General features: G+C 73.4%; 92 protein-coding genes, 2 tRNA genes, 2 rRNA genes and 1 pseudogene (1 of these 97 running past the window's edge). 63 read left to right on the forward strand and 34 right to left on the reverse strand.

Going from position 1 to position 114,971, the window contains the following annotated elements; translation table 11 throughout:
• From ACGFSC_RS19510 to ACGFSC_RS19535, 6 genes are all read left to right on the forward strand, one after another.
• Positions 1-93 (forward strand): 23S ribosomal RNA (locus ACGFSC_RS19510); the annotation flags it as partial.
• A gap of 81 nt (positions 94-174) precedes the next feature.
• Positions 175-291: ribosomal RNA gene (gene rrf / locus ACGFSC_RS19515) — 5S ribosomal RNA — on the forward strand.
• Positions 292-574: 283 nt separating this feature from the next.
• Positions 575-3,166 carry a sensor histidine kinase KdpD gene (locus ACGFSC_RS19520; protein ID WP_359909895.1) on the forward strand — a complete coding sequence of 864 codons (2,592 nt, stop codon included), beginning with the start codon at positions 575-577 and terminating at the stop codon, positions 3,164-3,166.
• A gap of 119 nt (positions 3,167-3,285) precedes the next feature.
• A complete protein-coding gene (locus tag ACGFSC_RS19525) occupies positions 3,286-3,966 on the forward strand; it encodes a response regulator (protein ID WP_049657530.1) in 681 nt (226 codons plus the stop codon).
• Between the two features lie 65 nt (positions 3,967-4,031).
• Complete coding sequence (locus ACGFSC_RS19530; protein ID WP_359909898.1) at positions 4,032-4,439, forward strand: OB-fold nucleic acid binding domain-containing protein; 408 nt, start codon at positions 4,032-4,034, stop codon at positions 4,437-4,439.
• A gap of 2 nt (positions 4,440-4,441) precedes the next feature.
• A complete protein-coding gene (locus ACGFSC_RS19535; RefSeq protein ID WP_359909901.1) occupies positions 4,442-5,164 on the forward strand; it encodes a DUF3159 domain-containing protein in 723 nt (240 codons plus the stop codon).
• Between the two features lie 92 nt (positions 5,165-5,256).
• On the opposite strand, the gene ACGFSC_RS19540 is transcribed toward ACGFSC_RS19535, so the two are convergent.
• Together ACGFSC_RS19540 and ACGFSC_RS19545 are read right to left on the reverse strand one after the other, a co-directional pair.
• On the reverse strand, positions 5,257-5,928 hold the full coding sequence (locus ACGFSC_RS19540; RefSeq protein WP_359909904.1) for a TrkA family potassium uptake protein: 672 nt from the start codon (positions 5,926-5,928) through the stop codon (positions 5,257-5,259).
• Positions 5,928-6,596 (reverse strand): TrkA family potassium uptake protein, encoded by a 669-nt coding sequence (locus tag ACGFSC_RS19545; RefSeq protein WP_359909907.1) that lies wholly within the window; start codon positions 6,594-6,596, stop codon positions 5,928-5,930. Before ACGFSC_RS19545 ends, ACGFSC_RS19540 begins: the two co-directional genes overlap by 1 nt.
• Before the next feature lie 248 nt (positions 6,597-6,844).
• Between ACGFSC_RS19545 and ACGFSC_RS19550 the strand changes: the two genes are divergently transcribed.
• Both ACGFSC_RS19550 and ACGFSC_RS19555 read left to right on the forward strand, forming a co-directional pair.
• Positions 6,845-8,920 carry an APC family permease gene (locus tag ACGFSC_RS19550; protein WP_380546579.1) on the forward strand — a complete coding sequence of 692 codons (2,076 nt, stop codon included), beginning with the start codon at positions 6,845-6,847 and terminating at the stop codon, positions 8,918-8,920.
• A gap of 371 nt (positions 8,921-9,291) precedes the next feature.
• Positions 9,292-10,641, forward strand: coding sequence for a class I SAM-dependent RNA methyltransferase (locus ACGFSC_RS19555; RefSeq protein ID WP_359909982.1), 1,350 nt, complete (start codon positions 9,292-9,294; stop codon positions 10,639-10,641).
• Between the two features lie 118 nt (positions 10,642-10,759).
• Here the strand turns inward: ACGFSC_RS19555 and ACGFSC_RS19560 are convergent, their stop codons facing one another.
• On the reverse strand, positions 10,760-10,954 hold the full coding sequence (locus ACGFSC_RS19560; RefSeq protein ID WP_359909913.1) for a hypothetical protein: 195 nt from the start codon (positions 10,952-10,954) through the stop codon (positions 10,760-10,762).
• A gap of 396 nt (positions 10,955-11,350) precedes the next feature.
• Here ACGFSC_RS19560 and ACGFSC_RS19565 point away from each other — a divergent pair, with 396 nt between their 5' ends.
• From ACGFSC_RS19565 to ACGFSC_RS19580, 4 genes are all read left to right on the forward strand, one after another.
• Positions 11,351-12,301, forward strand: a complete 951-nt coding sequence (locus ACGFSC_RS19565) for a LysR family transcriptional regulator (protein WP_359909916.1) — start codon at positions 11,351-11,353, stop codon at positions 12,299-12,301.
• Between the two features lie 162 nt (positions 12,302-12,463).
• Entirely contained in the window at positions 12,464-15,118 is a 2,655-nt protein-coding gene (locus ACGFSC_RS19570) for a collagenase (RefSeq protein ID WP_359909919.1), read from the forward strand.
• Positions 15,119-15,279: 161 nt separating this feature from the next.
• On the forward strand, positions 15,280-15,516 hold the full coding sequence (locus tag ACGFSC_RS19575; RefSeq protein WP_049659744.1) for a toxin-antitoxin system HicB family antitoxin: 237 nt from the start codon (positions 15,280-15,282) through the stop codon (positions 15,514-15,516).
• Positions 15,513-15,941 (forward strand): fic family toxin-antitoxin system, toxin component, encoded by a 429-nt coding sequence (locus ACGFSC_RS19580; protein ID WP_359909922.1) that lies wholly within the window; start codon positions 15,513-15,515, stop codon positions 15,939-15,941. The genes ACGFSC_RS19575 and ACGFSC_RS19580 overlap by 4 nt, the downstream gene beginning before the upstream one ends.
• A 129-nt stretch (positions 15,942-16,070) precedes the next feature.
• Here the strand turns inward: ACGFSC_RS19580 and ACGFSC_RS19585 are convergent, their stop codons facing one another.
• The gene (locus ACGFSC_RS19585) at positions 16,071-16,919 is read right to left on the reverse strand and encodes a GNAT family N-acetyltransferase (RefSeq protein ID WP_359909925.1); all 849 of its coding nucleotides are present in this window, start codon (positions 16,917-16,919) and stop codon (positions 16,071-16,073) included.
• A gap of 237 nt (positions 16,920-17,156) precedes the next feature.
• Here ACGFSC_RS19585 and ACGFSC_RS19590 point away from each other — a divergent pair, with 237 nt between their 5' ends.
• The 6 genes and pseudogenes from ACGFSC_RS19590 (at position 17,157) to ACGFSC_RS19615 (ending at position 22,912) form a co-directional block, all read left to right on the forward strand.
• Positions 17,157-18,086: an ATP-grasp domain-containing protein gene (locus ACGFSC_RS19590; RefSeq protein ID WP_359909928.1), complete on the forward strand. Its 930-nt coding sequence runs from the start codon at positions 17,157-17,159 to the stop codon at positions 18,084-18,086.
• Positions 18,083-18,937 carry an alpha-L-glutamate ligase gene (locus ACGFSC_RS19595; protein ID WP_359909931.1) on the forward strand — a complete coding sequence of 285 codons (855 nt, stop codon included), beginning with the start codon at positions 18,083-18,085 and terminating at the stop codon, positions 18,935-18,937. The genes ACGFSC_RS19590 and ACGFSC_RS19595 overlap by 4 nt, the downstream gene beginning before the upstream one ends.
• A gap of 175 nt (positions 18,938-19,112) precedes the next feature.
• On the forward strand, positions 19,113-19,952 hold the full coding sequence (locus ACGFSC_RS19600) for a putative RNA methyltransferase (protein ID WP_359909934.1): 840 nt from the start codon (positions 19,113-19,115) through the stop codon (positions 19,950-19,952).
• A gap of 145 nt (positions 19,953-20,097) precedes the next feature.
• On the forward strand, positions 20,098-21,561 hold the full coding sequence (locus tag ACGFSC_RS19605) for an ATP-binding protein (RefSeq protein ID WP_359909937.1): 1,464 nt from the start codon (positions 20,098-20,100) through the stop codon (positions 21,559-21,561).
• An 8-nt stretch (positions 21,562-21,569) separates the two neighbouring features.
• Positions 21,570-21,905: pseudogene (locus ACGFSC_RS19610) on the forward strand (nucleotide pyrophosphohydrolase); the annotation flags it as partial.
• Positions 21,906-22,198: 293 nt separating this feature from the next.
• A complete protein-coding gene (locus ACGFSC_RS19615; protein WP_359909940.1) occupies positions 22,199-22,912 on the forward strand; it encodes a DUF6099 family protein in 714 nt (237 codons plus the stop codon).
• Here ACGFSC_RS19615 and ACGFSC_RS19620 read toward each other — a convergent pair.
• Entirely contained in the window at positions 22,858-23,094 is a 237-nt protein-coding gene (locus ACGFSC_RS19620) for a hypothetical protein (RefSeq protein WP_359909944.1), read from the reverse strand. The genes ACGFSC_RS19615 and ACGFSC_RS19620 overlap by 55 nt on opposite strands.
• Positions 23,095-23,559: 465 nt before the next feature.
• Here ACGFSC_RS19620 and helR point away from each other — a divergent pair, with 465 nt between their 5' ends.
• On the forward strand, positions 23,560-25,716 hold the full coding sequence (gene helR, locus ACGFSC_RS19625; protein WP_359909947.1) for an RNA polymerase recycling motor ATPase HelR: 2,157 nt from the start codon (positions 23,560-23,562) through the stop codon (positions 25,714-25,716).
• Between the two features lie 118 nt (positions 25,717-25,834).
• The gene (locus ACGFSC_RS19630; protein ID WP_359909949.1) at positions 25,835-26,134 is read left to right on the forward strand and encodes a DUF6087 family protein; all 300 of its coding nucleotides are present in this window, start codon (positions 25,835-25,837) and stop codon (positions 26,132-26,134) included.
• 189 nt (positions 26,135-26,323) lie between these two features.
• On the opposite strand, the gene dapD is transcribed toward ACGFSC_RS19630, so the two are convergent.
• Positions 26,324-27,328 (reverse strand): 2,3,4,5-tetrahydropyridine-2,6-dicarboxylate N-succinyltransferase, encoded by a 1,005-nt coding sequence (gene dapD / locus ACGFSC_RS19635; RefSeq protein WP_359909952.1) that lies wholly within the window; start codon positions 27,326-27,328, stop codon positions 26,324-26,326.
• A gap of 141 nt (positions 27,329-27,469) precedes the next feature.
• Between dapD and ACGFSC_RS19640 the strand changes: the two genes are divergently transcribed.
• The 3 genes from ACGFSC_RS19640 to argF all read left to right on the forward strand — a co-directional run bounded on the left by ACGFSC_RS19640 (position 27,470) and on the right by argF (position 32,860).
• A complete protein-coding gene (locus ACGFSC_RS19640) occupies positions 27,470-28,993 on the forward strand; it encodes a 3' terminal RNA ribose 2'-O-methyltransferase Hen1 (RefSeq protein WP_359909955.1) in 1,524 nt (507 codons plus the stop codon).
• Positions 28,990-31,734, forward strand: a complete 2,745-nt coding sequence (locus ACGFSC_RS19645) for a polynucleotide kinase-phosphatase (protein WP_359909958.1) — start codon at positions 28,990-28,992, stop codon at positions 31,732-31,734. The genes ACGFSC_RS19640 and ACGFSC_RS19645 overlap by 4 nt, the downstream gene beginning before the upstream one ends.
• 124 nt (positions 31,735-31,858) lie before the next feature.
• The gene (gene argF / locus ACGFSC_RS19650; protein WP_359909961.1) at positions 31,859-32,860 is read left to right on the forward strand and encodes an ornithine carbamoyltransferase; all 1,002 of its coding nucleotides are present in this window, start codon (positions 31,859-31,861) and stop codon (positions 32,858-32,860) included.
• 84 nt (positions 32,861-32,944) lie between these two features.
• Here the strand turns inward: argF and ACGFSC_RS19655 are convergent, their stop codons facing one another.
• The 3 genes from ACGFSC_RS19655 to ACGFSC_RS19665 form a co-directional block, all read right to left on the reverse strand.
• Positions 32,945-33,478 (reverse strand): superoxide dismutase family protein, encoded by a 534-nt coding sequence (locus ACGFSC_RS19655; protein ID WP_359909964.1) that lies wholly within the window; start codon positions 33,476-33,478, stop codon positions 32,945-32,947.
• An 82-nt stretch (positions 33,479-33,560) separates the two neighbouring features.
• Positions 33,561-33,962 (reverse strand): type II toxin-antitoxin system VapC family toxin, encoded by a 402-nt coding sequence (locus tag ACGFSC_RS19660; protein ID WP_359909967.1) that lies wholly within the window; start codon positions 33,960-33,962, stop codon positions 33,561-33,563.
• Between the two features lie 222 nt (positions 33,963-34,184).
• Positions 34,185-34,532 carry a hypothetical protein gene (locus tag ACGFSC_RS19665; RefSeq protein WP_359909970.1) on the reverse strand — a complete coding sequence of 116 codons (348 nt, stop codon included), beginning with the start codon at positions 34,530-34,532 and terminating at the stop codon, positions 34,185-34,187.
• Between the two features lie 30 nt (positions 34,533-34,562).
• Here ACGFSC_RS19665 and ACGFSC_RS19670 point away from each other — a divergent pair, with 30 nt between their 5' ends.
• From ACGFSC_RS19670 to ACGFSC_RS19685, 4 genes are all read left to right on the forward strand, one after another.
• The gene (locus ACGFSC_RS19670) at positions 34,563-35,627 is read left to right on the forward strand and encodes a hypothetical protein (protein WP_359909973.1); all 1,065 of its coding nucleotides are present in this window, start codon (positions 34,563-34,565) and stop codon (positions 35,625-35,627) included.
• The gene (locus tag ACGFSC_RS19675) at positions 35,624-35,779 is read left to right on the forward strand and encodes a hypothetical protein (RefSeq protein ID WP_359909976.1); all 156 of its coding nucleotides are present in this window, start codon (positions 35,624-35,626) and stop codon (positions 35,777-35,779) included. Before ACGFSC_RS19670 ends, ACGFSC_RS19675 begins: the two co-directional genes overlap by 4 nt.
• A 183-nt stretch (positions 35,780-35,962) precedes the next feature.
• Positions 35,963-38,608, forward strand: a complete 2,646-nt coding sequence (gene acnA / locus ACGFSC_RS19680; RefSeq protein WP_359909979.1) for an aconitate hydratase AcnA — start codon at positions 35,963-35,965, stop codon at positions 38,606-38,608.
• Positions 38,609-38,827: 219 nt separating this feature from the next.
• Positions 38,828-40,135 (forward strand): glycoside hydrolase family 18 protein, encoded by a 1,308-nt coding sequence (locus ACGFSC_RS19685; protein ID WP_392863666.1) that lies wholly within the window; start codon positions 38,828-38,830, stop codon positions 40,133-40,135.
• A 229-nt stretch (positions 40,136-40,364) separates the two neighbouring features.
• Here the strand turns inward: ACGFSC_RS19685 and pepN are convergent, their stop codons facing one another.
• Complete coding sequence (pepN, locus tag ACGFSC_RS19690) at positions 40,365-42,959, reverse strand: aminopeptidase N (RefSeq protein WP_359914811.1); 2,595 nt, start codon at positions 42,957-42,959, stop codon at positions 40,365-40,367.
• A gap of 223 nt (positions 42,960-43,182) precedes the next feature.
• Here pepN and ACGFSC_RS19695 point away from each other — a divergent pair, with 223 nt between their 5' ends.
• Positions 43,183-43,815 (forward strand): DsbA family protein, encoded by a 633-nt coding sequence (locus ACGFSC_RS19695; protein WP_359914814.1) that lies wholly within the window; start codon positions 43,183-43,185, stop codon positions 43,813-43,815.
• Positions 43,816-43,953: 138 nt separating this feature from the next.
• On the opposite strand, the gene ACGFSC_RS19700 is transcribed toward ACGFSC_RS19695, so the two are convergent.
• The gene (locus ACGFSC_RS19700; RefSeq protein ID WP_359914816.1) at positions 43,954-45,381 is read right to left on the reverse strand and encodes an amino acid permease; all 1,428 of its coding nucleotides are present in this window, start codon (positions 45,379-45,381) and stop codon (positions 43,954-43,956) included.
• Positions 45,382-45,647: 266 nt separating this feature from the next.
• Here ACGFSC_RS19700 and ACGFSC_RS19705 point away from each other — a divergent pair, with 266 nt between their 5' ends.
• From ACGFSC_RS19705 to ACGFSC_RS19720, 4 genes are all read left to right on the forward strand, one after another.
• Positions 45,648-46,247, forward strand: a complete 600-nt coding sequence (locus ACGFSC_RS19705; RefSeq protein WP_359914817.1) for a biotin transporter BioY — start codon at positions 45,648-45,650, stop codon at positions 46,245-46,247.
• A 129-nt stretch (positions 46,248-46,376) separates the two neighbouring features.
• Positions 46,377-46,862, forward strand: a complete 486-nt coding sequence (locus tag ACGFSC_RS19710; RefSeq protein ID WP_359914820.1) for a ribose-5-phosphate isomerase — start codon at positions 46,377-46,379, stop codon at positions 46,860-46,862.
• 352 nt (positions 46,863-47,214) lie between these two features.
• Complete coding sequence (locus ACGFSC_RS19715) at positions 47,215-48,441, forward strand: PP2C family protein-serine/threonine phosphatase (RefSeq protein WP_359914822.1); 1,227 nt, start codon at positions 47,215-47,217, stop codon at positions 48,439-48,441.
• A 478-nt stretch (positions 48,442-48,919) separates the two neighbouring features.
• The gene (locus ACGFSC_RS19720) at positions 48,920-49,117 is read left to right on the forward strand and encodes a hypothetical protein (protein ID WP_359914825.1); all 198 of its coding nucleotides are present in this window, start codon (positions 48,920-48,922) and stop codon (positions 49,115-49,117) included.
• A 33-nt stretch (positions 49,118-49,150) separates the two neighbouring features.
• Here the strand turns inward: ACGFSC_RS19720 and ACGFSC_RS19725 are convergent, their stop codons facing one another.
• Complete coding sequence (locus ACGFSC_RS19725) at positions 49,151-49,942, reverse strand: DUF6348 family protein (RefSeq protein WP_359914828.1); 792 nt, start codon at positions 49,940-49,942, stop codon at positions 49,151-49,153.
• A gap of 190 nt (positions 49,943-50,132) precedes the next feature.
• Here ACGFSC_RS19725 and ACGFSC_RS19730 point away from each other — a divergent pair, with 190 nt between their 5' ends.
• Positions 50,133-50,690, forward strand: a complete 558-nt coding sequence (locus ACGFSC_RS19730) for a hypothetical protein (RefSeq protein ID WP_359914831.1) — start codon at positions 50,133-50,135, stop codon at positions 50,688-50,690.
• 74 nt (positions 50,691-50,764) lie between these two features.
• Here the strand turns inward: ACGFSC_RS19730 and ACGFSC_RS19735 are convergent.
• Positions 50,765-50,835, reverse strand: a tRNA-Gly gene (locus ACGFSC_RS19735).
• A 194-nt stretch (positions 50,836-51,029) separates the two neighbouring features.
• Here ACGFSC_RS19735 and ACGFSC_RS19740 point away from each other — a divergent pair.
• From ACGFSC_RS19740 to clpX, 5 genes are all read left to right on the forward strand, one after another.
• Positions 51,030-51,103: transfer RNA gene (locus tag ACGFSC_RS19740), tRNA-Pro, on the forward strand.
• Between the two features lie 306 nt (positions 51,104-51,409).
• On the forward strand, positions 51,410-52,801 hold the full coding sequence (gene tig, locus ACGFSC_RS19745; protein ID WP_359914834.1) for a trigger factor: 1,392 nt from the start codon (positions 51,410-51,412) through the stop codon (positions 52,799-52,801).
• Positions 52,802-53,069: 268 nt separating this feature from the next.
• Positions 53,070-53,690 (forward strand): ATP-dependent Clp protease proteolytic subunit, encoded by a 621-nt coding sequence (locus ACGFSC_RS19750; protein WP_380353544.1) that lies wholly within the window; start codon positions 53,070-53,072, stop codon positions 53,688-53,690.
• Between the two features lie 55 nt (positions 53,691-53,745).
• Entirely contained in the window at positions 53,746-54,408 is a 663-nt protein-coding gene (locus tag ACGFSC_RS19755) for an ATP-dependent Clp protease proteolytic subunit (RefSeq protein ID WP_359914840.1), read from the forward strand.
• A 455-nt stretch (positions 54,409-54,863) separates the two neighbouring features.
• On the forward strand, positions 54,864-56,153 hold the full coding sequence (gene clpX / locus ACGFSC_RS19760; protein ID WP_045696864.1) for an ATP-dependent Clp protease ATP-binding subunit ClpX: 1,290 nt from the start codon (positions 54,864-54,866) through the stop codon (positions 56,151-56,153).
• A 73-nt stretch (positions 56,154-56,226) separates the two neighbouring features.
• On the opposite strand, the gene ACGFSC_RS19765 is transcribed toward clpX, so the two are convergent.
• Positions 56,227-57,096, reverse strand: coding sequence for a hypothetical protein (locus ACGFSC_RS19765; RefSeq protein ID WP_380348082.1), 870 nt, complete (start codon positions 57,094-57,096; stop codon positions 56,227-56,229).
• 190 nt (positions 57,097-57,286) lie between these two features.
• Here ACGFSC_RS19765 and ACGFSC_RS19770 point away from each other — a divergent pair, with 190 nt between their 5' ends.
• Together ACGFSC_RS19770 and ACGFSC_RS19775 are read left to right on the forward strand one after the other, a co-directional pair.
• A complete protein-coding gene (locus tag ACGFSC_RS19770) occupies positions 57,287-59,926 on the forward strand; it encodes a valine--tRNA ligase (protein ID WP_359908171.1) in 2,640 nt (879 codons plus the stop codon).
• Positions 59,927-60,238: 312 nt separating this feature from the next.
• On the forward strand, positions 60,239-60,763 hold the full coding sequence (locus ACGFSC_RS19775) for a hypothetical protein (protein WP_359908168.1): 525 nt from the start codon (positions 60,239-60,241) through the stop codon (positions 60,761-60,763).
• 39 nt (positions 60,764-60,802) lie between these two features.
• On the opposite strand, the gene ACGFSC_RS19780 is transcribed toward ACGFSC_RS19775, so the two are convergent.
• The 3 genes from ACGFSC_RS19780 to ACGFSC_RS19790 all read right to left on the reverse strand — a co-directional run bounded on the left by ACGFSC_RS19780 (position 60,803) and on the right by ACGFSC_RS19790 (position 65,144).
• On the reverse strand, positions 60,803-62,347 hold the full coding sequence (locus ACGFSC_RS19780) for a glycosyl hydrolase family 18 protein (RefSeq protein ID WP_359908165.1): 1,545 nt from the start codon (positions 62,345-62,347) through the stop codon (positions 60,803-60,805).
• A 165-nt stretch (positions 62,348-62,512) separates the two neighbouring features.
• Entirely contained in the window at positions 62,513-63,658 is a 1,146-nt protein-coding gene (gene wecB, locus ACGFSC_RS19785) for a non-hydrolyzing UDP-N-acetylglucosamine 2-epimerase (protein WP_359908162.1), read from the reverse strand.
• A gap of 52 nt (positions 63,659-63,710) precedes the next feature.
• Positions 63,711-65,144, reverse strand: a complete 1,434-nt coding sequence (locus ACGFSC_RS19790) for a glycosyltransferase family 2 protein (protein ID WP_359908159.1) — start codon at positions 65,142-65,144, stop codon at positions 63,711-63,713.
• Between the two features lie 184 nt (positions 65,145-65,328).
• Here ACGFSC_RS19790 and ACGFSC_RS19795 point away from each other — a divergent pair, with 184 nt between their 5' ends.
• The 8 genes from ACGFSC_RS19795 (at position 65,329) to rodA (ending at position 74,262) form a co-directional block, all read left to right on the forward strand.
• Positions 65,329-66,720, forward strand: coding sequence for a bifunctional folylpolyglutamate synthase/dihydrofolate synthase (locus ACGFSC_RS19795; RefSeq protein WP_380634308.1), 1,392 nt, complete (start codon positions 65,329-65,331; stop codon positions 66,718-66,720).
• Position 66,721: 1 nt separating this feature from the next.
• Entirely contained in the window at positions 66,722-67,072 is a 351-nt protein-coding gene (locus ACGFSC_RS19800) for a DUF4233 domain-containing protein (protein ID WP_359908156.1), read from the forward strand.
• A gap of 108 nt (positions 67,073-67,180) precedes the next feature.
• Entirely contained in the window at positions 67,181-67,594 is a 414-nt protein-coding gene (ndk, locus tag ACGFSC_RS19805) for a nucleoside-diphosphate kinase (RefSeq protein ID WP_359908153.1), read from the forward strand.
• Positions 67,595-67,959: 365 nt separating this feature from the next.
• A complete protein-coding gene (locus ACGFSC_RS19810; RefSeq protein ID WP_049648984.1) occupies positions 67,960-68,985 on the forward strand; it encodes a rod shape-determining protein in 1,026 nt (341 codons plus the stop codon).
• Positions 68,986-69,100: 115 nt separating this feature from the next.
• Positions 69,101-70,072: a rod shape-determining protein MreC gene (mreC, locus tag ACGFSC_RS19815; protein ID WP_359908150.1), complete on the forward strand. Its 972-nt coding sequence runs from the start codon at positions 69,101-69,103 to the stop codon at positions 70,070-70,072.
• A 3-nt stretch (positions 70,073-70,075) separates the two neighbouring features.
• Positions 70,076-70,714 carry a rod shape-determining protein MreD gene (mreD, locus tag ACGFSC_RS19820; protein ID WP_359908147.1) on the forward strand — a complete coding sequence of 213 codons (639 nt, stop codon included), beginning with the start codon at positions 70,076-70,078 and terminating at the stop codon, positions 70,712-70,714.
• 51 nt (positions 70,715-70,765) lie between these two features.
• On the forward strand, positions 70,766-73,066 hold the full coding sequence (gene mrdA, locus ACGFSC_RS19825) for a penicillin-binding protein 2 (protein ID WP_359908144.1): 2,301 nt from the start codon (positions 70,766-70,768) through the stop codon (positions 73,064-73,066).
• On the forward strand, positions 73,063-74,262 hold the full coding sequence (rodA, locus tag ACGFSC_RS19830; RefSeq protein ID WP_359908141.1) for a rod shape-determining protein RodA: 1,200 nt from the start codon (positions 73,063-73,065) through the stop codon (positions 74,260-74,262). Before mrdA ends, rodA begins: the two co-directional genes overlap by 4 nt.
• Positions 74,263-74,349: 87 nt before the next feature.
• Here rodA and ACGFSC_RS19835 read toward each other — a convergent pair whose 3' ends face one another.
• A complete protein-coding gene (locus ACGFSC_RS19835) occupies positions 74,350-74,781 on the reverse strand; it encodes a hypothetical protein (protein WP_359908139.1) in 432 nt (143 codons plus the stop codon).
• Positions 74,782-74,935: 154 nt separating this feature from the next.
• Positions 74,936-75,259 carry a metalloregulator ArsR/SmtB family transcription factor gene (locus ACGFSC_RS19840; RefSeq protein ID WP_359908136.1) on the reverse strand — a complete coding sequence of 108 codons (324 nt, stop codon included), beginning with the start codon at positions 75,257-75,259 and terminating at the stop codon, positions 74,936-74,938.
• Positions 75,260-75,409: 150 nt separating this feature from the next.
• Between ACGFSC_RS19840 and ACGFSC_RS19845 the strand changes: the two genes are divergently transcribed.
• Positions 75,410-76,390, forward strand: coding sequence for an LLM class F420-dependent oxidoreductase (locus ACGFSC_RS19845; RefSeq protein WP_359908134.1), 981 nt, complete (start codon positions 75,410-75,412; stop codon positions 76,388-76,390).
• A gap of 13 nt (positions 76,391-76,403) precedes the next feature.
• Here the strand turns inward: ACGFSC_RS19845 and ACGFSC_RS19850 are convergent, their stop codons facing one another.
• Entirely contained in the window at positions 76,404-77,126 is a 723-nt protein-coding gene (locus ACGFSC_RS19850; RefSeq protein ID WP_359908131.1) for a response regulator transcription factor, read from the reverse strand.
• Positions 77,127-77,441: 315 nt separating this feature from the next.
• A complete protein-coding gene (locus ACGFSC_RS19855; protein ID WP_359908129.1) occupies positions 77,442-78,095 on the reverse strand; it encodes a nitroreductase family protein in 654 nt (217 codons plus the stop codon).
• A gap of 215 nt (positions 78,096-78,310) precedes the next feature.
• Here ACGFSC_RS19855 and ACGFSC_RS19860 point away from each other — a divergent pair, with 215 nt between their 5' ends.
• Positions 78,311-79,546, forward strand: coding sequence for a serine hydrolase domain-containing protein (locus tag ACGFSC_RS19860; protein WP_359908126.1), 1,236 nt, complete (start codon positions 78,311-78,313; stop codon positions 79,544-79,546).
• A gap of 26 nt (positions 79,547-79,572) precedes the next feature.
• Here ACGFSC_RS19860 and ACGFSC_RS19865 read toward each other — a convergent pair whose 3' ends face one another.
• The gene (locus ACGFSC_RS19865; protein WP_359908123.1) at positions 79,573-80,079 is read right to left on the reverse strand and encodes a MarR family transcriptional regulator; all 507 of its coding nucleotides are present in this window, start codon (positions 80,077-80,079) and stop codon (positions 79,573-79,575) included.
• An 86-nt stretch (positions 80,080-80,165) separates the two neighbouring features.
• Here ACGFSC_RS19865 and ACGFSC_RS19870 point away from each other — a divergent pair, with 86 nt between their 5' ends.
• Together ACGFSC_RS19870 and ACGFSC_RS19875 are read left to right on the forward strand one after the other, a co-directional pair.
• A complete protein-coding gene (locus tag ACGFSC_RS19870; protein ID WP_359908120.1) occupies positions 80,166-80,978 on the forward strand; it encodes a cyclase family protein in 813 nt (270 codons plus the stop codon).
• 64 nt (positions 80,979-81,042) lie between these two features.
• Positions 81,043-81,882: a methyltransferase domain-containing protein gene (locus ACGFSC_RS19875; RefSeq protein WP_359908119.1), complete on the forward strand. Its 840-nt coding sequence runs from the start codon at positions 81,043-81,045 to the stop codon at positions 81,880-81,882.
• 198 nt (positions 81,883-82,080) lie between these two features.
• On the opposite strand, the gene asnB is transcribed toward ACGFSC_RS19875, so the two are convergent.
• The 5 genes from asnB to ACGFSC_RS19900 all read right to left on the reverse strand — a co-directional run bounded on the left by asnB (position 82,081) and on the right by ACGFSC_RS19900 (position 89,774).
• Positions 82,081-83,898 carry an asparagine synthase (glutamine-hydrolyzing) gene (asnB, locus tag ACGFSC_RS19880; RefSeq protein WP_359908116.1) on the reverse strand — a complete coding sequence of 606 codons (1,818 nt, stop codon included), beginning with the start codon at positions 83,896-83,898 and terminating at the stop codon, positions 82,081-82,083.
• Positions 83,895-85,346 carry a hypothetical protein gene (locus tag ACGFSC_RS19885; protein ID WP_359908114.1) on the reverse strand — a complete coding sequence of 484 codons (1,452 nt, stop codon included), beginning with the start codon at positions 85,344-85,346 and terminating at the stop codon, positions 83,895-83,897. Before ACGFSC_RS19885 ends, asnB begins: the two co-directional genes overlap by 4 nt.
• Positions 85,347-85,465: 119 nt before the next feature.
• Positions 85,466-87,085 carry an aromatic amino acid ammonia-lyase gene (locus ACGFSC_RS19890; RefSeq protein WP_359908111.1) on the reverse strand — a complete coding sequence of 540 codons (1,620 nt, stop codon included), beginning with the start codon at positions 87,083-87,085 and terminating at the stop codon, positions 85,466-85,468.
• A gap of 203 nt (positions 87,086-87,288) precedes the next feature.
• Positions 87,289-88,491 (reverse strand): cytochrome P450, encoded by a 1,203-nt coding sequence (locus ACGFSC_RS19895; RefSeq protein WP_359908108.1) that lies wholly within the window; start codon positions 88,489-88,491, stop codon positions 87,289-87,291.
• Between the two features lie 95 nt (positions 88,492-88,586).
• Positions 88,587-89,774, reverse strand: a complete 1,188-nt coding sequence (locus ACGFSC_RS19900) for an acyltransferase (RefSeq protein WP_359908105.1) — start codon at positions 89,772-89,774, stop codon at positions 88,587-88,589.
• Between the two features lie 206 nt (positions 89,775-89,980).
• Here ACGFSC_RS19900 and ACGFSC_RS19905 point away from each other — a divergent pair, with 206 nt between their 5' ends.
• A complete protein-coding gene (locus ACGFSC_RS19905) occupies positions 89,981-91,453 on the forward strand; it encodes an MFS transporter (RefSeq protein WP_359908102.1) in 1,473 nt (490 codons plus the stop codon).
• Positions 91,450-92,490, forward strand: a complete 1,041-nt coding sequence (locus ACGFSC_RS19910; RefSeq protein WP_359908099.1) for an SGNH/GDSL hydrolase family protein — start codon at positions 91,450-91,452, stop codon at positions 92,488-92,490. The genes ACGFSC_RS19905 and ACGFSC_RS19910 overlap by 4 nt, the downstream gene beginning before the upstream one ends.
• Positions 92,491-92,646: 156 nt before the next feature.
• On the opposite strand, the gene ACGFSC_RS19915 is transcribed toward ACGFSC_RS19910, so the two are convergent.
• The 6 genes from ACGFSC_RS19915 to ACGFSC_RS19940 all read right to left on the reverse strand — a co-directional run bounded on the left by ACGFSC_RS19915 (position 92,647) and on the right by ACGFSC_RS19940 (position 100,563).
• Complete coding sequence (locus ACGFSC_RS19915) at positions 92,647-94,284, reverse strand: ABC transporter ATP-binding protein (RefSeq protein ID WP_359908096.1); 1,638 nt, start codon at positions 94,282-94,284, stop codon at positions 92,647-92,649.
• Positions 94,281-95,210: an ABC transporter permease gene (locus ACGFSC_RS19920; protein WP_359908094.1), complete on the reverse strand. Its 930-nt coding sequence runs from the start codon at positions 95,208-95,210 to the stop codon at positions 94,281-94,283. The genes ACGFSC_RS19915 and ACGFSC_RS19920 overlap by 4 nt, the downstream gene beginning before the upstream one ends.
• Positions 95,207-96,166: an ABC transporter permease gene (locus ACGFSC_RS19925; protein WP_359908091.1), complete on the reverse strand. Its 960-nt coding sequence runs from the start codon at positions 96,164-96,166 to the stop codon at positions 95,207-95,209. Before ACGFSC_RS19925 ends, ACGFSC_RS19920 begins: the two co-directional genes overlap by 4 nt.
• Positions 96,163-97,848, reverse strand: coding sequence for an ABC transporter substrate-binding protein (locus tag ACGFSC_RS19930; protein ID WP_359908088.1), 1,686 nt, complete (start codon positions 97,846-97,848; stop codon positions 96,163-96,165). The genes ACGFSC_RS19925 and ACGFSC_RS19930 overlap by 4 nt, the downstream gene beginning before the upstream one ends.
• 452 nt (positions 97,849-98,300) lie before the next feature.
• The gene (locus tag ACGFSC_RS19935; protein WP_359908086.1) at positions 98,301-99,104 is read right to left on the reverse strand and encodes an IclR family transcriptional regulator; all 804 of its coding nucleotides are present in this window, start codon (positions 99,102-99,104) and stop codon (positions 98,301-98,303) included.
• 154 nt (positions 99,105-99,258) lie between these two features.
• On the reverse strand, positions 99,259-100,563 hold the full coding sequence (locus ACGFSC_RS19940; RefSeq protein ID WP_359908084.1) for a M14 family zinc carboxypeptidase: 1,305 nt from the start codon (positions 100,561-100,563) through the stop codon (positions 99,259-99,261).
• Positions 100,564-101,111: 548 nt separating this feature from the next.
• Here ACGFSC_RS19940 and ACGFSC_RS19945 point away from each other — a divergent pair.
• From ACGFSC_RS19945 to obgE, 6 genes are all read left to right on the forward strand, one after another.
• Positions 101,112-103,040, forward strand: a complete 1,929-nt coding sequence (locus ACGFSC_RS19945; RefSeq protein WP_359908081.1) for a TIGR03960 family B12-binding radical SAM protein — start codon at positions 101,112-101,114, stop codon at positions 103,038-103,040.
• Positions 103,041-103,273: 233 nt separating this feature from the next.
• A complete protein-coding gene (locus ACGFSC_RS19950; protein ID WP_359910945.1) occupies positions 103,274-104,074 on the forward strand; it encodes a TIGR03936 family radical SAM-associated protein in 801 nt (266 codons plus the stop codon).
• Between the two features lie 398 nt (positions 104,075-104,472).
• Positions 104,473-108,165, forward strand: a complete 3,693-nt coding sequence (locus ACGFSC_RS19955) for an Rne/Rng family ribonuclease (protein WP_359910948.1) — start codon at positions 104,473-104,475, stop codon at positions 108,163-108,165.
• 227 nt (positions 108,166-108,392) lie between these two features.
• A complete protein-coding gene (gene rplU / locus ACGFSC_RS19960; RefSeq protein ID WP_045696828.1) occupies positions 108,393-108,710 on the forward strand; it encodes a 50S ribosomal protein L21 in 318 nt (105 codons plus the stop codon).
• Positions 108,711-108,724: 14 nt separating this feature from the next.
• Positions 108,725-108,982: a 50S ribosomal protein L27 gene (gene rpmA / locus ACGFSC_RS19965; RefSeq protein WP_030309712.1), complete on the forward strand. Its 258-nt coding sequence runs from the start codon at positions 108,725-108,727 to the stop codon at positions 108,980-108,982.
• Positions 108,983-109,121: 139 nt separating this feature from the next.
• On the forward strand, positions 109,122-110,603 hold the full coding sequence (gene obgE, locus ACGFSC_RS19970) for a GTPase ObgE (RefSeq protein WP_359910951.1): 1,482 nt from the start codon (positions 109,122-109,124) through the stop codon (positions 110,601-110,603).
• Between the two features lie 102 nt (positions 110,604-110,705).
• On the opposite strand, the gene ACGFSC_RS19975 is transcribed toward obgE, so the two are convergent.
• Positions 110,706-111,482 (reverse strand): hypothetical protein, encoded by a 777-nt coding sequence (locus ACGFSC_RS19975; protein WP_359910952.1) that lies wholly within the window; start codon positions 111,480-111,482, stop codon positions 110,706-110,708.
• 306 nt (positions 111,483-111,788) lie between these two features.
• Between ACGFSC_RS19975 and proB the strand changes: the two genes are divergently transcribed.
• The 3 genes from proB to ACGFSC_RS19990 all read left to right on the forward strand — a co-directional run.
• Positions 111,789-112,925, forward strand: a complete 1,137-nt coding sequence (gene proB / locus ACGFSC_RS19980; RefSeq protein ID WP_359910954.1) for a glutamate 5-kinase — start codon at positions 111,789-111,791, stop codon at positions 112,923-112,925.
• A 174-nt stretch (positions 112,926-113,099) separates the two neighbouring features.
• Complete coding sequence (locus ACGFSC_RS19985) at positions 113,100-113,624, forward strand: hypothetical protein (RefSeq protein WP_359910956.1); 525 nt, start codon at positions 113,100-113,102, stop codon at positions 113,622-113,624.
• A gap of 198 nt (positions 113,625-113,822) precedes the next feature.
• Positions 113,823-114,971 carry the 5' portion of a glutamate-5-semialdehyde dehydrogenase gene (locus tag ACGFSC_RS19990; RefSeq protein ID WP_359910957.1) on the forward strand. 174 nt of this gene lie beyond the right edge of the window, so the window shows 1,149 of its 1,323 coding nt (coding positions 1-1,149); it begins with the start codon at positions 113,823-113,825; the stop codon falls past the right edge of the window.

Below are 114,971 nucleotides of genomic sequence, written 5' to 3' on the forward strand. Positions count from 1 at the left end.
GGCTCCCAGTAGACGACTGGGTTGATAGGCCGGATATGGAAGCCCTGTGAGGGGTGGAGTTGACCGGTACTAATAGGCCGAGGGCTTGTCCTCAGTTGCTCGCGTCCACTGTGTTGTTCTGAAACAACGACCCGCCCGAATCCTGTCGGGTGTGCGGTGACAGTTTCATAGTGTTTCGGTGGTCATAGCGTGAGGGAAACGCCCGGTTACATTCCGAACCCGGAAGCTAAGCCTTACAGCGCCGATGGTACTGCAGGGGGGACCCTGTGGGAGAGTAGGACGCCGCCGAACAATTATTCAGAAAAGCCCCTGATCCACTCGGATCAGGGGCTTTTCGCATTTCCGGTCCGGACGGTCCGGACGGTCCGGACGGGCCCGACAGGCCGGCTCCGGTGCCTCCGAACCCTCCCGGGCGACCCCCGCCGAGTGGCTGGTCCACCGTCAATATGCCGCTAAAACCGCCTGATCAGCGCACTGATCAGCGGAAAATCGCGTCGCACACCGTAGTCTCGAAGGCAAGGGGAACAGGTGTCCGGGGGTGTCCTCCGGGCCGGTCGGATCAAGAATGGTGCTCATGGGACGAGGCAGGCTGCGCATCTACCTCGGGGCAGCCCCCGGGGTCGGCAAGACGTACGCCATGCTCGCCGAGGCGCACCGGCGCCAGGAGCGTGGCACGGACGTCGTGGTCGCGTTCGTGGAGGACCACGGCCGCCGGCGGACCGCGGACATGGTCGCCGGGCTGGAAGTGGTGCTGCGCCAGCAGGTGGTGCACCGCGGCGCCCGTTTCTCCGAGATGGACCTGGACGCCGTCCTCGCCCGCCGCCCGCAGGTGGCCCTGGTGGACGAGCTGGCCCACACCAACGTCCCCGGCTGCCGCAACGAGAAGCGCTGGCAGGACGTCGAGGAGCTGCTGGCGGCCGGGATCGACGTGATCTCCACCGTCAACGTCCAGCACCTGGAGTCGCTCGGCGACGCGGTCGAGGGCATCACCGGGGTGCGCCAGCGCGAGGCCGTGCCGGACGAGGTGGTCCGGCGGGCGGATCAGATCGAGCTGGTGGACATGTCCCCGCAGGCGCTGCGGCGGCGGCTGGCGCACGGCAACGTGTACGCGCCGGAGAAGATCGACGCCGCGCTCGCGAACTACTTCCGTCCGGGCAACCTGACCGCGCTGCGCGAGCTGGCGCTGCTGTGGACCGCGGACCGGGTGGACGAGTACCTCCAGAAGTACCGGGCCGAGCAGGGCATCGAGGGCACCTGGCAGGCCCGGGAGCGGATCGTGGTGGGCCTGACCGGCGGGCCCGAGGGGGCGACGCTGATCCGCCGGGCGGCCCGGATCGCCGCCCGGGTCTCCGGCGGTGAGCTGCTCGCCGTGCACATCTCCCGCTCGGACGGGCTGGTGGGTTCGGGCTCGCCGCAGACGCTGATCGAGCAGCGCGTGCTGGTGGAGAGCCTCGGCGGTTCCTTCCACGCGGTCCTCGGCGACGACCCGGCCGGCGGGCTGCTGGACTTCGCGCGGGGCGTGAACGCCACCCAGATCGTGCTGGGCACCAGCCGGCGGCCCGCCTGGCAGTACCTGTACGGGCCGGGCGTCGGCACCACGGTGACCCGGGAGGCCGGGGACATCGACGTCCACATGGTCACCCACGAGCACGCCGGGCACGGGCGGCGCGGCAAGATACCGGTCCGCCGGATCACCGACCTGGGCCGTACCCGGACGGTCGCCGGCTGGCTGATCGGGCTGGTCGGCCCCCCGGTGCTGGCGATCGTGCTGACCGCGATCGGCGGGCTGGGGCTCTCCACCGACATGCTGCTGTTCCTGTCGCTGACGGTGTGCGCGGCGCTGGTCGGCGGGCTGCTGCCGGCCATCGGCTCGGCGCTGGTCGCCTCCTCGGTGCTGAACTACTACTTCACCCCGCCGCTGCACACCTTCACCATCAACGAGCCGCAGAACATCATGGCGGTGGCGATATTCACCATCGTCGGCATCTCGGTGGCGTCGGTGGTGGACCTCGCGGCCCGGCGCACCCAGCAGGCGGCCCGCAGCCAGACCGAGGCGCAGACGCTCAGCGCGCTGGCCGGCACGGTGCTGCGCGGCGCGCCCAACGGCGACGGGGTGCTCACCGCGCTGATGGAACAGGTGCGGGAGACCTTCGGGCAGGAGAGCGCCGCGCTGCTGGAGCGGCCCGATCCGCTCGCGCCCTGGGTGCCGGTGGCCACCGCCGGCCCGCGGCCGCCGGAGCGGCCGGAGGAGGCCGACGTGGACGTCCCGGTCGGCGACAGCCTGGCGCTGGTGCTGCGCGGCCGGGTGCTGCCCGGGGCGGACCGGCGCCTGCTCGGGGCGTTCGCCGCGCAGGCCGCCGTGGTGCTGGAGCGCCGCCGGCTGGCCCGGGAGGCCGCCGAGGCCCGCCGGGAGGCCGAGGGCAACCGGATCCGGACGGCTCTGCTGGCGGCGGTCTCGCACGACCTGCGCACCCCGCTGGCGGGCATCAAGGCCTCGGTGAGCTCGCTGCGTTCGGCCGACGTCGACTGGGACCCGGAGGACGAGGCCGAGCTGCTGGCCGGCGTCGAGGCCGGGGCGGACCGGCTGGACCACCTGATCAACAACCTGCTCGACATGAGCCGCCTGCAGACCGGTACCGTCACCCCGCTGATCCAGGAGACCGACCTGGACGAGGTGGTGCCGTTCGCGCTCGGCGGGGTGCCGCTGGAGTCCGTCCGGCTGGAGGTGCCGGAGACGCTGCCGATGGTCCGGGCCGACGGCGGGTTGCTGGAGCGCTCGCTGGCCAACCTGGTGGAGAACGCCGTCAAGTACAGCCCGGACGGCGTCAAGGTGCTGGTCAAGGCCGACGAGCTGCGGCAGCCGGGGCGGCCGGCCCGGGTCGAGCTGCGGATCGTGGACCGCGGCCCGGGGGTGCCGGAAGAGGCGAAGGAGAAGATCTTCGCGCCGTTCCAGCGGTACGGGGACGCGCCGCGCGGTGCCGGGGTGGGCCTCGGACTCGCGGTGGCGCGCGGTTTCGTCGAGGCGATGGACGGTACCGTCACCGCCGAGGACACCCCGGGCGGCGGCCTCACCATGGTCGTCAGCCTGCCCGTGGTCGACCGGCCGCCCGAAACGGGGGAGCCGGGCGGCGAGGGTGGCGGTCCGCTCCCGGAGCTGATCACCTGAGAACCGGCGGCGCACCGGCCGGGCCGGGCGCCCCTCCCCGGGGCCGCGCGCCGCAGCGAAAGTCGTAGAGCCAGTCCCCAGTCCGTAAGTCAGACAGCCCCGAAAGGCGGAGCCCGCACATGACCCGGGTCCTCGTCGTGGACGACGAACCGCAGATCGTCCGCGCGCTGGTGATCAACCTCAAGGCCCGCAAGTACGAGGTGGACGCGGCCCATGACGGCGCGAGCGCCCTGGAGCTGGCCGCGGCCCGCCATCCGGACGTGGTCGTCCTCGACCTGGGCCTGCCCGACATGGACGGGGTCGAGGTGATCCGCGGCCTGCGCGGCTGGACCCGGGTGCCGATCATCGTGCTGTCGGCCCGGCACGCCTCGGACGAGAAGGTCGAGGCCCTGGACGCCGGCGCCGACGACTACGTCACCAAGCCGTTCGGCATGGACGAGCTGCTCGCCCGGATGCGGGCCGCCGTGCGGCGGGCCGAGCCGGTGGCCGGGGAGGCCGACTCGCTGGTCGTCACCGAGTCCTTCACCGTCGACCTCGCGGCCAAGAAGGTCAACCGGGACGGCGCCGACGTCCGCCTCACCCCGACCGAGTGGCACCTGCTGGAGGTACTGGTCCGCAACGCCGGGCGGCTGGTCAGCCAGACCCAGCTGCTGCAGGAGGTGTGGGGCCCGGCGTACCGCACCGAGACCAACTACCTGCGGGTCTACCTCGCCCAGCTGCGCCGCAAGCTGGAACGCGACCCCTCGCACCCGCGCCACTTCATCACCGAGCCGGGCATGGGATACCGGTTCGAGAGCTGACCCCGGCGGCCCCCGGCGGTCGAGCGACCTGCCGCCGGGGGGCCGGAACCCGGTACCCTTCCGACATGAGTGGTGACAACAGCAGCGGCCAGCCGCAGGGGCGGTTCCGCCGCATGCTCAGCCGGCTGACCTCCTCGGCCGAGGAGCTGGACGCCGAGGAGCTGCGTCAGGAGATCGCCGCGGAGTCCGGCTGCACGCCGATCGCCGGCTGCGGGGACCGCGATCTGGTCACCGTCGCGGGAACGCTGCGCACGGTGACGCTGCGCCCCCGGGCGGGTGTGCCCGCCCTGGAGGCCGAACTCTTCGACGGTACCGAGGCGCTGGACGTGGTCTGGCTCGGCCGCCGTTCGATCGCCGGGATAGAGCCCGGCCGCCGGCTGGTCGCCAGCGGCCGCATCGGTCACGCACGCGGGCGCCGCGTGCTGTTCAACCCCCGCTATGAGCTGCGTCCGGTCGGACACGGGAGCGAATGAGCGTGAGCAACCAGCCCGGCGGCGAGGCCGCCGCCCAGCTCGACCTGGCCGTCGACCCCGCGGACGCGGAGGCCGCCCGCAGGGCCGCCTCCAAGGAGGCCGCCGACACCGTGCTCCAGGCCTTCGGCGGCGTGCGCGGCATGATCGACATGACGCTGCCAGGCCTGGTCTTCATCGTCACCTACAACCTGACCCACCAGGTCAGCACCTCGGCCTGGGCCGCGCTGGGCCTGAGCGCCCTGTTCGTGGTGGCCCGGCTGGCGAAGCGGCAGACCATCCAGCACGCCTTCAGCGGGGTGTTCGGTGTCGCCCTCGGCGCCTGGATCTCGATGAAGAGCGGCAAGGCCGAGGACTTCTACCTGCCCGGCCTGCTCTGGAACGTCGGCTACTGCATCGCGCTGGCGGCCTCCGCGCTGGCGCGCTGGCCGATGATCGGGGTGATGCTCGGCCCGATCACCGGCGAGATGTTCACCTGGCGCAAGGAGAACCCGGGCCGCCTGGCCGCCTACACCAAGGCGACCTGGGCCTGGGTGCTGATCATGGGCCTGAAGCCGGTGATCCTCTTCCCGCTGTACTTCACCCACAACGTCAACCTGCTGGGCTGGCTGAAGGTCGCCCTCGGCATCCCGCCGATGCTGCTGGCGATGTACGTGACCTGGCAGATCCTGCTGAAGGCGCCGCCGCCGATCAAGGCGCAGCTGGACGAGGAGGAGCCGGCGAAGTAGCCGCCTCCGGCCGGCCGGGAGGCCGGTGCGAAACACGGCGAAGGGCCCGCACCCCGACGAGGGGTGCGGGCCCTTCCGCTGTGCCCGCGGGGCTACTGGGCGCCCGAGGTCGCCGAGAGGAGCTGCTCCAGCTCCTCCTCGCGCTCCTGCGCGGCGACGAAGAGCAGCTCGTCGCCGCCCTCCAGGGTGTCGTCCTTGCCCGGCACCAGCACCCGGCCCTCGCGGATGATGGTCACCAGCGCGGTGTCCTGCGGCCAGGCCACGTCGCCGACCCGGATGCCGACGAGCTCGGTGTCGGAGGCCAGGGTCAGTTCGACCAGGTTGGCGTTGCCCTGGCTGAAGCGCATCAGGCGGACCAGGTCGCCGACGCTGACCGCCTCCTCGACCAGCGCGGACATCAGCCGCGGGGTGGAGACGGCGACGTCCACGCCCCAGGACTCGTTGAAGAGCCACTCGTTCTTGGGGTTGTTCACGCGGGCGACCACCCGCGGCACCGCGTACTCGGTCTTGGCGAGCAGCGACACGACCAGGTTGACCTTGTCGTCACCGGTCGCGGCGATCACCACGTGGCAGCGCTGGAGCGCGGCCTCGTCCAGCGAGGTGATCTCGCAGGCGTCGGCCAGCAGCCACTCCGCCATCGGAACCCGCTCCACCGAGATGGAGTTGGGGTTCTTGTCTATCAGCAGGACCTCGTGGCCGTTCTCCAGCAGCTCGCCCGCGATCGAGCGGCCCACGGCACCGGCACCGGCAATGGCGACCCGCATCAGTGACCCTCCTCCTTCGGTCCCTGCGCGAACGCGGCCTCGACGGCCGTCAGGTCGGCCCGGCGCAGCATCACGTGCACCAGGTCGCCCTCCTGCACCACCATCTGCGGCGAGGGGAGCATTCCCTCGCCGAGCCGGGTGACGAACGCCACCCGGGTGCCGGAGGCCTCCTCCAGCCTGCTGATCCGGTGGCCGATCCAGCGCGGGTCGTACGCGACCTCGGCGAGCTGCACGCCACCGCTCGGGTCCTGCCACAGCGGCTCGGCGCCGCTCGGCAGCAGTCGGCGCAGCATCTGGTCGGCGGTCCAGCGGACCGTCGCGACGGTGGGGATGCCCAGGCGCTGGTACACCTCTGCGCGGCGGGGGTCGTAGATCCGGGCGGCGACGTTCTCGACGCCGAAGTTCTCCCGGGCCACCCGCGCGGCGATGATGTTGGAGTTGTCGCCGCTGGAGACCGCGGCGAAGGCGCCCGCCTCCTCGATGCCCGCCTCGCGCAGGGTGTCCTGGTCGAAGCCGACGCCGGTGACCCGGCGGCCGTTGAACCCGGCGCCCAGCCGGCGGAACGCGGTCGGGTCCTGGTCGACCACGGCCACCGAGTGGCCCTGTTTCTCCAGGGCTCTGGCGAGGGCGGAGCCCACGCGGCCGCAGCCCATGATCACGATGTGCACCGGCGCTTACCTCACCCGTCCCGAAGGGGCCTTGACCTGCGCAAACACCGTTCAGCTCCGTTTCCCGCCCGGTCGTCCGGGACGAGGTTCCTCGTGGGGGCGCCGACCCGGCAACGCTCGACAACCAGAGTGTTGCCCGCCGACTCGTATCCGACACGCTAGCCGGTCCACCGAACGCAGTCGCGACGAAGGGGGGGACAAACGGCGGAGCCTTGACCGGGGAGCCCCTACGATTCCTTAACGTGCCTATGCCGACTGACCTTCCGAAACGCATCCTGATCGGGCGCGCCCTACGCAGCGACAAGCTGGGCGAGACGCTTCTGCCCAAGCGGCTCGCGCTGCCCGTGTTCGCCTCGGACGCGCTCTCCTCGGTCGCGTACGCCCCCGAGGAGATCCTGCTCACCCTCTCCATCGCGGGCGCCTCGGCGATCCATTTCTCCTGGCAGATCGGCGTCGTCGTGGCGATCGTGATGCTCGCCGTGGTCGCCTCGTACCGGCAGAACGTGCACGCCTACCCCAGTGGTGGCGGTGACTACGAGGTCGCGACCGTCAACCACGGTCCGGCCGCCGGTCTGGTGGTCGCCAGCGCCCTGATGGTCGACTACGTGCTCACCGTGGCCGTGTCGACCACCTCGGGCGTCGCCAACGTCGTCTCCGCGGTGCCCGCGCTGCGCGGCCACGAACCGGTCCTGTCGGTGATCGTGGTCGTGCTGCTGATGGGCATGAACCTGCGAGGCGTGCGCGAGTCCGGGAGCGCCTTCGCCGTTCCCACCTACGCCTTCATGGTCGGCGTGATCGGGATGGTCGGCTACGGGGTGTTCCGGCACTTCGTGCTCGGCCAGGACATGCCCGCCGAGAGCGCCGGGTTCCACCTCGCCGCCACTCCCGGCAACGACTCGCTGGCCGGCTTCGCGATGGTGTTCCTGCTGCTGAAGGCGTTCTCCTCGGGCTGTGCCGCGCTCACCGGTGTCGAGGCGATCTCCAACGGCGTGCCGGCCTTCCGCAAGCCCAAGAGCAAGAACGCGGCCACCACGCTGCTGATGATGGCGAGCATCGCCGTCGTGATGTTCATGGGCATCATCTGGCTGGCCCGGCTGACCGGTGTCCAGATGGCCGAGAACCCGGCCGAACAGCTCGTCGGCACCTCGCCGGACTACCACCAGAAGACCGCGCTGGCGCAGATCAGCGAGGCCGTGTTCAACAACTTCACGCCCGGCTTCTACTTCGTCGCGGCCGTCACCGGGCTGATCCTGGTGCTCGCCGCCAACACCGCCTTCAACGGCTTCCCGGTGCTCGGCTCGATCCTCGCCCAGGACCGCTACCTGCCGCGCCAGCTGCACACCCGCGGTGACCGGCTGGCCTTCTCCAACGGCATCATCCTGCTGGCGATCGCCGCGATCCTGCTGATCCTCGCCTTCGACGCCGACCCGACCCGGCTGATCCAGCTCTACATCGTCGGCGTCTTCGTCGCCTTCAACATGAGCCAGTCCGGCATGATCCGGCACTGGACCCGGCTGCTGCGCACCGAGACCGACCCGGCCAAGCGCCGCCACATGCAGCGCAGCCGGGCGATCAACGCCTTCGGCCTGGTGATGACCATGGCCGTGCTGATCGTCGTCCTGGTCACCAAGATCAGCCACGCCTGGATCGCGATCGCCGCGATGGCCGTGCTGTTCGTGATGATGAAGGGCATCCGGCGGCACTACGACCGGGTCTCCGACGAGCTCATCGCCGCCGAGGAGCCGGACGACGTGGTGCTGCCCACCCGGGTGCACGCCATCGTGCTGGTCTCCAAGCTGCACAAGCCGGCGCTGCGCGCCCTGGCGTACGCCAGGCTGGCCCGGGCCCACACGCTGGAGGCCGTCACGGTCAACGTCGACCCGGCGGACACCGCGGCGCTGCGGCGGGAGTGGGACGAGCGCGGCATCGAGGTGCCGCTCAAGGTGCTGGACTCGCCGTACCGCGAGATCACCGGGCCGGTGCTGGACTACGTGAAGAACCTGCGGCGCAGCAGCCCGCGGGACGTGGTCTCGGTCTACATCCCGGAGTACGTGGTCGGCCACTGGTACGAGCACCTGCTGCACAACCAGAGCGCGCTGCGCCTCAAGGGGCGGCTGCTGTTCAAGCCCGGTGTGATGGTCACTTCGGTACCGTGGCAGCTGGAGTCCTCGGAGCGGCGCAAGCCGCAGAAGGCCTGGTCGGCGCCGGGTGCCGTCCGGCGTGGCGAGCCACGCGCGCCGAAGGCCGTAAAGTCGAAGGATTCCGTCTCCACCGGTTCGAACGCCGGGGACACCTCCGACCGCAGCAAGGACTCCTCCCAGTGACCCGCAACACTCCGCCCCGTTCCTCGGGCTCCTCCGGCAAGGGCGCCCGCCGGGGCGGCTCCCAGCCCGGGCAGGTCTCCCGGCCGCGCTGGGGCCGGCCGGCCCGTCCGGAGGCCACCGACCGCGACGGCCTCACCGCGCGCACCGCGCCGATCGTCCCGGGCGAGCGGGAGGACCGGGAGCCCGCCGGGCCGGCCGCCGGCAAGGGCGCCGCGGGCAAGACGTCCGCCGGCAAGACGTCCGCGGGCAAGGCCTCCGGCAAGGGCGCGCCGAAGGGCGCCGGCAAGGGTGCCGCCCAGGACGCGCCGAAGGGCGCTGCCGGGGCCGGCCGGAAGGCGCCGCGCAAGCAGGCGGTGCGGCCGCCCAAGGCGCTGCGCGCCGGTGCCGCGCGGCCGTCGCGGCCCGAGACGCCGTCCGGGGAGCCGCTGGTCGGGCAGCGCTACGAGGTCGAGGTCGGCCCGGTCGCGCACGGCGGCGGGCACTGCGTGGCCCGGCACGAGGGCCGGGTGCTGTTCGTGCGGCACGCGCTGCCCGGTGAGAAGGTCGTCGCACTGGTGACCGACGGGACCACCACCTCGCGGTTCCTGCGGGCCGACGCGGTGGAGGTGCTGGAGCCGTCCAAGGACCGGATCGAGGCGCCCTGCCCGTTCGCCGGTCCGGGCAAGTGCGGCGGCTGCGACTGGCAGCACGTCACCCCGGGCGGGCAGCGCAAGCTCAAGGCGGCGGTGCTGACCGAGCAGCTGGCCAAGCTCGCCGGGCTCACCCCGGCCGAGGCGGGCTGGGACGGCAGCGTCGAGCCGGTCGGCGGCAAGCTTCCGGCCGGGCAGGTGCCGGCCTGGCGCACCCGAGTGCAGTACGCGGTCGACGCCGGGACCGGGAAGGTCGGCCTGCGCAAGCACCGCTCGCACGACGTGCAGCCGGTGGACCGCTGCCTGATCGCCGCCGAGGGCGTCACCGAGCTGGGCATCGAGGCCCGCGACTGGCCGGGGGTGGCGAGCGTCGAGGTGATCGCCGCGACCGGCTCCTCGGACCGCCAGGTGGTGCTCACCCCGCGGCCGGGCGCCCAGCTGCCGCTGGTCGAGCTGGACAAGCCGGTGTCGATCGCCCGGGTGGACGAGCAGGGCGACGTGCACAAGGTGCACGGGCGCGGCTTCGTGCGCGAGCGGGCCGCCGGGCGGACCTGGCGGATCAGCAACGGCGGCTTCTGGCAGATCCACCCGGAGGCGCCGGACACCCTGGTCGACGCCGTGCTGGACGGGCTGGACCCGCAGTGGGGCGAGAACGCGCTCGACCTGTACTGCGGCGTCGGCCTGTTCGCGGGCGCGCTGGCCGACCGGGTCGGCGAGGACGGTGCGGTGCTCGGCATCGAGTCCGCCAAGCAGGCCGTGGTCGACGCCCGGCACAACCTGGCCGCGCTGGACAACGTGCAGATCGAGTGCGACCGGGTCGAGACGCTGCTGCCGCGCACCGGCATCACCGCCACCGACCTGGTCGTGCTGGACCCGCCGCGCTCGGGCGCCGGCCGCGAGACCGTCGCCCACCTGGTCGGCCTGGAGGCGCGCCGGATCGCGTACGTGGCCTGCGACCCGGCGGCGCTCGCGCGGGACCTGAAGTTCTTCCGCGAGGGCGGCTACTGGCCGGTGTCGCTGCGGGCCTTCGACCTGTTCCCGATGACCCACCACTTCGAGTGCGTGGCGATCCTGGAGCCGGTCGGGCAGTGATCCCCGGCTGAGCCCGGCCGATCCTGGGCTGGCCCCGGGCTGATCCCGGGCGTCGGGAGTCACGGCAGGAGGCGGTCACCCGTTCGGGGTGGCCGCCTCCTGCCGCGTCCGGGGCCGGCTACCCGTTGTGCTCCTCCTCGTCGACGCTGTGCGGCAGGTCGATGCCGTGCTGGGCGGCGAGCCGCAGGAGCGCGGCGACCCGGCCCTCGTACGCCTGGACGCCGTCGGCGTCCTCCTCGGCCCGGGCCGCCGCGAGGTCCCGGCGGGCCTGGGCGAGCTGCTCGCGCAGCTCCTGGTCGAACATGGCTGTCATCGGTAGGCCTCCGCACCGGTCGGCGCCCGCTCGGGGGAACGCAGGGGGGTCTTCAGCCTCCCGGACGGCGGGTCGGTCTTCAAGTCCCGCCCCTCCCGGTGGGGCGGGGCGGGGGGCGGGGCGGAGCGGGCGCGGGCGGCCCGGACCGGGCGGAAGGTCAGGTGCCGGCAATGCGCTGGTAAAAGATGGTGCGCGCAAGGCCGTCGGGCCCCGGGAGAGGGCTTGACGAGGTCATTCCCCGGGGCGAAGGTGAGCCGCTGACATGTGATGTGTGCCGTTGTACCGGTGTGCCGTTGCGCCGTTGCGCCGTTGCGCCGGTGCGCCGTCGCACCGCCCGTGACGGCAGCCGCCCCACGCCGTCGGCCGGGGCCGGCCGGGTGCGGGAGGGGGAGCGTCATGGAGCTGGAGCTGCGGCACCTTCGCGTGCTGTGCGCGATCGCCGACACCGGGAGCGTCGGCCGGGCCGCCGTCCTGCTCGGCGCCTCGCAGCCGGCGACCAGCACCCAGCTGCGCCGGATCGAGCGCCACCTGGGCGCCCCGCTGTTCGAACGCACCACCGTCGGCGTCGCGCCGACCGGCTTCGGGGCGGAGGTGGTGGCCGCGGCCCGGGAGCTGCTCACCCGCGCCGACGGCCTGGGCCGCCGCCCGGAGGCCCCGGCCGGGCCCGTCCCGCGCGAGCTGCGGCTGGCGGCGACCAACTCGCCGCTGCTGCCGGGACTGGTCACCAGGGCGCGGCACCAACGGCCCGGGCAGCGCTTCACCCTGACGTCGGTCCACCGCTCCTCCGACATCGTCGAGCTGCTGGAGCGGGACGAGGCCGACGCCGCGGTGGCCGTGGACTACCCGGGCCGGGAACTGCGCCACGCGCCGTCCGTCGCGCACCGCGGCATCGTCACCGAGCCCGTCTTCGTCGCGCTGCCGGCCGGCCACCGGCTGCGGCACCGCACCGAGGTGGCGCTGGCGGACCTCGCGGAGGAGGAGTGGTTCCTGACCCCCGACGACGGGGCCGGCTGGCACGGCGTGTTCCACGGGGCCTGCGCCGCGGCGGGGTTCGCCCCGGCGACCGTCCACGAGTTCCTCGGCGGCCGGCTGGAGCTCCAGGAGATGATCGCCGCCGGGCTCGGCATCTCCGTCGTCCAGGCCACCACCCGGCCGCTCGCCGAGGTGGTGGTCAAGCCGCTCGCGGGGACGCCGATCTGGGTCCGGCAACTGCTGGTCTGGCGGCCGGCCGGGGTGGGCGGGGAGGTGGTGGAGACGCTGCTCGGGGCGGCCGCCGCGGCGTACCGGGACCTGATCGCGGCGGCGCCGGGCTTCCAGGCGTGGGCCGCACGGACGTACCGGCCTTAGCGCCCTTGGCGGCCGCGGCGGGCGGTGTTATGGCCGGGCAGGGCTATGTCATATGACCTGTGACATTGTTCTGACCCTCCGCCGCTGGCAGGATCATGACGCGTTCCCCCAACGCCTCGGCAGTCCTCCCAGCGCCTCCCCCCACAGGAGAAGGACCCACCAGTGCGCCCACGGATACCACTCCCCACCCTGCTGGCCGGCCTCGTCGCCGGCTGCTGCGCCGCCGCCACGCTGCTGCCCGCCACGGCCGCCTTCGCCGCCCCGGCCGCTTCCGCCGCCTCCGGCCCGGCCGCCTCCGGGTCGGGCGCCCGGCCCGCGGCCGGCGCCCCGGCGGCCGACCCGGGCTCCGCCCTGCCGAAGCCGCTCGGCGCCTTCCTCACGGTCGACCCGGCCGAGCAGTCCCGTGCGGCCGAGGAACCCGCCCCCGTCGCCAAGCCGCTGCCCCCGGCGCTGCTCGGGCAGCTCGTGATGGGCCAGCCGGCCGGCACCGCCGTGCAGACCGCGCAGCGCCCGGCCGGGCTGAAGACGTCCCCGGTCAAGCAGCCCCTCGCCGCCCGCGGTGCCGCCGCCGCGGCCGCCACCGCGCAGAGCTGCACCCCGGCCGACTTCGGCAGCCGCAGCGGGGCCGACCTGGTCTCCTTCCTGGAGGCCTCGACCCCGGACTGCGTCAACACGCTGTTCAACGTCACCGGCACGGACGCGGGCGCCGTCTTCAAGGAAGCGAAGATGCTCACCGTCGCCAACGCCTTCCAGAACGCGGCGGGCGGCTACACCGGCGACAACTCGACCGGCATCCTGCAACTCGTGCTCTTCCAGCGGGCCGGCTGGTACGTGCAGTCGAACAACGCGGGGGCGGTCGGCCCGTACGACGCGGCCCTGACCGGCGCCTCCAAGGCCGCCCTGGACGCGTTCTTCGCCGCGCCGCACCGCACCGACGTGAGCGACGGCAACGGCACCGTGCTCAACGAGGTCCTGGTGCTCACCGACAGCGCCAACCTCCAGGGCAGCTACCTGGGCGTCTACAAACAGGTGCTGACGTCGTACGACAACTCGTACAACGCCTTCCCGAAGATGCTCAAGGCGGTCAACGCGGTGCTCTCCGCTCCGCTGTGGCGGGGCAACTGGAACCCCGACTTCGTCAGCGCGGTCGCCGCGGACCCGAGCATCGGCGCCACCCTGGGCGACTTCGCCCTGAACCACAAGGACCTGCTCGGCACCGCCAACGCCTACCTGGACGTCAACGCGGGCAACGACCTCGGCCGGATGGCCGGCGACGGCCCGGCGGTCGAGGCCGCGGTCAAGGGCAAGGTCAAGGCCGTCCTCGACGGCGCCCGGATCACCGGCGCCACCGGCCCGCTGTACGTCCACACCGCGTACCAGGCCAACAGCTTCGACCCCGGCCAGTGCTCGTACTACGGCACCTGCGACCTGCCGGCCAAGCTGACCGCCGCGGTGCTGCCGAACCAGCTGGTCTGCGACAACCGCACCATCCTGACCGAGACGCTCCCGCCCGCCGACCTGTCCGCGGTCTGCGCCAGCCTGCGCGGCGAGGACACCTTCTTCCACAAGCTGGTGAAGGACAACGGTCCGATCCCCGGCCAGTACGACAAGGAGCTGACCCTCGCGGTCTTCGCCAACCAGGCCGACTACCTGACCTACTCCTGGGCGATCTTCAACAACTCCACCGACAACGGCGGACAGACCGTCATGGACCCGACCGACCCGAACAACCGGGCCGTGTGCGTGATGTACCAGAAGTCCTGGAACGACGGCTTCACCGCCAACGTGTGGAACCTCAACCACGAGTACACCCACTACCTGGACAACATCTACGACCTCAAGGGCAACTTCTCCACCGAGATCTCCGTCCCGGACATCTGGTGGATCGAGGGCGTCGCCGAGTACGAGTCCTACGCCTACCGCGGCACCACCGACACCCAGGCGATGGCCGAGGCCGCCAGGCACACGTACAAGCTGAGCACGATCTTCCAGAACACGTACGGCAATTCGGACACCGTGCGCACCTACCCGTGGGGCTACCTGGCGGTCCGGTACATGTTCGAGAAGCACCCGGCCGACATCGACTCCGTGCTCGCGCACTTCCGCACCGGCGACTACCAGGGCGGCTACGCGGTCTACAACGGCATCGGCACCGGCTACGACGCCGACTTCGACGCCTGGCTCGACGCCTGTGCCGGCGGCGCCTGCTACGCGGCCGGCCCGACCGCGCTGTTCGGCCAGACCGTGAACGGCCCGACCGTCACCCTGACCGACAAGTCCGTCCAGACCGGCCCCGGCCGGATCACCGCCTGGCACTGGACCTTCGGCGACGGCGGTTCGTCCGACCAGCAGAACCCGAGCCACACCTACGCGGCCGCCGGCACCTACACCGTCGCGCTGACCGTCACCGACGACACCGGCAGGACCGCCAGCACCCCGACCTCCGTCACCGTGACCACCGGCGGAGGCGGCGGCCCCACCACCCCGCCGGCCTGCACCGACCCGCGCACCGACGCGCTCGGCAAGAACTGCTCGCGGGCCGATCTGGCGGCGACCGCCGGCAACCTGGACTACCTGTACGTCTACCTGCCGGCCGGCACCAGCACCTTGAGGATCACCACCTCCGGGGGCACCGGCACCGCCTCCCTGTACTACAACGAGAGCACCTGGGCCTCGCCGAGCGCGTACACCGCCTCGTCCACCAACCCGGGCACCACCCAGAGCATCACGGTGACCAACCCGACGGCGGGCTACCGCTACGTGAGCCTCTACGCGAACACCGACTTCAGCGGGGTGACCGTCAGCACCCAGTTCTGATCCGCCTCCCTTCCGGCGCGGGCCGGGTCCGTGGCAGCCGCCGCGGGCCCGGCCGTTCGGCGTCCCGGTGACGGCGAGGTTGCGCGGGGGCGTGCGGCAGGTGTGCGGGCGGTGTGCACGCGCCCTTGTTGTGCTAGCACTTGAGCGCTAGCTTGAACGGCATGGGTAAGAAGCAGCTGAACGTGCGGGTCGACGCCACGACCGCCGAGATGGCCCGGGAACGGGCGGAGCAGCAGGGGATCTCCATGAACCAGTACATCGAGCGCCTGGTCCAACAGGACATGGGCGAGTCCGGGCGGGCCTTCGTGGACGCGGCCGCGCAGTTCATGAAGGAGTACGAGTCGGCCTTCCTCGCCGAGTTCGGGGAGCCCGGCGACCTCCAGGACGTGCGCCGTTGAAGCTGGAGGTCGACCTCTCGTGGCTGCTCATGACCGCCGAGCAGTACACCCCCGGTGACCCGCAGGTCACCGACTACGGCTCGCTGCTCGCGGCCGTCACCCGCCACCAGGCCGAGATATTCGACATCGCGGTCTACCCCGAACCACAGGACCGCGCCGCCGCGCTGATGCACCAGCTGATCCGGGTGCCCGCCCTGGAGAAGACCAACGAACTCTTCGCGACCGCCGTCGCCTACGCCTACCTGGTCGCCAGCGGCTGCACCATTGCCACCACCGCCCGCGAGGTGCGCAGCCTCTCCCGGGCCATCCGCGAGGGGCGGCTCGGGGTGTCGGGCGTCGCCGAGCGGCTGGCGGCCTGGATGGTGGACGAGGCGGAAGGGGAGGAGGTCACCGGGGCGGACGAGGAGGACGAGGACGACGACTGATCGGCGCCGTCCTCGGCCGGGCCCCCGGGGCGCCGGGCGGCGGGGCCGCTGAGGGGCGGGCCGCTACTGGGCGGCGGGCTCCTACTGGGCGGGCTCCTACTGGGCGGCGGGCTCCTACTGGGCGGGCTCCTACTGGGCGGCGGGTTCCGCGATCAGGGCCGTCGCGAAGGTGCGGAAGCCGGCCCGGCGGTAGATCCGGGCGACGTCCTCGTCGGCGGCGGACAGGAACACCGTCCGAACCCCGTTCGCCCGGGCGTGCGCGACCAGCGCCGCGGTGACCGCCAGGCCCAGCCCGCGGCGGCGCGCGGACGGGAGCGTGCCCACCCCGGCCACCTCGGTGACCGGGCCCACCGGGTTGTGCTGGCCGGCGCACAGGGCCGTGCCGTCCTCCAGGGCCGCGGCCAGCACGGTGGTGCCGGCGGCGATCCGCCGGGCGACCTGCTCCGCCGTGCCGTCGGCCGTCAGCCGCGCCGCGGCCGTGGCGAGCTCGGCCGCACCGGTCGGGCCGACGGCCGTGCCCGGATCGCCGAAGGCCAGGTGCGGGACGGCGAGCGCGGCCGCCAGTTCCGGCGCGTCCGGCGCCAGCACCCGGACCTCCACCGGCTCCGGCAGCTCGGGCGCCGGGGCCGCTTCGTCCTGCGGGCCCAGCACCAGCAGCGGGTGCTCGTGCACCGTCAGGCCCGCCGCTTCGACCGCCGCGCGCAGCTCCGGGGTCTGCTCGGCCACCCACTCGAAGGCCTCCGGGACGCCCAGCTCCCGCTGCCGCTCCAGCACCCGGCGGACGTCCTCGGCGGTGGCGGCCGGGCCGCCGTGGCCGAGGGCCGGGCGGGCGTAGTACGGCCAGCCGCCCCCGTCGCGGACGAACAGGGTCAGCGGTCCGAAGTCCTCCGTGCGGGCGGCGCTGCGCGGCACGGCGTCGTAGTAGCGCTCGATCTCGTCGAGCAGGGGGCGGTCGGGAACATGATCAACAGGGGTCACGGCGTGCATCCAAGCAGGGGCTGTGACGCGGTGCCACCGGATTTCCGGGGCACGTCCCAGGGCCCTCGCCGCCCTCCCGGTGCCCCTCGACGTCTCCCCGGGGGCCGATTGTTGCCGAACGCTTACCCGCTCGCAGCGATCTTGTGCGAACACAGCGTGCATGCTGAAGGCTTTACAGCTCTGCCGAGGGGGACGGCGGACGTCTGCACTAGGCGAGGCAAGGGGGAAGACAGGCCCATGAGGCTCTGCTTTCTGGTGGAGGAACACTACCGGCACGACGGCATGCCGCTCGACGTGGCACGCCAACTCACGGCGTGGGGACACCGGGTGGACGTGCTGCGCCCCGGGGACTCGCTGCTGGCGATCTCCGAGGAGGTCCGGGCCGGCAGTCACGACGCCTGGGTGCTCAAGACCGTGTCCGGCGGGCCCGGGCTGACCCTGCTGGAGTCGGCCGCCGCCGTCGGCCTCACCACGGTGAACGACGTGCGCTCGATCCGCGGGGTCCGGGACAAGGCGCTCGCCGCGGTCATCGGCCGCACCCGGGGGCTGCCCGTACCGGTGACGTACGCGGCCGCGCGCTGGGAACGGCTGGCGGAGATCCCGGCCGCCGAGTACCCGCTCGTGGTCAAGCCCGCCGACGGCAGCTCCGGGCGCGCCGTCCGGCTGGTGCGCAGCCCCGACCAGCTGCTGGAGGTCGGGCCTGAGCTGGCGGGGGAGGGGCTGCTGATCGCCCAGCCGTACGTGCCCAACTCCGGGACCGACCTCAAGGTGTACTGCGTCGACGGCGAGCTCTTCGCGACGGAACGTTCCTCCCCGCTGCACCCGGGGCAGGGCGTGCGCGAACGGCAGGTGCCGCTGCCGGGGAGCGTCGCGCGGATCGTGGCGCAGGTCGGCGAGGTGTTCGGGCTGGACCTGTACGGGGTCGACGTGCTGCTGGGGCCGGACGGGCCGGTGGTGGTGGACGTCAACGACTTCCCGAGTTTCCGGCAGGTGCCGGACGCGGTGGCCCGGGTCTCCCGGGCGGTGCTGCGGCTCGCGCGCAGCGGGACGGCCGTGTCGGTGCCGGGCGGGCCCGCCGAACTGGTGCCCGGGGGGCCGGTCGAGCTGGTGCCCGCGGGCGGCGACGCCTACGGTCAACTCGGCTTCGGTGAGGGGGAGTTGTTGTGAAAGTCGGACTGATCACCGGCGACCCGGGGCATCCGGTGCTGGCCTCGGCGGCCGAACTGCTGGTGCGCCGGGGGCACGAGGTGGCGGTCGTCCCGCCCGCCGGGCCCGTGACCGGGCTCGCCGACGTCTGCCTGCTCAAGGCCCGCACGCCTCAGGCGCTGGCGCTGGCCGCGGAGCTGGAGCGGCGGGGCGTGCCGGTGGTCAACTCGGCGGCGGCCACCGGGCTGTGCCAGGACCGGGTGCGGATGGCCGACCTCGCCCGCGCCGCCGGGCTGCCCTTCGCGGCCACGGACGCGGCCGGACGCTTGGGCGAACTCGCCGATCCGGCCTACCCGTTCGTGGTCAAGAGCCGGCACAGCAGGCGGCACGACCTGGTCGCCCGGGTGGACGGCCCGGCCCGGTTGCGCGAACTCGCCGAGCGCTGGCCCGAGGAGCCGGTCGTCACGCAGCCGTTCGTCCCGGGGACGGGCTGGGACCAGAAGCTGTGGGTGGTCGACGGACAGGTGTTCGCGGCCCGGCGGCAGTCCGAGCTCGCCACCGGCACGGGGAAGTCGGGGCGGGCGGAGGACTGGCAGCCGTCCGCCGCGCGGGCCGCGCTCGCGCTGCGCGTCGGCGAGGTGTTCGGGCTCGACGTGTACGGGGTCGACCTGCTCGACGGGCCCGCCGAGCCGGTCATCGTGGACGTCAACGCCTTTCCCGGAGTGCGCGGCCGCCCCGGCGCGCCGGAGGCTCTGGTGGCGCTGGCGCTGCGGGTCGGGGCGCAGCGGGGGCCGGTGCGAGCGGGGCAGGACCGCGCGCGGCGGGGCCCCGCGGGGCGGGCGCTCGCAGGACTCGGGAGGGGCGTGGGGTAGGGCCGGCAGACGTGGCCGGGGTGTGGGCCCGTCGGCGCCGGGCCGGGGTGGTAGCCGGGGCCGTGGGCCCGTCGGCGCCGGGCCGGGGTGGCGGCCCGGGGCGCGGGTCCGTCGGGGTCGTTAGGCTGGCTGGCGCCCCGACCGGCCGGGGCGTACGGCGAGAGAAGACGGAACCTTGCTCCAGGACATCGAGCGCTACCTGGCCTGCCCGCACTGCGCGCAGGCCCTCACCCGGCACGACCGCAGCCTGCGCTGCCCGGCCGGGCACAGCTTCGACCTCGCCAAGCAGGGCTACGTCAGCCTCCTCGCCGGCGACGCCCACACCGGCACCGGGGACACCGCCGAGATGGTCGCGGCCCGCGCGGACTTCCTCGCCGCCGGGCACTACCGGCCGATCGCCGAGGCGCTGGCGCGGGCGGCCTCCGCCGTCGTCGCCGGTGAGCCCGGCGGGCTGGTCGCCGACCTCGGCGCCGGCACCGGCCACTACCTGGCGCACGTCCTGGACGCCCTGCCCGGCACGGTCGGCGCGGCCCTGGACATCTCCAAGTTCGCGCTGCGCCGCGCCGCCAAGGCGCACCCCCGGATCGGCGCCGTGGTGTGCGACGCCTGGCGCCCGCTGCCGCTGCGGGACGCCTCGGCCGAGCTGATGCTCAACGTGTTCGCCCCGCGCAACGGGCCCGAGATCCGCCGGGTGCTGCGCCCCGGCGGCACCTTGCTGCTGGTCTCGCCGACCGCCCGCCACCTGCGCGAACTCGTCGACGCACTAGGCCTGTTGTCGGTGGACGAGGAGAAGCAGCGGCGGATCGACGAGAAGCTCGGACCGTACCTGGAGCCCGCCGGGCGGCGGGAGGTCGAGTTCACCCTGCGGCTCGGCCCGCAGGACGTGCGCACCGTCGTCGGCATGGGGCCGAGCGCCTGGCACACCGATCCGGAGCGGCTCGGTGCCGCGCTCGCGGAACTGCCGGAGCCGGTCGAGGTGACGGCCTCGGTGACGGTGGCCGCGTACCGGCGCTGAGCGCCACGTTGGGATGAATCTGCCGCGCAGGCACGTTTCTTCCGGTCGGCCTGCGGCTAACGTCCGACAGGTGAACCGCGACGCCACCAGGCCCGCAGGGCCGTCCCACCTCCGAACGGGCGCCCCACGGCCCGACCGGCCGCCCGTGCCGCGCCCCACCGTCGAGGAGCTCCGGCTCACCTCGTTCAAGTCCTACCGGCGCGCCGTGCTGCCGCTCGCGCCCCTCACCGTGCTGCACGGGCCCGCCGGGGTCGGCAAGTCCAACGCCCTCGATGCGCTGGCCGTGCTCTCCCGGCTCGCCCTCGGCGAGGAGATCGCCGACTCGCTGGACGGGCTGCCCGACCGCACCGGTCCGCTCGCCGAGGCCGTCCGCGGAGGCCTGGACGGGTGCGTGCCGCACGGGCGGGACGCGATCATCCTCGGCTGCACCGTCCGCTCGCCGCACGGCCTGATCCGGCTCGACGTGGTGATCCGCACCGACGGCCCGGTCCGGATCGCCCGGGAGTCGCTCACCCTCGACGGCCGGACCCTGATGGACACCGGGGAGCAGGACGTCCGCAACCGGCGGGTCAACGTCTGCTGGCACAACGACACCCGCCAGGGCGACATCCGGGCGCCGTTCCCCAGCGGCACGATGATCACCGCGCAGCTGCCGCTGCGGGTCGCGGGCTCGTCGGCCGGCGAGTGCCTCGTCCTCGCCGCCACCGAGGACCTGCTCACGGCGCTGCGCGAGGTCTTCCCGCTGCACCCCGTCCCCGCACTGATGCGCGGCTGGGCCCGGGCCGACCCGCAGGCCCGGCTGCGCGGCAACGCCGCCAACATCTCCGCCGTCGTCGCCCGGCTGAGCAACGAGTGCCCGCGCCGGTACGGGCAGCTGCTGCGCGCGGTGCAGTCCGCCGCGCCGCACCCGCTGCTCGGGCTCACCCTGGCCGAGCGGGAGAGCGCGGGCGTGCGGAAGGTCCTCGCCGTCTTCGACGAGGGCGTCCTCGGACGCACCGGGGCCGACCAGGCCTCCGACGGCATGCTGCGCCACCTCGCCTTCGCCGCGGTGCTGCTGACCGGGGCCGGGGTGCTCGACCTCGACGTGGCCGCCGAGGTGCCCTGGGCGCACCGGCAGCTCACGGTGCTGGCCGAGGACCTGGGCGCGGGGCTCTCCGCGGAGCAGGCCGCCACACTGCTGCGGCTGGCCCGGGACATGGCGGAGCGCCGCCAGCTGCGGGTGGTCGCGGCCCTGCAGGAGCCGGCGGCGGCGCGGGAGGTGCTGGGCGGCACGCCCGGGGGCGGGATGGTGCTGGTGGAGTGCCGGCGGGATCCCGACTCGGGGTTCACGGTGCTGCGGACGGAGACGGCGCGGGTGCCGGTCCAGGGCGGGCGCGGGGAGGCGGCGGGGGAGGCCGGGGACGCCGGGGGTGGGGCCGGCGACGGGGCCGACGACGGGGCCGACGACGGGGCCGCGGCGGGCGCGGGCCGGTCGGCGGCGGGGTTGACGGAGGGGCCGGCGGGGGCGTCGGAGGGGCCGGCCGGGCTCGCGGGAGCTCCGGCCGGCAGCGGGGCGTTTCCGGTGGACGGTGGGGCGGCGGGTCTTGATGCGGTAGACCTGGAGGGGTGAGCGAACGAGTGACGGGGCCGGCGGAGCCCACCGTTGAGGCCTTGCGGCAGCGGCTGGTGGACTTCGCGGCGGCCCGGCGGTGGGAGCCCTTCCACACCCCGAAGAACCTGGCGGCGGCGTTGAGCGTGGAAGCGGGGGAGCTGCTGGAGATCTTCCAGTGGCTGACGCCCGAGCAGGCCGGCGCGGTGATGTCCGACCCGGACCGCGCGCACCGGGTGCACGACGAGGTCGCGGACGTGCTGGCGTACCTGCTGCAGTTCTGCACCGCGGTCGGGGTGGATCCGCTGGAGGCCCTGGCGGCCAAGATCGAGCGGAACGAACTCCGCTTCCCGGCGCCGGAGGGCGCGGTCGACAGCGGTGAGCACGCGGTCGCCGGCGGGGAAAACGCGGTCGGCGCCGGTGAACACGTGGTCGGCGCCGATGAAAATGTGCTCGGCGTCAACTCGGACGTGGACGACCAACCCTTGTGAGGGAAGGAATTCATCCACAGCCCCCGACTTTTCCACAGCTTCTGACACCGTGGATGCGCGTCCGCGCTCTTCCTCGCACGCTTTCGCCGTGACCAGCCGTCACCCCTCGGACCGCCCCTCCCGGCGGCCCGGGTCGACGGCGACAGCGAGCGAGGGGAGCGGTGGCCATGGAGGCGCTGCGACTGATCAAGACGGCCCGGCACGCCCTGGCCGAGGCCAGGCACGTACCGGACGTGCTGGCCGAGGCGCGGCAGGCCGCGCTGCTCACCGAGGCGGTGGGCGCCAGGCTGGCGGAGTCGGAGGACGAGGAGCTGACCGGGCTGGGGCAGCAGCTGTCCGAGGCCGGGGCGCACGCGGCGGTCTGCCTGGACCGCTCCGTCGTCCGGGCCGCCCTGGTGAGCGGGGGCCGGGCCGCGCGGCTCACCGACCTGGGGGACTTGGCGCCGGCCCTGGGGGCGCTGGACGGATTGCTCCGGGACGTCGGCGAGACGCTGGTGGTGCTCGCCTGCGGGGCGGACACCGAGAGCCTCTACTGGACGTGCATCGACGGTGTGGACGCGGTGTCGGAGTGCAAGGACCTCACCGTACGGCTGCGTGAGGCGGCGGTCCGGGCCGGGGAGGCGCAGCCCGCGGCGCTCGGTGGGGCCGAGCGGGAGCGGGAGCAGGTCGGCGGCGGGGCGCCGTTACTGGTGGTCCGGCTCGGCCCGCCGGGCGACACCGCTCCGTCGGGCGGTAGCGGCGCCGGTGCCGGGAGCCGCGGCGGCTCGCCCTCCGGCGGCGGCCCGCCCGGTGAGGGCGGGCCGGCCGAGGAGGAACCGGTGGAGGGCTACCGGGTGCCCTGCGTGTCCGAGGTCTCGGAGGTGTCCGTGCCGGTCGGGTAGGCGGTGGAGTCGGCGCTCCCGGGGACGGAGCCCTGGAGTTCGGCGAGGTCCGCGGAGACGGAGGCGAGCAGTTCCTGCATCTGCTCCAGCAGGCTCTTGGGGCTGGCGGGTCCGGCCGAGGTGCCGTCGGCCGAGCCCGTCGGGCTGCTCGGGAACTGCGGCGTGGCAGATGGTTCGGACATGACGGGACCTCTTCGCATCGGTGGTGCGGTGTGGAGCGGCCGACGGTGGCTCGGACCGCACGGCGGGAGGCGGCAGTCGCCCGCCACCGGGGCACCCACCCCCGCCGTAGCACCCAACGAACCGCTCCGGACGCCGTCACCCGGACACCACCCGATGCGGTCCAACTCCGCTGCGGGGTAAGCCTCCCGGGTGAGCCGGGGTTGCCGTCGCGGTGCCGCCTCGGCTAGGCGCGGAACGGCCCCGGGCGCGTTGCGGAGCGGGCCCCGGGCGTCGCGGAGCGGGGATGCGACCGATGATGCGGAGCGCGGCGTGGTCGACATGCCCGGACAGGAGCCGGGGATGAACCGGGACGACCAGGGGGAGAACCCACCCCTTGCCACTCTCAACGTATAGCGCACGGGGGGTCTTGCGGCAAGGCCCCCGTGCTGGCGCACAATCGCAGGCCTCAGATCGGAGCTGATGCCATGAACAGCCGGACCACCAGTGCGTTCGACCTTCCCGCCCGCCTCGCCGCCAAGGCCGACCCGGCACTGATCGGCGAGGACGAGCGGCACTTCGCGGCCGTCGCGGAGAGCCTGGAAGAGGCGATCACTGGCCTGTCCGGCCGCCTCGACGCGCTGCGCCGCGCGCCGGGCGGCCTCGGCCGGGAGGCGATGGACCGGGACATCGAGGTGCACAGGCTGACCGGTCGGCTGCGCGCCCTGCGCCGCTTCGGCCTGGACCTGTGCCTCGGCCGGGTCGTCCTCGCCGACGACCCGGAGCCGGTCTACATCGGGCGGCTCGGCCTCACCGACAGCGCGGGGCGACGGCTGCTGGTCGACTGGCGCTCGCCCGCGGCCGAGCCGTTCTTCGGGGCCACCCACGCCGATCCGATGGGCCTGGTGAGCCGGCGCCGGTACCGCTGGACCGGTGGCCGGATCGCCGACTACTGGGACGAGGTGTTCACCGCCGAGGCCCTGGAGGGGCACGCCGCGCTGGACGACCAGTCCGCGTTCATCGCCGGCCTGGGCGGCGGCCGGTCGGCCCGGATGCGGGACGTGCTGGCCACCATCCAGGTCGACCAGGACGCCATCATCCGGGCCGGCTCCCGGGGCGCCCTGGTGGTGGACGGCGGCCCGGGCACCGGCAAGACGGTCGTCGCCCTGCACCGCTCCGCGTACCTGCTCTACTCCGACCCCCGGCTCGGCCACCGGCGGGGCGGGGTGCTGTTCGTCGGCCCGCACCAGCCCTACCTGGCCTACGTCGCCGACGTCCTGCCGAGCCTCGGCGAGGAGGGGGTGCGCACCTGCACCGTGCGGGACCTCGTCGCCGAAGGGGCGAAGGCCGGGGCCGAGGCCGACCCGGAGGCGGCCCGGCTGAAGTCCTCGGCCGACATGGTGAGGGCGATCGAGAAGGCCGTCCGGTTCTACGAGGAGCCGCCCACCGAGGGGCTGGAGGTCACCACCCACTGGGCCGACCTCTGGCTGAGCGCCGAGGACTGGTCCGACGCGTTCGACGCGCCGGACCCGGGCACCCCGCACAACGAGGCCCGCGAGCAGATCTGGGAGGAGCTGGCCACGATCCTGATGCACAAGCTGGACGAGGACGAGGGGGTCTCGCCCGAGCTGTTCCGCCGGTCGCTGCGGCAGGACCGGGAGCTGGTCGAGACGCTCAACCGGGCCTGGCCGCTGCTCGACGCGGCCGAGCTGGTCGGCGACCTCTGGTCGGTGCCCGCCTACCTGCGGATGTGCGCGCCCTGGCTCGCTGCCGAGGACGTCCGCAGGCTCCAGCGCAAGGACGCGCCCCAGGCCTGGACGGTGTCCGACCTGCCGCTCCTGGACGCGGCCCGGCAGCGGCTGGGCGATCCGGAGGCGGACCGGCGCCGGCGTCGGCGGGAGGCCGCGGCCGCCGCCGAGCGCGCGCGGATGGCCGACGTCATCGGCGACCTGCTGCAGGCCGACGACGACGGCGAGGGCGCGGTGACGATGCTGCGCGGCCGCGACCTCCAGGACACCCTGGTCGACGAGACGGCCCTGCCCGTCGCCGACCCGGAACCGCTCGCCGGGCCGTTCGCGCACATCGTGGTGGACGAGGCCCAGGAGCTGACCGACGCCGAGTGGCAGATGCTGCTGCTGCGCTGCCCGTCCCGGAGCTTCACCATCGTCGGGGACCGGGCGCAGGCCAGGCACGGCTTCACGGAGTCCTGGCAGGAGCGGTTGGAGCGGATCGGGCTCGACCGGACCGCGGTGGCCTCGCTGAGCATCAACTACCGGACACCGGAAGAGGTCATGGCCGAGGCCGAGCCCGCGATCCGGGCCGCGCTGCCGGACGCCAACGTGCCGACCTCCGTCCGCAGCAGCGGCATCCCCGTCGTGCACGGGTCGGTGGCGGAGCTGGACGCCGTCCTGGACGGCTGGCTCGCCGACCACGCCGAGGGGATCGCCTGTGTGATCGGCGCCCCCGGGTTCGAGGCGCGGCCGCGGGTCCGGTCGCTGACCCCGGAGCTGTCCAAGGGACTCGAGTTCGACCTGGTCGTCCTGGTGGATCCGGAGGCGTTCGGCGGTGGGGTCGAGGGCGCGGTCGACCGCTATGTCGCGATGACCAGGGCCACCCAGCGGCTGGTGCTCCTCAGGAGTTCGTGAGCCGGCGGCGGCGAAGGGAGCGGGTTGCGGAAGGAGGGAGCGGATGGGCCGAAACGCACATCGCCCGGTCGGGTGACGCGAGTGTCGGGCGACGGCTGAGGGAGGCCAGACTGGGGCGATGGACGAGGAGGAACCGCTGGCGTCGTGGGCGGCCAGGCGGGAGCAACGGCTGTGGCCGGTCGGGCAGTTGCGGGCCGTACGGCTGATGGACGGGCGGCAGCGGGGCGCCCATGTGGCGCCGGGCGAACCGAGGCTGATCGTGCGCTGGGACGGCTACCAGTGGCTGCCGGAGACGGTGGCCGAGGACTACGCCGCCGCTCAGCGGATCCTCCACGGCATCGAGGGCGGCGGCGCACCGCGGCCCGGGCGCTCGGTGCGGCGGCCGAGGAAGGCACCGGGGCGCCACCGCAAGCCCTGAGGTCCGCACGGGTGGGCCGCTCCACCCGCGGCCGGATCCCACCCGCGGCCGGACGCCGGAGACGGAACGGACGCCGGGGACGGGAACGGACGCCGGGACGGGAGCGGACCCCGAGGCGCGAGCGGCCCCGGGACACGAGCGGGGCCCGGCGCCGCCCGGCGCCGGACCCCGACAGTCGCTGCCCGCAGGTCAGTTGTGGGCGTGCAGGTCGGCGTTCAGGCCGCCCCAGGAGCCGGAGCGGGCGATGACCTCGACCGCGCCGCTCTGCGAGTTGCGGCGGAACAGCAGGTTGTCCTGGCCGGACAGCTCGACGGCCTTGGCCACCGTGCCGTCCGGGGTGGTGACCCGGGTGCCGGCGGTCACGTACAGGCCGGCCTCGACCACGCAGTCGCTGCCGAGCGAGATGCCGATGCCCGCGTTGGCGCCGAGCAGGCAGCGCTCGCCGACCGAGACGACCTGCTTGCCGCCGCCGGACAGGGTGCCCATGATCGAGGCGCCGCCGCCGATGTCGCTGTGGTCGCCGACGACGACGCCCGCGCTGATCCGGCCCTCGACCATGGAGGTGCCCAGGGTGCCGGCGTTGAAGTTGACGAAGCCCTCGTGCATCACGGTGGTGCCGACGGCCAGGTGCGCGCCGAGCCGGACGCGGTCGGCGTGGGCGATGCGCACACCGGTCGGGGCGACGTAGTCGGTCATCCGCGGGAACTTGTCGATCCCGTACACGGCCAGCTGGCCGCCCTGGGCGCGCACGGCCAGGCGGGCCTGCTCGACCTTGTCCACCGGGACGGGGCCGATGCTGGTCCACGCGACGTTGGCCAGCAGGCCGAAGACGCCGTCCAGGTTCTGGCCGTGCGGCTTGACCAGACGGTGGCTGAGCAGGTGCAGCCGCAGGTACACGTCGTGGGTGTCGAGCGGCTTCTCGTCCAGCGAGGCGATGGTGGTGCGCACGGCGACCACCTCGACGCCACGGCGCGCGTCGGCGCGCAGCGCCTCGGCCGCGCCGGCGCCGAGCTCGGCCTCGGCCTGCTCGGCGGTCAGACGGACGGTGCCGGCCGGGCCGGGCTCGGCGGCCAGCACGGGGGCGGGGAACCAGGTGTCGAGGACGGTGCCGTCGGCGGCGATGGTGGCCAGACCGGCGGCCACGGCGCCGTTCGCCGGGGAGGTGGATTCGAGCGAGGTGGATTCAGCAGTCACACCGTGCACGTTAACCAATGCGGGGCCCCGGTGCCGAACACGCCCGCCGGGCGGACACACCCGTCGGACCTGCTGGTCGGCGGTCCGCGGGGCGGGAAAACCCGGTGCTCGCCGCCCCGGCGCTGGGCAATACTTCAGCGGGTGTTCATGTCGATCTCCACCACCGGCAGCGCCGAGGACCCGGCCGCGGACCTCGGGTTCCTGCTGCACAAGCACCCCGACAAGGTCCAGCGGTTCACCACGTCGCACGGCGAGGCGCACGTCTTCTACCCCGAGGCGGGGGACGAGGTCTGCACCGCGGTGCTGCTGCTGGACATCGACCCGATCGCACTGGTCCGCAAGGGCCGGGGCGACGGCAGGGGGCGCGGCGGCTCGCCCGACTTCGCGCTCTCCCAGTACGTCAACGACCGCCCGTACGCGGCGTCCTCGCTGCTCGCGGTGGCGCTGCGGACGGTGTTCCGGTCCGCGATGAAGGGCGCCTGCCCGGCCCGGCCCGAACTGCCCGGGCGGGCCCGTCCGCTGCGCATCGACCTGCCCGCCGTGCCCGCCAACGGCGCGGGTGACGGTGGCGGCCCGGCCCTGGTGGTCCGGCTGTTCGAACCGCTGGGCTGGCAGGTCGAGGCGACGGCCATCCCGCTGGACGAGTCGTTCCCCGAGTGGGGCGAGTCCCGCTACGTGCGGATCGCGCTCTCCTCCGGAACGGTACGGCTCGCCGACGCGCTCCAGCAGCTGTACGTGCTGCTGCCGGTGCTGGACGGTGCCAAGCACTACTGGGTCGCCCCGGACGAGGTGGACAAGCTGCTCGCCGCCGGCCAGGGCTGGCTGGCGGCGCACCCGGAGCGCGCCCTGATCACCCGCCGCTACCTGGCCCGGCGCTGGTCGCTGGCCCGGGCCGCGATGGAGCGCCTGGAGCTGGCCCGGCTGGCGGAGGCCGACGACCGCGAGGTCGAGGAGATCGACAACGCGGTCGACGACCGGCCCGAGGAGGAGGTCCGGCCCGGTGAGGAAGTCGGGGAGCAGTCGGAGCCCCGGCAGCCCTCCCTCGCCGAGCGGCGCCGCGCCGCGATCCTCACCGCGCTGCGTGAGAGCGGTGCCGCCCGTGTCGCCGATCTCGGTTGCGGCCAGGGCGAGTTGATAGGCGAGCTGCTCAAGGACCCCCGGTTCACCGGGATCCTCGGCGTGGACGTCTCCGTCCGGGCGCTGCGGGCGGCGAGTCGTAAGCTGGGCCTGGAGCGGTTGCCGGAGCGTCAGGCGGCCCGGGTGGCGCTGGTACAGGGGGCGCTCACCTACACCGACGCACGGCTCAAGGGCTTCGACGCGGCGGTGCTGTGCGAGGTGATCGAGCACCTGGACCTGCCGCGGCTGCCCGCGCTGGAGTACGCGGTGTTCGGCGCCGCCCGGCCGAGGACGGTCGTGGTCACCACGCCGAACGCCGAGTACAACGTCCGCTGGGAGAGCCTGCCGGCGGGCGCCGTCCGGCACGCCGACCACCGCTTCGAGTGGTCCCGGGCCGAGTTCCGCGCCTGGGCCGGGAAGGTCGCCGCCGCGTACGGCTACACCGTGGAGCTGCGCCCGGTCGGCCCGGAGGACGAGGAGGTCGGCGCCCCGACCCAGCTGGCCCTGTTCACCGCGACCACGACGCCCGAAGGAGGCGAGCCCCGATGACCGATGACACGACCGACACCCCTGGCGACGACCAGGGCCAGGACCACGCGGAGAGCACCACCCCCCGCCGCCTCCCCGTCACCGACGTCTCCCTCGTCGTCCTGATCGGCACCAGCGGCGCGGGCAAGTCCACCTTCGCCCGTCGCCACTTCCTGCCCACCCAGGTGATCTCCTCCGACTTCTGCCGGGGCCTGGTCGCCGACGACGAGAACGACCAGTCCGCCTCCGCCGAGGCCTTCGACGTCCTGCACTACATCGTCGGCAAGCGCCTGGCGGCCGGCCGGCTGACCGTCGTGGACGCCACCAACGTCCAGCCCGAGGCCCGCCGTCAGCTGGTCGCGATCGCCCGCGAGCACGACGTGCTGCCGATCGCGATCGTCCTGGACGTCCCGCCGGGGGTGTGCGCCGAGCGCAACCGCTCCCGCCCGGACCGTCGGCTGCCGGCCCACGTGATCCCCCGCCAGCACCGCGAGCTGCGCCGTTCCCTCCGGGGTCTGGAGCGAGAGGGCTTCCGAAAGGTGCACGTCCTGCGCGGCGAGGCCGAGGTGGCGGCGGCCGGGGTCGAGCTGGAGAAGCGCTACAACGACCTGCGCCACCTCACGGGCCCGTTCGACATCGTCGGCGACATCCACGGCTGCCGCTCCGAGCTGGAGACCCTGCTGACCAGGCTCGGCTACACCCTCACCCGGGACGCCGGGGGCCGCCCGGTGGACGCCGCGCACCCCGCGGGCCGCACCGCCGTCTTCGTCGGCGACCTGGTCGACCGCGGCCCGGACACCCCGGGCGTGCTGCGCCTGGTGATGGGCATGGTGGCGGCCGGCCACGCGCTCTGCGTGCCGGGCAACCACGAGAACAAGCTCGGCCGGGCGCTGGACGGCAAGAAGGTCAACGTCGCCTACGGCCTCCAGGAGTCGCTGGACCAGCTGGCCGGGGAGAGCGAGGAGTTCCGGGCCGAGGCCCGCGCGTTCATGCGCGGCCTGGTCAGCCACTACCTGCTGGACGGCGGCGCCCTGGTGGTCTGCCACGCCGGCCTGCCGGAGAGGTACCACGGCCGCAACTCCGGCCGGGTCCGCTCGCACGCGCTGTACGGGGAGACCACCGGCGAGACCGACGAGTACGGCCTGCCGGTGCGCTACCCGTGGGCGGAGGAGTACCGGGGCCGGGCGCTGGTGGTCTACGGCCACACCCCGGTGCCGTCGGCGAGCTTCGTCAACAACACCGTCTGCCTGGACACCGGCTGCGTCTTCGGCGGCAGTCTGACCGCGCTGCGCTACCCGGAACGCGAGCTGGTGAGCGTCGAGGCCGAGCGCGAGTGGTACGCCCCGGTCCGCCCGCTGATCACCGACGCGCCGGGCGCCCGCGAGGGCCGTCCGCTGGACCTCGCCGACGTGGCCGGGCGCCGGACCGTCGAGACCGGGCTGCACGGGCGGGTGGCCGTGCGGGAGGAGAACGCGGCCGCCGCGCTGGAGGTGATGAGCCGCTTCGCGCTGGACCCGCGGCTGCTCGCCTACCTGCCGCCGACGATGGCGCCGAGCGCCACCTCCCGCCGGGAGGGCTACCTGGAGCACCCGGAGGAGGCCTTCCTCGGCTACCGGGCGGACGGCGTGCGGCACCTGGTCTGCGAGGAGAAGCACATGGGCTCGCGCGCGGTGCTGCTGGTCGCCCGGGACGGGGCCGCGCTGGAGCGCCGCTTCGGCGTGGCCGGCCCCGGCGCGATCTGGACCCGGACCGGCCGTGCCTTCCTCGCCGACGAGGAGTTGACCGGCGCCGTGCTCGACCGGGTCCGGGCGGCCGCCGAGCGTTCCGGGCTGTTCGAGGAGCTGGGCACCGACTGGCTGCTGCTGGACGCCGAGCTGATGCCCTGGTCGCTGAAGGCGGTGGAGCTGCTGCGCCGCCAGTACGCGGCGGTCGGCGCGGCGGCGGGCGCCGCCCTGCCGGAGGTGCTGTCCGCGCTGGAGCGGGCGGCCGGGCGGGGCCTGGACCTGGCCGGTCCGACCGCCCGCCAGCGGCAGCGCGCGGCCGACGCGCGGGCGTTCACCGAGGCGTACCGGCGCTACTGCTGGCCGACCGAGGGCCTGTCGGGCATCCGGCTCGCGCCGTTCCAGCTGCTCGCGGCCGAGGGGGCGAACCTCGCGGTGCGCCCGCACGACGAGCACCTGGCCTGGATCGACCGCCTGGTGGCCGCCGACGCGTCCGACGGGCCTGGCGCGTCCGACGGGCCTGGCGCGTCCGACGGGCCTGGCGCGTCCGACGGGCCTGGCGCGCCCGGCTCCGCCGACGGCACGGAGCACCAGGAGCGCCCGGAGCCCCGGAGGGAGCCGGTGCTGCACCGCACCCGCCGGATCCTGGTGGACACCGAGGACGAGGCCTCGACGGCCGCGGCCACCGCCTGGTGGGAGGAGCTGACCGCGGCGGGCGGTGAGGGCATGGTGGTCAAGCCGCTGGCCTCGCTGGTGCGCACCGCGCGCGGCGAGGGCCGGCCGGGCGGCCTGGTGCAGCCCGGCGTGAAGGTGCGCGGCCGGGAGTACCTGCGGATCATCTACGGTCCGGACTACACCGAGCACCTCGACCGGCTGCGCCTGCGCGCGCTGGGCCACAAGCGCTCGCTGGCGCTGCGCGAGTACGCGCTGGGCCTGGAGGCGCTGGACCGGCTGGCGGCGGGGGAGCCGCTGTGGCGGGTGCACGAGCCGGTCTTCGCGGTGCTCGCGCTGGAGTCGGAGCCGGTCGACCCGCGGCTGTGAGGGTGGCGCCGGAGGAGGGGAGCTCCCCGTGGGCTCCCCTTCTCCGGCCCGCCTCTGTATAGAAATTCCGAGCATCGTATAGACTTGCCGCTTTCCCGTAGTCCCGTCACCCCAGGAGCCCGGCATGGCCTTCAACCTCCGGAACAGGCACTTCCTCAAGGAGCTCGACTTCACGCCCCAGGAGTTCCGCTTCCTGGTGGACCTCGCCGCCACGCTCAAGGCGGCGAAGTACGCGGGCACCGAGCAGCCCCGGCTGCGCGGCAAGAACATCGCGCTGATCTTCGAGAAGACCTCCACCCGCACCCGCTGCGCCTTCGAGGTCGCCGCCCACGACCAGGGCGCCACCACCACCTACCTGGACCCCGCGGGCTCGCAGATCGGCCACAAGGAGTCCATCAAGGACACCGCGCGGGTGCTCGGCCGGATGTTCGACGGCATCGAGTACCGCGGCCACGGCCAGGAGGTCGTCGAGGAGCTGGCCGAGTACGCCGGCGTCCCGGTCTGGAACGGCCTGACCGACGAGTGGCACCCCACCCAGATGCTGGCCGACGTGCTCACCGTCACCGAGCACACCGCCAAGCCGCTGTCCGAGGTCGCCCTCGCCTACCTCGGCGACGCCCGCTCCAACATGGGCAACTCGCTGCTGGTCACCGGCGCCCTGCTCGGCATGGACATCCGGATCGTCGCCCCGCGCGCGCTCTGGCCCACCGAGGAGGTGCAGAAGTCGGCGCAGGCCCTGGCCGGGACGACCGGCGCCCGGATCACCCTGACCGAGGACGTGGCCGAGGGCGTGGCCGGTGCCGACTTCCTCTACACCGACGTCTGGGTCTCGATGGGCGAGCCCAAGGAGGTCTGGACCGAGCGGATCGAGTTGCTCAAGCCGTACCAGGTCTCCATGGACACCGTCCGGGCCACCGGCAACCCGGACGTGAAGTTCCTGCACTGCCTGCCCGCCTTCCACGACCTCGGCACGGTGGTCGGGCGGCAGATGCACGAGGCGACCGGCATGACCGAGCTGGAGTGCACCGACGAGCTGTTCGAGTCGGCGCACTCCATCGTGTTCGACCAGGCCGAGAACCGGCTGCACACCATCAAGGCGGTGCTGGTCGCCACCCTCGGCTCCTGACCGGCCCTGACTGGCCCCGACCCGACCCGGCCCGGAGGTCGCGGAGGCCGCCGGGCCGGGGCCGGCTCGGCTCGGCGCCCGGCCTCAGCCGTCCAGCTTGACGCAGGCCACCCGGTCGCCCGCCGCGTGCGGGCCGGCCGGGGTGCCCGCGTGCAGCACCAGCGAGCGGGCCTCGCCCGGCCGCGGCTGCCAGGCCACCGCGGTGCTGGCACTGCCCGCGCCCCGCCCGTCGGTGCGCAGCACCAGCCGCAGCTCGTTGCGCTCGTTGGCGTACACCGGGTCGCTGGACGGCTGCACCGGGTCGACCTCGTCCTGGTAGTGCGGCCCGGAGGAGGCCGGGTCGGCCCCGCAGCCGCCGGTGTGCAGGTGCACCGGGAACTCGTGGCCGGGGGCGAGCCCGGAGGCCGTCAGGGTGAGCACCGTCCGCCCGGGCACCGAGCGGTCGGTGACGATCCGAACGTGCGAGCCGTACGGCACCAGGTCGCTGGCGTAGCTGATGGCGGCCGGCGGGACGAAGGCGGTGGCCGGGTCGAAGTCGGCGTCGACGACGGAGACCGGCGAGGTGGCGGGGACGAGCAGGGCCAGTGGCAGCAGGGCGGCGGCGAGCGGAGCGGTCATCGGGACGGGGCCTTCCACGGGCGGGGCGGGGGTCGCCCTGCTAACGCGGCCGGGGCTCCGAGGACACCCGGCCCGTGGCGGCTCAGTCGCGCCGGATCCCCCGGATCTCGCAGCGCGGCCCGCTGGCCCGCATCAGCCGCAGATCGGCGGTGACCAGCGGCACCCCGTACCGCTCGGCGACCGCGACGTACGCGGCGTCGTCCGGGGTGAGGTTGTCCTTGAGCTCCCAGATCCGGCCGAGCAGCGGTGCCACCTCGACCTTGCGGATCGTCACCGCCGCGAGTTCCCCGGTGAGTTCGGCGACCCGTTCGGCGGTCAGTTCCTTGGCCAGGTAGAGCCCGCGCAGCGACTGCATCACCTCGATGACGATGTGCTCGGGCGCCACCCATTCGCCGTCGGAGGCGAGTTCCGCGCGGGCCCGGATCCCGCGCGGGCCCTGGTCGGCGAGCGCCAGTACCAGCGCGGATGCGTCCACCACGATCATCTGTCGGCCCCTGCCCGTTTCCGCACGTCGAGTCACCGGCCACGGTACCGGGGCGGCCCGCGGGCGCGTCCCGCGGATCCCTGTCGTCCCCTCGCGCCCCGTGACGAGGTGGGCGCCGTGCCTGCCGCGCCTGCCCCGCCTGCCGCGCCCACCGCGCCCGGCCGGATGCCGGGGCCCGGAAGCCGCCTCACGGGCGGGGGCGGGGCGGGGACGGGGCGGCGGTCAGGACAGGATCAGCAGTCCGGCCAGCAGCGAGGCGGCGTTGGCGGTGCCGGCGGCGAGCCAGGGCAGCGGGTCGCGCGGGCGGAGCCCAACGAGCGGGCGCAGCAGCAGCGCCTCGACGGCGCAGACCGCGGCCTCGCCGAGCATGAAACCCGTCCAGTACGCTGCCGCCGGCCCGTCGGTCCAGTGCCGGAGGGTCCACCAGAGCAGCGGGTGCGTCACCAGGTTGACCAGGACGGCGGCCGCGGCCGCCCGCCCGGGTCGGACCCGCCCGACGCGGACGAGGGCGGCCGTGTAGACGGGCGTCTCGGTCAGCAGGGTCAGGGCGAGGGCCACCGGGTAGCGCACGGCGGGGATCGTGCCACGGAGAGGGGGAGCATGGCGACCACGAGCGCGGGCGCGACCACGGGCGCCACCGGCGTCCCCGGCGTCCCCGGAACCGCAGGTACCGCAGGAACCGGGGGAGCCGCCTGGCCCGCGCCCGGCCCGGCCGCCCGGCCCGGCGTCGCGCCGTTCGCGGGCTTCGCCCTGTCGGCCGTCCTCGCCCTGGCGCTGGCGCTGCGGGCGCCGACCGGCCTGGCGGTGCTGGGCCTGGCCGTCTTCGGCCTGCTGCACAACGTGCTGGAGCTGCGCTACGTGGCCGGCCGCTTCGCCGCCGTGCTGACCGGCCCGCTGCTGCGGCTGCTGCTGGCGCTGGTGACCGGCATCGTGCTGTGCCGCCTGCTGCCGCCTTCGCGGGCCGCCCAGTCGGCGGAGATCCTGCTCGCGTACGGCCTGCTGGCGGCGGCCTGCCGGTACGGGCTGCGCGGCCGTCCCCGGCTGCTGCTCGCGGGCGTGGTGCTGCTGGGGGTGGCCGGCGCGGCCTCGCTGGCGTTTCCCGCGTACCACTTCGTGGTGCTGGCCCATCTGCACAACGTGGTGCCGCTGCTGTTCCTGGCCGAGTGGTCGCGCCGGCTGGCGCGGGGCCGTGCGGCGTTCCTGGTGTTGCAGTCGGCCTGGGTGCTGCTGGTGCCGGCCCTGTTGTTGAGCGGTCTGCTGGACGGGCTGCTGTCCCAGCGCCCCGGTGGCTGGACGGACCGGCTGGCGGCGGCGTACACCCCGCCGGCCCTGCTGACGCCGCAGGCGGGGCTGCGCTTCCTGGCGGTGTTCGCCTTCCTCCAGTCGATGCACTACGTGGTCTGGGTGTGGTTCCTGCCGCGGTACGCGCCGGAGGCGGCGGAGCGCTTCGACGCCCGGGTGCCGGGGCTGCGCGGGGTGCGGGCCTGGGGGCTGGGCGCGGTCCTGGGGCTGCTGCTGGCCCTGTTGTTCGCCGTGGATTACGCCCGGGGCCGGTCGGTGTACGCCGCGTTGGCGAGTTACCACGCCTATCTGGAGTTCCCGGTGCTGCTGATGCTGGTTCTGGGCCCGGGAGTGAACCGGGCGCGAACGGAGGAGGAAGAGTGACGACGATCCGGCTGGCCGACATCGCCCCCTCGCCGACCGGCGGTTCCGGTGGTGAGCTTGTGGTGGTGCTGCTGGTGGCGGCGGCTGTCGTGGCGGGTGCGGTGTGGCTGATCAGGCTGGAGCGCAAGCGGCGCGGCCCGGACGACCGGTGAGCCACGGCATGCACTATGGTTTATCTCGACATCGAGATAACTGCCCTTTACGATATATCTCGACATCAAGATACTTGCCGAGAGGCGCTCGCCGGCGATGCGGGCAAGGTCAGCCTAAGTAAGGGTGACCTTACCACCGCGTGACGGCCGGATATCGCACGAAGCACCCAGAAGGAGTCAGTCGTGTCCGCGAACAGCTTCGACGCCCGCAGCTCGCTGCAGGTGGGCGACGAGTCGTACGAGATCTTCAAGCTCTCCGCCGTCGAGGGTTCCGAGCGGCTGCCGTACAGCCTCAAGGTGCTGCTGGAGAACCTGCTCCGCACGGAGGACGGCGCGAACATCACCGCCGACCACATCCGCGCCCTCGGCGCCTGGGACGAGAACGCCCAGCCGAGCCAGGAGATCCAGTTCACGCCGGCCCGCGTGATCATGCAGGACTTCACCGGCGTGCCGTGCGTGGTCGACCTCGCCACCATGCGCGAGGCCGTCAAGGAGCTGGGCGGCGACCCGGCCAAGATCAACCCGCTGGCCCCGGCCGAGCTGGTCATCGACCACTCGGTCATCGCCGACAAGTTCGGCACCAAGGACGCGTTCACCCAGAACGTCGAGATCGAGTACGGCCGCAACAAGGAGCGCTACCAGTTCCTGCGCTGGGGCCAGACCGCCTTCGACGAGTTCAAGGTCGTCCCGCCGGGCACCGGCATCGTCCACCAGGTGAACATCGAGCACCTGGCCCGCACCGTCATGGTCCGCGGCGGCCAGGCCTACCCGGACACCTGCGTCGGCACCGACTCGCACACCACCATGGTCAACGGCCTGGGCGTGCTGGGCTGGGGCGTCGGCGGCATCGAGGCCGAGGCCGCCATGCTCGGCCAGCCGGTCTCCATGCTGATCCCGCGCGTCGTCGGCTTCAAGCTGACCGGCGAGCTGCCGGCCGGCACCACCGCCACCGACCTGGTGCTCACCATCACCGAGATGCTGCGCAAGCACGGTGTGGTCGGCAAGTTCGTCGAGTTCTACGGCGACGGCATCGGCTCCATCCCGCTGGCCAACCGCGCCACCATCGGCAACATGTCGCCGGAGTTCGGTTCGACCTGCGCGATCTTCCCGATCGACGCCGAGACCATCAACTACCTGAAGCTCACCGGCCGCGACGAGCAGCAGCTCGCCCTGGTCGAGGCGTACGCCAAGGAGCAGGGTCTCTGGCACAACCCGTCGCACGAGCCGGTCTACTCCGAGTACCTGGAGCTGGACGTCTCCACCGTCGTCCCGTCGATCTCCGGCCCGAAGCGCCCGCAGGACCGCGTGATCCTGGCCGAGGCCGCCGAGCGGTTCGCCGAGGCGCTGCCGACCTACTCCGCCGAGGCCTCGAAGCCGACCGCCGTCACCGCCCCCGACGGCTCGTCCTACGAGATCGACAACGGCGCGGTCGTGATCGCCTCGATCACCTCCTGCACCAACACCTCCAACCCCTCCGTCATGCTGGGCGCCGCCCTGCTGGCGAAGAAGGCCGTGGAGAAGGGCCTGCACGTCAAGCCCTGGGTCAAGACCACCCTGGCGCCCGGCTCCAAGGTCGTCATGGACTACTACGAGAAGGCCGGCCTGCTCCCGTACATGGAGAAGCTGGGCTTCAACCTGGTCGGCTACGGCTGCGTCACCTGCATCGGCAACTCGGGCCCGCTGCCCGAGGAGGTCTCGGCCGCCGTCAACGAGGCCGACCTCGCGGTCGTCTCGGTGCTCTCCGGCAACCGCAACTTCGAGGGCCGGATCAACCCGGACGTCAAGATGAACTACCTGGCCTCCCCGCCGCTGGTGGTCGCCTACGCCCTCGCCGGCAACATGAACATCGACATCACCAAGGACGCCCTGGGTCAGGACGCCGACGGCAACGACGTGTTCCTCGCCGACATCTGGCCGTCCGAGCAGGAGGTCGCCGACACCGTCGCCGGCTCCATCGACGAGGCCATGTTCGACAAGGGCTACCAGGACGTCTTCGCCGGTGACCACCGCTGGCAGTCGCTCCCGGTCCCGACCGGCAACACCTTCGAGTGGGACGCCGAGTCCACCTACGTCCGCAAGCCCCCGTACTTCGAGGGCATGGCCAAGACCCCGAGCCCGGTGACCGACATCGCCGGCGCCCGCGTCCTGGCCAAGCTGGGCGACTCGGTCACCACCGACCACATCTCCCCGGCCGGCAACATCAAGCCGGGCACCCCGGCGGCGCAGTACCTGACCGCCAACGGTGTCGAGAAGCGCGACTTCAACTCCTACGGTTCCCGTCGTGGCAACCACGAGGTGATGATCCGCGGCACCTTCGCCAACATCCGCCTGCGCAACCAGATCGCGCCGGGCACCGAGGGCGGCTACACCCGCGACTTCACCCAGGCCGACGCGCCGGTGTCGTTCATCTACGACGCCTCGCAGAACTACCAGGCCGCCGGCACCCCGCTGGTCGTCCTGGCCGGCAAGGAGTACGGCTCCGGCTCGTCCCGCGACTGGGCCGCCAAGGGCACCGCGCTGCTGGGCGTCAAGGCCGTCATCGCCGAGTCGTACGAGCGCATCCACCGCTCGAACCTGATCGGCATGGGCGTCCTGCCGCTGCAGTTCCCGGAGGGCGAGAACGCCGAGTCCCTCGGCCTGACCGGCGAGGAGACCTTCTCCTTCACCGGCGTGACCGAGCTCAACGAGGGCCGCACCCCGAAGACCGTCAAGGTCAAGGCCGGCGACGTCGAGTTCGACGCGGTCGTGCGCATCGACACCCCTGGTGAGGCGGACTACTACCGCAACGGCGGCATCCTGCAGTACGTGCTGCGCTCGCTCATCGGCTGATCGGGCTCATGGGCTGACCGGGCTCATCGGCTGACCGGGCACGGCGGCCGAGTCCCGCACGGGCCCGAGGAGGGGCCGGACCGCACATCGCGGTCCGGCCCCTCTTTTGCATGCTGCACCGACCGGGCCCGCCCCCTTGTGCGGTGAACGGCAGATGGACTAAACCTCTCTCTCATCTGGTCCAGACCATTTGACGTCGCTTCAGAGAACAGGTCCGGTATGCCCACTCGCGCCTCAGCCCTGCTCGCCGCCGCCACCGTCGCCGCGCTGCTCGCCGCCCCCGCCACCGCCAACGCCGCCGACGGACGGCACGGCCCGAAGCTGAAGGGCCAGCGGGTCGGCTACTTCACCCAGTGGGGCGCCGACAGCTCCGCCAAGCGGGTCCAGGAGTCCGGCCAGGCGGCCAGGCTCACCGTCATCAACTACGCCTTCGGCAACGTCTCCGCCGAGGGCACCTGCTTCGAGAGCAACGAGGCCGGCCAGGGTGACGCCCACAACGACTACCAGCGCTCCTTCTCCGCGGCCGAGTCGGTGGACGGCGTGGCCGACGCCCCGGGCCAGAAGCTGAAGGGCCACTTCAACCAGCTGCGCAAGCTCAAGGCGAAGAACCCCCAGCTGCGCACGGTGATCTCACTGGGCGGCTGGAGCTGGTCCAAGTACTTCTCCGACGCGGCCGCCACCCCCGAGGCCCGCAAGAAGTTCGTCTCCTCCTGCATCGACCTCTACCTCAAGGGCGACGTGCCGGTCCTGGCCGGCTCCCCGGAGGGCGGCAAGGGCGCGGCCGCGGGCGTCTTCGACGGCATCGACGTCGACTGGGAGTACCCGGGCGGCGGCGGGGACGCGGGCAACGTGGTCCGGCCCGAGGACGGCCGCAACTTCACCCTGCTGATGCAGGAGTTCCGCGACCAGCTGGACGCCCTGAGCGGCAGGAAGGGCAAGCACTACCTGCTGACCGCCGCCGTGGCCGCCAACGAGACCGTCGCCGACCGGCTCGAACTGCCCCTGCTCAGCGAGTCGATGGACTGGCTGAACGTGATGACCTACGACCTGCACGGTCCGTGGGAGGGCAAGGGCCCGGCCAACCACCAGGCCAACCTGTACTCCGACCCGACCGACCCGGACCCGCGCCGGCGCAGCGCCGACACCGCCGTGACGCACTACCAGGAGCGCGGGATGCCCTCCGAGCAGCTCGTGCTCGGCGCCCCGCTGTACGGCCACGGCTGGACCGGCGTCGCCCCCGGCAAGCGCGGCGGCCTCTTCCAGAGCGCCACCGCGGCCGCGCCCGACCACTCGTACCAGGAGATCAACGCGCTGCCGGGCAAGGTCTACCTGGACCGTGACCACGGCGCGTCCTGGAAGTACGACGGCACCACCTTCTACAGCTACGACACCGCCGAGGTGCTCACCCAGAAGGCGCGGTACACGCGCTGGAACGACCTGGCCGGGGTGATGGTCTGGTCGCTGGACGGCGACGACGCCCAGGGCAGCGCGATCGCCGCGCTGGACCGCGGTCTGCGCCGCGACTGACCGCCCCGCATCCGGGGCCGCCGCGGACGCACCCGCGGCGGGCCCCGCCACGCCGTCGGCTGCGCCGTCGGCTGCGCCGTCCGAGCGCGCCCCCGGTACCGCGAACGGCCGTGGGCCCCGGCCGCTGCCTGGAATCCAGGAGCGGTCGGGGCCCACGGCCGTTGCGGCGAAGGCCCTTGTGGCGTACGGCCGTTGCGGCGTACGGCCGGTCGGGCCCGGGGGCGGCCCGTCAGGCCCGGTCGCAGGCCTGCGCCCGCAGCGCGCGGGCCAGGTCGTCCCGGCGCTCCAGCACCAGACGGCGCAGCGCGGGCGCGGCCTGCGGGTGCCCGGCGAGCCAGGCGTCGGCCTCGGCCAGGGTCTGCTCGTCGGTCTGGGCGATCGGGAAGAAGCCGCCGACGATCCGCATCGCGATCTCGATGGTCCGGTCGGCCCAGATCCGCTCCAGCAGCTTGAAGTACGGCGCCGCGTAGAGGGCGCTCAGGTCGCGCTGGGAGGGGATCGAGAAGCCCGCGGTGTTGGCCTCGACCAGGGCGCTCGGCAGCTCGTCCGAGTCGATCACCGCCGACCAGGCGGCGGCCTTGGCCTCCGCGGTGGGCCGGGCGGCCAGGCACTGGGTGTGGTGCCGCTTGCCGCTCGCGGTGTTGTCGGCGGCCAGTTCGGCGGCCAGCTCCTCGTCGGAGGCCTGGCCGGAGGCGGCCAGCGCCAGCCACAGCGACCAGCGCAGGTCCTGGTCGACCTCCAGTCCGTCGATCCGGGCGCTGCCGGACAGCAGGCCGCGGACCAGGCCGAGGTGCTCGGCGCCGCCGGCGGTCTGGGCGAGGAAGCGGGCCCAGGCCAGCTGGTGGTCGCTGCCGGGGACGGCTTCGCGCAGCTCGCGCAGGGCGCCGTCGGCGAGCAGCCGGCCACCCTCGCCGCGCCAGGCCGGGTCCGCGTACAGGTCGACGGCGGTCTTGGCCTGAGCGTGCAGCGACTGGAGCACGCCGATGTTGCCCTCCTGGCCGGCGAAGCGCAGCACCAGGGCGACGTAGTCGCGGGCCGGCATCAGGCCGTCCCGGGTGAGGTTCCAGACCGCGGACCAGGTCAGCGCCCGGGCCAGCTCGTCGCGGATGTCGCCGAGGCCGGCGCGCAGGTTCTCCAGCGACTCCTCGTCGAAGCGGATCTTGCAGTAGGTCAGGTCGTCGTCGTTGAGCAGCACCAGCGCCGGGCGGGGCAGGCCGGCGGCCTCGGCGACGACGGTCCGGGCGCCGGTGACGTCCAGTTCGATCCGCCCGGTGCGGACCAGGGCGCCGTCGGCGTCCCGGTCGTACAGGCCGACCGCGATCCGGTGGGGGCGCAGCACCTCGCCGTCCTGGAGCACCGCCAGCTCGGTGATCCGGCCCTCGGCGTCGGTGGTGACCTGCGGGGTGAGCGAGTCGACCCCGGAGGTCTGGAGCCAGGCGGCGGCCCAGGCCTTGAGGTCGCGGCCGCTGGTCTCCTCCAGCACCTCCAGCAGGTCGCCCAGCTCGGTGTTGCCGAAGGCGTGGCGCTTGAAGTAGCGGCGGGCGCCCTCGAAGAAGGCCTCGGACCCGACGTACGCCACCAGCTGCTTGAGGACGGAGGCGCCCTTGGCGTAGGTGATGCCGTCGAAGTTGAGCTTGGCGTCCTCCAGGTCCCGGATGTCCGCGGTGATCGGGTGGGTGGTGGGGAACTGGTCCTGCCGGTAGGCCCAGGCCTTGCGCTGGTTGGCGAAGGTGACCCAGGCGGAGGAGTAGCGGGTGCGGGCGCCGATCAGGCCGTAGGAGCCCATGAAGTCGGCGAAGGACTCCTTCAGCCACAGGTCGTCCCACCAGCGCATGGTGACCAGGTCGCCGAACCACATGTGCGCCATCTCGTGCAGGATGACGTTGGCCCGGCCCTCGTACGCGGCGTCGGTGACCTTCGAGCGGAAGACGAACTCCTCGCGGAAGGTGACGCAGCCGGGGTTCTCCATCGCGCCGATGTTGTACTCGGGAACGAAGGCCTGGTCGTACTTGCCGAACGGGTACGGGTAGTCGAACTCCTCGTGGAAGAAGTCGAGTCCGAGCTTGGTGACGCCGAGGATCTCGTCCGCGTCGAAGTACGGGGCCAGCGACTGGCGGCACATCGCGGAGAGCGGGATCTCCAGCGCGGTGCCGTCGGCCAGCTCGCGGCGGTAGTGGTCGCGGGCGACGTGGTACGGGCCGGCGACGACGGCGGTGAGGTAGGTGGAGATCGGCTTGGTCGGCGCGAACTCCCAGGTGCGGCCGCCGTCCTGCGCGGCGGCGTCCTGCCCGGTGCCGTCCTGCTCGGTGACCTTCTCGTGCGGGGCGTTGGACCACACGTTCCAGGCGGCCGGGGCGGTCACGGTGAAGGTGAACGGGGCCTTCAGGTCGGGCTGCTCGAAGTTCGCGAACACCCGGCGGGCGTCGGCCGGCTCGTAGTGGGTGTAGAGGTAGGTCTCGCCGTCCACCGGGTCGACGAAGCGGTGCAGGCCCTCGCCGGTGCGGCTGTAGGCGCAGTCCGCCTCGACGGTCAGCACGTTCTCGGCGGCCAGGCCGTCGACGTGCACCCGGGCGCCGTCGTAGGCGGTGGCCGGGTCGAGGGCTCGGCCGTTCAGGGTGACCGAGCGGACGGCGGGGGCGAGCAGGTCGAGGAAGGTGCCGGCACCGGGCTGGGAGCAGCGGAAGGTGACGGTGGTGGTGGAGCGGAAGGTGCCGGCCGCCCGGTCAGGGGCCGAGGTCACGTCCAGCCGGACCCGGTAGCCGTCCACGGTCAGGATGCTGGCCCGCTGCTGCGCCTCGTCGCGGCTGAGGTTCTTGCCCGGCACGGCGGTACTCCTTTGTCCGGCTCGCACGGTGGTGCGCCTGTGGGTGGTGCGGTCTCGCGCGGGGTGTGCCGCGCGCGCGGGGTCATCCTTTCACGCCGCTCGCCGTCAGTACCATTGCACAGGCCGCCGCGTTCGCGCCGGAATCAGCGGCCCCGGGCGGGTGTTGGCGTTCCGGGGGTGGAACTCCTCCCTGCCCAGGATCGCCTCACGAAGGACACCACCAGTGACGACTGCCACTGAGCGCAAGACCGCCGACTTCTGGTTCGACCCGGCCTGCCCGTGGGCGTGGATGACCTCCCGCTGGATGGTCGAGGTCGAGCAGCTGCGTCCGGTCGACGTGCGCTGGCACGTGATGAGCCTGTCGGTGCTCAACGAGCACCGGGACCTCCCGGAGAGCTACCGGGAGCTGCTGGACAACGCCTGGAGCGCGGTGCGGGTCTGCATCGCCGCCGCGGAGCGGCACGGGCCGCAGGTGCTCGGCCGGCTCTACACCGAGCTGGGCGTGCGCTTCCACAACCAGGGCCTGCCGCAGAACCGGGAGACCATCGAGGCCGCCCTGGTGGCCGCGGGCCTGCCGGCGGAGCTGGCCGACGCGGGCGGCACGGACGCCTACGACGACGCCCTGCGCGCCTCGCACAAGGAGGGCATCACCCTGGTCGGCGAGGACGTCGGCACCCCGGTGATCGCGGTCGAGGGCGCGGACGGCGAGCGGGTGGCCTTCTTCGGCCCGGTGGTCACCCCCGCCCCGAAGGGCGAGGCCGCGGCCCGGCTGTGGGACGGCACCCTGCTGGTGGCCTCCACCCCGGGCTTCTACGAGATCAAGCGCACCCGCACGGCCGGCCCGTCCTTCGAGTGAGCCGTACGTAGTTCCCCGGAAACGCGGCAGGGCCCGGTACCGATCGGTACCGGGCCCTGGGGCGTGTCCTGCCGATCCTTGCCGGGTGCGCGGCGAAATCCACAGGACACGCCCTCGCCATGCATGGGGACGGGAAGGTCAGCGCAGGGCGGCGGCGTCCCGGCGCTGCTTGAGCAGCCCGGCGACGGTGAGCAGCGCGACCAGCACGCCGGCCGCGTACAGCTGGTCGCGGTTGCCCTCGGTGGTGGTCATCAGGGCGAGGATGGCGGCCACCGCGGCCATCGCGACCCAGGTGAGGTACGGGTAGCCCCACATCTTCACGGTGAGCAGCTCGGGCGCCTCGCGCTCCAGCCGGCGGCGCATCCGCAGCTGGACGACGCAGATGAACAGCCAGACCACCAGGATCGCCACGCCGGTGGTGTTCATCAGCCAGGTGAACACGGTGTCCGGCCAGAACTTGGCCGCCAGCACGGCGCCGAAGCCGAACAGGCAGGAGATCAGCACGGCTCTGCGCGGCACCCCGCCGCTGACCTTGGCCAGCGACTTGGGGCCCTGGCCGCGGCCGACCAGCGAGTACGCCATCCGGGAGGCGCCGTAGATGTTGGCGTTCATCGCGGACAGCAGCGCGACCAGCACCACCACCTGCATGATCGTTCCGGCGGCGGGCACCCCGAGGTGGCTCAGCACGGTGACGTACGGGCCGTCGGCGACGACCTTCGGGTCCTTCCAGGAGACCAGGGTGACCACCAGGGCCATCGAGCCGATGTAGAAGATCGCGATCCGCCACACCGCGGTGCGCACGGCGTTGGCGACGTTCTTCTTGGGGTCGTCGGACTCGGCGGCGGCGATGGTGACGGTCTCCAGGCCGCCGTACGCGAAGACCGAGGCGAGCAGGCCGATGATCAGTCCGTCGACGCCGTTGGGCAGGAAGCCGCCCTGGCCGGTGAGGTTCGCCGTGCCGGGGGCGCCGGGGCCGATCACCCCGGCGATGCCGAGCCCGCCGAGGACCAGGAAGGCGATGATCGCGGCGACCTTGATCGCGGCGAACCAGAACTCGAACTCGCCGAAGTTCTTCACCGCGGTGAGGTTGCTGGCGCAGAAGAAGGCCATGAACAGGCCGACCCAGACCCAGGCGGAGACGCCGGGGATCCAGCCGTTGACGATCTTCCCGGCGGCGGTGGCCTCGGCGGCGACGCCGCAGCAGAGCATCACCCAGTACATCCAGCCGGCCGTGATCCCGGCCCAGGGGCCGATCTCCTTCTCGGCGTGCACCGAGAACGAGCCGGAGGCGGGGCGGGCGGCGGACATCTCGCCGAGCATTCTCATGATCAGCATGACCAGGAGGCCGGAGAGCACGAACGCCAGGATGATCGCCGGGCCGGCGGCCGCGATGCCGGCGCCGGAGCCGACGAAGAGGCCGGCGCCGATCACGCCGCCGAGGGCGATCATGGACAGGTGGCGCTGCTTCAGGCCGTGCGAGAGCTGCTGACCACCCGACGCCGGGCCTGCGGCCGGCTGGGTGCCGGTGGGGGTCCCGGTCGCCGTCGGGGCGGAAGTGGGGGCCATAGGGGTGGTTCCAGACTGTGCGGTATGCGACATGAGCTGTCCAATATCCGGCGGCACCCCTGTCCATGCCAAGAATGTTCGATTCGGGCCCACCATGCGGACCCTGCCGAAACCTACTGTGATCATGCTGTGACCAGGAGTTGTTCCGGTCCGGTTCCGACAATGCCCGAGGGCGGGGGTTTGTCCGAAACCGTGCCGTTCGCCCAGTGGATCACCGCGTAGGTTCACAGGTGTTCACTCACCTGGACTCTCACGGAGGAGCCCCGATGGCCACTGCCACCACCCCGATACCGCGCCGCACCGTCCTCGCCGACCTGCTGCCCGCCGCCTCCACCCGCCTCGGCGCCCAGGCCCGCGACCTGGCCCTGGTGGCCGGCGGCGCCGCGCTGACCGGCCTGGCCGCCCAGCTGTCGGTGAACGTCCCCGGCTCGCCGGTGCCCGTCACCGGCCAGACCTTCGCCGCCCTGCTGGTCGGCACCGCGCTCGGCGCCCGCCGCGGCGTCGCCTCGATGGTGCTCTACCTGCTGGCCGGCATGGCGGGCCTGCCCTGGTTCGCCGAGGGCACCTCGGGCTGGGCGACGGCCTCCTTCGGCTACGTGATCGGCTTCGTCCTCGCCGCCGCCGTGACCGGCGCGCTGGCCCGCCGCGGCGCCGACCGCACCCCGGTCAACACCGCCGTCACCATGGTCCTCGGCAGCCTCGCCATCTACGCGGTCGGCGTCCCGTACCTCGCCCTGTCGCTGCACGTGCCGCTCGCCCGCGCCGCCGAGCTCGGCCTCTACCCGTACCTGGTCGGCGACGCCGTCAAGGCCGCCTTCGCCGCCGGCGCCCTGCCGCTGGCCTGGAAGCTGTTCGGCCGGCGCTGATCCGCCCGGCGGCCCGCGTCGCCCGGCCGCCCCGCGCCGCCGTCCCACCCCGCCGTCCCACCCCGCCGCCCCACCCGGTCGGCGCCCCCGTTGTCGGGCCCGGGCGCACGCGCATGCCACACTCATGGCATGCGCGTGTACCTGGGCTCAGACCATGCCGGATACGAACTGAAGAACCACCTCGTGGAGTGGCTCAAGGGGGCCGGCCACGAGCCGGTCGACTGCGGGCCGCACATCTACGACGCCGAGGACGACTACCCGCCGTTCTGCCTGCGTGCCGCCGAGCGCACCGCCGCCGACGAGGACGCCCTGGGCATCGTGATCGGCGGCTCGGGCAACGGCGAGGCGATCGCCGCCAACAAGGTCAAGGGCGTCCGGGCCGCGCTGGCCTGGAGCGTGCAGACCGCCGAGCTCGGCCGTCAGCACAACAACGCCAACGTGATCTCCATCGGCGGCCGCATGCACACCCAGGAGGAGGCCACCGAGTTCGTCGAGGTCTTCCTCAAGACCCCGTACAGCGGCGAGCCCCGGCACACCCGCCGGATCGAGATGCTGAGCGAGTACGAGACCACCGGCGAGCTCCCGCCGATCCCGGCCCACCACCCGCAGGGCTGATCCCGCCACCCACCCTCCCCGACGGCCGGCCGCACGCTCCCGTGCGACCGGCCGTCGCCGTGTCCGGACGCCCCCGGACGCCCCGGGACGGCCCCGGACCTCGCCCGACGGGCCCGCGGCGGCCCGCTCCGCCTGTGGGATCGGCCACAGGCCCCGGCGCTCGGACACCCCCGTACGCGGGGCGCGCACGCCGCCCGCACGGTTCCGTACGCCCAACCGGCGTACGCCTCCTGACGGCACGCCCGCAACCCCGCCGATCGGCCGAAACCCGCCGGGCGCCCCGCGCTCCGGCGCCCGCGCCCGCCCCCGGCCCGTCGACGCCGGGCCGTGCCCGTGGATAGGGTCGGACCCCATGGCTGGCAGAGCGCCGGGCACACCGCCCCAGACGACTGCGACGAGGCCCGGCGCCGCCACGGCGTCCGAGTCCGTGACGGCCCGGTTGCGCAAGAGGGTCCGCCGGGTCCGCCGAAGGCTGCGCACAGCCGGTGTGGACTACTTCCGCGGCGGCGCCGCCGACTGGCCGGTGCTCTGCGCGCTCGCCCTGCTCGTCCCGCTGCTGATCCTGCTCAACATCTGGATGCCCGACTGGGCCCCGCCCACCTCCCTGGTCCTGCCGATCCTGGCCGGCGCCCTGCTGCTGCGCCCCGGCAGTCTGGTGGTGCTCTACGCGCTGGCCGCGCTCGGCCTCTCCTCCGAGTCCGTGATCCACACCGGCCAGCGGGTCGCCAGCGACAACCCCGAGGCGTACATCTACGGCGTGACCCCGGGCGCGGCCCTGGTGGTCGGCGCCGCCGGGGTGGGCGGCCTGCTGCTCGCCCAGTTCCGGGCCCGGGTCGGCGTGCCCTGGTGGGGCGGCTCCACCATGCTGTTCGACCTGCGCGAGCGGCTGCGGGTGCAGAGCCGGGTGCCCGAGCTGCCGGAGGGCTGGCACGCGGACATGGCGCTGCGCCCGGCCGGCGGCCAGTCCTTCTCCGGGGACTTCGTGGTCGCCGCCCGCACCGGCCCCGGCCAGCGGCTGCTGGAGGTGGTCCTCGCGGACGTCTCCGGCAAGGGCATGGACGCCGGCTCCCGCGCGCTGCTGCTCTCCGGCGCCTTCGGCGGCCTGGTCGGCTCGCTGCCCGCGCACGACTTCCTGCCCGCCGCCAACGGCTACCTGCTGCGCCAGTCCTGGGAGGAGGGCTTCGCCACCGCCGTCCACCTGGTGCTGGACCTGGACACCGGGGAGTACGAGCTGCTCTCGGCCGGGCACCTGCCGGGCATGCAGCGGCTGGCCGGGGAGGGGCGCTGGGAGGTCAAGCAGGCCGAGGGCCCGCTGCTCGGGATCTACGACGGCGCCAAGTTCGAGGGCGTGCGCGGCCGGCTGAACCGGGGCGACGTGCTGATGCTGTGCACCGACGGCATGGTCGAGGCCCCGGGCCGGGACCTCGGGGAGGGCATGGACCGGCTGATGGGGGAGGCGGACCGGCTGGTGCCCGGCGGCGGACCCGGGACGGGTACGGGCACCGCGGCGGCGCTGATCGAGACGGTCGCCCGGGACATCAACGACGACCGCGCCGTGCTGCTGCTCTGGCGCGACTGACGGCGCCGTCGGGGCACATGCCAAGGGCAGCCGCCGCTGTCAAGCCCGGCAGCTGATCTTCGGCCAATTCGCAGGCCCCGTCGACGGAGCGGACCAGCGGCTTCCGTTCCCCGCCCCCGGCCGTTTTCCGGCCGCTCAGCACGGCCCCGCCGACGATTCGTCAGGACGGCTCCGCTATCGTCCCGGTCGGCGGAAACTCGTCTCGCATCGCAGGATATCGGCGTTGGGCTGACTTTCAGACCTTTACGCAATCGGCACGGTCGACCACACTGAGTCCGGGCGGGACTGTTCAGGATTCGGGGGATTGGGGGCGTCACGTGCGGCACGACAGACAGCGGTCGACTGCGGGCTCCCTCGCCGGCGCTGCGCCGGACGGTCCGCGATTCCGCCTCGGGACCGTCGGACAGGCCGGGGTCCGGCTTTCGCAGGTGCCGCCGGGCGGCGGCACCCCGCTATGAAAACGAGGAAGTGAGTCCGGGTGGCACTCTCCGTCTCCGCACTGGTCCTGTTCGCGATCCTGTGCATCATCTTCATCCGCAACAAGCAGATGAAGATCCCGCACGCGATCGTCGCCGCCCTGTTCGGCTTCATGCTCCACGAGACCACGGTCGCCGGTTCCATCAACTCCCTGCTGGCCAACCTCGCGCACAGCATCTCCGGCATCACCGGCGGCTGACCCGGCCGGGCCGTCCGCACCCTCGCCCAGGGGTCACCGGTCGGCCCGTCTGGCCTCCCGCCAGCGAGCGAACAGTCCCCGGGGGCGCGCCGCCGCCGGGGCCGGGGCACGCATCGGCGCGGGTGCCACCGCACCCGCCGGCGTGTGCTGCCCCGATGCCGTCGGTTCGGCCGTCAGCAGCACGAACAGCCGTGCCCAGCACAGCCGTTCGCCCCGCGGCCAGTCCAGTGCGCGCAGCGCCGCCGACGCCGCCTCCGACACCTCGCCGCCCACCCGGACCTCGGCGACGTCGTCCCCCGCCTTCCCGCCCAGGAAGAGCTTGACGCCCACCGGCCCGGGCCCGGTCAACCCGGCGCGCAGCGCGGGCGCCAGCGCCGGCAGCACCCGGTGCTCGGCGAGCCAGCCCGCCAGGTGCTCGTTGCCGAAGCCGAACACCGCGGCCGGCCCCTGCACCGCGTGCCAGCCCGGGAGTCCGGGCAGGGCCGGGCGGTCGGCGCGGATCCCGCGGCCCCCCGCGACCTCGACCAGCACCGGGGCGGTGGTGGTCGCCCACATCTTCACCGCGTTGGCGAGCTTCTCCTCCTCGGTGTTGCCGAGGCCTGCCGCGCAGTCCCACACCACCGGGGCGTCCGCCCGGCCCAGGTGGAGCACGAAGCCGAGGTCCACGTGCCCGGCGCCGTCGTCCCCGGGGTGCTCGCGCACCGCCACCGCGGTGGTGCCGGGGCCGCGGACCACTTCGCCGTCCGGGCGGAACACCTGGCCCAGTCGCGCCATCTCCCGGACCACACAGCGCTGAATGACGGCCAGTCGCTCCTGCGGATGCACCGGGACTCCTCCACCTCGGGAGCGCGGCGGCTGAGCTCGCGCTCGAACTGCGCTCGAACGCCGCCGAGGCTATCGGCCCGACAGCCCGCCGGGAAACCATGCGGACCCCGCGGTCCTCCGGTCGCGGAATTGTCCTGGATGCCCCACTTTGGGCAGCGGAACCTGAAGGCCGTCCGCCCGGAGGACCCGCATGCCCCGCACCACCGCCCCGCCCCCGCCCGTCCTCCTCGCCCCCGGGCCGCCGCCGTTCGGCCCGGCCGGCCCCGGGCTGGTCGCCGAGATCGAGGCCTACCTCGCCTCGCTGCCCGCCCCCGCGCGCACCCCGGTGCCGTACGTCTGCCCCCACGGCAGCGTCCTGCGGCCCTGGCAGGCCGGCCACCCCGAGCCCCGGGCCACCCTGCTCGACCGGGCGCTGGGCCGGCCCGCGCGGCCCGTGCCGGTCGGCGCGGCCGACCACCTCCGGCTCGCCTCCCGCTACATCGGGGCGCACGGCTGGCTCCAGGGCGCGATGTGGGACGCGGCCGGCCGGGTCTGCCTGCTCGGCGCGCAGGCCGCCGTCCTGGCACACGGCTACGGCACCCCGGACACCGTGCGCACCGCCCGGGTCCAGCTGATGGAGGTGCTGCACGCCACCGGCCGCCCGGCGCGCTCCCCGGACGAGTACAACGACCGCCCGACCACCCGGGAGGGCGACGTCCACCAGCTGCTGGACCGGGCCGCCGCCCGGGCCGCACGGCTCGGACTCTGAGGCGGAAGGGGCCGCGGCGGCCCGGGGAACGCCGACGGCCCCGGTGCGCTGGGCGCACCGGGGCCGGATCGGAGAGCGGGCGACGAGAATCGAACTCGCGTGACTAGTTTGGAAGACTAGGGCTCTACCATTGAGCTACGCCCGCACGACGCTCCCAGCCGTCACCGGCCGGAAGTCCGGGGGACAGCGTACCTGGTCCGGCCGCCCGAGCGCACGCCCCCTCGCCCAGCGCCCTGCGTGCACCCCCTCGCGCCCGCGCGGTATATGTCGCGGTCGCGCCCGCGCGGAACAACTCGGCGAGCCGTGCAGGCCCGGCGTGTACGCTTCCTCTCGGCACCACGGGGTGTGGCGCAGTTTGGTAGCGCGTCCGCTTTGGGAGCGGAAGGCCGTCGGTTCGAATCCGGTCACCCCGACAGTGCGGCAGGGTCTCGCCCGACGGGGGCGGGGCCCTGTTCTGTGTGGGAGCTCCCCGGCGGCGGTACGGTGGCGCCTGGCGTCCGCCTTTCGTGGTACCGGTAGGATGGGGCGCTGGCGGTAGTCCCTGTGGCGTCCACCCAGGTCAACCGCACGAGGGCGAGGAGTCAAGCTCACCGTCCACCCCACGGGAGATGCAGCTCCAACCGCCCATCGCCCGTCTCGTCCGACCCCCCTTCCGGCTCCGGCCGGGCGATGGGGACGGGCGGAGACAACCTGACCGCAAGCCCCTAGGAGACCTAACCGTGAAGAGCGCCGTCGAGACTCTGAACCCGACCCGGGTTCGACTCACCGTCGAGGTGCCCTTCGAGGAGCTCAAGCCCAGCCTCGACGCGGCGTACAAGAAGATCAACCAGCAGGTCTCGGTCCCGGGCTTCCGCAAGGGCAAGATCCCGAACCGGGTCATCGACCAGCGCTTCGGCCGTGGTGCCGTGCTGGAAGAGGCCGTCAACGACGCCCTGCCGCGCTTCTACACGCAGGCCGTCGACGAGGGCAAGATCGAGGTCCTCGGACAGCCCGACATCACCAACATCGAGGGTGTCGAGAAGATCGCCGATGGCGGCGACCTGAAGTTCACCGCCGAGGTCGACGTCCGTCCGGAGGTCACCCTGCCGGAGTTCTCCTCCATCGAGGTGACCGTCGACCCGATCGTCGTCTCCGACGAGGACATCGAGAAGTCGCTGGAGCAGCTGCGCGAGCGCTTCTCCTCGGTCAAGGACGTCGAGCGCGCCGCCGCCGAGGGCGACATCGTGGTCGTGGACCTGGTCGCCAAGGTCGACGGCGAGGTGCCGGACGACGGCACCGCCAACGGCGTCAGCTACGAGATCGGCTCGGGCCGCCTCATCGACGGCATCGACGAGGCCGTCGTCGGCCTGTCGGCCGGCGAGGAGAAGACCTTCGAGACCGAGCTCAAGGGTGGCACCCAGGCGGGCAAGACCTCCGAGGTCACCGTCACCGTCACCGCCGTCCAGGAGAAGGAGCTGCCCGAGCTGGACGACGAGTTCGCCCAGCTGGCCAGCGAGTTCGACACCCTGGAGGACCTGCGCGCCGACTCCCGCAAGCGCCTGGAGCGCATGAAGGAGTACGACCAGGCCACCCAGGCCCAGGAGAAGGTCCTGGACGCGCTGCTCGCCCTGGTTGAGATCGAGTACCCCGAGAAGCTCCTCAAGGACGAGGTCGAGACCCGCAAGCACAACGTGGAGCACCACCAGCTCCAGCCGATGGGCCTCTCCCTCGACGCCTACCTGGAGACCCAGGGCAAGACCGCCGAGGAGTGGGACGCGGAGATCGAGGAGCAGGCGAAGAAGGGCATCAAGACCCAGTTCGTCCTGGACCAGATCGTCGCCGACGAGGAGCTGGGTGTTAACCAGGAGGAGCTGACCGAGCACCTCATCCGCCGCGCCGCCGGCTCCGGCCTCACCCCGGACCAGTTCGCCCAGCAGGTCGTCCAGGGCGGCCAGGTTCCGCTGCTGGTCGGCGAGGTCGCCCGCGGCAAGGCGCTGGCCACCGTGGTCGAGGCCGCCAAGGTCGTCGACACCGAGGGCAACGAGATCAACTTCGACGACGAGGACGAGACGGCCGAGACCGTCGAGGCCGCCGCCGAGGAGACCTCCGCCGAGGAGAAGACCGAGGCCTGAGCGCCCCGGTAGCCCCTCCAGGCTGCAGCGGGCCCGGACGCCGTACGGTGTCCGGGCCCGCTGTCGTCCCCGCCCGCGACCACCGCGACCCTGCGCTCACAGCGAACAGTTCTGCGTGAGGGATTCTGCGGCCCGGCCTGCGCGTTAGGGTCCTTGGACAGCACCAATCACGACGTGATACCCGGAAGCTGTGCGACATCGTGACGGCCGTGGAGCGACCGTCCAAACCGACTGAGCAGGTGGCTAAGTGACGTTCCCGCAGATGCAGATGCCTGGCCCGATGGCGCCGCACGCCGCCGCTGGTGACGTGCTCGGCGGCCTTGGCGACCAGGTCTACAACCGGCTGCTCAACGAGCGGATCATCTTCCTCGGCCAGGCGGTCGACGACGACATCGCCAACAAGATCACCGCGCAGCTGCTGCTGCTGGCCGCGGACCCGGACAAGGACATCTTCCTCTACATCAACTCCCCGGGCGGCTCGATCTCGGCCGGCATGGCGATCTACGACACCATGCAGTACATCAAGAACGACGTCGTCACCATCGCGATGGGCATGGCGGCCTCGATGGGCCAGTTCCTGCTCACCGCGGGTGCCCCGGGCAAGCGCTTCTCGCTGCCGAACTCGACCATCCTGATGCACCAGCCCTCCGCGGGCCTCGGCGGTTCCGCCACCGACATCCGCATCCAGGCCGAGCAGCTGCTCCGCACCAAGAAGCGGATGTCCGAGCTGATCGCCCACCACAGCGGCCAGTCCTTCGAGCAGATCACCGCCGACTCCGACCGCGACCGCTGGTTCACCCCGGAGGAGGCCCTGGAGTACGGCCTCATCGACGCGATCATGCACAGCGCCGCGGACGTCCCCGGCGGCGGCGGCACGGGCGCTGCCTGAGCCTCGGCCCGGCCCGCGAGACCACAGCCCCAACGCCCCGGAGGACAAGGACCCCATGAACATCCCCAGCCTGTCGGCCGCCAAGGCCCGCGTCGAGGACATGCGCGCCGAGGGCCGCTACATCGTCCCACGCTTCGTCGAGCGCACCACGCAGGGCATCCGCGAGTACGACCCGTACGCCAAGCTGTTCGAGGAGCGCATCATCTTCCTCGGCTCGCAGGTCGACGACGTCTCGGCGAACGACATCATGGCGCAGCTGCTGTGCCTGGAGTCGATGGACCCGGACCGCGAGATCCAGATGTACATCAACTCGCCCGGCGGCTCGTTCACGGCCCTGACGGCCATCTACGACACCATGCAGTACGTGAAGCCGGACATCACCACGGTCTGCATGGGCCAGGCGGCCTCCGCCGCGGCCGTGCTGCTCGCCGCCGGCACCCCCGGCAAGCGGATGGCGCTGCCGAACGCCCGCATCCTGATCCACCAGCCGTACACCGAGACCGGCCGCGGCCAGGTGTCCGACCTGGAGATCCAGGCCAAGGAGATCTTCCGGATGCGCGAGCAGCTGGAGGAGATGCTCTCCAAGCACTCCAACCGGACGGCGGAGCAGGTGCGCGACGACATCGAGCGCGACAAGATCCTGACCGCCGAGGAGGCCGCCGAGTACGGCCTGATCGACCAGATCATCTCCACCCGCAAGACCTCGCTGACCTCCTGAGGTCGGCGCCCTCCCGGCCCGCCCCCGGGTCGGAGGGGCCGTCGGGGGGGGGGGGGGGCCCCCCCGGGGCCCCCCCCCCCCCCCCCCCCCCCCCCCCCCCCCCCCCCCCCCGCCCGCCCCCCCCCCCCCCCCCCCCCCCCCCCCCCCCCCCCCCCCCCCCCCGCCGCGCCCCGGGGGGGGGGCCCCCCCCCCCCCCCCCCCCGGGGGGGGGGGGGCGGGGGGGGGGGGGGGCCCCCGGGGGGCCCCCCCCCCGCCCCGGCCCATCGGCGGGCCCGCGCGACGGCATCTGTTCGGTATCAATTCGCCCAGGGCGTAGGGCAGACCTGGCGAAGAGGCCGGAATCACGGGCCCGGCAGAGTACCGTCGGATAGCGAGACCGAGCGCCGTCGGCGTTGACGGTCCACAGCACCAGGCCCCGGAACCCTGCGGGGCCCCTGGCGAAGGGGAAGCACCTCGTGGCACGCATCGGAGACGGTGGCGACCTGCTCAAGTGCTCGTTCTGCGGCAAGTCGCAGAAGCAGGTGAAGAAGCTGATCGCCGGCCCAGGCGTGTACATCTGCGACGAGTGCATCGACCTGTGCAACGAGATCATCGAGGAGGAACTCGCCGAGACCTCCGAGGTGCGCTTCGAGGAGCTCCCGAAGCCGCGCGAGATCTACGAGTTCCTGGACCAGTACGTGGTCGGCCAGGACCTCGCCAAGAAGGCGCTGTCGGTCGCCGTCTACAACCACTACAAGCGGGTCCAGGCCGGTGAGGCGGGCCGCAGCGGCGGCAACGGCCGCGAGGACGCCATCGAGCTGGCCAAGTCCAACATCCTGCTGCTGGGCCCCACCGGCTCCGGCAAGACGCTGCTGGCGCAGACCCTGGCCCGGATGCTCAACGTGCCGTTCGCCATCGCGGACGCCACCGCGCTGACCGAGGCCGGCTACGTCGGCGAGGACGTCGAGAACATCCTGCTCAAGCTGATCCAGGCGGCCGACTACGACGTCAAGAAGGCCGAGACCGGGATCATCTACATCGACGAGATCGACAAGGTCGCGCGCAAGAGCGAGAACCCGTCGATCACCCGGGACGTCTCCGGCGAGGGCGTGCAGCAGGCCCTGCTGAAGATCCTGGAGGGCACCACGGCCTCGGTGCCGCCGCAGGGCGGGCGCAAGCACCCGCACCAGGAGTTCATCCAGATCGACACCACCAACGTGCTGTTCATCGTCGGCGGCGCGTTCGCCGGCCTGGAGCGGATCATCGAGGGCCGCGCGGGTGCCAAGGGCATCGGCTTCGGCGCCAACATCCGCTCGAAGCGGGAGTCGGACGCCAGCGACCACTTCCGCCAGGTGATGCCCGAGGACCTGGTGAAGTTCGGCATGATCCCCGAGTTCATCGGCCGTCTCCCGGTGATCACCAGCGTGCACAACCTGGACCGCGAGGCGCTGCTCCAGATCCTCACCGAGCCGCGCAACGCGCTGGTCAAGCAGTACCGCAAGCTGTTCGAACTGGACGGCGTGGAGCTGGAGTTCTCCCGGGACGCGCTTGAGGCGATCGCCGACCAGGCGATCCTGCGCGGCACCGGCGCGCGCGGGCTGCGGGCCATCATGGAGGAGGTGCTGATGTCCGTGATGTACGAGGTCCCCTCGCGCCAGGACGTCGCCCGCGTGGTGGTCACCGGCGACGTGGTCTCCAAGCACGCCATCCCCACCCTGGTGCCGCGCGACATGATCAAGCGCGAGCGCCGGGAGAAGAGCGCCTGACCCGAGGCCTCCGCGACACGGGAGGGGCCCCGCACCGGATCCGGTGCGGGGCCCCTCCCGTGTCACGCGCGCGCTACTTGGCGACCTTCATGGCGTCGCGGATCGCCCGGGTCTTCTCCGCGGCCTGGTCCGGGGTGACGCCCTGGCCGCTGTCGCCGCCGGTGCTGCCCAGGCTCATCTTCGTGAAGGTGACCCGGCCGTAGGTGGACTTGTCCGCCCACACGCAGACCGTCGGCCCGGCCTTGCCGGCGATCACGCTGATCACGCCGCAGCTGAGCTTGCCGGCGGAGGCGTGGCTGTCCTTCGCGGGGTAGTCGGTCATCGGCGTGGTCCAGCTGACCCCGCCGCCGTCCTTCTTCGAGTCCGCGATGATCTGGTCCGGGTCGTTGAGGTCGCCGTAGATCCCGATCACCGAGAGCGAGTCCACGTTCTTGACGTCGGTGCCCTTGCCGTAGCTGGCCACCACCGCGTGCAGGTCCTTGCCGACCTTGGAGACCTCGGGCTTGCTCATGTCGGCGGCCTCCTCCTTCGCCGACTTCTGGACGTAGCCGTCCAGCAGCGTCTGCGGGGCGGTGAGCTTGTACTGGCCGCCCGCGTCCTTGCCGCCGAGGAACGACCAGGCGGCGTAGCCGCCGCCGCCCAGCACCAGCGCGCCGACCACCAGCCCGATCACCAGGCCGCCCTTGCCCTTGGGCTGCTGGGGCGGCGGGTAGCCCGGCTGGCCGTACGGCGCCTGCGGCGGCGCGCCGTACGGCTGCGGGGGTGCGCCGTAGGGCTGCTGCGGCGGCTGCCCGTACTGGGGCTGGCCGTACGGGGGCTGGGGTGCGCCGTAGGGCTGCTGCTGGGGCTGGCCGTACTGCGGCGGCTGCCCCCCGTACTGCGGCGGCTGGCCGCCGTAGGGCTGCGGCTGTCCCTGCGGGTACTGCTGTCCCTGGCCGTACATCTGCGTTCGTGCTCCCCCGCCGCACCCGCGGCCTGTCGTGGTGTCCAGTCGTTCCGTGCCCGTCCGGTCCGCCGGACGAGTGCCCGGGCACGCTACCGCACGGTGGCGGACCGGGGCCCGCCCGGGCGCGGCGGGTCCGGGCACCGAAAGCGGTTCGTGACCCTCCCCCCGGTTACGTAAACTGTGCGTCGTGACCGACACGACGAACCAGCGCCCCGTGAGCACCTTTGCCGGGGACGAAGCAGCGACCCTCCCGACGACCTACACCCCCGCGGACGTAGAGGGCGAGCTGTACGAGCGCTGGGTGGAGCGTGGCTACTTCACCGCGGACGCGAAGAGTGACAAGCCCGCCTACACCATCGTCATCCCGCCGCCGAACGTCACCGGCGCCCTGCACCTGGGCCACGCCTTCCAGCACACGCTGATGGACGCGCTGACCCGCCGCAAGCGCATGCAGGGCTACGAGACGCTCTGGCTGCCGGGCATGGACCACGCCGGCATCGCCACCCAGAACAAGGTCGAGCAGCAGCTCGCCGAGTCCGGCCTCTCCCGCCACGACCTGGGCCGGGAGGCCTTCGTCGAGAAGGTCTGGGAGTGGAAGAAGAGCTACGGCGGCCGCATCCTCGGCCAGATGCGCCGCCTCGGCGACGGCGTGGACTGGTCGCGCGAGCGCTTCACCATGGACGAGGGCCTGTCCCAGTCCGTCCAGACCATCTTCAAGCGGCTCTTCGACGACGGCCTGATCTACCGCGCCGAGCGCATCATCAACTGGTGCCCGCGCTGCCTCACCGCGCTGTCCGACATCGAGGTGGAGCACGAGGACACGCCGGGCGAGCTGGTCTCGATCCGCTACGGCGAGGGCGAGGACTCGATCGTCGTCGCCACCACCCGGGCCGAGACGATGCTGGGCGACACCGCGGTGGCCGTCCACCCCGAGGACGAGCGCTACCGGCACCTGGTCGGCCGGACCATCAAGCTGCCGCTGACCGACCGTGAGATCCCGGTCGTCGCGGACGAGCACGTCGACCCGGAGTTCGGCACCGGCGCCGTCAAGGTGACGCCCGCGCACGACCCGAACGACTTCGCCATCGGCCAGCGCCACGGCCTGCCCAACCTGACGGTCATGGACGATCGCGGTGCGATCACCGTGCACGGCCCCTTCCTCGGCATGGACCGGCTGGAGGCCCGCTCGGCCGTCGTCGGCGCGCTGCGCGAGCAGGGCCGGATCGTCGCCGAGAAGCGCCCGTACATGCACGCCGTGGGCCACTGCTCGCGCTGCCACACCGTGGTCGAGCCGCGGCTGTCGCTGCAGTGGTGGGTCAAGGTCGAGCCGCTGGCCAAGGCCGCCGGCGACGCCGTCCGCGACGGCAAGGTGGAGATCCACCCGAAGGAGCTGGAGCGCCGCTACTTCGACTGGGTCGACAACATGTACGACTGGTGCATCTCGCGCCAGCTCTGGTGGGGCCACCGGATCCCGGTCTGGTACGGCCCCGAGGGCGAGGTCGTCTGCGTCGGTCCGGACGAGCAGCCGCCGACCGGCGAGGGCTGGGTCCAGGACCCGGACGTCCTGGACACCTGGTTCTCCTCCGGCCTGTGGCCGTTCTCCACGCTCGGCTGGCCGGAGCGGACCGCGGACCTGGAGAAGTTCTACCCGACCGACGTCCTGGTGACGGGCCACGACATCATCTTCTTCTGGGTCGCCCGGATGATGATGTTCGGCCTGTACGCGATGGACGGCGAGGCGCCGTTCAAGACCGTCGCCCTGACCGGTCTGGTGCGCGACGAGTTCGGCAAGAAGATGTCGAAGTCCTCCGGCACGGCCGTGGACCCGCTGGACTGGATGGACGCCTACGGCGCCGACGCCGTCCGCTTCACCCTGGCCGGCGGCGCCAACCCGGGCGCCGACGTGCCGATCGGCGAGGACTGGGTCAAGGGCTCGCGCAACTTCTGCAACAAGATCTGGAACGCGACCCGCTTCGCGCTGATGAACGGCGCCACCACCGAGGGCGCGCTGCCCGCGCCCGAGGACATGACCGCGGTCGACCGCTGGATCCTGTCGCGGCTGAACGCCACCGTCGCCAAGGTGGACGCGCTGTACGACGACTTCCAGTTCGCCAAGGCGACGGACGCGCTGTACCACTTCGCCTGGGACGAGGTCTTCGACTGGTACGTCGAGCTCTCCAAGACCACCCTGGCCAAGGGCGGCCCGCAGGCGGACGCCTCGCGCCGGGTGCTCGGCGAGGTCCTGGACGTCACGCTGCGGCTGCTGCACCCGGTCGTCCCGTTCGTCACCGAGGCGCTGTGGACGACGCTCACCGGCGCCGAGTCGCTGGTCGTGGCCGCGTGGCCGAAGGACAGCGGCTACCGTGACGCGGCCGCCGAGTCGGAGATCGCCACCCTCCAGCAGGTGGTCACCGAGGTCCGCCGGTTCCGTTCGGACCAGGGCCTCCAGCCCGCGCAGCGCGTCCCGGCCCAGCTGGAGCTGGCCGGCACCGTGCTGTCCGTCCACGAGGACGCGATCCGCTCGCTGCTGCGGCTGACCGTTCCCGAGGAGGGCTTCGCGGCCACCGCCTCGCTGCCGGTCGCCGGTGCCACCGTCGCGCTGGACCTCTCCGGCACCATCGACGTCGCGGCCGAGCGCAAGCGCCTGGCCAAGGACCTCGCGGCCGCCGAGAAGGAGAAGGCCCAGACCACCGCCAAGCTCGGCAACGAGGCGTTCCTCGCCAAGGCGCCGGACGAGGTGGTCGCCAAGATCCGGGGCCGTCAGGAGGCCGCCGAGGCCGACATCGCCCGGATCACCGCCCAGCTCGCGGCGCTGCCGCAGGGCTGAGCCCGGACCGGTCCCCGAGGGGCCGCACACCGCGACACGCGGGGTGCGGCCCCTCGGGCGTTTTTCCGGTGTTCGCTTCCGGAACGGCTACCCGGGTGCTTTCACTACACCAAATAGCCCAGAAACATTGCTCCCTTCCGGCGAATTATCATCCTGCGACCGGGTGAGGTCCTATTCCGAGCGAATTGATTCCGGTCTTGCCCGCGCGGGTTCGCGGAAGTTTGCAGGTCCGCTGTGTACCGTGTGCACGGAGTTTCCGAATGGGCGTTTCCGCTGAGCGTTCCTGCTGAGCGACGGACGGGAGGGCATGGCGTGGTGGTGACCGAGGAGTTGGCCGACGAACTGCCTCTGGAGGCGGTCGAGGAGGCCAAGGCCAGGGCGGCGACCCTGCTGCTCGCGTTCCGGCACGGCAACCAGATCGCGTTCGACCACGAGCTGGACCTGCTGTTCGCCGAGCACGCCGAGCGCGAGGTGACCACCCTGCTCACCTGGATCGCCGCCGAGGCCGTCCGCAAGGCGTACGCCCCCGAGGTCGGCGACAGGGTGCTGCGGGCGATGGCCCGGCGCGCCCCGGAGGACACCGGCGCGGTCGACGTGGACGAGGAGACCGCGAGCGCCGCCCGGCTGATCGAGGCGGTGGCGGCCGGCGAGGTGGCCGAGGTCCGCGGCCTGGTGGCGGCGACGCCGGACACCACCTTCCTGCTCGGCGGCCTGCTGCAGGGCGTCGCGATGATGCTGCCGCTGCTGCCCGACGGTGAACTGGCCGAGATCACGGCCGAGTTGCGCCGTCGGCACGGCGGCGCCGCGCACGTGCCGGAGGCCCGGGCCGGGGTCTGAACCCGGGCCGCCGGCAGCCGGGCAGGCCGGCCGGTCCGGCTACGGCATGGCGTGCAGGTGCGAACCGATGGTGCTCGCGACCGGGTTGCCCGCCTTCGCGTCCCAGTTGGTCGACCAGGTCATCGCGCCGCCGATGCCCGGCCACTTGGTGTCCGGCTTGTAGCTGCCGCAGTTGGTGCCGGAGGCCAGGCAGTCCAGCGCGTTGTTGACCGTGGCGGCGGCGAGGTACCCGCCGCCGGCGGCGCTGGTGGAGGCCGGCACCCCGAGTCCCACCTGCTCGGGGCGCAGCCCGCCCTTGAGCTGGATGCAGGCCAGCGCGGTGAGGAAGTTCTCGGTGCCCTGCGAGTAGACGTTCCCGTCGCAGCCGTTCATCGCGCCGGAGTTGTAGTACTGCATGTTGACGATGGTGAGGATGTCCTTCACGTTCAGCGCCAGTTTGAAGTACTCCATGCCGGTCGACTGCATGTCGATCGTCTGCGGCGCCATGGTGAGGACGAATCCGCTCCCGGCCTTTGCCGCGAGGGCGTGCAGCGCCTGGCCCATGTAGGTGGAGCTGATGCCGTTCTCCAGGTCGATGTCGATCCCGTCGAAGCCGTAGCCCTGCATCAGCGCCCAGGCGGAGTCGGTGAAGTTCGCGGCGGAGGCGGAATCGCCCACCCAGACCGTGCCGTTCTGTCCGCCGATGGAGAGCACCACCCGTTTTCCGGCCGCCCGCTTGGCCGCGATGTCGGCCTTGAACTGGGCGTCGGTGTAGCCGCCGAGGCGGGAGGAGAGGGCGGGGTCGAGGGTGAAGCCCAGGCCGCCGCGGGTGGCGGTGGCGTCCGCGAAGGAGACCGCGATGATGTCGTAGGCGGCCGGGACGTCGCTGATCCGCTGGACGGTGGCGCCGTTGTCGAAGTTCTGCCAGTAGCCGGTGAGGATGTGCTTGGGCAGGCCCGGGGGCCTGGTCGGGGTCGACGTCCCGGTGGGGGTGGGGCTGCCGGTGCCCGTGGCGGTGGCCGTCGGGCTCGGCGAGGCGGTGGAGGTGGTGGTGGCGGTCGGGCTCGGGGACGGCTGCGGTCCGCCGGGCCCGAGCAGCGAGACGTCGTCGGCGGCGAAGGCCGGCTGCCCGTACCAGCCGTGCAGGTAGACGGTGACGCTGGTGGTGTTCGGGCCGGTGCTGAAGCCCGTGCTCAGCTGGGTCCAGCCGGTGCCGCCGGGGGTCCAGGTGCTCGGATCGGTGCCGCCGGTGCCGCGGGCGCCCAGGTAGACGTACGAGCCCTGGACCCAGGAGCTCAGGGTGTACGAGGAGGAGGGCTTCACCGCGACGGTCTGGGTGCACTCGCCGGTGTCGCTCCCGCTCGGGGTGGACTGCAGGGCGTACGTGCCGGAGTGCGCGGCGGTGTTCCGGACCGTGGCGCTCGAACAGGTCCAGCCGGACAGGTTCCCGGTCTCGAAGCCGCCGTTGGTGATCAGATCGGTGTCGGCGGCGTGGGCGCCGGTGCCGTCGGCCAGGGCGAGTCCGCCCAGGCCGATGACCAGGGCGCTCGCTCCGGCGAGCAGCGAACGGACGGCGCGCGGGCGCCGGTGTCGGGCAGGTGGCATGACTCCGTCTCCAGTGGGGGAGGCCCGGCGGCGCCTCGTGGGGGAGGAACGCCGTCCGGGGTGTCGATGGTGCGCGTGCGGGAGCTACCGACAACTCAAGTCCCGGTCGGGAACGGAGACTTGCCTCACAAGGTGGAGTAGACCAATTCTGCTGTCAAGGGGGCGTTACGCGGCCAGTGGTGCGGACCCGACCCCGGCCGGCCCGGCGATCGCCGCGGTCAGCGCGGCGATCCGGGCCGAGGCCAGGCCGTCGCCGTACGGGCTCGGGGTGGCCGCCAGCCGGGCGAGCCGCTCGGGGGTGTCGGAGAGCCAGGCGCGGGCCAGGGCGCCCAGCTCCTCGCCGGGCGGCACCAGCGCGGCGAAGCCGGCCGCCACCGCCTCCGGGCGCTCGGTGGAGCGGCGCACCACCAGCAGCGGGCGGCCGAGCACGGTGCACTCCTCCTGCACGCCGCCGGAGTCGGACACCAGCAGGGCCGCGTGGCCCGCCAGGCCCAGGAAGTCGCCGTAGCCGACCGGGCCGGTGACGGCCAGCCGCTCCAGCAGGCCGTCCAGGCCGAAGCGCTCGACGGCGGCCCGGGTGCGCGGGTGCATCGGGAACAGCACCGGGGTGCCGGCCCGGGCGATCCGGTCCAGCTCGGCGAGCACCGCGCCGAGCGCCTCGGCGGTGTCGGTGTTCTCCGGGCGGTGCACGGTGGCCAGCACGTACCCGTCCGGGCGCAGCCCGTGCGCGGCGAGCAGGGTGGCGCGGGCGGCCCCGTCCGGCAGTTGACGGCGGACCACCTCGACGACGGTGTTGCCGGTGAGCTCGATGCGCTCCTCGGCCAGCGACTCGGCGCGCAGGTTGGCGACGTTCTCCCCGGTGGCGGCGCAGAGCAGGTCGGAGACGTGGTCGACCATCACCCGGTTGTGCTCCTCGGGCATCGCCCGGTCGAAGCTGCGCAGCCCGGCCTCGACGTGGACCAGCGGGATCCCCCGGGCGTTGGCGGCCAGCGCCCCGGCCAGGGTCGCGTTGGTGTCGCCCTGGACGACCACGGCCAGCGGGCGGTCCTCGGCGAAGGCGGTGTCCAGCTGGCCCAGCGACCGGGCGATCTGGCCGGCCCGGGGGCGGCCGCCGACACCGGTGAGCAGCTCGGGCTCGGGCAGGTCGAGGTCGCGCAGGAAGCGGCCGGACATCGCCTCGTCCCAGTGCTGGCCGGTGTGCACCAGCCGGGTGGCGTCGCCGAGCTCGTGGATCAGCGGGGCGAGCTTGACCAGCTCGGGGCGGGTGCCGAGGACGACGGCGACGCTGGACGGGGGCAGGCACGTGCTCATGCGGGACTCCGGTGGCGTGGGGGCGGGGCGGCGCGAGGGGAGGGGAGGCGGGTCAGGACTCGAGCGCGGTGGGGGCGCCGACGGCGACCTTCTCGGCGTTGCGGCGGGTCTTGGCCCAGCCGTTGCGGCCGAGCAGCATCCGGACCGCGGCCCGGGTGGCGACCACGAACAGGTGATAGGCGTAGAGCCAGACCAGGACGCCCCAGAGCAGGGCGGTGAGCCGGCTCCGGTCGGGGTGGACGGCCCTGCGGTAGGCGAAGCCCCAGAACACCATCGGCAGGGCGGCGAGCACGAAGGCGAGCAGCATCCACGGGCCGAACCTGAGCTGGAACTCGGCGGTCTCCTCCGGGAAGAGCACCACCCCGGCGCCGGTGATCCCGAGCGAGAGCGGGAGGAGCAGCACCAGCAGGACGCAGACCACCGGCTGGAGGAAGGTGTACAGCACCTCGGCCTTGCCGGACGGGGTGTAGTGCGGGGAGCGCAGCACCCGGCCGGTGTAGCGCAGGCACTGCATGTTGCCCTGGGCCCAGCGGGTGCGCTGGGTGAGGAAGCGGCGCAGCGAGATCAGGCCCTCCTGGGAGACCTGGGCCTCGGTGACGTGGGTGAGCCGCCAGCCGGCCAGCCGCAGGTCGAGGCCGGACTCGTAGTCCTCCAGCAGGGCGCGCTCCGGCCAGGGGCGGCCGGCCCGGCCCTCCTCGGCGGTCAGCGAGTCGAGGGCGGTGAGCCGGACGAACTGGCCGTTGCCGCCGAGGCCGACGCTGCCGGTGCGGCGGCGCAGCAGCTGCATGCCGGTGTTGGTGGCCTGGAACTCGATGTCCTGCATCCGCACCAGTGCGCGGGCCAGGGCGTTGGCGGTCCGGCCGCGGCCGGGCAGCGGGAGTTCGTCGTCGGCGTTGCGCATCCGGACGCCGATCTGGACGGCGCCGGTGTCGGGGCGGCCGAGGGCCTTGGCGCTGCACACCCGGGCGAGGGTGTCCGGGCCGAGCTGTCCGTCGGCGTCGACCACGCCGATCACCACCCGGGAGCGGTCGGTGCCCTCGGGCAGCGAGGTGGAGATCTCCCGGTAGGCGGCGTTGAGGGCGGCGCCCTTGCCGATCCGGGCGTGCGGGCGGCGGCGCTGGACGAGGTGGACCCGCGGGTCGCGGGCCGCGGCGGCGAGCACCAGCTCGCGGGTGGCGTCCTCGCTGTCGTCGTCGATCACCCACAGGTGGGCCTCGGGCGCGCCGGCCCGCAGGCCGTCCAGGGTCTGGGTGACCACGGCCTCCTCGTCGCGACAGGGGATCACCAGGTGCCACTGGAAGGCGGCGGGGTCGCCGGGCTCGGCGGGGCGGCCGTGCCGGAAGGCGTGCCGGGAGCCCGCCCAGTACACGAGGAAGCGGCCGAAGACCAGGAGCATGTAGCCGACGAGGGCCAGGGAGATCAGTCCGGCGATCCGGACGACGGAGTCCTGGCGAAGCACGATCCATGCGTGCAGGGCGTCGGGCATGGCGAACTGCTCCTAGTGATCAAAGGCTGTTGGCTCCCATTGGTTGCGAATCGATGCTTCATTGCGGTTCAAATCGCCAAATCGATAGTAAAGGGAGAAAAATGGGCGATCACGGCAAAGGATGGGCAAAGTGGTGGTTCTCACCCCGTGAGGAGGACCCGTCGGCGCTCCGTAGACTGTGGTCGTGAGCGACAAGGCCGACCCGAACCCGTACACCATCCGCCCCGCCGACGGCGGCACCGGCGACGCCCTGCGCGACGTCGAGGTGGAGCTCTCCGAACGCTGGCCGGAGAACAAGCTGGAGCCCTCGCTCGACCGGATCGAGGCGCTGATGGACATCCTGGGCCAGCCCCAGCGGTCCTTCCCCTCCATCCACATCACCGGCACCAACGGCAAGACCTCCACCGCCCGGATGGTCGAGCAGCTGCTCAACGCCTTCGAGCTGCGCACCGGCCGCTACACCAGCCCGCACGTGGAGTCCGTCACCGAGCGGATCAGCCTGGACGGCGCCCCGATCAGCCCCGAGCGCTTCGTCGAGGTCTACCGCGACATCGAGCCCTACGTGCGGATGGTCGACGCGGCGCAGCCGGTGCCGATGTCCTTCTTCGAGGTGCTGACCGGCATGGCCTACGCGGCCTTCGCCGACGCCCCGGTGGACGTCGCCGTGGTCGAGGTCGGCATGGGCGGCTCCTGGGACGCCACCAACGTCATCGACGCCGCCGTCGCGGTGATCACCCCGATCGGGCTGGACCACACCGACAAGCTCGGCGGGACCACCGGCGAGATCGCGGTCGAGAAGTCCGGGATCATCAAGTCCGGTGCCGTCGCCGTCGTCGCCCAGCAGCAGCTGGACGCCGCCCAGACCATCCTGCGCCGCGCCGTCGAGGTGGACGCCACGGTCGCCCGCGAGGGCATGGAGTTCGGCGTGATCCGCCGCGAACTCGCCGTCGGCGGACAGTTGGTGACGCTGCGCGGACTCGGCGGCGAGGAGTACGAGGACGTCTTCATCCCGCTGCACGGCGAGTACCAGGCGCACAACGCGGCCCTCGCCCTGGCCGCGGTCGAGGCCTTCTTCGGCGTCGGCGGCGCGCGCGGCGGGCAGCTGGACGTGGACAAGATCCGCCAGGCCTTCTCCGGCGTCTCCTCGCCGGGCCGCCTGGAGGTCGTCCGCCGCAGCCCCACGATCGTCCTGGACGCCGCCCACAACCCGCACGGCGCCCGCGCCACCGTGGCCGCGCTCACCGAGTCCTTCGGCTTCACCCGGCTCGTCGGCGTGATCGGCACCTCCGGGGACAAGGACGTGGCCGGCGTGCTGGAGGCCTTCGAGCCGATCCTGGCCGAGGTCGTCATCACCCAGAACTCCACCCACCGCGCGATGGACGTCGACGCGCTCGCGGCGCTGGCCGTGGAGGTCTTCGGCCCGGACCGCGTCCAGGTCGAGCCCCGGCTCGACGACGCCATCGCCGCCGCCGTCACCCTCGCCGAGGAGGAGGGCGACCTCGGCGGCTCCGGGGTGCTGGTCACCGGTTCGGTCATCACGGTGGGCGAGGCCCGCCTGCTGCTCGGGAGGAAGTGACATGAGGACGCTCTGCTCCTCGACCTTGATCGGCGAAGCGTTGCTGATCCTCTTCGCGGCGCTGGTCGCGGTGCGGCTCACCGACGTCTCCGGTGCGGAGGTGTGGACGGTCAGCGGCATCGCGATGGCGCTGTGCGTCCTGCTCTGCGGCATGATCGACCGCCCCGGCGCGGTGCAGATCGGCTGGGCGCTGCAGATCGGGCTGATCGCCAGCGGCTTCATCCTGCCGACCATGTTCGGTCTCGGCGTGGTCTTCGCCGGCCTGTGGTGGTGCTCGGTGCACTACGGCCGCAAGGTCGACGCGTTCAAGGCCGCCCGGGCCGCCGCGGAGGCCGCCGCAGTACAGGTCTGAGGCCCGGACCGGCGGACCGACACGCCGTGTACGCAAGGTAATCTCTGCCCTGTCGGCGCCTCTTGTCGACCCGACTGTCCGCCGAACCGAATCCCCAGGAGACGCACCGTGTCCCAGCGCACTCTCGTCCTGCTCAAGCCCGACGCCGTCCGCCGCGGCCTGGCCGGCGAGATCATCAGCCGCATCGAGCGCAAGGCCGGCTGGCGGTTCGCCGCCGTCGAGCTGCGCACCTTCGAGCGGGCGACGCTGGAGCAGCACTACGCGGAGCACGTGGGCCGCCCGTTCTACGAGCCGCTGCTGGAGTTCATGACCTCCGGCCCGTCGATCGCGCTGATCGTCGAGGGCGAGGAGGTCGTCAAGGGCATCCGCATGCTGGCCGGCGCCACCAACCCGCTGGAGGCCGGCGCCGGCACCATCCGCGGCGACTACGCGACGATCACCCGCGAGAACCTGATCCACGCCTCCGACTCCCCGGAGTCCGCCGAGCGCGAGATCAAGATCTTCTTCCCCGCGCACGCCTGACCCGGACCGGGCGACACGCCCGGCGGGACCAGGGGTGACACACCCCGGGGAAGCGGGTGACGCACCCGCAGGACCTTCGTCCGCCCCGGTCGGGACCATTGGCCCGGCCGGGGCATTCTTATCGTGAAATAGGGAACTGGAGGCGCCGACACGGCGTCCCAATCCTCGGAGATGCGATCACGCCCCGGACAATGGACGGTATGCCCCACGTCTACGTCCGTGCCGCGCGGCGTGACTACGATGGACGCGACTCAAGGGCCCGGTAAGGCAGCTCAGCTGGTCTCCGCCCAAGCGTGGGCGCGCATTCGTCCACCCCCCCATGAACTCCGAGCCCGGGAAGGCACCCACACCCCATGGCGAGCAACCTGTCGTTCATCGGCCGCGACTTGGCGATCGACCTCGGAACAGCCAATACGCTGGTGTACGTCAGGGGCAAGGGCATCGTCCTGAACGAGCCGTCCGTCGTCGCGGTGAACACCAACACCGGTGGGATCCTCGCGGTCGGCGCCGAGGCCAAGAAGATGATCGGCCGCACCCCGGGCAACATCGTCGCCATCCGCCCGCTCAAGGACGGCGTGATCGCCGACTTCGAGATCACCGAGCGGATGCTGCGGTACTTCATCCTCAAGATCCACCGCCGTCGCTACCTCGCCCGCCCCCGCGTCGTGGTCTGCGTGCCCTCCGGCATCACCGGCGTCGAGCGCCGCGCCGTCATCGAGGCCTCCTCGCAGGCCGGCGCCCGCCAGGTGCACATCATCGAGGAGCCGATGGCCGCCGCGATCGGCGCCGGCCTGCCCGTCCACGAGGCCACCGGCAACATGGTCGTCGACATCGGCGGCGGCACCACCGAGGTCGCCGTGATCTCGCTCGGCGGCATCGTCACCGCCCAGTCCATCCGGGTGGCCGGCGACGAGCTGGACAACGCGATCGTCCAGCACATCAAGAAGGAGTACTCGCTGCTCCTGGGCGAGCGCAGCGCCGAGCAGATCAAGATGAGCATCGGCAGCGCCTTCGGCCTGGAGGGCGAGAAGGACGAGCACGCCGAGATCCGCGGCCGCGACCTGGTCAGCGGTCTGCCCAAGACCGTGGTGATCTCCGCCGCCGAGGTCCGCGAGGCCATCGACGAGCCGGTCAACGCGATCATCGACGCGGTCAAGACCACCCTCGACCAGTGCCCGCCCGAGCTGGCCGGCGACGTCATGGACCGGGGCATCGTGCTCACCGGCGGCGGCGCCCTGCTGCGCGGCCTGGACGAGCGGCTGCGCCGCGAGACCGGCATGCCGATCCACATCGCGGAGAACCCGCTCGACTCCGTCGCGCTCGGCTCCGGCAAGTGCGTCGAGGAGTTCGAGGCCCTCCAGCAGGTACTCGACGCCTCGCCGCGTCGTTGACACGTCGCCGCACCACCGGTACCACGCGCCACATCCGACACTCGACTGAACGGGCCGCCGCCCGGGCCCCACAGCCCCGGGCGGCGGCCAGGTACGAAGGGGCAGTACCAGCACCGTGAGGGACACACGAGAGAGCCGGCTGCTGCTCATCCTGCTGGTGGCCGTCGCCTTCGCGCTGATCACCGTGGACATCAAGGGCGGTGAGGACTCCCCGCTCGGCCCGGCCCGGCACGCCGCCGCCAGTGTCCTCGGACCGGTCGAGCGCGGAGCCGCCACCGTCGTGGACCCGGTCGCCGACACCGTCCGCGCCTTCCGGGACGCGGCCACCGACAGCGGCCGCACCGACCAGCTCGCCCGCGAGAACACCGAACTGCGGCAGAAGCTCGCCTCCTCCGACATGGCCACCGGGCGCACCAAGCAGCTGGACGACCTGCTGCGCACCGCCGGCGCCGGCGGCTACACCGTCAAGGCGGCCCAGGTCATCGCGATCGGCCCGGCCCAGGGCTTCTCCTGGACCATCACCATCGACGCCGGCAGCGACGACGGCCTCACCCGCGACATGACGGTGATCAACGGTCAGGGCCTGGTCGGCCGGATCACCACCGTCGCCCCGACCACCGCCACCGTGCTGCTCGCCTCCGACCCCGGCTTCTCGGCCGGCACCCGGCTGGAGGGCACCGGCGAGATCGGCTTCGCCTCCGGCGGCGGCGACAGCCCGATGAAGGTCTCGCTGCTCAACGGCAAGGCCCAGGTCAAGGCCGGCGACCGGCTGGTCACCTTCGGCTCGCAGAGCGGCCGCCCGTTCGTGCCCGGCGTCCCGGTCGGCAAGGTCGTCGAGGTCCAGGCCAACGCCGGCCAGCTGACCAAGACCGTCATGGTCGAGCCCTTCGTCCAGTTCACCCGGCTGGACCTGGTCGGCGTGGTGGTCGTGCCGCCGCGCGCCGACCCGCGCGACGCCGTCCTGCCGCCGGCGCCCGCCGCGGGCCAGCCGGCCGCCGCGCCGGGCCAGGTCCCGGCCTCCGTGCCCGGACAGGTGCCGGCCTCCGCGCCCGCCGCCCCGCCCGCCAAGCCCACTGGGGGGAACTGAGCCATGCGCCTCGCCCGCATCCCCGTCTCCGCCGGCCTCGTCCTGTTCGGCCTGATCCTCCAGGTCAGCGTCTTCGGCCGGCTCCAGCTCCCGGGAGCCACCCCGGACATACTGCTGCTCGTCGTGGTCGGCCTGGCCATGGTCTACGGGCCCACCGGCGGCTGCCTGGTCGGCTTCGCGGGCGGCCTGCTGGCCGACCTCGCACCGCCGTCCGACCACGCGATCGGCCGCTACGCGCTGGTGCTCTGCCTGATGGGCTACGCCGCCGGACTGCTGCGCCCGGACCACGGCCGCCAGCGCTCCGTGGCCGGCTCGCTGCTGGTGGTCGGTGCCGCGGCGGTCGCCTCCACCCTGCTCTACGCGATGGTCGGCGCCCTGGTCGGCGACACCGCGGCCCGGCACGTAGGCCTCGGCGGACTGGTGATCAGCGCCCTGCTCTACGACCTGCTGCTGGCGCCCTTCGTGGTGCCGCTGGTGATGTACCTCGGCCGCCGCTTCGGGCGCGACCCGGTGGCCGCGGCGGACGACGACGAGGGCAGCTCCGGCCTCGGCACCCTGGCCCGCTACCGCACCACCCGCGAGGCCTCGACGGGCCCGTCGTACAAGAAGCGGCGCGTGCCCGGCTTCGTCCGCCGCCCGTAACCGGCCCGGCCCCGACCACCCGACCTCCCCGCATCCTGGAGCGCACGAGACGTGAGCAACATCCCCGAGACCGGACGCACCCGACGGGTGACGATCCGTCTGGTGGTGCTGCAGATCCTGGTGCTGTCGCTGCTCGCCACCCTCGGCGGGCGGCTGTGGTACCTGCAGATCCGCAACGCCAAGGAATACACCGCGAAGGCGACCGGCAACCACATCCGCGAGGTGGTCGAGCCGGCCGTCCGCGGCGAGATCCTGGACGCCTCCGGGCGGGTGCTGGCCGGCAACGAGACCCGGCTGGTGGTCTCGGTCAGCCGCACCTCGCTGCTCCAGCAGAAGGACGGCGGCAAGGCGGTGCTGTCCCGGCTGGCCGAGGTGCTGGGGATGCCCGCCAAGGACGTGCAGGAGAAGGTCCGGCTCTGCGACGCCAAGACCCCGCAGCCGTGCTGGAACGGTTCGCCGTACCAGCCGATCCCGGTCACCAAGGAGGCGACCACCCAGCAGGCGATGCAGATAATGGAGCGCCGCGAGGACTTCCCCGGGGTCACCGCGCAGCCCACCGCCGTGCGCCGCTACACCGGCGCCGAGGGCGCCAACATGGCCCAGGTGCTCGGCTACCTCTCGCCGGTCACCGACGAGGAGGTCAGCAAGACCGCCGGTAGGAGCGGCCTGGACCGCTACCTGCCGGCCGACCAGATCGGGCGGGCCGGCCTGGAGTCGGTGTACGACCGCGACCTGCGCGGCACCGCGGGCATCACCAAGCTGGAGGTGGACAACCTCGGCCGGGTGATCGGCAACGCCGGCACCGTCGCCCCGCAGACCGGCGACAACCTGGTCACCAGCATCGACGCCCGGGTGCAGAAGGTCGTCGAGGACAACCTGGCGCAGGCCATGAACGACGCCCGGAACACCTTCGACAAGGTCACCAACCGCAACTACGAGGCCGACTCCGGCGCCGCCGTGGTGATGGACGTGCACACCGGGCGGATCGTCGCGATGGCGAGCGCCCCGACCTACGACCCGAACCTCTGGGTGGGCGGCATCAGCGGCAAGGACTACCAGTCGCTGACCAGCAAGGACTCCAACTTCCCGCTGCTGAACCGGGCCATACAGGGTCAGTCCGCCCCCGGTTCGACCTTCAAGGTCATCTCCACCACCGCCGCCGTGCAGGCCGGCTACTCGCTGGACGGCCACTACGACTGCCCGAAGAGCATGACCATCGGCGGCCGCGAGTTCAAGAACTTCGAGAGCGAGAACTTCGGCCAGATCTCCCTGGAGAAGGCGCTGGAGGTCTCCTGCGACACCGTCTTCTACGGCCTGGCGTACGACCAGTGGCTGAAGGACGGCGGCATCAAGCCCAAGAAGGAGCCGGGCGACTGGTTCTTCAAGACCGCCCACGAGTTCGGCCTCGGCGCCAAGACCGGCATCGACCTGCCGTCCGAGGTCACCGGCCGGGTGCCGGACCGGCAGTGGAAGCAGTCCTTCTACGACAACAACAAGGACGCCTGGTGCGCGCAGGGGCAGAAGGGCGGCAACAGCTACTCCGACCAGATCGCCCGGGAGAACTGCGTCGACGGCTACCAGATGCGCGCCGGTGACGCCGTCAACTTCGCGATCGGCCAGGGCGACACCCTCGTCACCCCGGTCCAGATGGCCCGGATCTACTCGGCGCTGGCCAACGGCGGCACCTTCTACCGGCCGACCATCGCCAAGGCGGTGATAAGCCCGGGCGGGGACCTCGTCCGCGAGATCGCCCCGCACGAGGACGCCAGGTTCCCCGGCGACGAGAAGCTGCTCAGCTACATCAACCAGGCCACCGAGAGCGTCATCAAGAGCGGCACCGCCGCCTGGAAGTTCAACGGCTGGCCGCAGGACAAGATCACGCTGCACGCCAAGACCGGCACCGCCGAGGTCGAGGGCAAGCAGACCACCTCCTGGCTGACCACGTACAGCAAGGACTACGCCGTCGTCATGACGATAAGCCAGGGCGGCACCGGCTCCGGCGGTTCCGGCGACGCCATCCGCCGGATCTACCAGGCGCTGTACGGCGTGGACGACAAGGGCGGCATCGACACCGGCAAGGCACTGCTGCCCGCGCCGCAGGCCGAGCTGCCGAAGTTCAACCCGGACGGCACCGCGATCATCAAGCCGGTCTCGTACGGCGTCGACGCGGCGCCGGGAGCCCAGGCGCCGGCCGCCGCACCGGCCCCGGCGCTGCTCGACGCGGCCGCCGCGCAGCCGGCCCCCGCGACGGCCTTCCTCGACCGGACGCCGCCCGCCGACCGTCCGGCGTCGTACACCGCGGCCGACGCCGCGCTCGAACCCACGCGCGGACCGGGAAGGGGACGGGCATGACCTCCTACGGCTCGTACCGGCAGCTGCGGCTGGCACCGCAGCGCAGCGGGGTCTCCAAGGCCCTGGCCAAGGACTCCCCGCTCTGGCGGCTGGACTGGATACTGCTGCTGGCCGCGCTGGCCCTCTCGGCCGGCAGTTCGCTGCTGGTCTGGTCGGCCACCCGCGGGCGCGACTCGCTGACCCACGGGGACCCGCAGTACTTCCTGTACCGGCACCTGACCAACTTCGTGGTCGGGCTGGTGCTGTGCTCCGTGGTGATAGCGATAGGGAGCCGGCGCTTCCGCACGATCGTGCCGTTCCTGTACGTCGGCGTGCTCCTGATGCTGCTGGCGACGCTCAGCCCGCTGGGCTCGACCATCAACGGCGCGCACTCGTGGATCCAGCTCGGCGGCGGCTTCTCGATCCAGCCGGCCGAGTTCGCGAAGCTCGCGATCGTGCTGGCGATGGCGGTCGTGCTGTCGGACCAGGTGGACGCGGGGGAGCGGGAGTTCCCCTCGCACCGGGCGGTGTTCCGGGGACTGCTCTGGGCCGGGCTGCCGATGGGCATAGTGCTGCTGATGCCGGACGCCGGCTCGGTGATGGTGATGGCCGCGATCGTGCTGGGCATCCTGCTCGGCTCGGGCGCGGCGAACCGCTGGGTGCTCGGCCTGCTGGTGGCGGGCACCGCCGGGTGCGTGGCGATCTGGAAGTTCGGACTGCTGAGCCAGTACCAGATCGACCGCTTCGCCGCCTTCGCGAACCCGCAGCTGGACCCGAACGGCGTCGGCTACAACACCGCGCAGGCCCGGATCGCGATCGGCTCGGGCGGGCTGACCGGCAAGGGGCTGTTCCACGGCACCCAGACCGTCGGGCAGTTCGTGCCGGAGCAGCAGACCGACTTCGTGTTCACCGTGGCCGGCGAGGAGCTGGGCTTCGTCGGGGCGCTGGCGATCATCGCGCTGGTCGGCGTGATCCTCTGGCGGGCCTGCCGGATCGCCCGGCAGGCGACCGACCTGTACGGGACGATCGTGGCGGCCGGGGTCATCGCCTGGCTGTCCTTCCAGGCCTTCGAGAACATAGGGATGTGCCTGGGCATCATGCCGGTCGCGGGCATCCCGCTGCCGTTCGTCTCGTACGGCGGCTCCTCGATGTTCGCGAACTGGATGGCCATCGGGCTGCTCCAGGCGGTGCGCAGCCAGCGGCCGATAGCGGCCTGAGCGCGCGTCGCGGCGGGGCCGGCCGGGGAGTTCCCGGGCCGGCCCCGCCGTCGTGTCCGGGGTGCTCCCGCGGCCGGGGCGCCGCGGTCAGACGGCCGGGAAGCCGATCCGGGCGAGCACGCCCCAGCGCTCGGAGCGCCGGGTGAGCACGTAGACCGAGTCGAAGGAGCCGGTGCGCTCCCCGGCCGCGTCGTAGCGGGCGAAGCGGACCAGGGCGTGCACCTGGTCGGGGGAGGACTGGCTCAGCTCGACGCTCTCCCAGCCGCTGCGGGCCCAGCCGGAGGCGACCAGCAGGGCCAGCTCGGGGGCGGACCGCTCGACGTAGCCGGCCTCGTCCTCCCAGACCGTCACCTCGCCCTCGTGCACCCGGACGTGCGGGTAGTGCAGGGTCCGTGCCCAGGCCGTCAGGTCGCGGCTGTTGAGGGCGTCGAGGAAGGCGTCGAGGGCGGCGCGGGCGGCGGCCTCGTGAGCGGGGGTGTCGTGGGCGGCGGTCTCGTGGGCGCGGGTGTCGGCGGGCACGGCGGACTCCAGGGCGGGCTGCGGACGGCAGGGACGCGGCAAGCCTGGTCCACCGGCGCGCCCGGTGGGGCGGGGCGGGGCCGATTCAGGTCCAAAGGCCGGGGCACAGACCGGTCGTACGGCCGAAGAGCCGCCCCGGGAGTGTCGGGGAGAATCAGTGGGCGCCGACCGGCTCACGGGTCGCGGCGTCCAGGACGGCGTCCAGCAGACCGGGGAAGCGCAGGTCGAGGTCGTCCCGGCGCAGCGACATCAGCCGGCGGGTGCCCTCGACCCGGGTGGTGGTGACGCCGGCCTCGCGCAGCACCTTGAGGTGGTGCGAGAGGGTCGACTTGGACAGGGGGACGTCCAGGTCGCTGCAACATTGCTCGTCGACCTCGGACAGGCCCGTCACGATGGAGAGTCGGGCCGGGTCGCTGAGGGCGTGGAAGATGCCGGCGAGCTGGATGGAGTCGGTGGCCGGGTGGCTCGGGGTCCGCATGGCGGCTCCTTGGTCGTCCTGGTCTTGCGATGGATTGTTCGAACTTTGGCGTACTATCCAATCTTAGGCAATGGGGCCGGCCCGCACCGCCGTTCCCGCGGAAGGACACCCGATGAGTGAACGCCGCGAGCGAACCGCCGGGAGGTGCCCGTGGGCCGCTACGGTCTGACGCTCCCGTTGCGCGGCGTCCCGTTGCACCGCCACCGCGCACTGGTCGAGGAACTGCCCGATCTGGGCTACACCGACGTGTGGACCGGGGAGGCGGCGGGCTACGACGGCTTCACCCCGCTGGCGCTCGCCGCGGCCTGGGCGCCCGCGCTGCGGCTGGGCACGGGGGTGGTGCCGGTGCAGACCCGAGGGCCGGCGCTGCTCGCCATGACGGTCGCCTCGCTGGCCGAGGCCGCTCCCGGCCGGGTGGTGGTGGGCGTCGGCTCCTCCGGCCCGCCGTTCGTCACCCGGATCAACGGCATCCCGTTCCAGCATCCGTACCGTCAGGTCCGCGACACCGTGCGGTTCCTGAAGCACGCGCTGGCGGGCCGGACGGTGCGGGGCGCGTTCGACTCCTTCACCATCGAGGGGTACACCCCGGCGCTGCGGCCCGACCCGGTGCCGCCGGTGATGATGGGCGCGCTCGGCCCGCAGATGCTGCGGCTGGCCGGCCGGGAGGCGGACGGGCTGGTGACCAACTTCCTGGCGGCCGCGGACGTACCGCGGGTGCGGGAGGCGATGGGCGAGGAGGGCCGCACCAAGGAGGTGGTGGCCCGGCTGTTCGTCTGCCCGACCAAGGACCGCGACCACGCCCGGTGGCAGGGGCGGCAGTTGCTCGGGCCGATCCTCAACGCCCGGACGTACGGCGGCTTCCACGACTGGCTGGGGCGCGGCGAGGAGCTGGCCGCCTCGCACGCCGCGTGGGCGGCGGGCGACTTCCACGGCGCGTGCGAGGCGGTGCCCGAGCACCTGATCGACGCGCTGCTGATCCACGGCTCCCCGGGGGAGTGCCGGGAGCGGATCGCGCAGTTCGCGGCGGCGGGGGTGGACACGCCGCTGCTGGCGGTGCTGCCGGTGCCGGAGTTCGGCCCCGGGCCGGAGGGGATGCGCGACACGCTGCGGGCCCTGGCCCCGCAGACGTGACGCCGCGCAGCCCCTACCCGGCCGCCCGGTGTCCCGACCGGGCGTAGACCATGGCCTGGGCCCGGCTGCGCACGCGCAGCTTGCCGAGCACGTTGGAGACGTGGAACTTGACGGTCTTCTCGCTGAGGTGGAGCTCGGCGGCCATCTCGGCGTTGGACAGCCCGCCCGCGATCAGGGTGAGCACCTCCTGTTCGCGCGGGGTGAGCAGATGGAGCAGCGGTGGGGTGTGCAGCGGAGGTCCGGGCAGCCGGCGGGCCATCTCGGTGACCACCTCGGCGGTGATCGGCGGGGAGATCAGCGCGTTCCCGGCGGCGACCGCCCGGACCGCGTGCACCATGTCGGACTCGGGCCCGTCGCGCAGGACCAGGCCGCGGGCGCCGGCTCTGAGGTAGTCGAGCATCCGTTCCGGGTCGCCGGGGCGGACCAGCAGGATGACGCCGGGCTGCCCAGCGCCCTGGGCTGTGGTGCCCCGGTCGGAGGTGAGCTTCTTGACCTCGCAGGCCTCCATGCCGGGCATGTCGGCGTCGATGACGACCACGTCCGGGCGTTTGGCGGCGCAGGCCTGGGCGATCCTGGCGGTGGTGGAGAGCTCGGTCAGGGGCTGCAGCCCGGGTGAGCGCTGCAGGATGGTGCGCAGCCCGGTGCGCAGCAGCGGTGAGGCGGCGCAGATGAGCACGCGGACGGTGGGGCCGGTGGGATCGGCGGGGTCGGCGGGGCGGTAGAGGGACAGGCTCATGTTCGTTCTCCTTGCCGTCGAGATTCCGGGACTCCGGGCAGCCGGAATCGGCGGGGTGCGTGGGGGCACCACCGCGGGGGCGGAATCGTGATGATGAGAGGAGATTTCTTTTCCGGCGTCGAGTCGGTGCGCGGTCGGTGCGCGGACGCGGGAGGAGAGTTCAGGGGCGACAGCGGCAGCGGTGCGTCGCACAGTCGGAAGTCGCTTCGGCAGCAAGGCCGTTGACTCGACATTCCCGGAACATGGAAGCCATCCTAAAGATCTGCCTGATCGGTGGTCAAGAACTTCCTGGTGGGCGCGGTGCCACCGGGGGGACTACCAGGCGTCCCAGTGGGCGATCTGCTCGGTGCCGACCCGGGGGCCGGGGCGGAAGTCGGTGCCGATGGTGTGGGCCAGCGGGATCAGCGCGGCCTGCAGGACGGTCTCGTAGGGGATGCCGAGGATCTCGGCCGCCTCGCGCTCGTAGTGCAGGTGCGGGGTGGTCCAGGCGGTGCCGAGGCCGCGGGAGCGGGCGGCGAGCATGAACTGCCAGGTGGCCGGGATGATCGAGCCCCAGGTGTTGGCCTGGCCGACGAAGGAGTCGACCTCGTGCCGGCCCTCGATCCGGACGCAGGGGATCACCAGGACCGGGACCTCGTGCAGGTGGTCGAAGAGGTGCTGGGCGCTCTCGGCGAGCCGGAGCCGGCGCAGCTGGTCGCCGACGGTGCGGTCCACGCCGGTGCCGACCACCTGCTGGCGGGGGCGGACCAGGCCGAGCCGGTAGAGGTCGGCGATCGCGGAGCGCTTGGCGGGATCGGTGACGATCATGAAATCCCAGCGCTGGCGGTTGCGGCCGGTGGGGGCCTGGGTGGCCAGGGCCAGGCACTCCTCGATCAGTTCGCGTTCGACCGGGCGGGTGAGGTCGAGCCGCTTGCGCACCGCCCGGGTGGTGGTGAGGAGTTCGTCGATGGAAAGCGCGAGGGGCGGCATGGGCGGGGCTCCAGCTCCGGTCGGGTCGGAAGGGGGGTGCGGATCCTTCCGGATCCTATTGATGGTTCGAAACTTGCGCAACATTCGAAGTCCAGTGGGTGGAACCGGACGGGATCTCAAGTTCCGCTCTTGTGTGCCGAGTTGATTCTTTCTATGCTTCCACTATCTTCGAACATTCGAAACATGACGAGAGTGCTCGACCGCGAGAGGACGCCATGTCGCAGATCAAAGTCGAAGTCGAACCGGCCGAGGTCGGGCTGGACCCCGAGCGGCTGCGCCGGATCGACTCCTACCTCCGGGCCTACGTGGACGACGGCCGGCTGCCCGGCTGGCAGCTCGCCGTGACCCGCGGCGGGAAGGTCGCCCACCTCGCCGGATACGGGCACCGCGACGTCGAGAAGGGCCTGCCGCAGACCCCGGACACCATCTACCGGTCCTGGTCGATGACCAAGCCGGTCACCTCGGTGGCCGCGCTGGTGCTGCTGGAGGAGGGCGCGATCGGCCTCCAGGACCCGGTCTCCCGCTACCTGCCGGAGTTCGCCGACGTCCGGGTCTACCAGCGCGGGCCGGCCTCCCGGCCGGTCACCGTCCCCGCCGCCGAGCCGATCCGGATCGTGCACCTGCTCACCCACACCTCCGGCCTGACCTACGGCTTCCACCGGGCGCACCCGGTGGACGAGATCTACACCGCCAACGGCTTCGAGTGGACCACCGCGCCCGGCCTCGACCTCGCCCAGTGCGTCACCAAGTGGGCCTCCTTCCCGCTGCTCTTCGAGCCCGGCACCGCCTGGAACTACGGCGCCTCCAGCGACGTGCTCGGGCGGGTGATCGAGGTCGCCTCCGGCAGGCGGCTGGACGAGTTCCTGGCCGAGCGGGTGCTCGGCCCGCTCGGCATGGCGGACACCGGCTTCCACGTCCCGGCCGACAAGGCCGACCGGCTGGCCGGCTTCTACGTCGTCGACCCGGCGAGCGGGAAGGCCGTCCGCAACGACGCCTTCGGCGGTGACGTGCTGCGCGAGCCGCACTGCCTCTCCGGCAGCTCCGGACTGGTCACCACGCTCGCCGACTACCACCGGTTCAGCCAGATGCTGCTCGGCGAGGGCGAGTACCAGGGCGTACGGGTGCTCGGCCGGCACACCCTGCGGCACGCGCTGCGCAACCACCTGCCCGGCGGCGGGGACCTGAAGAGCGTCGGGCGGCCGGTGTTCTCCGAGATGCCCACCGCCGGGGTCGGCTTCGGGCTCGGCTTCGCGGTGGTGCAGGACCCGGCCGCCGCCGGGGTGCCGGCCAGCGCCGGGGAGTACGGCTGGCACAGCGCCGCGTCCACCATCTTCTGGGTGGACCCGGCGGAGCGGCTGACGGTGCTCTTCCTGACCCAGCTGATGCCCTCCAGTGCGCACCAACTGCACGGACGCCTGCGGCAGTTGGTCAACCAGGCGCTGGTCGGATAACGGGTCCGCCCGCCCCGCTCCGGGGCTCACCCGCCCGGCTGGACGGCGAGGAGCTTGCGGGTCAGCCGGATCAGCGTGTCCCGCTCCTCCGCGGTGAGCGCGGCGAACACCCGGTCCATCATCGGGGCGATGCCCGCCTCCGCCTCGGCCAGGGCCCGCGAACCGACCTCGGTCATGGTGACGGCGTAGGCGCGGCGGTCGCGCGGGTGACGCTCGCGGACGACCAGTCCGGAGCTCTCCAGGCCGTCGATGCAGCCGACCATCACGCTGCGGTCGATCCGCAGCTGCTCGCTCAACTCCTGCTGGGAGCAGGCCCCGACCGCGTCCAGCATCTTCAGCACCAGGTGCTGGGCCACCGTCAGCCGGGCGCCGGTCAGCTCCTCGTCGATGGCCCGGGCGACCACGGTGGTGGCCCGGCAGAGCGCGATGTCCGGGCGCTCCCGGGTGAGCGTCGCGAAGTACTGCCGGCGCTCGCCCCCGTCGTCCGTCCGGCTGGGCGAGGCGAGGCGGGGCGTCCGCGGGGCGGTGGCCATCGGAACTCCTTCTGCGGGCGGGGTCATCAGCATAACGCGTTCAGGAGATTGTTTTTCCGTAGACGTTCTCAAGGAAGGGGAATCCCATGTGCTCACCGGAAACGGTGGCCGGCGCCACCGGCCACACCGCCACCGGGCCCGTCGCCGCCGCGCCCGCCGAGGTCTCGGCACCGCTCCGGGCCAGAGCCCCGATCAGCCTGCCGCGCGGGGCCGTCCGGGACCTCACCCACGTGGTCGGCCCGGACTGGCCGGTGTTCGAGCTGTACGTCAAGCCGATGGAGATCAAGCGGCTCGCCAACCTCGCCGAGCACGAGTACAACGCCTTCGAGCTCACCTACAACGAGCACATCGGCACCCACCTCGACGCGCCCTCGCACTTCGACGACGACGGCCTGGCCACCCACCAGATCCCGGCCGACACCCTGGTCGCACCGCTGGCCGTGGTCCGGATCGGCGAGCGCGCCGCCCGCGACCACGTCACCGAACTGACCGTCGACGACCTGCTGGCGTGGGAGAGCCGCAACGGCCGCATCCCCGACGGCGCGCTGCTCGCCGTCGACAACGACTGGGCGCACCGGATCGACACCCCCGGCGCCTTCCTCAACCTCGACCCCGCGGAAGGGCTCTACCGCTTCCCCGGGATCTCGGTGGAGGCCGCGCACTTCCTGGTCACCGAGCGCTCGGTGGTGGGCGTCGGCACCGACTCGATCAGCCTCGACCCCGGCACCCGCCCGGCCGACCCGGACACCCATCGGGTGCTGCTGCCGGCCGGCAAGTACGCCATCGAGTGCCTCGCCGGGCTCGACACCGTGCCCGACCTCGGCGCGGTCGCCGTGGTCGGCGCGCCCAAGCACCTCGGCGGGACCGGCGGCCCGGTCCGCGTCCTCGCCTTCGTCTGACCCCCGTCCGCACGTCCGTCCGCACGTCCGTCCGCACGCTCGACCGCGATCACAGGAGAAGCCCATGACCGTACAGACCGACTCGGAGTCCGTCTTCGCCGGGGCCACCGGCGAACGCTGGGAGTGGAAGGAGGAGCGCTACCGCGACGGAGTCTTCAGCCACGCCGTGGACACCGAACTGCACCGGCTGCGGCTGCTGGAGTCCGTCCTGGACGAGCACACCCGCAGCCGCTTCCGGGGGCTCGGCCTGCGGGCCGGGCACCGGGTGCTGGAGGTCGGCGGGGGCGGCGGCTCGGTCGCCCGCTGGCTGGCCGAGCAGGGCGCCGAGGTCACCGTGACCGACCTCGACACCACCTTCCTGGACGAACTCGCCGCCGACGGCGTGCGGGTGCTGCGCCACGACGTCTACACCGACGACTTCCCACCCGCCTCCTTCGACTTCATCCACGCCCGGTACGTGGTGATCCACCTGCCCGACCCGGAGAAGGCGGTGGAGCGGCTGGTCCAGTGGCTGGCCCCGGGCGGGACGCTGGTGCTGGAGGAGCCGGCCTTCTTCCCGATCAAGGACTCGCCGCACCCCGGCTACCGGACCGTGCTGCGGGCCTTCCGCCGCCACCTGGAGACCGCGGTGGGCACCGACACCGAATGGGCGCGCAGCCTGCCGGTGCCGCTGGAGGGCAAGGGGCTGAGCGGCCTCGGCCACGACGCGCGCTTCCAGCTGATCGCCGGCGGGGACGACGAGGCCGAGTGGTGGCGGCTCACCCTGGAGCAGACCCGGCCGGCCGTGGTGGCCGCCGGGCTCGCCACCGAGGAGGACTTCGAGGCGGCGTACCGGGAGCTCGCCGACCCGCGGTTCCGGGACCTCTCCCTCGCGGTCTTCACCGCCTGGGGGAAGCGGGCCTGACGCACCCGCGCACACCGACGGGCCGGTCACCCCTGCGGGGGCGGCCGGCCCGTCGGCGTTCAGTCGGGCGTTCAGTCCGGGCGTTCAGTCCGGGCGTTCAGTCGGGGCGTTCAGTCGGGCGTGCCCGGGGCGAACGCGGCGCCGCCCGTACCCCGCTGGAGCGGGGGTACGGGCGGCGCGTTCCGTGCGGTCGGAGGGTCAGAGCACCACGCGGACGCCGTACGTCCGCAGCCAGGCGTCCAGCAGCAGCGCGCGCGGCAGCCAGGGCGGCGGGGTGAAGGTGCCGGTGTGCCAGCCGCCGCCGTCCACCTGGGCGCGCAGCGCGTCGGCGTTCAGCAGCGGAAGGGCCGGCGAGTCGCGGTCGGCGAGCAGGGCGCGGACGGCCTCGCGGACCGCCTCCAGGTACTCCGGACTCTGCCCGAACGGGAAACCGCTCTTCTGCCGCCGCACCACCTCGGCGGGCAGCAGATCGGCGACCGCCTCCCGCAGCAGGCCCTTCTCCTGGCCGCCGACCCGCTTGAGCGCCCACGGGGTGTTCCACACGTACTCGACCAGCCGGTGGTCGGTGAACGGCAGCCGGACCAGCAGGCCCGCCGCGAAGCTCATCCGGTCCTTGCGGTCCAGGAGGAAGGGCAGGAAGCGGGTGAGCTGGAGGTGGAAGGCCTCGCGCAGCCGGCGGTCCGCGCCCGACTCGCCCGCCAGCCGCGGGACCTCGGCGAGCGCCTCGCCGTAGCGGGCGGCCACCTCGGCATCCACGTCCAGGTGTCGGCGCAGCTCGGCGGAGAGCATCCCGCTGCGGTCGGTGATCCCGGCCGACCACGGGAAGTTGGCGGTCGGCCGGTCGGCCTCGGCGGTGAACCAGGGGAAGCCGCCGAAGACGTCGTCCGCGCCCTCGCCGGAGAGCACCACCTCGGCGTGGCCGCGCACCTCGCGGAAGAGCAGGTGCAGCGAGACGTCGAGGTCGCCGACGCCGGGCAGGTCGCGGGCGCGCAGGGTGGCGCCCAGGTGGTCGAGCAGCGAGGGGGCGTCCAGCAGGATCTCGGTGTGCCTGGTGCCCACGTGGTCGACCACCGCCCGGACGTACGGGGCGTCCCGGCTGACGTGCAGGGCGTCCGCCTTGAAGTCGGTCTCGCTGCCAGCGAAGTCGACCGAGTAGGTGGCGATCTTGTCGCCGCCGGCCGCGGCCAGGCCGACGATGGCGCTGGAGTCCAGGCCGCCGGAGAGCAGGGCGCCGGGTTTGACCCCGGTGTCGGCGGACTGCCGGCGCACCGTGTCGGCGAGCAGGGCGCGCACCCGCCGGACGGTGGTCGGCTCGTCGTCGGTGTGCTCGGCGGCCTCCGGGGCCCAGTAGCGCCGGTGGCGCACGCCGTTCGGACCGGCGACCAGCAGCCACCCGGGACGGACCTCGTGCAGGCCGCGGTAGACGGCGTCGCCGGGACGCTTGAGCGCCACGGTGAGGACGTCCACCAGGCCGTTCGCGTCCACCTCGGCGGGCAGCCCGGCGGCCAGCAGGGCCTTCGGTTCGGAGCCGAACGCCAGCGAACCGTCCGGGAGTTCGGCCCAGTAGAGCGGCTCGACGCCGAGCCGGTCGCGGATCAGCACCAGCTCCTCGGTGCGGGCGTCCCAGATCGCCGCCGCGTAACCGCCGACCAGTCGGTCGGCGGCCTCGGCGCCCCACTCCAGGTAGGCGCGCAGGACGAGTTCGGCGTCCGAGCCGTTGCGGATGCGGTGGCCGCGGGCGGTCAGCGCGGTGTGCAGCGGGCCGGGGTTGAGCAGTTCGCCGGAGAAGGCGATGACGGCCGGAGCCGGGTCCAGCTCGGGCGGGAACCAGGGCTGGGGCACGTCGTTGCGTGGCCCGGTGTGGAACTGGCGGTGGCCGAGGCCGGCGTGCCGGGCCAGCCAGGTGCCGCCGCGGCGCGGGCCGCGGTGGGTCAGGGTGTCGGTGAACTCCTGGACGAGTTGGGCCTGTTCGCGCACATCCCCGCTGCGCGACACCAGCCCCGCGATTCCGCTCATGCCCCGACCCCCGTGGCCTCGGCGACCTGGGCCAGCGACTCGCGCACCAGTGAGGTGAGCGGCGCGGGCAGCCGGCCCCAGTTGGCCTCCTCGTTGAGGTCCAGGACCCGGGAGAGCTTCCAGCCCAGGTACTGGCCGAGCGAGGCCAGCGGGGGCAGCTTCTCCACCGGGTGGACGGTCACCGTGTACTCCTCGAACAGCGGGGCGAGGCGCTGCTCCAGCACCTTCGACCAGGAGCCGTCCGGGGTGCCGTCGGTGGTGACCAGGCAGACGAGGGCCCTGCCGCGCAGCACCAGCATGTAGTTGAACACCGAGGCGCCGGGCAGGGCCTCGGCCCACAGCGCCTCCTCCAGGTCGTCCTGGCGGATGTTGTTCTCGGCGAGCAGCAGGACGTCCTGGGCCCGGCCGAGGGTGCGCAGGACGGGCAGCCGGATGCCGCAGTCGCAGGGGTCGGTCTCGATCCGGACCAGGTCGCCGGTGCGGTAGCGCAGCAGCGGGCGGGAGGGGATGTCCAGGGTGGTGACGATCAGCTCGCCCTGCACCGGGTCGGTGTCCGGGCCGAGCACGGTGGTGCGGTCGCCGTCGTCGATCTCCAGCAGGTAGCTCTGCAACTGCAGGTGCAGCCGGCGGTGTTCGCAGGTGACGGCGAGGGTGCCGGTCTCCGAGGAGCCGTACGAGCCGACGTAGGCGGTGCCGCCGGTGAGGCGCTCGAGGTGGCGCACGAAGCTGGGGCCGGTCTGTTCGGCCATCAGCAGCAGCCGGTCGAAGCGGGGCAGCGGCAGGCCGTTCCGTTGGGAGAACTGGGCCAGCTCCAGCAGCCGGGACGGCGGTCCGACGTAGACGTTGGCGTTCAGTTCGGAGATCAGTCGCAGCACCCGGGTGTAGTCGCCGGTGATGTTGTCCACCCAGGGGCGGAAGGACATCACCCCGAGGTACTCCAGCACCTTCTCGAACTGGTAGGCGGCGGGTGCGAAGGGGGCGTTGATGAGGATCAGGGCGACATCGGCGGGCCGCAGCAGCCGGCCCCACATCTCGCCGATGTTGAGGGTGTTGACCAGCAGGTCGTCCACCGCCTTGGGGGCGGGGGCCGGGTCGCCGGTGGTGCCGGAGGACTCGTAGTAGTGCAGGAACTCCGACAGCGGGCGGGTGAACGCGCCGGCGCCGTGGCCGCCGAGTTCCTTCTTGCCGAGGAAGGGCAGCGCGGCGAAGGCGTCCAGGGCCTCGGCGGGGGTCAGCGGGGTGTCCGAGCGCAGCCGCTCGGCGAGTTCCCCGGTGAGGGTGCCGGCGTACATCGGGGAGCGCACGGCGGCGGCCAGCGTGGTGGCCAGCTCGGCGCCGTAGCGTTCGGCCGGGTCCTGGCCCTGCCAGGTGCGGTGGATCAGGGCGGTGTGGGAGTCCAGGCGCTCGGCGGCGTCCTGGCGTTGGGCGGGGTCGCGCAGTAGCAGCATCTTCGATAGCTCCTCGGGCTGTGGGAGTCACGGTCGGGGACGTGCCGGTGCGGGGGAACGGCGAACGGCGGGGGTTCAGACGGCGAACGGCGGGGGTTCGGACGGCGAAGGGCGGGGGTTCAGACGGCGAAGGGCTCCGGGAGCCCGGCGGCGCGGCGCAGCGAACCGTCCCGGACCAGGCCGGCCACGGCGGCGATGTCGCCGTCCATCCGCCGGTCGCGGTCGGTGAACGGGGCCTGCTCGCGGATCAGTCCGTGCACCTTCTGGAGGGTGGGCGAGGCCTTGCGCAGGCCGCGCAGCTCGACCGCCTGGGCGACGGCGAGCAGGTGGATCGCGGTGACGTCGCGGGCGAGCTCGACGACCGTACGGGCGTCGCGGGCGGCGATCGTGCCCATGCTCACCTTGTCCTGGTTGTGCGCCTCGGTGGAGCGGGAGAACAGTGAGGCGGGAAGGGCGGTCTTGAGCGCCTCGGCGGTGATCGCGGAGGCGGCGATCTGCATGCCCTTGAAGCCGTGGTGGAGCCCGGCGTGGGCGTCGGTGTCGGCGGCGGGGGCGATCAGGTTGGGCGGCAGGCCGCGGCTGAACTTGGGGTCGACCAGCAGGGCGAGCTGGCGGTCGAGCAGGTCGGCGGTGTTGGCGACGGCGGTCTTGAGGCCGTCCATGGCCTGGCCGACGTGGCCGGCGTAGAAGTTGCCGCCGTGGTGCAGCAGGCCCTCCTCGGTGTCGAACAGCGGGTTGTCGGTGGAGGAGTTGACCTCGGTCTCCAGCCAGGGGCGCACCCAGTCCAGGGTGTCCCGCAGCACGCCGGTGACGTGCGGGGCACAGCGCAGCGAGTACGGGTCCTGGATGCGGTGCTCGTGGGTGAGGAAGCCGCGGTCGCCCAGGCGTTCCTGGCGGTCGAGGATGCCCCGGTAGTCGGTGGCGAGTTCGGAGCCGTCGAGCAGGGCGCGGATCGCGGCCGCGGAGGCGAGCTGGCCGGGGTGCGGCTTCTGGCGGTGCAGGAACGGGTGGAAGTGCGAGGCGTTGCCGTTCAGCGCCTCCACGGCGAGGGCGGTGGCGATGTCGGCGGCGGCGGCGAGTTCGGCCGCGTCGTGGGCGGCGAGGACGGCGAAGGCGGAGGTGAAGGAGGTGCCGTTGATCAGTGCCAGGCCCTCCTTGGCGGTGAGCACCACCGGTTCGATGCCCTCCTCGGCGAGCGCCTCGGCGGCCGGGCGGATCCGGCCGCGGTGCAGCACCTCGCCCTCGCCGAGCAGGGCGTGCGCCAGGTAGCAGAGCGGGACCAGGTCGCCGCTGGCGCCGAGCGAGCCCCGTTCGGGGATGAGCGGCAGGATGTCGGCGGCCAGGTGGCGCAGCAGGGTGTCGACCACGACGGGCCGGATCGCGGAGGGGCCGCGCCCCAGGCAGTTGGCGCGGATCAGCTGGACGGCGCGGGCGACCTCGGGCGCGGCGGTCGGGCCGGTGCCGTTGAGGTGGTAGGTGATCAGGTTCCGCTGGAGCGCGGCGGCGCGGTCGGCGGAGATCTGCCGCCCGACGGAGTCGCCGAATCCGGTGGTGATGCCGTACAGCGGGATGCCGCGCGCCAGCCAGTCCTCCTTGAGGGCGACGGAGGCGGACATCCTCCCGGTGGCGGCGGGGGCGAGGACCGGTCCGGCGGTGCCGGGGCGGGCCCGGGCGACGGAGACGATGTCGGCGAGGGTCAGGTCGTGGCCGGTCAGGGCCAGAGGAGGCGTGGTGGGCATGGGTCCTCGTTCCTGGGCGGAGCGGGCGGTCCGGTCGGAGGGGGCGGTGTACCGGCTGGCCCCAAGTCTCGGGATCGGACAGGTGTTCCGTCTTCGGGCGTCGGTACGGACCGGATCCCGTCCCAACGGCCGGGCGGCGGGCGGCGACCCGGCCCAACGGACGGGCCGTCGGACCGGGTCGCCGGGGCGTCCGCCGAGCCCCGTCACCACTCGACGGGCAGCGCCTTCGGACGCAGTGTCAGCAGGCCGCCGAGCCACTCGACCTCCTCGGCGGGCACCGCGAGCCGCAGCGAGGGCAGCCGGCGGGCCAGGGTGCCGAAGGCGACCTGGAGCTCCATCCGGGCGACGCCCGCGCCGGGGCAGTAGTGGGCGCCGTGGCCGAAGGCGACGTGCTTGGGGTCGGCGCGGGTGAGGTCGAGCCGCTCGGGGTCGTCCACCCGGCGGATGTCGCGGCCGGCCGCGTGCATCACCGGGATGACGCCCTCGCCCTTGGCGACCGGGGTGCCGGCCAGCTCCAGGTCCTCGGTGGCGACCCGCATGAAGCCGATCTCGGACGGCGGGGCGTAGCGCAGCAGTTCCTCGGTCGCGTTGTCCAGCAGGTCGGGGCGCTCGGTGAGCAGCCGCCACTGGTCGGGGTGGCGCAGCAGCTGGTACAGCGCCCGGGAGACCGCGCTGACGGTGGTGTCGTGGCCGGCGACCAGCAGGTTGATGCCGAGCCAGACCAGCTCGCGCTCGTCGAGGCGGTCCTCGTCGTCGCGGGCCGAGATGAGGGTGGAGAGCAGGTCCTCGCCGGGGTTCGCGCGGCGTTCGGCGACCAGCCCGGCGACGTACGCGGCGGACTCCTGGCGGGCGGCGAGCCGCTCCTCGGGGGTGTGGGCGGTGATGGAGACCAGCCGGTCGGTCCACTGCTGGAGCAGCGGGCGGTCCTCGACCGGGGCGCCGACCATCTCGCAGATCACCCAGACCGGCAGCACGGCGGCGAAGTCGTGGTGCAGGTCGGCCGGCCGGGGACCTTCGACCAGGCGGTCGATGAGCTCGTCGGCGATCTCGACCACCCGGGAGCGCCAGCGCTCGGCCTTGCGCGGGGTGAAGGCGGGGGAGATCAGCCGGCGCAGCCGGGCGTGGTCGGGGCCCTCCTGGTTGAGCAGGTTGTACGGGTTGTCGGAGAAGTCCTCGCCGGAGACGGTGCGCACGGCGCCCGGCTCGCGCAGCGCGGCCCGGGACAGCCGCTGGTCGGAGAGCGCGGAGACGACCTCGTCGTAGCCGGTGACCAGCCAGGCCTGGTCGCCGCTGGGCAGCCGGACCCGGCTGACCGGGCACTTGGCGCGCAGTTCGGCGAACTCGGCGGGCGGCTCGCCGTAGGGGGAGAGCGGAAGGGGGTAGGCGGTGAGGTCCTGGTCGGTCATCGGTCTGCCTCTCGGTGGGATCGCTGGGGTCGTGGTCGGGCGGTCGTGGTCTGGCGGTCGTGGTTCCGGTCGGGGGTTCGGGTGCGGGCGCGTGCTCAGGTGGTCGGGGCTTCGGTCAGGCGGCCGGTGTCCGGGTCGGGGGCGGGCGCCGGACCGGCCGGGGGGCTCGGGGGCGTGGCGTCGGTGGTGCGCCGGCGGGGTGCGGCGAGCAGCCGTACGGCCGGGAGCTCGACGTACCGGTGCAGGAGCCCGGCGAGCAGCCAGGCGGCGGTGAACGCGCCGAGCAGCAGCGCGGTGGCGACCGGGGTGGTGAAGGTCCGTCCGGCGCCGAGGGCGCGGTGGCCGTGGTCCAGGATCAGCCGGTGGACCAGGTAGAAGGCGAACGTCCAGCTGCCGAGGGTGACCAGCGGCCGGGAGGTGAGGAAGGTGCGCCGGCCGGCCACGTCCCGGGCGGCGAGCGCGGGCAGCAGCAGGGCGATCGGGACGATCGCGGGGGTGGTCAGCCCCCACAGGAACGGCAGCTGCTTGGCCAGGAGTTGGGCCGGGATCAGGAGCAGGGCGGCGGGCAGGGCGCCGATCGGCAGCCGGCGGCCGGTGAGGACGATCCGGGCGAGCAGGATGCCCAGCACGAACTCCAGCAGCCGCACCGGCGGGAACACGTAGACGAACCAGAACTGCCACACCGAGCCGGAACCGAAGGGCAGCGGCGGACGGTCCGGCAGCAGGGCGGAGGCGGCCGGGACGAGCAGGACCGCGGCGATCACCCCGGCGGTCCAGGCCCAGAGCCGTTCGGGGCGGATCTTCCGGATCCAGCGCACCAGCAGCGGGAAGGCGGCGTAGAAGAAGATCTCGCAGGAGATCGACCAACTGACGTCGTTGAGGCTGGAGAAGACCTCGCGGTCCGGGTTCCAGGTGTGCACCAGGAACAGGTTGGGAACGGCCTGGCGGGCGGTCGCGGCGTGGCCGGCCACGGCGAGCAGCACCAGTGCGGCGGCCCAGGTGAGCACGTGCAGCGGGTAGATCTTGGCGGCCCGGCGGCGCCAGAAGCCGCGGGCACTGTGGTCGGGGCGCGAGCCCCAGGTGATCACGAAGCCGCTGAGGACGAAGAAGCAGCTGATCGCGGTCCAGGCGCCGTTGGCGACGAGCCAGGCGTAGGCGTCGGCGACCCCCGCGTCGCCGAACGGTTTCTCCATGTCCGCGTGGAAGGCGAAGACCGGGACCACGATCAGGAATCTGACGCCGGTGAGCGAGGGCAGGCGGGGACGTCTGACGGATTCGGGCATGGGTGGGCAACTCCCCCGTGGGTAGGGCCGATATTTCTAAGGTTCGGCAATTATCAAACAATAGGAAGTCAACTCGCGGAGATGCAAGGGGTGTTGGTGGTCGCGTGGCGCAGAGATTGTTTGACGCTAGATGATTTGACTGCTACGTTCAGCCCACTTGATTGAGATGCAGACGATTGTCTGCCAGATGGATTGGGAGAGGGCCGATGCCGGACACGGCGCCCCGCACCCTCGGCGCGCACAAGGGGTTGGCACTCCTGGTGCTCTGCGCCCAGCTCTTCCTCGACTCGATGGACGTCTCCCTGATGGGTGTCGCCCTGCCGGAGATCAAGCAGGACCTCGGCCTCGGGCCTGAGACGCTGCAGTGGATCATCTCCGGCTACGCCGTCGCCTACGGCGGCTTCCTGCTGCTCGGCGGCCGAGCCGCCGACCTCTTCGGCCGGCGCCGGCTCTTCTTCTGGGCCACCGCCGTGTTCGCCCTGGTCAGCCTCGCCGGCGGGCTCGTCTCCGACGGCACCCTGCTGGTCGTCAGCCGCGTCATCAAGGGCGTCGCCGCCGCCTTCATCGCCCCCGCGGCGATGTCGATCATCACCACCACGTTCAAGGAGGGCCCCGAGCGCACCCGCGCGATGGGCATCTTCTCCCTCACCGGCGCCAGCGGCTACGCGGCCGGCCTGGTGTTCTCCGGCGTCCTGACCGAAGTGCACTGGCGGCTCATCTTCTTCGTCCCCTTCGTCGTCGCCTCGCTCGTCCTCGCCGTCACCAACTACGCCGTCGCCCCCGACCAGGCGCGCACCGGCGAACGGCCCGGCTTCGACGCGGCCGGCGCGCTCACCGCCACCGCCGGCGTCCTGCTGCTCGTCCTCGGACTCGTCCGCGCCCCCGAAGCCGGCTGGGGCTCCGCCGCCACCCTCGGCTCGCTGATCGCCGCCGTCGTGCTGCTGGTCGTCTTCGTGGTCATCCAGCAGCGCCGCACCGACCCGCTGCTGCCGCTGCGGATCTTCCGCTCTCGCACCCTGTCCACCGCCAACACCATCGGCCTGGTCTGGGCCTGCGCCACCATCGGCTGGCAGTTCATCGCCCTGCTCTACCTCCAGCAGGTGCTCGGCTACAGCGCCCTCCAGGCGGGCCTGGCGATCGTCCCGATGGCCGCCGCGATCCTGCTCGCCGTCAACCTCGCGCCCAAGCTGATCAACCGCTCCGGGCTGCGCCCGGCGGCCGTCCTCGGCCTGCTCCTCCAGGGCGGCGGCATCCTGCTGTTCCTGCGCACCGGCACCGACAGCAACTACCTGAGCGTCCTGCTGCCCGCGCTGATCGTGCACGGGCTCGGCAACGGCACCAGCTTCCTCGCCTTCAACATCGCCGCGGTCGGCGGCGTGAAGAACGAGGACCAGGGGCTGGCCACCGCGCTGGTCACCGCCGCCCTCCAGCTCGGCGGCGGCATCGGCGTCGCCGTCGGCGCGGCGGTGCTCACCGGCGTCGGCGGCGCCTCGCCCTCGCTCTCCGCGTACCACTGGGCCTTCCTGGTCGCCGCGCTCTTCTCGGCCGTCGGGCTGGTCGCCGCCGCCCTCGGGCTGGGGGCGCCGAAGGGCGGGGACGCCGCGCAGGCGCCGCCCGCCGAGGCCTCGCCCGCCGAGGCGCAGGCCCTGGCCGCCGACCTCCAGGAGGGCCGGGCGTGACCGCCACCCGGCCCGCCGCCACCGCCGCCGCCGTCGAACACCTCACCCCGGACGACCCCCGGCTCTCCTGGGACGGCATCAGCGGCCTGGCCCGGCACGAGGACCGCTGGATCCCGCTGCGCCTGCCGCTGGACCGGGTGGCGACCACCCTCTCCGCCGACTTCGCCCGCCTCGCCCGACTCCCGGCCGGCGCCCGCTTCGGCCTGCGCACCGACGCCGTCGAACTGGTCCTGGAACTGGACGCCGAACCCGGCAGCGCGCCGCTGGACGTGGTGGTGGACGGCGTCGTCGCCCACCGGTGGCACCCGGTGCCCGGCCGCCACCGGCTCACCCTGCCGCTGCCCGCCGGCGCGAACGGCCCGGCCGAGGTGGAGATCTGGCTGCCGCACCTCAGCCGCACCTGGATCGGCCGGCTCTCGCTGCACGGCCACCGGGTGCTGGAGCCGCTCGAACGCACCGGCCCGCGCTGGATCGCGTACGGCAGCTCGCTCACCCACGCGATGTTCCCGCACGGCCCGTCCGAGAGCTGGGTCTCCCTGGTGGCCGTCCGGCACGGCTGGCGGCTGCGCAACCTCGGCTTCGCCGGGGAGGCGTACCTGGACCCGCTGGTCGCCCGCGTCCTGCGGGACACCCCGGCCGAGCTGATCACCCTGGAGATCGGCACCAACGCCTACATCCGCAGCGTGTTCACCGCGCGCAGCTGGGGCTCGGCGGTGTGCGGCTTCGTCGAGACCGTCCGCGACGGCCACCCCGACACCCCGATCGCGGTGATCGCCGCGCTGCCCTCGGTGGAGCGGGAGAAGGCGGTCAACGCCGCCGGGCTCACCCTGGAGGGCATCCGGGAGCTGACCGGCGAGGCGGTCCGGGTGCTCCAGCGGCTCGGCGACCGGCGGCTGCACCTGGTCGACGGCCGCGAGGTGCTGCCCGTCGCCGAGGCCGACCGGGTCTACGCGGACGGGCTGCACCCGACCCCGGACGGCGAGCACGACCTCGCCGACCGGGCCGCGCCGATCCTCCGGCGGTTCCTGCCGGGCTGACGGCCGGTCCTGCCGGGTTGGCGGTCGACTCCTGCCCGCCCGGCGTCCGGCTCCTGCCGGGCCGACGGCCGCACCCGGCCGGGGCGGCGCCCGGCTCCGAACGACGGTGCCCCGACGGGACGTTCCCGCCGGGGCACCGTCGTGTGCCGGGGCCCGTCAGGCCGCCGCGGTCCGTGCGGGCAGCCGGGGCACCGCCGCCAGCAGCTGCCGGGTGTACGGGTGCTCGGGGGAGCGGAACACCCGCTCGGCCGGGCCGTACTCGACCGCCCGGCCGTCCTTCATCACCAGCACCCGGTCGCTCACCTGGCGCACCACCGCGAGGTCGTGCGAGATGAACAGCATCGCCAGGCCCAGCTCGGCCCGCAGCCGGGCCAGCAGCTCCAGCACCTGCGCCTGCACCGAGACGTCCAGTGCCGACACCGGCTCGTCGCAGACCAGCAGCCGCGGCCCGGTGGCCAGCGCCCGGGCGATCGCCACCCGCTGGCGCTGCCCGCCGGACAGCGAGCGCGGCCGCCGCTCCAGGTGCTGCTCGCCGAGGCCCACCTGGGTCAGCAGTCCGACCGCCCGCTCCCGCCGGGCCGCGCCGCGGGCCACCCCGGCGACCGCCAGCGCCTCGGCCAGGATCCGCCGGACGGTGAAGCGCGGATCGAAGGAGGCCAGCGGGTCCTGGTGGACCAGTTGCACGGCGGCCCGGGCCGGACGGCGCTCGCGCTCGGGCAGCGCGCTCCACGGGCGGCCGTCCAGCAGCACCTCCCCGGCGTCCGGGGCCAGCATGCCCATCACCAGCTGGGCGGTGGTGCTCTTGCCGGAGCCGGACTCGCCGACGATGCCCAGGGTCTCGCCGGGCGCGAGCGTGAACGACACGTCGGCGACCGCCTCCCGCAGGCCGCCGTCCGGGGTGCGGTAGCGCTTCACCAGGCCCCTGGCGGTGAGGAGCCGGTCCTGCTCCTGCCCCTGGTCCTGTTCCTGCTTCCGCTCCTGCGCGTCGGCCGCCGGGGCCGGCCCCGGTCGGTCCGGATCGGGCGCGGCCGCCAGCAGCATCCGGGTGTACGGGTGCTCGGGCGCACCCAGCACCCGGTCGGCCGGTCCGCTCTCCACGATCCGGCCGTCCTTCATCACCGCGATCCGGTCCGCCAGCCGGGCCACCACCGCCAGGTCGTGGCTGATCAGCAGCAGGGCCGTCCCCTCGGCCTTCAACTCGCCGAGCAGGTCGAGCACTTGGGCCTGCACCGTGACGTCCAGCGCGGTGGTCGGCTCGTCCGCGACCAGCACCCGCGGCCCCGCCGCCAGCGCGGAGGCGATCAGCGCCCGCTGGCGCAGCCCGCCGGAGAGCTGGTGGGGGTACTGCCGGGCCCGTTCGGCCGGCTCCGGAACCCCGACGTCGCCCAGCAGCTCCTCGACCCGGCCCGGCACCTCGGCCTTCGGCAGCACCCGGTGGGCGAGCAGCGGCTCGCCCACCTCGGTGCCCACCCGGCGCAGCGGGTCCAGCGCGGACAGCGCGTCCTGGAGCACCAGTGCGACGGTGCGGCCGCGCACCCGGCGCCACTCCCGCTCGCCGAAGGCGGCGGCGTCCCGGCCCTCGACCAGGAAGCGCTCGGCCCGGACGGCGGCACCGGGCGCGGTCAGTCCGACCAGCGTCCGGGCCGTGACGCTCTTGCCCGAGCCGGACTCCCCGACCAGCGCCAGGCACTCGCCCGCCGACAGCGACAGCGACACCCCGGCCACCGCCGTGGTCCGCTGCCTGCCGTGGCCGAACTCGACGCTCAGGCCCTCCAGTTCGACGATCGGGCTCATGGCGTCCGTCCTTCCAGGCGGCGGTGCAACTGACGGCCGAGCACGGTGATCGCGACCACCACGGCGGTGATGGCGGCCCCCGGGAACACCGCGATCCACCAGGCGGTGGACAGGAAGTCGCGCCCCTGGGAGAGCATCGCCCCCCACTCCGGGGCGGGCGCCTTGGGTCCGAGCCCGAGGAAGCTGAGCGCCGAGCCCGAGACCACGGCGGTGCCGACGGCCAGCGTGGCGGGCACCGTCAGCGGCCCCAGGGTGTTCGGCAGCACGTGCCGCAGCACCACGGCCGCCCGGGGCACCCCCAGGGCCGTCGCGGCACGCACGTACTCCGAGCCGCGCACCACCATCGCCTGCCCGCGCACCAGTCGGGCGAACCCGGGGGTGGCCGCGATCGCGATGGCCAGCAGCGCGTTGCCGGTGCCCGGACCCACCACCGCGATCACCAGCAGCGCGAGCAGCAGTTCGGGCAGCGCCAGGAGGACGTCCACCGCGCGCATCGCCACCTGGTCGCCGATCCGGCCGGACAGCGCGGCCGGCAGGCCGACCAGCAGGCCCGCCAGGACCGACAGCGCCGTCGCGCCGAGCCCGATCAGCAGTGAGTACCGGGCGCCGTGCACCACCCGGGCGTACACGTCCCGGCCCAACTGGTCGGTGCCCAGCCAGTGTTCGGCCCCCGGCGGGGTGAGCGCGGCGACCGGGTCGGCCGCCGTCGGGTCGGCGTGCGCGAGCAGGGCGGGCCAGGCGCAGGCCACCACCGCCGCCGCCAGGACCAGCGCGGCGAGCAGCACCCCGGGCCGTACCCGGTCCGCCCGCCCGCCGCCCGAGCGGACCGCCCGGGCGGCCGGCCCGGAGGCCGGCGCGACGTCGGCGTCGGGGGCGGGAGTGGCGTCGGGGTCGGGGGCGATGCCGGGGGAGAGGGGGCCGGTCATGCCGCCACCTCCCGCACCCGGCCGGCGCCGCGCAGCCGGGGGTCGATCAGCAGGTAGAGCGCGTCCACCGCGGTGTTCACCACCAGGTAGACCGCGGCGGACAGCAGGATCAGCCCGATCACCACCGGCAGGTCGTGCCCGGTGACCGCGTCCAGCGCCACCCGGCCCAGACCCGGCCGGGCGAACACCGTCTCCACCAGGACCGTCCCGCCCAGCAGCCCGCCCACCAGCCAGCCGCCCAGCGTGACCGCCGGCACCAGCGCGTGCCGCAGCGCGTGCCGGCCGCGCAGCGCCAGCGGGCCGATCCCGCGCGAACGGGCGGTCAGTGCGAACGGCTCGTGCAGCGCCGACTCCAGCCCCTCCCGCAGCACCTGCGAGAGCAGCGAGCCGAACGGCACCGCCAGGGTCACCGCCGGCAGCACCAGCGACTGCCAGCCCTCCGCCCCGGCGACCGGGAACAGCCGCAGGTGGAAGGAGAACAGCGTGAGCAGCAGGACCCCCAGCCAGAACGGCGGGGTGGAGATCGCCAGCAGCTCCGCCCCGGAGGCCGCGCCGCGCACCGCCCGTCGCCGCCCGGCCGTGGTCACCGCGGACACCAGGGCGAACACCAGGATCAGCCCGAACGCCGTCAGCGCGAGCCCCGCGGTCGGGCCGAGCTGCTCGCCGATGATCCGGCTCACCGGCTGCTGCTGCTGGTAGGAGCGGCCGAGGTCGCCGCCCAGCAGCCGGCCCAGGAAGGTCAGGTACTGCTCGAACAGCGGGCGGTCCAGCCCGAACTCCCGGGTGATCTCCGCCCGGACGGCCGCCGAACCGGTGGTCACCGAGCCGCCGAGCAGGGTCGACACCGGGTCGCCGGGCACCAGGTGCAGCGCCAGGAACCCCAGGGTGGCCGCACCCCAGAGCACCAGGACCGCACCGCCCAGCCGGTGCAGCACCGCGCGCGCGACCCGTGTCACTTGTTCTTCCAGACGCCGGCGAACTGCGGCCACGCGTTCGCGTCGAACGCCAGGCCCCGGACGAGCTGGGTGTGCCCGATCAGATTGGTGGTCACGTACAGCGGCAGCACCGTGCCGTGCTCCACCGCCCACCGCTCGGCCTTGGTGTAGTCGGCCTTGCGGGCGGCCGGATCGGTGGTCGCCGCGCCCGCCGTCAGCCAGCCGTCGAGCTCCGGGTCCTTGCTGAGCGACACGTTCTGGCCGCCGGCCGCCGGGGTGTTGGAGGAGAGGTAGAAGCCCGCCAGGATCGCCGGGTCGGCCCGCACCCAGGAGTTGTCCCACAGGTCGTAGTCGCCGCTCGCGTAGATCTTGAAGTAGGTGCCGTTGTCGATCGAGTCGCGGACCAGCTCGACCCCGGCCTTCTTCAGGTCCGCCTGGATGCCCGCCGCCAGGGTGTCGCGCTGGTCGCGCACCAGCGAGGCGATGTACGGCCAGTGCAGGGTCAGCCGCTTGCCGTCCTTCACCCGGTAGCCGTCCGCGTCCCTGGCGCTCCAGCCGGCCTCGTCCAGCAGCTTGCCGGCCGCCGCCGCGTCGTGCGGCAGCGCGTCCTTCAGCCCGGCCTCGTACGCCGCCGGGGTGGTCGGGCTCAGCGGGCTCCAGGCGCGCTCGTACTCGCCGAAGTAGATGCTCTTGACCAGCGCGTCCACGTCCACCGACCGCTGGACGGCCCGGCGCACCCGCTCGTCCTGCAGCGGCCCCCGGGTGGTGTTCAGGAACAGCGAGTAGACCACGCCGGGGTTCTGCGTGCGGTTCACCTCGATGCCGGTGGCCGCCCGCACCGTGCGCACCGCGGTGACCGGCAGCGTGGCCGCGTCCACCTGGCGGCTGGTCAGCGCGCCGCTGCGGACCGAGTCCTCGGGCAGGAAGCGGATCGTCAGCCCGTCCAGGTACGGCGCGCCCTGGTTCGCGGCGCCCTCCGGGGCCCAGGCGTAGGCGTCGTTGCGCTTGAACTCGACGTGGTCGTTCTTGACGTACTCGGTCTCCTTGAACGGCCCGGTGCCCACCGAGTTCTCGCCGCCCGCGCACAGCTGGTCCGCCTTCTCCGCCAGCGACTTCGGCGAGGCGATGCCCAGGTAGGGGGTGGCGACCGCCTGCAGGAACGGCACGTACGGCTCGGCGAAGGACACCCGGACGGTGTGCGGGTCCACCACCTCCGTGCCGGTGTACGGGCCGAGCAGGCTGGCCGCGTACAGCGACTTGGTCCTCGGGTCCTTGACGTGGTCCAGGTTGGCCTTCACCGCGGCCGCGTCGAAGACCGTGCCGTCGTGGAAGGTGACGCCCTCGCGCAGCTGGAAGGTGTACGTGCGGGCGTCCGGCGAGATCTGCCAGGACTTCGCCAGCCACGGGTGGAAGGCGCCCTTGTCGTCCAGGTACACCAGCGAGTCGAAGACGTTGCGCTGGATCACCGCCGTCACGTCGCCGGGGCTGACGTGCGGGTCCAGGCAGGACGTGCCGACCGCCACCGCGTACTTCAGGGTGCCGCCGCGCACCGGGGCCCCCTCGGCGCCCGCCCCCGGCCCGGCCGGGCCCGCCGAGGAGCAGCCGGCGAGCAGGACGGCCGCCAGACCGGCGGCGGGCACGGACGAGGGGACGGCGAACGGACGGCGGACGCGCCGGGCGGCGGGCACGGGTCTGCTGGGCATGGGTGACTCCTTGGTGGTGCCGGTGGAGGGCGTACGGGACCGCCGCCGGGCGCGGGCGCGCACGGCGGGGGAAGGGGGAGAGGAGAAAGATGGGGCGGATCCTGCGTCGGATCCCGCGTCGGATCCGCGCCGGGCCTCGCTCGGGCGTCAGGCCGAGGCGCGGCAGGCCGAGGAGCGGCAGGGGGCGCCGGGCACACCGGTGCCACGGGCGCGGTCGAGGGCGCGACATCGGCCACGGCTGCCCGGACCACCCGCCGACGGGGCGAGGCCCCGCGCGGCCGGTGTCCTGCCACCGCTGCTGTGCACTGCGGCCTCCGATGCCTGCGCGTTCGCCCGTTTCGCGCACCAGGGTGCCCGCTACCGGCGGTTCCTGGCCACCGCGGCGTTCCACCCAGTGGAAGACGCCGCCCGGCGGGGCGCGTCACCCGGGGAAGACCCCCTCCGGAGGCGTGTCACCCGGCGGGGTGCGCCTCCTCCGCGGCCACCGAACGCGCGACCTCGGCCGCCATCAGCCGCCCCGCCTCGCGCAACCGCCCCTCGTACCGGGCCGGATCCACCGGCGCGGCCACCACCAGCCCCAGCGCGGCCAGCAGCGAACCGTCCGGATGGAACACCGGCACCGCCACCGCCCCGTACGCCGGCTGCATCTCCCGGCGCGCGTACCCCACACCCCCGCGCCGCACCGCCGCCAGCTCCCGGCCCAGCCGGCCCGGCGCCACCACCGTGTACCGGGTGTGCCGCGCGCCCGCCGCCGAAAGACCCGCCGCCACCTCCCGCACCAGCGCCTCCGGCGCGTGCGCCAGCAGCACCCGGCCCACCGCCGTGGCGTGCAGGTCCATCCGCCCGCCCACCCGCACCTGGAACGGCGAGGACTGCGCCGCCGCACTCGGCAGCCGGTCCAGCAGCAGCGCCGAACGGCCGTCCAGCGCCGCCACCAGCGCGGTCTGCCCGGTCCGCTCGTGCAGCTCCCGCAGGGCCGGCTGCGCCAGCTCCCGGATGCGGCGCAGGCACGGCGCCAACGCCCCCAGCGCCCACAGCCGCCGCCCCAGCCGGTACCCGCCGTCCCGCTGCCGCTCCAGCGCGCCCCAGGCGACCAGCTCACGCACCATCCGCAGCGCCGTCGGCGCCGGCAGCCCGGTCTGCCGCGCGATCTCGGCCAGCCGCAGCGACTCCCGCTCCCCGTCGAACGCCTCCAGCACCGAGAACACCCGCCCGGCCACCGAGCGCCCCCCGGCCTCCCCCGAATTCCCCGCCACCCGCCCCACCCTCCACCGCCACCGCCGCCCACATCCCGTCACCCGCCCCAACACCCGCGCCCGGCACGCGGATTCCGCGGTGCGGGCTCCGCGTACCGCGGCCCTGCGCGAGGCCGCCCGGCGGAACCGGGCCGGCGGATCCGGGCCGGGCACCCTAGAGCAGGCAGTCGGCGGTGGTGAGGACGGCCCGCGTCTGGTGGGCGAGTTGCTCCTGGACGGGGACCCAGCGGGCGCCGAAGCGGTGGCGCAGCCGGTCGAGGCTGTCGGTGACGACGGCGCGGGCGCGGTCGCGGGCGGCCTCGGCGGCGGGGTCGCGGGCGTCGGCGAGCAGCCGCAGCAGGACCGACGCGACCCGCAGCGGCACGCGGGCCGCGACCAGGCCGGCGGTGGTCACCCGGGAGGCGGTGAGCGGCTCGGAGCCCCAGCGCTCCAGCCACTCCTCGGCCACCCGCGGGGCGGCCGCCAGGCTGAGCTCGACGGTGCGCAGCAGCGGGCCGAACGCCTCGTGGCCGTAGGCCTCGTACTGGTGCGCGGCGACGCCCGGGAGCAGGGCGGCGAGCTCCTCGGCGCGCGCGGTGAGGTCGCGGGCGGCCGCGGCGAGGGTCTGCGCCCCGGCCGGGTGGGGACGGGCGTCGCCGACCGCGTCGACGGCCCACATCGGGACCTCCAGCACCGCGCTGACCGCGCCGTACCGGGCCGCGTACGACCAGGTGGACAGCTCCGGCTCGTCCGGCAGGGCCCGGGAACCCCCGGTGCCCGGGGCCGGCATCAGATAGGTGCCCGGGTCCGGGCTGGCCCAGCCGATCGCGTCGTAGGAGTCCACGTCGAGCGGGACGCCGGCCCGTTCCGCGGAGCGGGCGAAGCGACCGGCCAGGCCCTGGACCGGGCGGGTGAGCTGGACGAACGCGCCGCCGAAGTCCACCCCGTGCAGCGAGCACTGGAGGAAGGGGCGCAGCTCGTCGATCAGGCCGGTCAGCGCCAGGCTCTCCGGCATCGGCGGGCGGCCGGAGCCGGGGGCGGGCAGCAGTTCGGGCTGCTCCTCGAAGGAGGGGCGGAAGAAGTGCTCGTAGTGGCGCCGCATGGTGAGCGGGCCGTCCAGCCAGCCGGCGTTGAGCGCGGCACCGTCCGGGTCGAGGCAGAGCAGCAGGTGCCAGGAGACGCCGGGGCAGGCGGGACGGTCCAGCAGCACCTCGGCGAGCCGGACGGTCCCGGCGGTGCCGATCGGCTCGTTGGGGTGCGGGCCGCCGACCACCAGCACCGCGCGCGGCCCGCGGTCCACGGAGAGCAGCATCAGCGGGCGCCCGGCCCGGGAGCGGCCCACCTCGCGCAGCCGGCAGCGGTCCGGGTGCCGCAGGGCGAGCCGGCGGGCGGCGGACTCGGCCTGGGCGGGCGTGGGGTAGCGGGCCGGCCGGTTGTCGAGGGGCCGGAGGGGGCGGATCCGCCGACCGGTGTCGGTCATGGTTCTCCTAGCGCCGGTCGTACGGCCGCCGGGGCGCGGGCGTGCGGGTGCGCCGCCGGGCACGGCGTGCGGGCGGGGGACGGGGGCGGGAACGGGTCGGGGCACCGCGCGGGCCGGGACGGGGGCCGAGCGGAGCCGGGACGGGGCCTGGCGGGGGCGGACAGGGCCGTGCCGGAGCGGCCCGTGGTGAGGGAGGGTCGCGCCGGCCGGAAAACCGAGAGGGCCGAGCGTACGACTCAACTTCCGTGTCCGGAAGGGGGGCAGATCTCTTTGGCGGAGCCCTGTCAGTACCGCACGGTCCTTCCGGGCGTGTCAACGGCGGACGGCACCGGCCGGCGGGCGCGCACTGCGCGTGCCGGGGCGGGCACCGGCGGGTGCCGGCGGACGGCGGCGGGCACGGGCGGACACCGGCCGTCCGGGAGGCGCCGGAGCGCGCGGGGCCCGTGATCCGGGGCAGACGGCCCGTTCCCCGGATTGGGCTACCCTTGAGGGTCACCCCTCCCGTGCCGGCCAGCGGCACCGAATCACGTCGTAAGGGTTCCTAGTACATGACTGTCGAATCGGTCTTCCCACGCCTGGAGGCCCTCCTCCCGCACGTCCAGAAGCCGATCCAGTACGTCGGCGGCGAGCTCAACTCGACCGTCAAGGACTGGGACGCCTGCGACGTCCGTTGGGCGTTGATGTACCCCGACGCCTACGAGGTCGGCCTGCCCAACCAGGGCGTCATGATCCTCTACGAGGTGCTGAACGAGCGCGAGGGCGTGCTCGCCGAGCGCACCTACAGCGTCTGGCCGGACCTCGAGGCGCTGATGCGCGAGCACGACGTCCCCCAGTTCACCGTGGACGCCCACCGCCCGGTGAAGGCCTTCGACGTGTTCGGGCTGTCGTTCTCCACCGAGCTCGGCTACACCAACATGCTCACGGCGCTCGACCTGGCCGGCATCCCGCTGGAGGCCGCGGCCCGCACCGACGAGGACCCGATCGTCCTGGCCGGCGGCCACGCGGCCTTCAACCCGGAGCCGATCGCCGACTTCATCGACTGCGCCGTGGTCGGCGACGGCGAGCAGGCCGTCCTCGACATCACGGAGATCATCCGCGCCTGGAAGGCCGAGGGCCGCCCGGGCGGCCGGGACGAGCTGCTGCTGCGCCTGGCCCGCACCGGCGGGGTGTACGTCCCGAAGTTCTACGACGTGGAGTACCTGGCCGACGGCCGGATCGGCCGCGTCGTGCCGAACGCCCCGGGCGTGCCGTGGCGGGTGTCCAAGCACACCGTGATGGACCTGGACGAGTGGCCGTACCCGAAGCAGCCGCTCGTCCCGCTCGCGGAGACGGTGCACGAGCGGATGTCCGTGGAGATCTTCCGCGGCTGCACCCGCGGCTGCCGCTTCTGCCAGGCCGGCATGATCACGCGCCCCGTGCGGGAGCGAAGCATCACCGGCATCGGCGAGATGGTGGAGCGCGGGCTGAAGGCGACCGGCTTCGAGGAGGTCGGCCTGCTGTCGCTGTCCAGCGCCGACCACACCGAGATCGGCGACATCGCCAAGGGCCTGGCGGACCGGTACACCGAGGACAAGATCGGCCTGTCGCTGCCGTCCACCCGCGTCGACGCCTTCAACATCGACCTCGCCAACGAGCTGTCCCGCAACGGGCGCCGCTCGGGCCTCACCTTCGCCCCCGAGGGCGGCAGCGAGCGCATGCGCAAGGTGATCAACAAGATGGTGTCGGAGGAGGACCTGATCCGCACCGTCGCCACCGCGTACGGCAACGGCTGGCGCCAGGTGAAGCTGTACTTCATGTGCGGCCTGCCGACCGAGACCGACGAGGACGTGCTCCAGATCGGCGAGATGGCGAAGAACGTCATCCAGAAGGGCCGCGAGGTCACCGGCCAGAACGACATCCGCTGCACCGTCTCCATCGGCGGGTTCGTGCCCAAGCCGCACACCCCGTTCCAGTGGGCCCCGCAGCTGTCCGCCGAGGACACCGACGCCCGCCTGGCCAAGCTGCGCGACTCGATCCGCGGCGACCGCAAGTACGGCAAGAACATCGGCTACCGCTACCACGACGGCAAGCCGGGCATCGTCGAGGGCCTGCTCTCCCGCGGCGACCGCCGGGTCGGCGCGATCATCCGCGCGGTCTACGAGGACGGCGGCCGCTTCGACGGCTGGCGCGAGTACTTCTCGTACGACCGCTGGATGGCCTGCGCCGACAAGGGCCTGTCCGGCACCGGCGTCGACGTCGACTGGTACACCACCCGCGAGCGCACCTACGAGGAGGTGCTGCCCTGGGACCACCTGGACAGCGGCCTCGACAAGGACTGGCTCTGGGAGGACTGGCAGGACGCCCTGGAGGAGGTCGAGGTCGACGACTGCCGCTGGACCCCGTGCTTCGACTGCGGCGTGTGCCCGCAGATGGACACCCAGATCCAGATCGGCCCCACCGGCAAGAAGATGCTCCCCCTGACGGTGGTCAACAAGTAGCGCGTCCCCCCGTCCCGCGACCCCCGGCCGGAACGTTCCGGCCGGGGGTCGCGGCGTGCGGTGGAGCGGAGGCTGACCAGGGGCGGAGCGAGGGGGAGCGCGGGGCGCGTACCCTTTGAGGTGACAGAGTCCGGACAGTGGCGGGAAGACGCCGCACCGGACGGGGACAACTGACTAAGGACTGAGCGACCCTGGCACGCCGTACGCCCGACGGTCCGCCGCCCGCGCCGACGGTGCAGCGGATTCGTCTCCGCTACACCAAGCGCGGCCGGCTCCGCTTCACCAGCCACCGCGACTTCCAGCGCGCCTTCGAGCGCGCCCTGCGCCGGTCCGCCGTTCCGATGGCCTACTCGGCCGGCTTCACCCCGCACCCGAAGGTCTCCTACGCCAACGCGGCCCCGACCGGGGTGGCGAGCGAGGCGGAGTACCTGGAGATCGGCCTGGCCGCGGTCCGCGACCCCGAGCAGCTGCGGGCGCAGCTGGACGAGTCGCTGCCGGCCGGCCTGGACGTGATCGACGCGGTCGAGGTCCGGACGCCGAACTTCGTGGAGCGCCTGGAAGCCTCCGAGTGGCTGCTCCGACTGGACGGCGTGGAGCCCGACGTGGCCGCCGAGGCGGTCGCGAGCTTCCTCGCCGCCGAGCGGGTCGAGGTCGAGCGCCGCACCAAGAACGGCCTGCGGGTCTTCGACGCGCGGGGCGCGGTGGCGGCGCTGGAAGCCGTCCCGGCCCAGGTCGAGGCCGGTGCGGACGCCGGGCCCGGAACCGACCGCGATGTTCGGACCGGCCGTCCCTGTGCGATACTGCGCCTGGTAGTACGACACGCCACACCCGCCGTACGACCCGACGACGTATTGTCCGGTCTCCGTGCGACGGCCGACCTGGCGCCGCCGGTCCCCGCAGAGGTGACCAGGCTGGCGCAGGGGCCGCTCGACGAGGAGACCGGCACGGTGACCGACCCGCTGGCGCTCGACCGCGCGGCGGCCCCGGTCGGCTCGGAGCCGGCCGTGGGGCCGCACGCTACCGCGTCCGCCTAGCGGGGGGAGGCCGGGTCCAGTGCCTCACTGGACCCGACGGTCCTCCAGGGTTCCCGCGGCTCCCCAGGGGAGCGAGCGTCGTCGCAGCACAGGCCTGCCACCCGGGGCCTGCCGACCAGGAAGGTCGGCCGGTCCGGGACCCCGTCCGGGAGCCACCCGGGGTTGGGGGACGGCGCAGCTTGGGAAAACCTCAGAAGACTGGTCAGAACCAGAAGACTTTCGACACCCCGCCGAGCGCGGGGCGCCGAGCGAGACTACGAGCCCCTGTGCGGCGTCGCGTCCGCGCGGCGGCACCGTCAAAAGGGTCCGGTCCGGGCATCGTCGCGATGCCGGCCACCCAGCGGTGCCGTGCCGTGCCCGGATGTGGAGCCCGGGGGCCTGACGGGAGATCCACCCGCATGCTCGATAACACCGATCCGCAGCAGACTGCGGCCACGGACCAGAACGAATCCGCCGCGACCGGTGGCGAGGGCGCGTCCGCCGCGCCGCCGCGCCGTCGTCGCCGCGCGGTGTCCCGCCCGGCAGGCACCCCGCAGGGTGCGGCCGCCGAGGCGGCCGAGACGGTGCTGCCGGCCGAGACGCCGACCGCCGCGGCCACCCCGGCTCCGGCCGTGGAGCCGGCGGCCGAGCCCGCCGCCGAGAAGCCGGTCCGGGCCCGCCGGACCCGCAAGCGCGCCGAGGCCCCGGCCGGGGCGCCGGAGGCCACCCCGATCGTGGTGACCGCACCGGAGACGGCGCAGGCCCCGGCGGCCGAGCCCGCCGCCGAGAAGCCCGCGAAGGCCACTAGGGCCACCAGGGCCACCAGGGCCACCAAGGCGGGCAAGACCGAGGAGGCGGAGAAGGCCGACAAGGCCGAGGTCGCCGAGGTCGCCGAGCCCGTCGCCGAGAAGCCCGCCCGGGCCCGGCGCACCCGCAAGCGCGCCGAGGCGCCCGCCGGTGCTCCCACGACCGAGGCCGAGGCGCCGGTCGTCGAGACGCCGGTCGTCGAGGCCGTCGCCCCCGAGGCCCCCGCCGCCGCCGAGCCGGTGGCCGAGGAGGCCCCGGCCGCTCCGGCCCGCCGCCCCCGCCGCCGTCGCGTGGTCGAGGCCGCGCCGGTCGTCGAGGCCCCGGTGGAGGAGCCCGTCGCCGAGGCGCCGCAGGCCGAGGAGCCCGCCGCCGCGGAGGAGCCCGAGGAGGAGGCCGTCGAGGCCGCCGCCCCCGAGGCCCCCGTCACCGAGGCGCCCGCCGAGCCGCACCACCGGGTGCGCCGCCGCGCCGTGCGCCCGGCCACCGCGGTCTTCCAGGCCCCGGTGTTCCAGGAGCCGGCCCCCTTCGTCGCGCCGTCCACGCCGTCCGCGCCGGCCACCGCGGCCGCGCCGCAGCAGCCCGTCGCCGCCCCGGTGCAGGCCGAGGCCCCGGCCGTGGCCGAGCGCACGGAGGAGGACGACGAGTTCGAGTACAGCGGTGTCGGCCGTCGCCGCCGGGTCCGTACCCGGGTCGAGCCGACCCGTCGCAAGCCGGCCGCCCAGGCGAAGGCCCAGGCCCAGGCCCAGGCGAAGGCGCCGGCGAAGGCCCCCGTGAAGGCCCCGGTCGAGGCCGCGCCGGTCGTCGAGGCCCCGGTCGCCGAGGCGCCCGCCGTGGAGGCCCCCGTCACCGGTCCGGAGACCGAGGGCGAGTGGGAGGACGACGGCCGTCCGTCGCGCCGTCGCCGCCGGGGTGGCCGCCGCCGCCGTCGTGGCGAGGCCGAGGAGTTCGAGGCCGCCGAGGCCGTCGAGACCGAGCAGCCCGCCGCCGAGGAGTCGGCCGAGGCCGTCGCCGAGGACGAGGGCGAGGAGGACGACGACCTGGCCGCCGGCCTGTCCTCGTCGCGCCGCCGCCGTCGCCGCCGTCGCCGCAGCGGTGAGGCCGGCGCCGTCGAGGCCGCCGAGACCACCGAGGACGGCGTCCGCACGGTGGTGAAGGTGCGCGAGCCGCGCCGCCGCTCCACCGAGCCGTCCTTCGACCCGGACGAGGTGCAGTCCATCAAGGGCTCGACCCGTCTGGAGGCCAAGAAGCAGCGCCGCCGCGAGGGCCGCGAGCTGGGCCGCCGCCGGGTGCCGATCATCACCGAGGCCGAGTTCCTGGCCCGCCGCGAGTCGGTCGAGCGCGTCATGGTGGTGCGCCAGAGCGGCCAGCGCACCCAGATCGGCGTCCTCGAGGACGGCGTGCTGGTCGAGCACTACGTCAACAAGGAGCAGGCCACCTCGTACGTCGGCAACGTCTACCTGGGCAAGGTCCAGAACGTGCTGCCGTCGATGGAGGCCGCCTTCGTCGACATCGGCAAGGGCCGCAACGCGGTGCTGTACGCCGGTGAGGTCAACTTCGGCGCGCTGGGCGGCCACGGCGGCCCGCGCCGGATCGAGTCGGTGCTGAAGTCCGGCCAGTCCGTGCTGGTGCAGGTCTCCAAGGACCCGATCGGCCACAAGGGCGCCCGCCTGACCAGCCAGATCTCGCTGCCCGGCCGCTACCTGGTGTACGTGCCCGAGGGCTCGATGACGGGCATCTCGCGCAAGCTCCCGGAGAACGAGCGCGCCCGGCTGAAGCAGATCCTCAAGAAGATCGTCCCGGACGACGCGGGCGTCATCGTGCGCACCGCCGCCGAGGGCGCCTCCGAGGAGGAGCTGACCCGCGACGTCCAGCGCCTCCAGCAGCAGTGGGAGGACATCCAGAAGAAGGCCGCGACCGGCAACGCCCCGGCGCTGCTGTACGGCGAGCCGGACATGACCGTCCGGGTCGTCCGCGACATCTTCAACGAGGACTTCAGCAAGGTCATCGTCTCCGGCGACGAGGCGTGGAAGACCATCCACGAGTACGTCTCCAACGTGGCCCCGGACCTCGCCGAGCGGCTCCAGCGGTGGACCTCCGAGGTGGACGTGTTCGCCACCTACCGGATCGACGAGCAGCTGATGAAGGCGCTGGACCGCAAGGTCTGGCTGCCCAGCGGCGGTTCGCTGGTGATCGACCGCACCGAGGCGATGGTCGTCATCGACGTCAACACCGGGAAGTTCGTCGGCCAGGGCGGCAACCTGGAGGAGACGGTCACCCGGAACAACATCGAGGCGGCCGAGGAGATCGTGCGCCAGCTGCGGCTGCGCGACCTCGGCGGCATCATCGTGATCGACTTCATCGACATGGTGCTGGAGTCCAACCGCGACCTGGTGCTGCGCCGCCTGCTGGAGTGCCTGGGCCGGGACCGGACCAAGCACCAGGTGGCCGAGGTCACCTCGCTGGGCCTGGTCCAGATGACCCGCAAGCGGGTCGGCCAGGGCCTGCTGGAGTCCTTCTCCGAGCCGTGCGTGCACTGCAACGGCCGCGGCGTGATCGTCCACATGGAGCAGCCGAGCGCCCACGTCCACGCCCCCGTGGCGGCGGGCGAGGCCGGTGCGGGCGGCGGCAAGCGTCGTCGTCGCGGCAAGGGCGGCGCGGGCCACGAGGAGCCGCAGGCCGTCGAGCCCGTGGTGACCATCCTGTCCGAGTCGGCGGAGGACGTCGCCGAGCCGGTGCGCGAGGAGATCGAGGGCCAGCTGGCCCTGGAGGTCCCGGGCGTCGAGGCTCCGGCCGAGGCGGCCGCGCCGGCCGTCGAGGTCCCCGCGGCCCCCGTGGCCGAGGTCCCGGCCGCCGCTCCGGCGGGCCGTCCGCGTCGCCGCGCGGTGCGCAAGGCGACCGCTCCGGCGGGTTCCCCGGACACCGCCGAGATCGTGGTGCTCCAGGCCAAGGCCGAGGCGGCGCTGGAGGCGGCCCTGGAGGCCGCCGCCCCGGCGGTCGCGGAAGCCGCCGCCGAGGCCGTCGCCGAGGCGCCGGGCGAGCCGGTCGTGGTCGCGGAGGCCGCGGTCGTCGCCGAGGCTCCCGAGGCCACGGAGGCTCCCGAGGCCACGGAGGCCGGCGAGGCTCCGGCCGAGGAGGCGCCGGCGCCGAAGAAGCGGGCCGCCCGCAAGACCGCCGCGAAGAAGACCGCCGCCAAGAAGACCACCACGGCGGCCAAGAAGACCACCGCCCGCAAGACCGCCACCAAGCGGACGAGCGCGGCGGCCAAGAAGGCCGCGGCCGCCGAGGGTGATACGGCGTCCGAGTAGTGCCCACGCCCGGGGCGGGAGTGATCCCGCCCCGGGTCGTACGGGCCGGTTTGCCCCCCGGGCGGCCGGTCCGTATTCTTGACCATCGGCGTGTCTACGCCATGCTCCCGAGCACATCACCTTCCCGGGTCGCCGCGTTCGCGCGGAGGGCCGGGGAGAGGCTCCTGTGTCCGTACCCAGGTGGCTGGCGTCGGGGGTTCCGACCGAGCAAGGAAAGCAGGTACCGCATGTACGCGATCGTTCGCGCAGGCGGCCGCCAGCACAAGGTCGCCGTGGGCGACGTGCTGGAGATCGACCGTATCGAGGCCAAGCCGGGTGACTCGGTCGAGCTCTCGACCATCCTCGTCGTCGACGGTGACGCCGTCACCTCCGACCCGTGGGTCCTGGCCGGCGTGAAGGCTCACGCCGAGGTGGTCGACCAGACCAAGGGTGACAAGATCGTCATCCTGCGTTACAAGAACAAGACCGGCTACCGCCGTCGCCAGGGTCACCGTCAGCAGCACACCGCGGTGCGCATCACGAGCATCGACTCGGTCAGCAAGTAAGGGGATAGCGAAAAATGGCACACAAGAAGGGCGCAAGCTCTACTCGTAACGGCCGTGACTCGAACGCCCAGCGCCTCGGCGTGAAGCGCTTCGGTGGCCAGGTCGTCTCCGCCGGCGAGATCCTCGTCCGCCAGCGCGGCACCCACTTCCACCCGGGTGCCGGTGTCGGTCGCGGTGGCGACGACACCCTGTTCGCGCTGACCGCCGGTGCGGTGCAGTTCGGCACCCGTCGTGGCCGCAAGGTCGTCAACATCGTGGCCGTCGAGGCCTGAGTCCCCGCGGACTCCCGAGTCTGAGAAGACCCACCGGGTCGGACAAGACTCACAGTGAAGGGTGGGCCGGAATTCTCCGGTCCACCCTTCACGCTTTACGCAGGTAGCAAGCAGACTCTCGCGCACTGGAGGCACACCCATGACCACCTTCGTGGACCGCGTCGAACTTCATGTCGCCGCGGGTAACGGGGGCCACGGCTGCGCCTCCGTGCACCGCGAGAAGTTCAAGCCGCTCGGCGGCCCGGACGGCGGCAACGGCGGTGAGGGCGGCAGCGTCATCCTCACCGTGGACTCGCAGGTCACCACCCTGCTGGAGTACCACCACTCGCCCAAGCGCAAGGCCACCAACGGCAAGCCGGGCGCGGGCGGCAACCGCACCGGCGCGATCGGCGAGGACCTCGTCCTGCTGGTGCCGGACGGCACCGTGGTGCTGGACCGCACGGGCAACGTGCTGGCCGACCTGGTCGGGCACGGCACGAGCTTCGTCGCCGCCCAGGGCGGCCGCGGCGGCCTCGGCAACGCCGCGCTGGCCTCGGCCCGCCGCAAGGCGCCCGGCTTCGCGCTGCTCGGCGAGCCCGGGGAGGCCCGTGACATCGTCATGGAGCTCAAGTCCGTCGCCGACGTGGCCCTGGTCGGCTACCCGAGCGCCGGCAAGTCCTCGCTGATCTCGGTGCTCTCCGCCGCCAAGCCGAAGATCGCGGACTACCCGTTCACCACCCTGATCCCCAACCTCGGGGTGGTCACCGCGGGCGACATCGTCTACACCATCGCCGACGTGCCCGGCCTGATCCCGGGCGCCAGCCAGGGCCGCGGCCTGGGCCTGGAGTTCCTGCGCCACGTGGAACGCTGTTCGGTGCTGGTGCACGTGCTGGACTGCGCCACCCTGGAGCCCGGCCGCGACCCGCTGACCGACCTGGAGACCATCGAGGCCGAGCTCGCCGAGTACGGCGGTCTGGAGGACCGCCCGCGCCTGGTCGCGCTCAACAAGGTGGACGTCCCGGACGGCCAGGACATCGCCGACCTGACCCGCGCCTCCCTGGAGGAGCGCGGCTACCGGGTGTTCGAGGTCTCCGCCGCCTCCCGCAAGGGCCTGCGCGAGCTGAGCTTCGCCGTGGCCGGGATCGTCGCCGAGGCGCGCGCCGCCAAGCCGGCCGAGGAGTCCACCCGGATCGTGCTGCGGCCCAAGGCCGTCGACGACGCCGGCTTCACCATCACCGAGGAGGACGGCGCGTACCACATCCGCGGCGTCAAGCCGGAGCGCTGGGTCCGCCAGACCGACTTCAGCAACGACGAGGCCGTCGGCTACCTCGCCGACCGGCTGGCCCGCCTCGGGATCGAGCAGGAGCTGTGGAAGATCGGGGCGCACGAGGGCGACACCGTCGTCATCGGCCCCGAGGAGAACGCCGTCGTCTTCGACTGGGAGCCGACCATGGCCGCCGGTGCCGAGATGCTCGGCCGTCGCGGTGAGGACCACCGCTTCGAGAACCCGCGCCCGGCGGTCGACCGCCGCCGCGAGAAGCAGAAGGGCCGGGACGCGGCCGAGTCCGAGTTCCTCGCCTTCGAGGCGCTCTCCAGCGGCCGCCAGGCCGCCATCGAGGGCGAGGACGACGAGGACCACTGAGCCTCGGAGTCCTGAGGCCTGTCTCCAGGGCCCCTGTCGGACGGCCCCCGTCACCTGTCGAAGGTGGCGGGGGCCGTCCGCGTGCTCAGCGGTGACCGGGCGTCACTTGGCCCAGGAGGCCTGGAGCTTCAGCGGGTCGGCCAGGTCGGTGTAGCCGACCGCGGCCGGGGTGTTCCCGGGGATGGAGATGATGGTGCAGCCCTTGGCCTCGGCGCCCTTGGTCACGCCCTGGAACTTCGCCCCGGTGCACTTGGGCAGCGGGGTGGCGGCGGTCATGACGTTGAGCCCCTTCTTGCCGGCGGTGTCGAAGACGACGAACTTCGAGTCCGGGGCGGTGAAGGAGAGGCTGGCGTCCCCGACGTTCTTGATGGTGTAGCTCACGTACACCGGGGTGCGGCCTTCCAGGCCGACGATGCTGATCTTGGCGGCGGTGAAGTCCTGCACCGAGCCGACCTCGACGCCGGTGACGGTGATCTCCAGCTTGGTGGCGACCTTGGAGGTCTTGTCGGCGAAGTCCACGGTGGCGCTCTGGCCGACCTTCACGCTGCTGGCGGCCGCCGGGACGGCTCCGCCGCCGGCCCCGCCGCCCGCCGCACCGGCGGTGCCCGCGCCGCCGGCCGCCGCTCCGCCGGTCGCCGCACCCGACGGGGCCGCGGTCGAACCGCCGGCCGCGCCGCCGGTCGCGGTGCCCCCGGTGGCGGCACCTCCGGTGGCGGTGCCCGGAGCGCCGCTGGTCGGCGCCGGAGCGGCACCGGTCGAGCCGCCCGCCGGTGCGGCCGGGTCGGCGTTGTCCGGCCCGCAGGCCGCGAGCGACAGTGCGGTGGCCGCCGCGAGCGCGGCGAAGGTCAGCTTGGTGGTGTACGAACGCATGGTGCGCATTTCTCCTGGGCGCACGGCCGCGACCGTTGCCGGCCTTTGCCCAGTGCGGCGCCGCCCGTCGTGACAGGAAGGGTCGATGACGACATGGGTCCAGCGGGCAAGAAGCCGTCCCCCGATCTGGCTTGCGGTCAGGGACCATACCAGTCATCCGGATTGCCGGACGGGCTGTGGCGGGCCCGTGACCGGGCCGGGTCCAGCCGGTGAAACACCCGGCGGGTGACCTGCGCCGATCGCGTAGATTGCGGGGGTGACGGCCGGGCCCGGGCCCCGCCGTACCCGCACCACACCGGAAGGGCGTACAGCGAGATGAGCGAGGACTCTCTGCGGGACGAGGTGCTGACCGCGCGGCGGATCGTCGTCAAGGTCGGCTCCTCCTCCCTGACCACGGCGGCCGGCGGCCTGGACGCCGACCGCGTCGACGCCCTGGTGGACGCGCTCGCCAAGCTGCGCGGCCGCCCCGGGGCGCCGGAGGTCGTGCTCGTCTCCTCCGGCGCGATCGCCGCCGGCCTGGCCCCGCTCGGCCTGGACCGGCGGCCCAAGGACCTGGCCCGCCAGCAGGCCGCCGCCAGCGTCGGCCAGGGCCTGCTGGTCGCCCGCTACACCGCCTCCTTCGCCCGGTACGGGATCAGGGTCGGCCAGGTGCTGCTCACCGCCGAGGACGCCAGCCGGCGCGCCCACTACCGCAACGCCTACCGCACCCTGGACCAGCTGCTCGCGATGGGCGCGATGCCGATCGTCAACGAGAACGACACCGTCGCCACCGCCGAAATCAAGTTCGGCGACAACGACCGGCTCGCCGCCCTGGTCGCCCACCTGGTCCGCGCCGACCTGCTGGTGCTGCTCTCCGACGTGGACGGCCTGTACGACGGCGACCCGTCCCGCCCCGGCACCAGCCGGATCGCCGAGGTGCGCGGCCCGCAGGACCTCGACGGCATCGAGATCGGCAGCGCCGGCAAGGCCGGGGTCGGCACCGGCGGCATGGTCACCAAGGTCGAGGCGGCCCGGATCGCCACCGGCGCCGGCATCCCGGTGGTGCTCACCGCCGCCAGCCAGGCCGCCGACGCGCTGGCCGGCCGGCCCACCGGCACGCTCTTCCTGCGCACCGGAAGCCGGACCTCCGACCGGATGCTCTGGCTGGCCCACGCGAGCAGCCCGCGCGGGGCGCTGCACCTGGACGAGGGTGCCGTCCGGGCGGTCGTCTCCGGCGGCGCCTCGCTGCTGCCGGCCGGGGTCACCAAGGTCGACGGGGAGTTCGCCGCGGGTGATCCGGTGGACCTTCTTGCCGAAAACGGCCACATCGTGGCTCGCGGACTGGTCAACTTTGATGCGAGGGAGTTGCCCCGCCTGCTCGGCCGGTCCACCCGCGACCTGGCCCAGGAGTTCGGCGCCGCGTACGAGCGCGAGGTCGTCCACCGCGACGACCTGGTCGTTCTGCGCGGCTGACCGGCCCGGCGGGCCGGCACCGGCCGCCCGGCCGATCGGCGCAGCGCGCACGGCGGACCGCTCCGTACCGGGAGCGGCCCGGCCACGGGCGAGGAGGGGCGCAGCCGTACCGGTCGGCCGAGGGTCGACGGGGCCGGTGGGGACGACAGGACATCGCCGAACAGGAGGCCGCCGGTGGAACGCAGGCGCGAGGCAGCGCTGACCGCAGGGACGGCGGGCCGGCGGCTGACCAGCATCGACGGCGGGCGCGGGGACGGCCCCGCCGAGCCGGCCGGTCCGCCGCCGCAGAGGCCCGGCGGGGTGCGCAGGATGCGGCCCGAACGCGACCGGGCGGCCCAGCCGCCCACCGTGCCCGAGCAGGCGCGGCTGTGGCACGTGGTGCTGAGCGTGGCCGGGCAGGTCACCCCGCTGCCCTCGCTGCGCGCCTCACTGGAGCAGCTGGCGCACGACCACTCGTTCTTCCTGACCGCCCGCTACGCGGCCGACCACGCGGAGATCCGCTACTGGGAGCAGGCCCGGGACCTCCACGACGCGGCGGCCATCGCGCTGCGGCTGTGGGGCGAGCACAAGGTCACCGCGAACCTGCCGCCCTGGGAGATCGTCGGGCTGGAGGTGGTCGACCGGGCGACGTACCACAAACGGGTGGCGGAGGGCTTCGGCGACCCGCCGCCGCACCTGGGCGGCGTGCACCCGTACTGAGCCGCCCCGTACTGAGCCGCCTCGTACCGGGCCGCCTCGTACCGGGCCGCCCCGTACCGGGCACTCCCGTGCCGGGCCGTCCCCGGCGGCCGGGCGGCCCCCTCGGCCGGGGATCGTCGGGCCGGGACCGGCGGAGCGGCGTCTCACCGGGCGAAATACCGCCCGGGCGGGGCGGGTGCAGTCGCTACCCTTGGCGGCATGACCAGCGACCTCGCCACCGCCGACAGCCCCGTCCTCGCCGTAGCGCGCCGAGCCCGGGAGGCCGCCGCCGCGCTCGCCCCGCTGCCGCGCGGCGCGAAGGACGCCGCGTTGCTGGCGGTCGCGGACGCCCTGGTGGCCCGCGGCGCCGAGATCGTCGCGGCCAACGCCGAGGACGTGGAGCGGGCCCGGGCGGTCGGCACGGCCGAGTCGGTGATCGACCGGCTGACCCTGACCGAGGAGCGGATCGCCGCGATCGCCTCCGACGTGCGCGACGTGGCGGGCCTGCCCGACCCGGTCGGCGAGGTGGTGCGCGGCTACACCCTGCCCAACGGCCTGGACGTGCGGCAGGTCCGGGTGCCGCTCGGCGTGGTCGGCATCATCTACGAGGCCCGCCCGAACGTCACCGCGGACGCCGCCGCGCTCTGCCTCAAGTCCGGCAACGCGGTGCTGCTGCGCGGCTCCGCCTCCGCCTACCGCTCCAACACCGCGCTGGTCGCCGTGGTGCGCGACGCCGTCGCCGCGGCCGGGCTGCCCGCCGACGCGGTCCAGCTGGTGCCGGGGGAGAGCCGGGACTCGGTGCGGGAGCTGATGCGCGCCCGCGGCCACGTGGACGTGCTGATCCCGCGCGGCGGCGCCTCGCTGATCCGCACCGTGGTCGAGGGCTCCACCGTCCCGGTGATCGAGACCGGCACCGGCAACTGCCACGTCTACGTGGACGCCGAGACGGACCTGGCGATGGCCGTCGGCATCCTGCTGAACTCCAAGGCGCAGCGGGTCAGCGTCTGCAACGCGGCCGAGACGCTGCTGGTCCACCAGGACGTCGCGGACGCCTTCCTGCCGCTCGCGCTGGCGGCGCTCGCCGAGGCCGGGGTGACGGTGCACGGTGACGAGGCGGTGCTGAAGGCCGCCGAGGGCGGCCCGGCCACCGTGGTGCCGGCCACCGACGAGGACTGGGGCGCCGAGTACCTCTCGCTGGACCTGGCCGCCGCGGTGGTGCCCTCGCTGGACGCCGCCGTCGAGCACATCCGCCGCTGGTCCTCCGGCCACACCGAGGCGATCGTCACCACGTCGCAGGCCGCCGCCCGCCGGTTCACCCGGTTGGTCGACTCCACCACGGTGGCCGTCAACGCCTCGACCCGCTTCACC

Source organism: Kitasatospora sp. NPDC048715 (genome assembly GCF_043198905.1).
Classification (GTDB): domain Bacteria; phylum Actinomycetota; class Actinomycetes; order Streptomycetales; family Streptomycetaceae; genus Kitasatospora; species Kitasatospora lactacystinica.

Coding starts and splice junctions, on each gene's coding strand:
- ACGFSC_RS19670 (WP_359909973.1), top strand. CDS start 34,563: ATGGCGACCACGAGCGCGGGCGCGACCACGGGCGCCACCGGCGTCCCC.
- obgE (WP_359910951.1), top strand. CDS start 109,122: ATGACCACCTTCGTGGACCGCGTCGAACTTCATGTCGCCGCGGGTAAC.
- ACGFSC_RS19685 (WP_392863666.1), top strand. CDS start 38,828: ATGCCCACTCGCGCCTCAGCCCTGCTCGCCGCCGCCACCGTCGCCGCG.
- ACGFSC_RS19560 (WP_359909913.1), bottom strand. CDS start 10,954: ATGACAGCCATGTTCGACCAGGAGCTGCGCGAGCAGCTCGCCCAGGCC.
- ACGFSC_RS19955 (WP_359910948.1), top strand. CDS start 104,473: ATGCTCGATAACACCGATCCGCAGCAGACTGCGGCCACGGACCAGAAC.
- ACGFSC_RS19900 (WP_359908105.1), bottom strand. CDS start 89,774: ATGCCCGAATCCGTCAGACGTCCCCGCCTGCCCTCGCTCACCGGCGTC.
- ACGFSC_RS19920 (WP_359908094.1), bottom strand. CDS start 95,210: ATGACCGGCCCCCTCTCCCCCGGCATCGCCCCCGACCCCGACGCCACT.
- ACGFSC_RS19700 (WP_359914816.1), bottom strand. CDS start 45,381: ATGGCCCCCACTTCCGCCCCGACGGCGACCGGGACCCCCACCGGCACC.
- ACGFSC_RS19780 (WP_359908165.1), bottom strand. CDS start 62,347: ATGCCACCTGCCCGACACCGGCGCCCGCGCGCCGTCCGTTCGCTGCTC.
- ACGFSC_RS19940 (WP_359908084.1), bottom strand. CDS start 100,563: ATGACCGACACCGGTCGGCGGATCCGCCCCCTCCGGCCCCTCGACAAC.
- ACGFSC_RS19885 (WP_359908114.1), bottom strand. CDS start 85,346: ATGCTGCTACTGCGCGACCCCGCCCAACGCCAGGACGCCGCCGAGCGC.
- ACGFSC_RS19525 (WP_049657530.1), top strand. CDS start 3,286: ATGACCCGGGTCCTCGTCGTGGACGACGAACCGCAGATCGTCCGCGCG.
- ACGFSC_RS19755 (WP_359914840.1), top strand. CDS start 53,746: ATGAACATCCCCAGCCTGTCGGCCGCCAAGGCCCGCGTCGAGGACATG.
- ACGFSC_RS19860 (WP_359908126.1), top strand. CDS start 78,311: ATGTCGCAGATCAAAGTCGAAGTCGAACCGGCCGAGGTCGGGCTGGAC.
- ACGFSC_RS19915 (WP_359908096.1), bottom strand. CDS start 94,284: ATGAGCCCGATCGTCGAACTGGAGGGCCTGAGCGTCGAGTTCGGCCAC.
- ACGFSC_RS19550 (WP_380546579.1), top strand. CDS start 6,845: ATGCCGACTGACCTTCCGAAACGCATCCTGATCGGGCGCGCCCTACGC.
- proB (WP_359910954.1), top strand. CDS start 111,789: ATGAGCGAGGACTCTCTGCGGGACGAGGTGCTGACCGCGCGGCGGATC.
- ACGFSC_RS19530 (WP_359909898.1), top strand. CDS start 4,032: ATGAGTGGTGACAACAGCAGCGGCCAGCCGCAGGGGCGGTTCCGCCGC.
- ACGFSC_RS19565 (WP_359909916.1), top strand. CDS start 11,351: ATGGAGCTGGAGCTGCGGCACCTTCGCGTGCTGTGCGCGATCGCCGAC.
- ACGFSC_RS19705 (WP_359914817.1), top strand. CDS start 45,648: ATGGCCACTGCCACCACCCCGATACCGCGCCGCACCGTCCTCGCCGAC.
- ACGFSC_RS19645 (WP_359909958.1), top strand. CDS start 28,990: ATGACCGATGACACGACCGACACCCCTGGCGACGACCAGGGCCAGGAC.
- ACGFSC_RS19905 (WP_359908102.1), top strand. CDS start 89,981: ATGCCGGACACGGCGCCCCGCACCCTCGGCGCGCACAAGGGGTTGGCA.
- rplU (WP_045696828.1), top strand. CDS start 108,393: ATGTACGCGATCGTTCGCGCAGGCGGCCGCCAGCACAAGGTCGCCGTG.
- ACGFSC_RS19865 (WP_359908123.1), bottom strand. CDS start 80,079: ATGGCCACCGCCCCGCGGACGCCCCGCCTCGCCTCGCCCAGCCGGACG.
- ACGFSC_RS19660 (WP_359909967.1), bottom strand. CDS start 33,962: ATGATCGTGGTGGACGCATCCGCGCTGGTACTGGCGCTCGCCGACCAG.
- ACGFSC_RS19975 (WP_359910952.1), bottom strand. CDS start 111,482: ATGCGCACCATGCGTTCGTACACCACCAAGCTGACCTTCGCCGCGCTC.
- ACGFSC_RS19870 (WP_359908120.1), top strand. CDS start 80,166: ATGTGCTCACCGGAAACGGTGGCCGGCGCCACCGGCCACACCGCCACC.
- ACGFSC_RS19575 (WP_049659744.1), top strand. CDS start 15,280: ATGGGTAAGAAGCAGCTGAACGTGCGGGTCGACGCCACGACCGCCGAG.
- ACGFSC_RS19895 (WP_359908108.1), bottom strand. CDS start 88,491: ATGACCGACCAGGACCTCACCGCCTACCCCCTTCCGCTCTCCCCCTAC.
- ACGFSC_RS19710 (WP_359914820.1), top strand. CDS start 46,377: ATGCGCGTGTACCTGGGCTCAGACCATGCCGGATACGAACTGAAGAAC.
- ACGFSC_RS19855 (WP_359908129.1), bottom strand. CDS start 78,095: ATGCCGCCCCTCGCGCTTTCCATCGACGAACTCCTCACCACCACCCGG.
- ACGFSC_RS19790 (WP_359908159.1), bottom strand. CDS start 65,144: ATGCCCGACGCCCTGCACGCATGGATCGTGCTTCGCCAGGACTCCGTC.
- helR (WP_359909947.1), top strand. CDS start 23,560: ATGAACAGCCGGACCACCAGTGCGTTCGACCTTCCCGCCCGCCTCGCC.
- wecB (WP_359908162.1), bottom strand. CDS start 63,658: ATGAGCACGTGCCTGCCCCCGTCCAGCGTCGCCGTCGTCCTCGGCACC.
- ACGFSC_RS19520 (WP_359909895.1), top strand. CDS start 575: ATGGGACGAGGCAGGCTGCGCATCTACCTCGGGGCAGCCCCCGGGGTC.
- rpmA (WP_030309712.1), top strand. CDS start 108,725: ATGGCACACAAGAAGGGCGCAAGCTCTACTCGTAACGGCCGTGACTCG.
- ACGFSC_RS19655 (WP_359909964.1), bottom strand. CDS start 33,478: ATGACCGCTCCGCTCGCCGCCGCCCTGCTGCCACTGGCCCTGCTCGTC.
- ACGFSC_RS19765 (WP_380348082.1), bottom strand. CDS start 57,096: ATGTACGGCCAGGGACAGCAGTACCCGCAGGGACAGCCGCAGCCCTAC.
- ACGFSC_RS19945 (WP_359908081.1), top strand. CDS start 101,112: ATGACTGTCGAATCGGTCTTCCCACGCCTGGAGGCCCTCCTCCCGCAC.
- ACGFSC_RS19715 (WP_359914822.1), top strand. CDS start 47,215: ATGGCTGGCAGAGCGCCGGGCACACCGCCCCAGACGACTGCGACGAGG.
- ACGFSC_RS19840 (WP_359908136.1), bottom strand. CDS start 75,259: ATGCGGACCCCGAGCCACCCGGCCACCGACTCCATCCAGCTCGCCGGC.
- ACGFSC_RS19630 (WP_359909949.1), top strand. CDS start 25,835: ATGGACGAGGAGGAACCGCTGGCGTCGTGGGCGGCCAGGCGGGAGCAA.
- ACGFSC_RS19615 (WP_359909940.1), top strand. CDS start 22,199: ATGGAGGCGCTGCGACTGATCAAGACGGCCCGGCACGCCCTGGCCGAG.
- argF (WP_359909961.1), top strand. CDS start 31,859: ATGGCCTTCAACCTCCGGAACAGGCACTTCCTCAAGGAGCTCGACTTC.
- ACGFSC_RS19750 (WP_380353544.1), top strand. CDS start 53,070: ATGCCTGGCCCGATGGCGCCGCACGCCGCCGCTGGTGACGTGCTCGGC.
- rodA (WP_359908141.1), top strand. CDS start 73,063: ATGACCTCCTACGGCTCGTACCGGCAGCTGCGGCTGGCACCGCAGCGC.
- ACGFSC_RS19850 (WP_359908131.1), bottom strand. CDS start 77,126: ATGAGCCTGTCCCTCTACCGCCCCGCCGACCCCGCCGATCCCACCGGC.
- ACGFSC_RS19800 (WP_359908156.1), top strand. CDS start 66,722: ATGAGGACGCTCTGCTCCTCGACCTTGATCGGCGAAGCGTTGCTGATC.
- mreD (WP_359908147.1), top strand. CDS start 70,076: ATGCGCCTCGCCCGCATCCCCGTCTCCGCCGGCCTCGTCCTGTTCGGC.
- ACGFSC_RS19590 (WP_359909928.1), top strand. CDS start 17,157: ATGAGGCTCTGCTTTCTGGTGGAGGAACACTACCGGCACGACGGCATG.
- ACGFSC_RS19890 (WP_359908111.1), bottom strand. CDS start 87,085: ATGCCCACCACGCCTCCTCTGGCCCTGACCGGCCACGACCTGACCCTC.
- asnB (WP_359908116.1), bottom strand. CDS start 83,898: ATGAGCGGAATCGCGGGGCTGGTGTCGCGCAGCGGGGATGTGCGCGAA.
- ACGFSC_RS19540 (WP_359909904.1), bottom strand. CDS start 5,928: ATGCGGGTCGCCATTGCCGGTGCCGGTGCCGTGGGCCGCTCGATCGCG.
- ACGFSC_RS19620 (WP_359909944.1), bottom strand. CDS start 23,094: ATGTCCGAACCATCTGCCACGCCGCAGTTCCCGAGCAGCCCGACGGGC.
- ACGFSC_RS19730 (WP_359914831.1), top strand. CDS start 50,133: ATGCCCCGCACCACCGCCCCGCCCCCGCCCGTCCTCCTCGCCCCCGGG.
- ACGFSC_RS19930 (WP_359908088.1), bottom strand. CDS start 97,848: ATGCCCAGCAGACCCGTGCCCGCCGCCCGGCGCGTCCGCCGTCCGTTC.
- ACGFSC_RS19875 (WP_359908119.1), top strand. CDS start 81,043: ATGACCGTACAGACCGACTCGGAGTCCGTCTTCGCCGGGGCCACCGGC.